The following is a 115,343-nucleotide window of genomic DNA, read 5'->3' as shown; positions in this document are numbered from 1 at the left end:
AAGGAGCACCACCTTTTAGCTTCAGCATAGCCTCTGCGAAGCAATCACTTGGTGCGGAGAGGTCGAACCTTCCGGTCCAGCAATTGATGGAGAGGAAAATGGACGGATAAGTACTCATTATAGCATCCAGATTACTAATTGTAAAGGGAGGATGCGCCCACCCAGTGGTTCCGCCATGATCCCTGTGCCCGACTATCAGTTGGCCTTCTGCTGTCTCTGAAATCAGCATGCCCGTCGCTGTGGTCTCATCCACTATCGCACTCTTCACTTCGGCCGGCACAGTGGTACCATCCTTGTATTTCTGAGGATTCGGATTGTTGGTCACATACACCCTCTGTACTTCCTTCCCTATTGAAACCAAATGGCTCCGTATACCTTCCATCGTCTTCATGTAGGCTCTGTCTGCCTTACCGTCCTGAGGCCAATCATCCTGAAAGTAGGCTGCAACTGTCATCCTCTCATAGTATGCTGGGTCACAAGGCGGGTTCTTCTCATAGCTGATAATCTGGTCCACCACATCCTGGGCTTCCTGCTTGGTCTGGACAGGAATCCTTCCTATCGCAATCCAAGGTGACACGCAGTCAGAACCACTTGAGGGGTCCCTTGGTGTGGAGTAGTAGTAGTCAGTAGCATTGCCCGACACGTTTTCTGTTACTATATGATTTGTGTCACCGAACAGCAAAACATATCGAAGTCTTGAGAACCAAGGCTTTCTCCTGGTCCGGATGAATTTCTTTATATCGGCTACCGTGTTGCCAACCCTCCCTATGTCCACGATCTGTGTGGATATCCCCTTCGTGTTCTTCCAATTAGCTAGCTTCTGAGCAGCGTTCGAGAAGGAAGGGTGATAGATGATGATGAACTCCGGCGAGAAGAGCGGAGGTGGAGGCAGAATCGGTCTTGACGGCCGCATAGTAACCGTCCTTCTTCTTGGGTTAAGGAAAAGGTTGCCGAACCCCTCCCTTTCAAGTTCCGGGTCTATGAAGGGAAATCTGTTCTCTTCATCCTCCTCATCTTTTGGTGAAAACTTGAGGGTAATAGTTATGTTGCCATACCCTCTTATCTTCCTCTTAACGGGGTTGAACTGGAGTGGGCATATTTCGACAAGAACAGCGTTATAACCATCAACATCCTGTGGATCGCTAACCTTCACGATATTCTTCGGATAGAACTCGTCCTTCTTATACGCTTCCTCATCAAACTCGAACTCGTGCTCCTCTTCCCCGTCCATGGCCTTTTCCTGGGCAGGGGTCACCAAGATATCATCAAAGGTTACTTCATTACCCTTCTTTACATTGACCTCGATATCGCAACCTTGGGGTACATTAACAAATCTCCTGAATACAGGCATAAGCGGTTTGCCACTTTCTGAGACAAATCCCACACCGCTGATACCAACCTCCTTGAAAGGCATCTTCTCACCCTTGACATCCTGCTCATTATCCGAGAGGTCAAATCCCGGCAAGATGCAGGATATGGTAATATGGTCTTCCTCTTCGCTCACATCAATGATGGGCTCTGAGCCGTCAACCTCGGCATCAAAATCCTCTGAAAGACCTGATGCTTTTAGCGATTTGAACTCTTTTGTCATAATACTTACCTCCTTTTAGTTTCTTAGATTTAGCTGGTATTTTTTCTTAAAGAGAGGTTTCCACCAGCTTTAAAAGACCCTACTTCTTCCTAAATCTTGTTTTATAAACATCACCTCCTTTCAATCCGCCAATCAACGGTTACCTAACGACAAGCTCAGCGGCGGCGTTTACGCCGTTCGCTGCAGACCTTATGCTAAAAAGCACTTTACGAGTTTAACCCTCCCAGGATATAAGGAGAGAATCAATAAACTTAAACCTTATACCCCAGGAGAGCATTTATGAAACAACAAAAAAATAATAAAAAAATTTCTTTTAAAGGTAAAGATTTTTTCATAGGAATTGATGTCCTTAAAAAAACTTGGTATATCTCTATTAGACATAACGGGCTGCTTATTAAATCTTTTGCCATAGACCCTATACCTGAAATTCTCGTTAATTTCCTTAATAAAAATTATCCTTGTGCTAATTTCTTTGTGGCATATGAAACTGGAAGATTTGGCTTCTGGATCTATAGAAAATTTAAAAAATTGGGCATTAATTGTATGGTCGTTAATCCTGCTGATATACCTTCTACTCATAAAGAAAAAGATAAAAAATCTGATAAAATCGATTCTATTAAATTAGCTAGAGAGTTGGAAAATAATAATCTTAAACCCATATACGTACCGCCTCCAGAGGCTCAGCATTTAAGATCCTTAGTAAGATTATATCTAAATTACACTAAAAACATCACTAGAACCAAAAATCAAATAAAAAGTTTTTTAGATTATAACGGTATAACATTACCAAAACATACATCTTATTGGTCTAATAACTTCATTAATCACCTCTATTCCATAACTATTGATAATGGATCAGGAGATAAAACTCTACACTCTCTTTTGAATATTCTCTGTTTCTTTAGAAAAGAACAAAATGATATCTTAAAACAAATAAGAAAATTCATAAATAACTCTTATTTTAAAGAAATCTTTTATCTTCTTAAAACAGTCCCAGGTATAGGTTCTAAAATAGCATTTATTATCCTATCAGAAATTATTGACATGAAAAGATTTAAAAATTTCGACCAATTAAAATCATATGTGGGTCTTACTCCTTCTGTATATTCCTCTGGAGATACTCATTATGAATATGGACTTACATATAGAAAAAATTCCAGATTAAAATATGCATTAATAGAAGCCTCATGGGTTGCAATTAGAAAAGACCCTGCATTATTAGAAAGTTATAACAAATTAATAACTAGAATGAAAAAACAACAAGCTATCATTAGAATAGCTAAAAAACTTCTATCTAGAATAAGGCATGTATGGTTAAATAAACAACCTTATGTAACAGGTATAGTAGAATAAATTAATGCATTTAAAATTTGGCAGACCGCAAACAAGTCGATGCGGAAGATTTAACATCTTTCGCTAAGCTACAGACTGCGGCTGCCATTAAAATGTGTTAATTCTAGGTCATGCAGCAGGGCCTAATCCCTGACTGTTAATAATAGCTTGCATTAATACTTATTCTACTACTACCTATGAATTAAAAAAGGAGTACTTCCGTGCCTTAACGAAAATTTTTTTAAAAAATTTATTTATGAGCTTGACTTTTTACATAATACCGACTTGTTAGCCTTTCTTTTCTCTACTTTCTCTTATAATATCAACAATTTCTGATGTAGATACACCTAGATTAATCCCAGGAACATCTAAAGGTGAGCGCTTTTCAATAAAAGGTTTGATGATAAATACTTGTCCATCTTTTCGTTTTACTAATACTTCTCCTTCACTTGCAGCCTGTTCCAAAATCTTTGCAAATTTTTGACGCGCTTCTGAATATGTATATAACGCTCCCATATTATTTTACCTCAATTACATCTATTGATAATATCTTTGCTACATTTAATAATTTCTTATCTAAAGTTATAAGTGGAGAATTATACTTCTGACAACATCTTAATAAATAAGCATCATAACAATACATATTTGTTTCTTTAGCTATTTTGAGAGATTTTTCTAATTCAACATCTACAAATCTTATTGGAATTTTTTTAAATATAGCAAGAGCTTTCTTCACTTCCTTAAAATCTGCTTTTCCTCTACGAAACATTGCGGAAAAAGCGTTGCCAATCTCCCAATATACAGAACTTGGAGCCAATAAATTTGTTCCTTCTGTAATTTTTATAATTTTCTTTTTTTCTGGTTCGTTAGCAATTACAGCTATAATAACTGATGTATCAACTACAATTTTCACTTTTACAACTTTATCTTTGGTTCAATTGTACAACAGTATTATAATAACAAAAAAAATTTTTTCAACTCTTTTTTCAACGGAGATATAAATTTTTATAAGGCTAACGTCTAGGGTCACTTGCCGACATGACGCAAGGCCGTAGTCCACAGCGGAATGGCGGTCAGGTGCACCCAAGTGTTGGGCGAAAATGTCAATCTCTCAATGTCAAGGACAGATTCCATTCCCTTTCTCTTTGTTTCCTATCTATCCCGGAAATTCCAGTCAATATAAAGCTTCACAGATTCAGGTTTAAATTTGTCTTTAACATTTGTTTAATGTAATGAATCTCTTCTTTGGCGTAGTTGTTTATTAAATTATTAAAGGCTCCATATTCTAAAGGATTTCCATCAGTAAGTTTATCTTGTTGGGTGCCATAAAAGATAGTTGGAGGCTCAGAGAACCTTCCAGTTATGGGAATTAGCAGTCTTAAAATATGTACTTTCTTAGGCTTAGTTCTAGTTTGCCAATAAAGAGGGTAAAATACTACCGGGGTAGTATAAATTATTTCTATCGAGACTTCTTTTTCCTTTAATTTCTTTATTAATCCTTTTCCTATTGATAACTTATAGGTTGAATCCGCACCTTCAAATATACTTTCACACTTCCTTTGAATTTTCTTAGCAAAGGGATATTGATTTAAGAAGATATTTTTCTTATGATCCCATAGAATAATTTTCGCTTCCTTTTTATTCATAATTTGTCCATTTTTAGAAGAATTATTCTTTCCCTGAGCACAATGAATATCTACTACTATATGAACTAAAACTACTATTAATAGAAAAAATATTCCAATAATAACTTTTGGCAACTTTGATTGCATATATTTTCCATTCTAAAATTATTGGTTAGAATCTAAGTCCATAATATCTGGTTTGAATCCCTATTTCCTGATGCTGATTGGTCGAAATCGGTGCCAAGACAGTACGTTTCTACTTTCCTTAACTTATATACCCCGACAGATTAACATATTGTTCATAACAAAAATTAAACCCTCTTTTGCTACTGAATTATTGGTCAGCCCTTCCTCTTCAAAGGAAGAGCTGACCAAACAAAGGATGATAGCTATCGCAATATTAATATTGGTTGGAAATTCATCAATACTGAATTCCCTTAGTTGCAAGGAATACTGATCTTGTCAAGGTAAACGGCTGTTTGATCCCCCCATCCATCCTGTCTACACTCAAATTGAATTCTGATGGTTTGTCCAGCAAAGGGACTCAAGTCGTATGTTACTTCTCGCCAGTCACTTTCCCAATACTCTCCGTAGTCAGTCCCAGGTTTTCCAGCTTTGCTCACTATTGTTGCAAGCCGAGCTCCAGTATCTGGATCGATGATAAAAGCGTCAAACCAATCCCATACAGCCGTATCATAAGTACGGATCTTATAATAAAACCTAAAATCTGCAATTACAGTTCAAGCGTAAGCAAGCGGTTGTTATGGAGAGAGATAACTAGATATTGAGCTGTTATGTTAAAAGATATGTCTCCCTCATTGTAACCTGGGAGGCATTTTCAGGTAGAAGCTGCGGTCAGTGGTACTCTTTAGGGGTGTGTAAAGGCACACCACTACACATGGACTTACGCAAAATCCTATTTTGGAGAATGCTCTCAAAAAAAGATTAAGCAAATTGTAAGGACCGGATGGAATCCTCTATCTTTATCCAACGTTCTTTGAAAAAATAATCCCTCGATAATCGAAGGAACCATTGTCGTCCTCCATGCATCAGGCGAGCTGGGACATGGATTAGAAACATGCGGATTGTATTGGGTTCTTCTCTGAAACCATCTTCATCGTTGAGCCACATCATCCATACCAGAAGATTGTAGGCCAGGATACAGGTCTGGAAGATAGCGGAATTGGCCCAAAAATCCTGTGTCAGAATGCTTCCAGAGGCCATCTGCCCCTTGCACCATTCAATCCAGTTTTCACTCGCACCCCGTTGGCAATAATACCTGTGGACGTCCCAGGGACTCAAGTTCATATTTGTTACGTAACAAAAATAATCATACTCGGTCCTTGTAATACTGAAAAAAAAAGCAATTAAATTTGCTCTCTATTACTTGACGTATAGCCACAAAGCGGCGGGGGTGTTTCCACCTCTCACATTTGTATGTGAATTCGGTCTTCTCATAGCCAGGTTTATTTCTAACCTTGTGCCATTTCTGAGATTCTAAAAGCTGAGTGAGTCCTCGCATCTTAACCTTGATTAAGTACAAAGCATGAGCCTCTTCTAAGTAGTCTAAGAGTTCTCCATTAAAAAAGGCGGAATCTGCACGTACAATAATTTTCCAGATTCTCCTTGGAAGCTTGGCAAAGCACTCTTGCATAAACTCTACACAACCATTGGCAGAATAAGCATCTCCGGCTCTAAACCAGTTGTGAAGACATTCCCGCGTCTCAGCAATAAAGCAAAGTAACGGATGATATCCTCTTTGTCCTGGCTTCTTGGGGTTGTAACCCTTCTCGGCACCTTCCTGTTTCCCATACACTCCACGCACAGTAGAGTCCAAATCTAAAGTGATGCGGCCAAACCATTTTTTTACCCCAAACCTTTTTGCGCACTTTTGTTTCTACATCGGAGAGTTCATTGCAATGTCGGAGATTAAACAACTTAAAAACCCGACTAATGGTAGTATCGTCAGGAAACCTTTCCCATTTAAAAAGCGACCTCAATGCTAAATCAGATCTAAGGATAAATACATGGCTCATATGCTTAGCCCCGGCTAACACTGCCATCATCAAAATCATGATAATGTCTGAAACCTTATACTGTGCGCTAGCTCCCCGCTTAATAGTAATGTGTTGCTCAAGCATCTTGGGAAGCTTCAGTTTGTCAGCAAACAGGCCCAGCAATACCAGTCCTGCGTTGCCTGTAAGATTTTTTTCAGTGAATTTAACATTAAATCTACGCATAGAATCAGTGCCTCCTAATACTTCGTATTAGAAACACTTTATACCATTAATTCACCATCTTATCAAGTAAAATATTGCTTTATGTTGCAAATTTTAGGTTTTATTTTGATGGAAATTTTTTGTGCAAATGGATTCCCGGTAAAAGATCCCTTAATATCTCATCTAGCAAGTTTTTTCTGGGCATATTTTAGCATTTTTTCAGCTTCAACAAAGTTAGGATTTATCTCAAGGGCCTTTTTGGCAACCTTTGCTGCTTGTTCCCATTTTTTTTCATCAATATAGACCCGTCCTAAATTAAAGAGAAGATATTCATCATCAGGAGATTTAGACACAGCCTCTAAAAACACCTTTGATGCAAGATCCAGATTTCCAGCTCTTCTTAATGTGATCCCCATTTTGTTTAAGAGATAAATTGCATCAGGGTCATTTTTATAGGCATCTTTTAGGTATTTGAGTGCCTGTTCAACTAACCCTTCATCCATGTATATGTCACTTATGGTGAGTTTTAAATCAGTATCTTCCTTAAAAGTTTTTATTAAACGATTAAAGACCTTTTCAGCTTCACTATATTCTTTGTCTTTAAGGTGTTTTCTTCCCTTTTCAAGTTCCCTTGACTTTAGTTTCTCCAGCTCTTCTAATTGTTTTTTTGCCTCTTCTATTGAGCTGGCTTGAAGTTCTTTGATTGCCTCTTTTAAATTTTCCCAGAGTTCTTTTTCTTTTCCCTCAATGTATTCAATTGGGATTGGGTATTGTTGAACAAATTCTTTATTAATCTTTAGTAAATAAACAGCATCTTGAAGCTTTTTTTTAAAATCCTGTTTTTCATGCTTTAAAAGGGGGGTCTTTAGATAAATAGTTAGAGCATCTTGAATACTCATAAGAGCGACCAAAAACTTCTTCTCTTTTAACAACGTAGAAACTGAGCTCAGCTTTGATCTTGCCTTAGAAATTTCCGACATAAATTCCCCCCTTAAAAATCTTAAAAAATCAACATACTCTTCTAACCATTTCAGCAAAATCTCTAAAAAAATAACGGGAATCATGCGGCCCTGGTGCAGCCTCTGGATGGTATTGAACTGCCATTATTGGCAATTTCCTGTGGACAAAACCCTCCAATGTTTTATCGTTTAAATTTATGTGGGTTTGTTTAAGATAATCAATACCAGATAGGTCCACACAAAACCCATGGTTTTGGGATGTGATTTCAACGTATTTTGCATCTAATCTCCTAACTGGATGATTTACCCCGTGGTGTCCAAATTTAAGTTTATAGGTCTTGCCACCTAAAACCAGTCCTAAAATTTGATGTCCAAGACAAATCCCACCAATTGGATAATCTGAAATTATTTTGGATATCTCTTCTATTGCATAACCAACTGCTGCTGGATCACCTGGGCCATTTGATAAAAAAACAACATCTGGGCCAAGATCCCTAATTTTTGATGCAGTATATGTTGATGGTACAACCAGGACCTCAAAACCCTGTTTTTCAAGTAACCTCAAGATATTGTATTTTACTCCAAAATCAAAAACAACCAACTTGAGCTTATCTGTTTCCCATTTATACTTTCCATTAATCAAATCAACTTTTTTAGGTCCCCCTTCCCACTTATACACCTCTTTTGTACTTACCCTATCAACCAGGTTTAGTCCTTCCATTGGCTCTATTTCTTGAGCCTTTTTGGTTAGTTTTTTGGGGTCTAAGATTTCAGTTGAAATATAGCCCCTCATTGCCCCGTGGAGCCTTATATGCCGTGTTAAGGCACGGGTATCTATTCCTTCAATGCCCATGACATTGTATTTTTTGAGATACTCAGGAAGGGACATCTTTGATCGCCAGTTTGACGGCTCTTTACAACACTCTTTTACTATAAAACCAGCTACCTGTACCCTGTCTGATTCAATGTCCTCAAAATTTATGCCATAATTTCCCATATGGGTGTAGGTCATGCATACCAGTTGATGTTTATAAGAAGGGTCAGTTAATATCTCTTGATAGCCAGTCATCCCAGTATTAAAGATTACTTCTCCGCCAGTTTCTCCTTCTCCTGTAAAGGAATATCCCTCAAAATAAACTCCGTCTTCTAATGCCAGCAATGCCCGCATTGACATATCTCCTTTTTCAAGATTTTTTCAACTTTAGCCAAATCTTCAGGGGTGTCAACCCCATAAGAAAAGTACTCCGTTACCCTCACATAAATGGGGATGCGGTTTTGAATCAATCTGAGTTGTTCCAGTCTCTCAGCTTTTTCTAAAAAAGTCTGATCCAGCTCTACAAATCTTTTAAGTGCATAAAATCTAAAACCATACATCCCAATATGACCTAAAAATTTATGATCATTTAGGGAAGAAAAATATGGTATCGGGGATCTGGAAAAATATATTGCAAAACTTTCTATATCTAATACTACCTTAACAACATTTGGATTTACTGCATCTTCAAAGGATATCTCCCTGGCCAGAGTTGCAACTTCAACTTTATGGTCATCAAAACATTCAATTAATTCATCTAACATCCTGGGATCTAAAAGGGGTTCATCTCCCTGAATATTGATAACAATATCATCCTCTTTTGCACCTAATATTTTTGCTGCCTCATATACCCTCTCTGTACCTGATTTATGGGAAGGATCAGTCATAATCACTGGAACGTTATAATTTTGAGCTACATTATAAATTTTTTCATGGTCAGTGGCCAATACTACTTTATAAATATTTTTGCATTGAGTTACCTTTTCATATACATGCAAAAACATGGGTTTGCCTAAAATAGGTGCTAGAGGCTTTCCAGGAAATCTTGTTGAACCATATCTGGCTGGTATTATTCCAAATATTTTTTTATTTTCCATAATTACTTATCCCTTACTAAAATATGATGGTGTCCAGCTCTTTTTTTAATACTACCACATAGATGCCTTTAAATATTTTTAAATCATTAAACTTTTTAAAAAATTGGTTCAATTTCATATTGAAGAAAAAAATAAAATTAGCTATTGTAAAATTTAATCTACAGGCCATAATTTTTTCCAATTTGTGCCATAGGTTATTAATTAATACAAGCGAAAAATTTAGAGGGTGAATGGGTAAATGGGTATATGAGTGGATGGGTTAATAGGTTGAGAGTTGAACTCAACAAACTCAATAAACCCAAGAAACCCCTAAACCCACAAGCCCAATAAGGGAGGTAAGATGCCTTTTTTTATTTACAAGGCAAAAAATAGGGCAGGAAGGAAGATAAAAGGAGAGATAGAGGCTCCTACAATTGAAATGGCACAAAATGCCCTGCAGAAAAAGGGGTATACTTATATAAAAATAAAACCCAAACCAAAGGACTTGCTTGAAGGTACATTTTTAGAAGGAAAGGTAAGTCCCAGAGACATGGTGGTATTCTCAAGGCAATTTTCCACCTTGATCAATTCAGGGGTGCCGATTTTACAATCACTAAATGTCATGGCACAGCAAACTGAGAACAAAAAATTAAAAAGAAAACTTTATGAAATAAGAAATGATGTGGAGGGCGGAAGCTCATTGTTTGAGGCAATGAGCAAACACAGAGATGTATTTGACGATCTATATATAAATATGGTGGATGCAGGAGAGGTGGGTGGTGTATTGGATGTGGTTTTGGACAGGCTTGCAGGATACATTGAAAAGGCAGCAAGTCTAAAGTCCAAGGTAAAAGGTGCAATGATCTATCCAGCTGTGGTAGTAACTGTTGCAGTAGGTGTAATCACCATTATTATGTTATTTGTTATACCCACCTTTGCCAAGATGTTTGCAGATTTTGGGAGTGCCCTTCCCCTCCCTACCCAGATAGTGATAAATATAAGTAACTGGTTTAAAGAAAACATTGGATATCTCATTTTGGGTGTAATTTTATTTATTGTTGTCTTTAGACTCTTGTATAAAAGGGTTGAACCATTTAAAATTTTTATTGATAGGACAATTTTATTTTTACCAGTTTTTGGTCCCCTTTTAAGAAAGGTAGCAGTGGCCAGATTCAGTAGAACCTTTAGCACAATGATATCCAGTGGTGTGCCTATACTTCAAGCTTTAGATATTGTTGCCAAGACATCGGGCAATAAGACGATTGAACTTGGAGTATTGGATGCAAAAAAGAGTATTGCAGAAGGACAGACAATATCAGAGCCTTTAGAAGACACCGGCGTGTTTCCACCAATGGTTATTCATATGATATCTATTGGAGAGACAACAGGTGCCCTGGACACAATGTTAGAAAAAATTGCAGATTTTTATGACGATGAGGTAGATAATGCAGTATCGGCCTTGACTTCTTTAATAGAACCTCTAATGATTGTATTTTTAGGAGTGGTAGTTGGTGGCTTAGTAATTTCGATGTATTTGCCAATCTTTAAAATCGCTGGAGTTGTTTCAGGTCAAGGATAACAATTTCAAAAAATTATAATTGGAGGGACTTAAATATGTCAAAAGAATTATCAGTTGGCGTAGTTGGCGCAACAGGCGCAGTAGGCAGAGAAATGCTAAAGGTTTTGGAACAAAGAAATTTCCCTTTAACAAAGATTAAGGCCCTTGCCTCTTCTAGATCAGCTGGTAAAAAGCTTGAATTTAAGGGTAAAGAAATCGTTGTTGAAGAGCTCACCCCAGATTCTTTTGATGATTTAGATCTTGCTCTGTTTTCAGCAGGTGGATCAGTATCCAAAGAATTTGCCCCTATTGCAGCTGAAAAAGGATGTGTTGTAGTTGATAATTCTTCTGCATGGAGGATGGATCCTGAGGTCCCTTTGGTGGTGCCAGAAGTAAATCCAGATGATTTAGAAAAACACAAAAATATCATTGCAAATCCAAATTGCTCTACTATCCAAATGGTAGTTCCCCTAAAACCCATCCACGATGTGGCAAAAATAAAAAGAATAGTGGTTTCAACATATCAGGCAGTCTCTGGTACTGGTCAAAAGGCAATTGATGAGATGGAAAAGCAAGTAAGGGCGCTTTTTAATATGCAGGAAGTAGAATGCAAAGTTTATCCCTACCAAATTGCCTTTAATTGTTTACCCCATATAGATGTATTTTTAGATAATGACTACACAAAAGAAGAAATGAAAATGGTAAATGAAACCAAGAAGATCATGGGGGACGATAGTATCAAAGTTACTGCAACGGCCATCAGAGTTCCCGTCTTCTATGGACACAGCGAATCTGTGAATATAGAGACAGTAAAGAAAATAACTGCAAAAGAGGTAAGGGCACTTTTGTCTCAGGCCCCTGGAGTTAAGGTGTTAGACAATCCAAAGGAGAAAATATACCCAATGCCAATATTTGCTGCTGGTGAAGATGACGTCTTTGTTGGAAGAATAAGGGATGACGACACTATAGAAAATGGAATTAATATATGGATAGTGGCAGACAACATAAGAAAAGGTGCAGCTTTAAATGCAGTGCAAATAGCTGAAGAACTACTAAAGAGGAATCTGCTGGCTAAATAAAAAAAGAGGCCCTGGGCCTCTTTTTTTATTGACATTTTTTTTTATTTTTGTTTACCCTCATAATTAATCTTGTAATAAGGAGAGGTGTAATGGAACATAAAAAAGAAGATATAAAGGTACTTCTAATTGACGATGAACAGACCCTTGTTGAATATCTGGCAAAGAGATTACTTAGAGAAGGATTCACAATAAAGGCTACATTTTCTGGAGAAGAGGCAGTCCAGGCTGCCTCTAATGAAAACTTTGATGTAGCTGTGGTGGATCTAAAGATGCCAGGTATAGATGGTGTAGAGACACAAAAGCGACTTAAAGAACTTCAGCCTTTTTTACAGTGCATAGTACTAACAGGTCACGGTTCAATAGAAAGCGCTTTAGAAAGCGGGAAACATGATGCCTATAAATACCTTTTAAAACCCATAGACTACGATGAATTGGTAAAGACTATTAAAGATGCATATCAACATAAAATGAAATTACAAACTGAGAAATTTAAGCAAGAAGTTGAGGATATATATAGATCTGGCTTGGGGGCCAGAGGTATAAAAAAGGCCCTAAAAAAATTAAAAAAGATCTATGGCATAGAAGAATAATAATTGTACATAAACCCTGATTTAAAATAAATGAAAATAATAAAAGAGAATATTTTAAAAGATATACTTCAATTTTGTAATGAATGCATATTCTTAACTGATACAAATTTAAACTTTATCCTTACAAACTTCAAATTAGAAGAGATACTTGAACTTCCATCAGAATATATAATAGGAAAAAACATTAAAGATTACATATTGCAAAAAAATTTATTGTTAAAAGAAAAGGAGGGAAAGAAAGAACTGATTTTTATCTCATCCACTGGTAAAAAATATGAATATTCCTTCTACTTTGTAATAAAGAGTTGTTATCTGGAAGATGAAAAAGATGCTATATTATGGATTGGAAGACCAAAAAATGATTTAAATATTAGTCTGTTTCAGGAAAGGCTATTAAGACTTGAGAGGATGGCAGAGATTGGGCAACTCGCTGCAGGAATAGTCCATGAAGTAAAAAATCTTTTAACCATAATAAACCAGGCCTCTGGTTGGGGGAAGGTTTTAGTTGGTGACAATCTGAAAAAACTGGGTTCAGATGGAGAGGAATTGGAAAAGGTTTTTGAAGAAATCGAGAACCAAACCCAAAGGAGCAGTGACATCACCAATGAAATCTTGACCTTTGTAAGAACTAAACAGGGTCAACACCAAAGGATAAATTTAATTGAACTAATAGAAGGTACTTTAAATTTAATAAGACCTGAATTAAAATCACCTCTAATAGAAATAGAAAAAAGGTATAGGCATAGAACCCACGAAATTAGTTCAGAAACCGGACTTTTGCAACAGGTCCTAATAAACCTTCTCACCAATGCAATCTACGCTATTAGAAAAAAAGAAAAACCAGGGGGAAGAATCACTATAATAACTAACGAAGATAAAAATTTTTTAAAGATTATAATTAAAGATAATGGTATTGGTATACCAGAAGATAAACAAAGCAAAATATTTGAATTTTTCTTTACTACAAAACCAGCAGGAGAAGGCACAGGTCTTGGGCTTGCTCTATGTAAAGAAATTATGACAAAGCTTGGAGGAGATATTGGTTTTCAGTCAAAATTTGGAGAAGGAACAGAATTTTTTATAACCCTTCCAAAAGGAAAATAGATCATGGCCAAAAAAAAAGCCATATCCTTTTGCCTGACCTTCTTTTTTATGACAATTTTATGGATAATCTTATCTGGAAAATTTGAGCCTCAGCTCCTCTTTCTTGGGTTTATCTCTGTTATAATAGTTAGCTTACTCTCATCCCACCTTTTATTTATCAACCCATCATCAGATTATGTTCCTACTTTTTTTAGATTTTTGAAATATCTCCCATGGATAATTATACAAATTATTAAAGCCAACATCCATCTATTAAAGATCGTATTTTCAAAAGATATAATGGATAAAATAGATCCCCATATTATTGTGTTTAATACAAGGTTAAAAAAAGATTTCTCAATAGTTACTATGGCGAATTCAATAACTTTGACCCCTGGCACAATAACCATTACTGCAAATCCTGATGGAAAATTCAGGGTCCATGCAATAGATAAAACATGTGCTGAAGATTTGCCAGGTGAGATGGAACAAAGGGTTGCAAAAATATTTGGAGAATAGTCTTATGGTTGATTTATTTTCATACATAGGTATTTATATCTCCATTCTAATGGTATTTTCCCTATACAGAGCTATTTCTGGTCCAACTGTACTTGATAGATTAGTGGGGGTAAATGCAATAGGTTCTAAAACTGTTGTATTTTTACTTTTAATTGGATTTATATACCAGAGAGTTGATATGTTTATTGATATTGCCCTTGCATATGCACTGTTAAATTTCATTGCAGTACTGGCAGCTGCCAGATATTTTCATAAAAGACGTGGACTATATGAAGAATCGGAATTTTAAAATTAAATTGGAGTTTTAATATGCATATCATCTTAAATGGAATAGTAATTTTATTTTTTGCCATAGGGCTTATATTTTTCACAGGTGGCACTGTTGGAATAATCAGGATGCCTGATTTTTATACCCGTCTCCACCCTGCGGGTAAATTAGATACCATGGGGATTATCTCTTTTATTATTGGTTTTTTTATCTACAACCTTGAACAATTTACCTGGGAAAATTTAATAGTGTCTATGAAGATGTTGTTAATTGTGTTTTTTGTTTCCCTCTCCAGTCCTACAGCCACTCATGCCATTGTTGATGCTGGAATTAGAGCAGGACTTAGACCATGGACCAAAAAAAATCTGGAGAAATAATGGTATGTGCATCTTAGACCTCATTATTCTGGCCTTAATTATTGTGTGTGCAGTTGGGGCAATTACAATTAAGGATTTGCTTGGCACAGCAATTCTACTTGGGGCATATAGTTTTATGATGTGTGTCTTATGGGCAATTATGGGGGCCGTTGATGTGGCATTTACAGAGGCATCTGTTGGGGCAGGGGTTTCCACTGTATTTTTCGTAGCTGCAATATTTAGGACCACAAGGAGGACAAGAAATTGAAAAAACTTGCATTGATAATAGTTATCCTTTGTGGCGCAATATTGATATTTGCAACATCTGAATTCCCAGAGTGGGGCGATCCTAAAGCACCAGCTAATTTACACGTATCTCCCCATTACATTAAATATTCAGTAAAAGAAACAAAAGTTCCAAATATTGTGACATCCGTGCTTGCTGACTACCGTGGTTTTGATACCATGTTTGAGACCACTGTTATATTTTGTGCAGGTCTTAGTTGTTTTTTACTCCTAAGAATATTTAATGAACAAACAAAAGAACAAGGGGTATATTATAGGCACATGCCTACTGGGATAGTAATACATTTTAAAAGAGATGATGTAGACATTAGAGATAGGGATTTTGAATTAATAGATAGCAAATTAGTGCCATATGATCTCATAATAAAGACAGTTGGGAGGATTATGATACCCTTTATCCAAATATTTGCACTATATGTTATTGCCCACGGCGATTTCAGTCCTGGTGGGGGGTTTCAGGGAGGTGTAATCTTGGGTGCATCAATAATCCTCCTTGCAATAACCTTTAATTTAAAGACAGCAATATCAAAGATAAATGAAAAAACTTTAGGGGTTTTAAGCGCCTTAGGCGTATTTATATATGCAGGAATTGGCTGTCTATGTCTTTTGCTCAAAGGACATTTTTTGGATTATGGGAAGCTTGCTAAAATACTCCCTGTTGAACCTATAGAAGCAAGGGCGCTTGGCATGCTTGGAGTGGAGATCGGTGTTGGTATTGCAGTTATGGCCGTTATGATAATCATTTACATCAACATAGCATCTGAAGGTAAGCACCACGAAGGACTTTAAATATGGAAGCATTATTAAAAGAAATTGTGGGTAAATATAATTACTGGCTTTATATAGTTCTTATGATGATTGGACTCTATGCCATGATAGCCAAAAATAACTTGATAAAGAAACTGGTTGGAATGAACATATTTCAGACAGCAATAATTTTATTTTATATTTCAATTGGATATAAAAAAGGAGGTACCTTACCTATAATTATCATGCCCCATCATCATCATGAAATACCACCAGAAGCAATTGATGTATCAAAATATATAAATCCCTTACCTCATGTCCTTATGCTCACTGCAATAGTTGTATCTGTTGCTACTTTTGGTGTTGCCCTGGCCATTGCCTTAAAGATATACCAGGAATACAACACGCTGGAAGAGGATGAAATCAGGATGAGGATAAGGGAGAGATGAACATAAATCAATTTGTTCCCATATTAATAGTCATAACTCCTTTAGTTTGTGCTTTTTTTGTAATGGCACTCCACTGGATAGACAGGCGTCTTTGTCTCCCCTTAACTGTAGTAGCACTGTTAATTTCTTTTGTATCTTCTATAATTACATTGTACAGTGTTATCTCACATGGAATAATACAATACAAACTAGGGGGATGGCCCCCACCAATTGGGATTGAATATAGAATAGATACATTAAATGGATCTATTTTGGTCCTTGTTACTTCTGTAGCACTGATAAATATCTTTGCCAGTTTTAATCAAGTAAGCGCCTCTCTACCTGAGAAAAAAGGCACCTTCTATAGCCTCTATCTTCTTTTTGTTACAGGTCTTGTGGGTGTGGTTATTACAGGAGATTTGTTTAACCTATATGTATTACTTGAAATTACATCTCTGTCTGCGTATGGACAAATAGCCCTTGGTGACAGAAGAAGGGCTCCAATTGCCAGCTTGAATTACATATTTATAGGTGTTATTGGTGCAAGCTTTTATCTTTTGGGTGTTGGTTATTTATATATAATGACTGGTTCCCTTAATATGGCAGATGTTGCCAATATTATACAAAAACTACATAATTCCCAGGCTATTTTTGTGGCATTTATATTTTGCATGGTTGGTGTGTGGATAAAGATGGCCCTATTTCCCCTGCACATATGGCTCCCAAATGCATATACCTATGCACCAACAACCAGCAGCAGGCTAATTGCACCTCTCATGACCAAGGTTATGGTATATGTAATGATCAGGCTTATGTTTACTGTGTTTGGTTATGATTATCTATTTAAGACCCTTCATCTATCCAATAAGGTTGTGTTTTTGGCATCTTTTGCAATTATCTTTGGGGCACTTATGGCACTTAGTCAAAAAAACTTAAAGAAAATGCTTACCTACACAATAATATCTGAAATTGGTTATATGGTAGGAGGGGCATGGATTGGAAACAGGGCAGGCATTACAGGGAGTATTTTACACATTATAAACGATGCATTCATGACCTTTGGCCTTTTTATTGCCGCTGGTAACTTTGCATGGAGGATCAAAGAGCTGGATATAGATGATCTAAAAGACATTTTTTCAACCATGCCATGGACAAGTGCAGGTTTTGTAATAGCTGGAATGTCCATTATTGGAATCCCGCCTACTTGTGGATTTTTCAGCAAGTGGTATCTCCTTATAGGAGCTATATCTGCAAAACAATATTTCTTTGCTATATCTCTTATTTTAAGTAGTTTATTTAGCGTAATCTTATTTTTTAGGGTATTTGAAAAGTCTCTTTTTAATTTAAATGGACTACATTCTACTGAAGGGTCTCACGCAGCCACAATACAAGAAGCTCCTTTAAATATGGTTATTGGTCTTTTATTTGTCTGCGTTATATTGATTGCTTTGGGATTATACTCTGGTGAAATTGTATCCAGGATAATTGATCCATTTGTTTTAAGAGGAATTTAGTGATGGAGCTTATACATTCTATAAGACCTCTTGCTGCAGTTTTAGTATCACTTTTTGTTATTCCTATACTTATATCTTGTGGAGAGAGACGACCCAATTTTAGGGAAGCATGGACTTTTGTGGCAGGTATTATAAAATTTTCAATCATTGTATCAATGGTTCCAGGGGTATTAAAGGGTGCTAAGTATTACTTTTGTCTGGTGAAGTTAGGACAAGGAGTGTCTATTAGTTTTAAAGTAGATGGTCTTGGTCTTACATTTGCTTTAGTTGCATCTTTTTTATGGATTGTCACATCATTATATTCAATAGGTTATATGAGAGGGCTTAAAGAACATAGTCAGACTAGATTTTTTTGTTTTTTTGCCCTTGCTCTGTCATCTACCATAGGTGTTGCCTTCTCTGCAAACCTTCTTACAATGTATATGTTTTATGAAATACTATCCCTATCCACCTACCCATTGGTTGTCCACCATCAAGATGAGGATGCAAAAATATCTGGAAGAAAATATTTAACATACATAATCACTACATCAGTTGGTCTGGTTCTTCCTGCAATGATAATATGCTATATACATGCGCATACCCTTACATTTCAGTCAAATGGAATACTCATGGGTAAGGGATCTGACTTACTTTTGACAATACTCTTTTTTATGTTTTTATTTGGCTTTGCAAAGGCAGCTATTATGCCCTTACATTCATGGCTGCCTGCTGCCATGGTGGCACCAACACCTGTTAGTGCGCTTTTACATGCAGTTGCTGTTGTAAAGGTTGGTGTATTTAGCATCATCAGGATATTTACTGGTATATATGGAATAGAATTAATCAAAAACCTACACTTGGGTGTGTATTCAGCATACATTGCTGTATTTACTATCCTGGTTGGATCGCTTATTGCCATGTCTCAAGATGAATTAAAAAGAAGGCTTGCATTTTCAACTATAAGTCAATTGTCATATATTATTTTGGGGATATCCCTTCTCACTCCACGAGGCATGTTAGGTGGTATAATCCACATTGTTATGCATGCATTTGGAAAGATTACACTATTTTTTGGTGCTGGAGCAATTTATGTTGCCACTGGGAAAAAATACATAAGTCAATTAAATGGGCTGGGTAAAAAGATGCCCATTACATTTTTGACATTCTTTATTGGAGCACTAAGTGTTATTGGCCTGCCTCCAACTGGTGGTTTTTACAGTAAATGGTATCTTGTCTTGGGATGTATTGATGCACACAATTTATTATTACTTTTAGTGCTATTAATATCGTCATTTTTAAATGCAGTTTATTTTCTTCCAATAGTATTTAAAGGATTTTTTTATAATGCAAATGACTCTGAAGAAATAAAAGAAGCGCCAATTTGTTGTATCATACCTATGATAATTACAGCATTGATTTCTATAATTCTATTTTTCTACCAGGATATTTTTTATAAACTACTTTCAATAGGACTAAAATAAAGGGTACAACATTATGAAAAAAGATTTTTTGGAACGGTCTGAAACAATAAAGCTACTTTGGAAACTTTTATATATATCCTGCGCTCTTACTTTGATACCTGAGTTGTTTATAAAAAGGGAAGGGCATTTTGGAATTGATGGATTGTTTGGATTTTATGCAGTTTTGGGATTTTTATCATGTGTAGTCTTGATTTTAATTGCAAAGTTGGGTGGAATATTTTTAAAAAAAGATCCCAATTATTATGATGATTATAACCAAGAAATAAAAAATCAGGAATAAGGAATATGATACACATACCACCTGCATTTATTCTATTTATTGGCGCAATACTCATTCCAATATTTTTACCAAATGTTAGGAAATGGATTGTAATACTTATTCCTGCACTAGCATTTTTCTATATTCTAAGTCTTGATCCTGGTTCATATTTAAATGTCTCATTTTTTGGTTTTGATTTAAGCCTATTAAAGGTAGATAAGCTTTCAAAGGTATTTGGTTATATTTTTACAATTTACGGGATTGCAACTGGGATTTACAGCTTTTATTTAAAAGATTTAAGGCAACAATTATCAGCCTTAATCTATATAGGCGGAGCACTTGGAGTTGTATTTGCGGGCGATATAATTACCCTATATTTTTACTGGGAGCTAATGGCTATTGCATCTGTTATTTTAATACTTGCCAGAGAAACAAACAAAGCTTTAGGCGCTGGATATAGATATGTGCTTGTCCATATTGTGGGAGGACTGTGTTTGCTGGCTGGGATTGTGATATATATAAATCAAGGTGGTTCAATAATATTTACTAAATTTACAGACCACAATCTTGCAACTTATTTAATTCTAATTGGGTTTTTATTAAATGCAGCAGCACCACCCCTAGGCGCTTGGCTCCCAGACGCATATCCAGAATCAACTCCAGCAGGAAGTGTTGTTTTAAGCGCATATACCACAAAAACTGCTGTTTATACATTACTTAGGGGTTTTCCTGGATGGGAGATCTTAATATTTGTGGGCTGTCTTATGACAATATATGGAATCTTTTATGCGTTACTTGAAAATGATATGAGGAGGATACTTGCCTATTCAATTATAAATCAGGTAGGGTTTATGATATGTGGTGCAGGAATAGGTACTGCAATGGCAATAAATGGTGCTGCAGCCCATGCATTTGCCCATATTGTTTATAAAGGACTCCTATTTATGTCTGCTGGTGCAGTTTTACATATGACTGGAAAATCAAAGTGTACTGAGCTTGGCGGACTCTATAAGACCATGCCATTTACCTTGTTATTTGGTTGTATTGGTGCCCTATCCATATCTGCCTTTCCTCTAACCAGTGGTTTCACAACCAAGTCTATGATCATAGAATCATCTGTCCATAACCATTTGATCTGGGCCTGGCTAACTTTAGAAGTAGCATCTGCTGGGGTGTTCTTGCATGCAGGGATAAAATTTCCATACTTTGTATTTTTTGCAAAGGATAGGGGGCTTAGGCCTGGTGAGACCAATAAATCTATGTTAATTGCCATGGCCTTTTTATCATTTATCTGTATATTCCTGGGCATCTACCCAAAACCATTATATAAGATCCTCCCTTATTCAGTTGGAGAGTACAATGCCTATACAGTGCCTCATGTGGTTACCCAGCTTCAGCTCCTTATGTTCTCTGCTCTAGTATTCTTCTTGTTTTTACCAATGTTAAAAAGGACAGACACAATTTCCTTAGATACAGATTGGTTCTATAGAAAAGGGGCAAAACTGTTGTATGTGTTTTTTGACAAAACTTTAAATACAATAAATTATGTATTAGATAAAATTGTAATTTCTTTAGTTAAGATAGTTGCAGGATTTTTTGCAGATTTTGTTGCCAATCTTGCTCTATTTATATTTGTAAATGTATGGCTTTTCAAGGGAATTTCTGGGAAAAGGCTGGAAATAAAAAAGGAAACCTTATATTATGATATTAAAGAAGATTTAATACCTGTTGGTATAGGTGCAGCAATTTCAGGTATATTCCTTGTTTTGATTTTCTTATTGGGAAAGAGTCTATGGTAAACATTGAGGAATTAAAAAGATTTGAAAGTTTAAACATCTTCAGTGAAAAGGAGCTAAGTCTATTGTCATCTATTGGCCAGATCCATATCTTTAGTGAAGACAAAAAGATATTTGAACAAGATACATATTTAAAGAACTTGTATTTAATGGTAAGTGGTGAAATATCTTTAACATACGAAGCAAATGAGAAAACTATATTGATTTTATCTAGTATAAAACCTGGTACTTTTTTTGGCATATCTTCCCTATGTGGTGTTAAAACATTTCATACTGCATATTGTTTTAAGCCATCAGAGGTAGTTGTTTTTCCAGTGGACAAACTAGAAGATATTTTTTTAAAGAATTTAGACTTTGGATTTAAATTTTACTCTGAAATGATAAAATTTTATCACAAAATAACCCAAAGCAGGACACAGGATGTTATAAAAAATCTAAGCAACTTAAAAGAAATTAAACATATAGATTTAATATCTTCAATAGTGGATTTTAGCGTATAAAAGGACACCTTTATGAAGGATATCTCTATTTTAAAAAAAATAAATTTACTTAAAGATATAAATGATAAAAATCTGGAGGAAATATACAATATATGTAGATTCAAAAAATATAACACTCCTACTATTCTCTTTGAATATGGATCAAATACAAATTTTATTTTTATGATAATAAAAGGCAAAGTAGAACATCTTTTGCCAATTCAGAATGGAAGACTTATTAAATTTTACGTAAGCGAAGCAGGTGAAACTATAGGGCTATCCAGTATCCTTCCTAAAGAGTATAGAACACTGTTTACTGCAAAAACATTTAAAGGTATTACAGAGATTGTTGAAATAGATAGAAATGAATTAAATGAATTATTTCAAAAAAAAAGGTCCTTAGGATATATCTTTATAAAACAAGTATTAAAGGTATATTACAGAAAAAAGACAACACAAAATAAGATACTAATCTCATCTCTTCTAAATCACCCAGAGATAAAAAAATATATAGACAGTTAGCTTTAAATGGGAATGGTGCTGTCTTAAAGCTCTAACTTTTTAAATTTCTTGAGGAAAAGAATCTATGCTCAAATTGGAGATACCAGGACGAGAACCCATTGAATTAGAACATGTTGTGCTGGATTATAATGGAACTATTGCCTTGGATGGGAAAATAGTGCCAGGAGTAATAGAGCGGCTTGTTAAGATTTCAAGAAATTTAAATATACACATTTTAACTGCAGATACCCATGGGAATGCAAAAAAACAATTGTCCAACACAGGATTTAATCTCCATATAATTGGGAAAAATAACCAGGACAGAGAAAAACTGGCTTTTATAGATAAACTTGGAAAAGAGAAGTGTGTGTGTTTTGGAAATGGTGCAAATGACTATCTTATGCTTAAAAACGCTGCCCTTGGCATAGCTGTAATCCAGAAAGAAGGCGCATATTCCAAGATAATATTTAACAGCAAAATAGTTGTAACAGACATAAGAGACGGTTTAGATCTTATTTTAAACCCGCTTAGACTTATGGCTACATTGAGGATTTAAAAAATTATCTCTAAATTTAGCCTTGTTTAAAAACCTTCCAAGGCTCAACAACCCCCTCAACAATTAGGAAATCTTTAGTCAATGTAATATAGTCGATGCTTAATATATAATTTACTGAAAATACTTTACAAAATGTTTGGAATAATGTAATATAAACGACAAGAAAATCTGTTAAAACAGGTAAAAATTGGTCGAAAAAATGGAAAGTAAATTATATGCAAACATCCATATATAAGCGTAGAATACCCCATTTGATATGTGGAGATTTATTAGATTTTATTAATCCTGATGATCCATTGATAATTTTATCTAAAAAAATTCCATGGAAAGAATTTGATAAATCATTTGCAAATAAATATAGTAATTATGGATGGCCATTTAAATTTACTAGATTGATGGTTGGACTTTTAATCTTAAAATAGATGTATAATTTGAGTGATGCTAAAGTAGTAGAAATGTGGACACAGAATTCTTACTTTCAAACTTTTTGTGGAGAGAGTAGATTTAGATGGTATCCTCCTTGTACTCCATCAGAACTTACAAATTTCTGAAAAGGCATAGGAAAAGATGGTGTAAAGAAAATATTTGAAATATCTATATTTAGGAAAAAGAGATAGTTGTAGATATTACACTTTAAAAAAATATTACATTTCCGCCAGATACAAAGTTAATGTGTAAAATTATTTCCAAATGTAGAAAAATAGCTAAAGAAGAAGGAATAGATTTAGATAGAAGTTTTAGAAGAGAGTTGCCTGAGTTGTTAAAAAATTAAAATATCATAATAGGTCTCTAGTGTTGCAAGCCACAAAGATTTCCCAAAGTGCCTTGGTTTAAGAAAAAAGAGGTAATCCCCTTCCTGCTCTATTAAAGGGATAAATCTTGTCTTATCCACTTAACAAACTAAAGTTCCGAAAACTGCATGTTGGTTTGTGTTATGAGTTTCTTAGTTATTGATAAGTCCAATAACTTTGCCTGAAAAAAAAATGAATGTTCCCAGGTAATTTCCTAAATAGGTGATTAGCACACACTCAATAAGGAGGGAAAATTACCTCTGAACAACAACTTCATTGCTCAATTTTCAAAAAATATCAAGTTTTCCTACACATCTTTTGATCGTGTTATCCTTCGCGGTTACATTTTAGACCTCTTCTATGAAGGAGGCGTTGCTTCTTTCATTAAATCTATGGGTTTTGTTAAACGCTCCAATGGCGTTATACCCATTTTCACTGACCCGCCTGCCAATCGCCGAGATACTCTTTCGTTAAAACTACAAACTTGCTATACCCTGCCTTCTCTAGTTAAATACCAGATATTGTCGAGGCATTGGGGGGCAGGAACCACCATTAACAACCCTAAATCGCTGGGGCCTAAAAAACCTGTTCTCTATCTACAGGCCTATTTATGGAAAGGTCTTGATGCCAATAACAAATTCCTCAATTGTTGTGCTCACGTTGATCTCTCCTCATTATGTGAGATTGAACCGAACATGTTTTCAAAACCTGTTCTTGACCACCTTAACCATAAGGTCCCTGCTCCTGACCTCAGAAAAGACAGACAACTTGCTCTTATCAAAGAATTGCTTAAAACCAAATACTCCTCTTTTGGATTTAAAACTTGTGAACTTAAGAATGCTCTATCCAACTACTTCCGAAATTCCTCTCAAATTCGCTAGGAATTGAAAAAATTAATCTCTAGAAAGATCGTCAAAAAGGCAAAAGGTAAATCATTTTATGCGGTTACTAAATTTGGCTGGAAGTGGCTTTGGGCTACAATTTGTGTTAACAACTTTTTTAAAAATCCCATAATTTCAAGGTGTTTTAAAAAGGACTTAGAACATAGTGTATCACAACCATCTAATATTGAAAAGTCCTATCTCCTCATCCATCAAGGCTTAACCATCATAACTCAAGAACTTGCAATGATTTAGGCTCCTCTAAAAAACGTAAATTTTTTTCACGTTTTTAAAGAGAAAAGCATAACTTGTAAACAGGTTGACTTAAAAATAAATTTAAAATAAATAGATTTCTATGGCAGAATTAACTTCAAAAGACTCATTTCAGGAAATTCCCGCAGAGGTGTGGGAGAATTATCTAAAAAGCTATGTGGCAAGGTTTATAAGAGATGAGTTAGAGCGTTTTGTATTATCCAACGAGCAAAGGGCAAAGGAACTCTCATTGCTTGAGCGGGTAATCAGAGTGGAGGAAGAGTTAAAGGCTTTGAGAGAAATAGAGGCGGCCCGGTTTGAAGCAATAGAGAAGCGCTTTGAAGCTCTACAAAAGGAAATGAATGCTCGCTTTGAAGCTATGGATAAAAGATTTGAAGCTCTACAAAAGGAAATGAATGCTCGCTTTGAAGCTATGGATAAAAGATTTGAAGCTCTACAAAAGGAAATGAATGCTCGCTTTGAAGCTGTGGATAAGAGATTTGAGGCTATGGATAAGAGATTTGAAGCTCTACAAAAGGAAATGAATGCTCGCTTTGAAGCTATGGATAAAAGATTTGAAGCTCTACAAAGGGAAATGAATGCTCGCTTTGAAGCTATGGATAAGAGATTTACCTTTTTACAATGGATTGTAGGTATAGGTTTTAGTGCTGTTTTAGGTCTCACTTCTCTAATGCCATTGTGGCTTAAATTCTTTCAATAGTGCCCTTTAGATTCTTAATAATTTTAATGGCCCATGCTTAAAAAACTTTTTATCAAATTTTACTTTAAGAATTTTACCAAACTAACTTAAAATAGAACTTAAAACGTTTCTGAACTTAATTTGGAAAATCTCCAGACAATTCAACAGCGAAGTTTTTAAGTGCTTTTTTGAGGCAACTCAACCTATTCCGAAGCATGAGATTGTTTTGCTTCAGCGTGAAATGGAATTTTCCCGGATAAAAATAAGCTAGTTTTAATTTATAAAAAGAATGTGCATTATTCGCATGTCCCCTATTTTACTAAGTTTTTAATTTCATTTACAATAAAATCAAGATATTTATTATCTTCTATATATGCATTGATTAATTCATTTTTCAAACCAGGCTCCATATTATTAATCAATGTCATTATGACTTTTTCAAAATCATTTAAATCGTATTTTGCAATTTCAAAAACTTTTTGTTCATCAATGCCAAAATAACTATGCGTAATTAAATTTCTAAAATCAACTATTTTTCTATAATTTTTATCAATTAAGTTATGTTTTAATAGATGTTTAGTTGCTTCACCAATTATTTCAAACTCTCTGATAACAGAATCCCAATCTTTATAACTGTAAAGTAATTCTTTTCCATCATTAAAACCTTTTATTGTTTCTTTTATTTTTTTAATGGCCACAAAAATATCAAAAATATACATTTCAACAATTCTATTAGACATAAATTAAATCCTTTTTGATTCTATTTTTTATAAAAGTCTTCATACTTTTATAAAAACCTATATCAATATTTCTATTTAATTCTTTTTCCAAAAAATATTTTGCCTCTAATAATTTAAAGTATCCCAAAGAATTATCAGCTTCTATGATAACAATGTCTATATCACTATTATTATCATAATCACCTCTTGCAATACTTCCAAAAATTGCAATTTTTTTTATGCCATATTTTTCTTTTAAAATATTTTTTAACTCTTTTAACTTTAGATAAATTTCATTTTTTCTTCCTTTTGTCATTTAGTTGCCTCTTCTGTGTAAAAATGAATTTAGCAAACTAAAGTTCCAAAAACTGCATGTTGGTTTGTATTAAGAGTTCTGAGTTATTGATAAGTCTCATAATTTTGTCTGAAAAAAATTGAATGTTCCCAGGTAATTTCCTAAAATAGGTAATTAGCAAAAAACTCATATAAGGAGGAAAATTACCTGTGCACAATAACTTTATCGCTCAATTTTCAAAAAATATCAAGTTTTCCTACACATCTTTTGATCGTGTTATCCTGTCCTGGTTCAGCGTGAAATGGAATTTTCCCGGATAAAAATAAGCTAGTTTTAATTTATAAAAAGAATGTGCATTATTCGCATGTCCCCTATTTATACTAAGGGCATATGCTTCAGAAGATGAAAAATTCGCCACTGTGCTGAGGAATTTTGGATTGTTGTAAAAGAGACATATCAGTACAATTTCTTTGCCGTATCCTCTATTTTAGTGGAAATTGTGATGAACATAAGAAAGAGAGAGGTGAAGGAAATAGAAATATATAACTTGTAAACAGGTTGACTTAAAAATAAATTTAAAATAAATAGATTTCTATGGCAGAATTAACTTCAAAAGACTCATTTCAGGAAATTCCCGCAGAGGTGTGGGAGAATTATCTAAAAAGCTATGTGGCAAGGTTTATAAGAGATGAGTTAGAGCGTTTTGTATTATCCAACGAGCAAAGGGCAAAGGAACTCTCATTGCTTGAGCGGGTAATCAGAGTGGAGGAAGAGTTAAAGGCTTTGAGAGAAATAGAGGCGGCCCGATTTGAAGCAATAGAGAAGCGCTTTGAAGCTCTACAAAAGGAAATGAATGCTCGCTTTGAAGCTATGGATAAAAGATTTGAAGCTCTACAAAAGGAAATGAATGCTCGCTTTGAAGCTATGGATAAAAGATTTGAAGCTCTACAAAGGGAAATGAATGCTCGCTTTGAAGCTGTGGATAAGAGATTTGAGGCTATGGATAAGAGATTTACCTTTTTACAATGGATTGTAGGTATAGGTTTTAGTGCTGTTTTAGGTCTCACTTCTCTAATGCCATTGTGGCTTAAATTCTTTCAATAGTGCCCTTTAGATTCTTAATAATTTTAATGGCCCATGCTTAAAAAACTTTTTATCAAATTTTACTTTAAGAATTTTACCAAACTAACTTAAAATAGAACTTAAAACGTTTCTGAACTTAATTTGGAAAATCTCCAGACAATTCAACAGCGAAGTTTTTAAGTGCTTTTTTGAGGCAACTCAACCCATTCCGAAGCATGAGATTGTCTTGCTTCAGCGTGAAATGGAATTTTCCCGGATAAAAATAAGCTAGTTTTAATTTATAAAAAGAATGTGCATTATTCGCATGTCCCGTATTTTTTGATGGTATAGTGAACAAAAAATGGTTTCCCAACCTTCCTTTTCCCCACTTCGCAAGTGCGAAAACCCGCATCACTCTTTTTTATTTTTTAAATTATTTACTAATAAGTCTTGAAAAAGGTGACCTTTTATGTTAATTTGTAGATACAAAACTTATAAAAGGAGACCATAATGCAAGTTTCAGTGAGGGAACTAAAAAATAATCTATCTCGGTACTTAAAAGAGGTTAGCCAAGGAAAAGTTATTAAAATTACACGACATCGTCATTTGATTGCTAAACTTTGTCCGATAGCAAAAAATAAAACAGGGCTTGAGGGGTTGATTGCTGAAGGTTTAATAATATGGGGAGGGGGAAAACCTAAAGGGGCACATATTAAACCAAAAATATCTGGCAAAAGTGTTGCTGATTATGTATTAGAGGATCGCCAGTGATTCTTTATTTAGATACTTCAGCTTTAGTAAAACTTTATGTAGAGGAAGAATACAGTTTTGTAGTTGAACAAGCAGTATCTGAGGCAGAAATTGTAGCTACGCATTTGATTGCTTATGTAGAAGCTCAAGCCACTTTTGCAAGGCTTGTCCGAGAAGGTATTATTTCTGAGGGAGAGTGGGAAAATATTCAAGAAGCATTTAAAAAAGATTGGTTCTATTATATGAAAATGGGTATTAATCAAAATCTTTTAGAGCGAGCAAGTGAATTTGCTAAGGCTTTTGCGTTGAAAGCTTATGATAGTGTTCATCTGGCAGCAGCCGATCTTTTGTTAAAGACCACAAGAGAAAGAATAGTTTTTGGATGTTTTGACAAAAAACTTAATCAAGCTGCAAAAATTATTGGTTTTGGTTTAATTGTAAGTGTTTAAAAAGCTCTCTTTCTTTCCCACTTCATAAGTAGAGAAAATGTTGACAGGCGAATAACGCAGTTTTGGTGTATTGGTATTTGGTGTAGTGGTGTAGCGGACAGATTTTAGGGAACATTTCATTTTTGTAACGTAGGGGCAATTCATGAATTGCCCCTACATGGGCGGATATGGTTGGATATGGATTCCGCCCCTACATTCCATTCCCAAATCCCTGTTCATGGTAAATGGTGTATTGGTACAGACAAATAATGCTCTTTTTTTTCTTAAAACATTGCAAAATATTTAAGCAAAGATTATTTTAAATATTATAGTTTTGAGTGAATTTTTGTTAAACCCAGGTAAAAATTTTTTATTGAACTAAAAGGAGTCCGTAAATTATTAGGGATGTGGCGAGGAAGGAAATTACACCATGAGGAGGTAAGGATGAGAAGAGCATTTATAAATTGTATTTTAATATTATTATTTCTGCTCCTAGAAATTCCCTGTTTTGGCGGTCAAACAGGTTTTACCCAGGAGGATAGAGAAAGACTTGTGAGATTAGAAGCCACACTCAAAGTATTTATGGAACAAGTAGATAAAAGATTTGAGCAAGTGGATAAAAGAATTAGTGAGCTACGGGAAGACGTGAACAAGAGGTTCGAGGAGATGATAAATTTTTTATGGATGTTAGTTGGGATATTTACCACATTAACAGCTGTGGTAATAGGCTTTGCCTATTGGGATAGAAGAACAATTATTCGCAAGGCTAGAGATGAAACAATTGAGACAATTGAAAGAGAAGGGAGATTAAAAGAGTTTATTAAGGCTCTAAGGGCTTATGCTTCAGAAGATGAAAAATTTGCCACTGTGCTCAGGAGTTTTGGATTGTTGTAATTTTTATTACAATTCTGGGTTTTATAGGAAAAGTGGGTTATTTATCTGCCACCGACAATATATACGAAAATGCAGCAGGGGCAGGAGCAATGGCAGGAGCTGCAATATAGTAGCGGACAGATTTGAGGGGACATTTCATTTTTGTAACGTAGGGGCAATTCATGAATTGCCCCTACCATCGGGCAAATATGGAATTTGCCCCTACATGGTCGGATATGGAATCCAATGTTGGTCAGTGAAGTGGCGAGGAAGGAAATTACATCATAAGGAGGTAAAGATGAGAAGAGTCATAAATTGTATTTTAGTATTATTATTTCTGCTCCCAGAAATTCCCTGTTTTGGCGGTCAGCCAGGTTTTACCCAGGAGGATAGGGAAAGACTTGTGAGGTTAGAAGCCACATTAAAGGTATTTATGGAGCAGGTGGATAAGAGATTTGAGCAAGTAGATAAAAGAATTAGTGAGCTACGGGAAGACATGAATAAGAGATTTGAGCAGGTGGATAAGAGATTTGAGCAAGTGGATAAGAGGTTTGAGGAGATGATGACCTTTTTATGGATGCTGGTTGGGATATTTACCTCATTAACAGCAGTGGTAATAGGTTTTGCCTATTGGGATAGAAGAACAATTATTCGCAAGGCAAGAGATGAAGCAATAGAGACAATTGAAAGAGAAGGGAGATTAAAAGAGTTTATTAAGGCACTAAGGGCTTATGCTTCAGAGGATCAAAAATTCGCCACTGTGCTCAGGAGTTTTGGATTGTTGTAATCTTTATTACAATTTTGGGTTTTATAGTAAATGTGAGTTATTGATTGTAGTCACCCCTAGCTCATTACTAACCCTTAAACCCAATAACCCATTTATAAAAAATGTGCATTATTCGCATGTCCCCTATTTTTTGTTTTGGTATATTGGTGTAGTGGTGTAGTGGACAGATTTTAGGGAATATTTCATTTTTGTAACGTAGGGGCAATTCATGAATTGCCCCTACATGGTCGGATATGGATTCCGCCCCTACATCCCATTCCCAAATCCCTGTTCACGGAAAGTGGTGTATTGGTACAGGCAAATAAGGCTCTTTTTTACTTAAAATGTTGCAAAATATTTAAGCAAAGATTATTTTAATTATAGTTTTGAGTAAATTATTGTTAAACCCAACTAAAAATTTTTAATTAAGGTAAAAGGAGTCCGTAAATTATTAGTGATGTGACGAGAAAGGAGATTACATCATTAGGAGGTAAGGATGAGAAGAGCATTTATAAATTGTATTTTAGTATTATTATTTCTGCTCCCAGAAATTCCCTGTTTTGGCGGTCAGCCAGGTTTTACCCAGGAGGATAGGGAAAGACTTGTGAGGTTAGAAGCTACATTAAAAGTATTTATGGAACAGGTGGATAAAAGATTTGAGCAAGTAGATAAAAGAATTAGTGAGCTAAGGGAAGACGTGAATAAGAGGTTTGAGGAGATGCGGGAAGATATGAATAAGAGATTTGAGCAAGTGGATAAAAGATTTGAGCAGGTAGATAAAAGATTTGAGCAGGTGGATAAGAGGTTTGAGGAAATGATGACCTTTTTATGGATGCTAGTTGGGATATTTACTACTTTAACAGCAGTGGTAATAGGTTTTGCCTATTGGGATAGAAGAACAATTATTCGCAAGGCTAGAGATGAAGCAATAGAAACAATTGAAAGAGAAGGGAGATTAAAAGAGTTTATTAAGGCTTTAAGGGCTTATGCTTCAGAAGATGAAAAATTCGCCACTGTGCTCAGGAGTTTTGGGTTATTGTAAAAGATGTAATATAATGGTGAATGTTAGTTTTTGGAAATAGATGTCTTGCAAAAATATTGAAAATTGAGTTATAAATGAGCCAGATGATGTGGTTATTAAAAGGAGGTAAAAAACAGTTAACAAAAAGTGTATATTAGCATACAATAATATTCATATAGAAACAGGTGTCTTTAAGTGCATAAAAGTTTTTATGATTTTACAGGAATACACTTTTAGAGGAGGAAAAAGAAAAATTGATTACAGTCCAATGTCTTTTAGAGTTTGAATCTTTTGAAGATAGGACCCGAGTTTTAAAACTTATGCGATCTTTTTCTTCCTGTATGAGATTTGCTTATCAAAGACTCTTAGAAGGATGCAAAAGAAAGGATCTAAAAAGATCTTTACAAAAGATATTTCCTTTAAATTCCAGATATTGTGATGATGCTATTTCAAAAGCCCAAAATATGCTTACCAGGTGTAAGAAAAGAGAGATAAATCCTGTTAAAATAATCTTTGGTGGAAAAAATCTGTTTGAAAAGTTAAAAAAGAACCATCTGCAGGGGGTAAAAGGAGAGAAAAGCTGAAAAGAAAATGGATAGAGAAAAGACAGGGAACTGTATGTTCAAAAGGAGATAGGTCCAAAATAGGAAGAAGAGGATTGGGATTTGCTGATGAAATACCTAAGAATTACAAAGATCTTCTTTCTAGAAAAGAGTTTTTAGAATACGCATTAGAGATTTTAGAATCAAAAAAGAAAGAGTTTAAAAATAAGCTTGGATCTGAAAAGAATAAGTGGAAAAAGGTACCTATCAGAAAAGAGCTGTTGAAGATACATAATCATCTTAAAGAAGTAAAAAATCAATTTATACATATAAGCTCTGAGGGTGCTTCAGTTGTCCGAGATCAGGCCTCTGTAGGGAACAAGTCTGTGAGGGTTTTTTAAAAAGCTGGAGAGTCCTCAGGGCAGCATTCACCTTCCCTCTCTTGGGAAGTCCTTTGTAAGGGACTTTTCTCCCTTGAGACGGGTAATAGTTTTAGGGGATTGGGAGGGGGTGGTGAGAAGGTTAGTTCCTGCACCTGGTGCAGGGGCTCAGGGATGGTCAAAAACCGCCAGGTGGGGCTGACCATCCTGAAAAGGCGGACTACAAATACCCCACCCAAAACTGCACTAATGTGCAGTTTTGTTAACCAGGCATTGGGTATGAACAAAGAAAGGGGCTCTGTAGTTATTATAATAAGTTTTTTTATTGTAGTCTTTATTACAATTTTAGGTTTTATAGTAAATGTGGGTTATTTATCTGCCACCAAGAATATATACGAAAATGCAGCAGAGGCAGCAGCAATGGCAGGAGCTGCAAGGCTATGTGATGGAGATGCTATAGATGTTGCAAAACAGATTGCACAAGAAAATGGTGTAGATCCAGACCATGTCACTGTGCACCTTGGGTTTTATGATGTAGAAAATGAACGATTTTATCCTAAAAGCTCAATACCTGAAGGTGAATACATAAATGCTGTGAAGGTGAGCATACAGAGCACTGAAAATACCATACTTGGCAGTTTTCTGGGTAAGGAGCAGACTCAGGTTGGAGCAGTGGCGGTGGCGTATCTGGTTAGGTATGGAATGCTTGCACTTGGTGAGGACAGCGAAGGGGGCATAACATTCTCTGGTTTTGAGGATGAAGGATTAAAGATAAAAGGAGGGGATATCTTATCTAATTCAGACATCACCTTTTCTTTTACTCCTGATATTGATGAAAATGTTAAAGTTATGGCTGTTGGTAATATTAATGGCTATGAAAATGGAATATCTCCAGTTGAACCTCTTAAAATAAAACCTGTAACATCTTTTATTAATGAAATATACAAAGAATATATTGGTACTGCTAAGATGAAGGTGATAACACAAGCTGACTTTCCAACACAAAATGGCGTAATTATAACAGATTATGATGGTAATGAATATTCTTATAAGACAGCACTAGGTGGACATCCGATATTTGCTCCTCATCTGGGAGATCATGGGGGAAAGATATATTATTTCAAAGATCTTACCAGCGATTTATATATCTATAATCCAAGTACCGCTCTATCTTCTTCTGACCCGAAAATTACAAATCTCACCTTGGTTATTGAAGGAAAAAGTATTTACTGGTGGGGATTTAACCAATTTAAAACGACAGACTGGGGAGGAAAGAACGATGAGCAGGTGAACATTATAACCTCTAAGTCAATATTATTTGGTGGCAGGCAAGGTTTTTTAAAATTTACAGACGGTTTTTTTGACCCAAAGGGTGTGGTGCTTTGGGCAGGACAGGATATAAGAGTTACCTCTTCTCTTGGAGGTCATAATTCCTATTCTCGCACATTAAGGATGATTGCCGAGGGGAAAATAAATATTGAAGGACCAGGGTCGTGGTTTCCTCAACCTACTACCTTTGATTTTAATTTTGGCCCGCCCTGTCCACCATGCATCATAAAATTAGCTCCATAATAAGGAGCTTTTCCGGTTTTATGTTCATTTAAAAAATACTCTCGAAAAAATAGGTCTTCCGCTTATAAAAAAAACCACATTAACTGAATTATTATACTCAAACGCATCTCTATATAATTCTGCAAGTCGTTCCATATCTTCTTCTAAAACGGACGGAGGAGCTGGTTTATGGCGAAAAAATATAACTCCTGGTTTATGTATTTTAACTTCTATTATGTCAGGAATTTCCTCTTTAACATGTTGAATAAACTCCTCTTCTCTATTTAAATTTGTCTTGTTCTTACTGGTTTGTTCTGTATATAATTTGCGCTGTACACTTTCCCTTTGAAGTTTATGGAATTTTTTCTCAACTTTTGGTAATTGTATTTTATCACTATTTTTTGTTATTTTATTTTTTTGCACATTTGCCTCAAAGTGTTTATTTTTATTAATTTTGTTAAAATAATAAATAAAAAGAAAAACTGCTAAAAGCAAGATTACCCCACTCAGTATGAGAAAGCTTTTCTTCTTTGCCATAAACCATATCCCTTTTCTGTGTAATTTTAAAAAAAAGAGGTATCCATTGGATTTCCAAGGGATACCTCTTTAATCAAAAATTCAATTTCTTATTTTTTTTTCGCATTCCTACCATTCCGATTAATCCACTCCCAAGGAGCCAGACAGCTCCAGGAATTGGAACAGGAGCAGTATCAACAACTGCATCTATTTCTGCAGACCATGAATCCCCTTCTGGTTGCCACAATTTCACATATTGGATCCACTCAAGCCCTGTTTCAGAAATATCCACACCAGTGCCTCCACCTGAGCCATCATAAAGTGTGAGAAGCTCTGAATAGCTCTTTCCGCTCCAATTAAAATTAGGATTAACGGGCTTTAAGAATTTAGAAGGATTTGTTCCATCTTTAAGATTTATAGAGAGCGCTGGCCAAAAAAAGGCCAGCACCCTAAAATTATGCTCTCTTACGCCTAATCCCAATCAATCCCAAAAGCCCAGAGCCAAGCAGCCATACGGCAGCGGGGATGGGGACTGGGGCCACATCTGCGCCGTCACTTTGGTGATGGTTGGCGGCAATCTCTACGAAATTTACAAAATCATCTAGAGTCTCGCCATCGATGAAAAAGCCATCATGTTCTGTTTCAACAATTGCCAAATCGGACTGATCATCATCAATGGGATTTATGACTGTAAACGCAAGATCCGCCATTAGAAAGGGCTCATATAATATGGTTCCGTGGCTAAAGGTCGTAGCACCAGCAGTAACAAAACCGGGAGGGTCTTCCTTTAATGGAGCCATCCACCACTGATAAGGTTCACCTATTCGATAGGTCGTTGAGTGGTCAAGATCAAATAGAAGCTCATCTTCATCATAATCAAACCTCCAAGTGTAGGCTACGGCGACAAGGGTGCCTTCTGGATCTGGATTAAACCACAGTTGATACATAACCTGATCACCAGGGCTTGCAACGATATCAGTAGAATCTTGCTCTCCAAATACAGGGGTTATATCTAATGACCAAGCAAAAACGTTGCCAGCAAAGAGCAATAGAAAGAGTATTGCAATTGGTATTACTTTTAAAGTTCTGTTCATAATCTTTACCTCCTTTTTTATGGAAAAATTGCTTATACCTATTTAAAACCATGGAGCATAAGAATTATATCTGCTCCTGAATGCACCAAAATCCGTTGAACTGATATAACCGTCCCCGTCCATGTCCACATTTGGATTCCCTGGTGGAACGGTTTGGTTAAAGTTGGCTTGAAATATTAAGAAATCTTCAGCCTTAACTTCCCCATCATTATTAAAATCCGCATCACAAGCATTGCCATACATATCCCCATCTGTATCCACTTGTTCTGGATTGTAGGTCTCTGGAGCATTGTCCACGGCATCAGGAACTCCATCTGAGTCATAATCCTGATCAGTGACAATCGCTACTACCTGATCCACATCATTGCATTGGGTCATATCCATATCCAGAAATAAGATATTTGCACTTGGCCCATTTTTAGTGGGATCAGTGTATGCTGCAGTGTCAATGTCTGAAGTGCCATCAAAGGCAAGTGTCCTTGCCCAGTCCCATTTATTGATTCGCTGCACTGTTTGCCCAAGCTCAGTTATGGTGTAATTACCTGATCCGTCCGGAGATATCTTGATTACACGGCCATATTCTGAGGATTCATTCCAGGAAGAGTAAGTGTTCATGGACACGTAAATATTCCCTTGTGAATCAGCCTCTATATCATTTGGTCCCCAATAAGTAGTCTGACCAGTACAATTTGTGCTTCCTAATTCTATAACAACATCTGCATCTTCCCAGGTAAGAGGAGTGCCTGTTGCTATGGCATTTTCAACCTTTTCATCTGACCACATACCAAGACGACATGGTTCAATATGCATGGGAGACCAGCCCAATACATACTCACCACTCCAGATGTTACCATAAGGATCAATCGCAAATCCTGAGGAATTTCCGCCAATAATTATTACTGGTATTACAGTATTGTTATTTTCAGTATCCACATAGGAGATTTTCTGTCCACCAGACATCCCCTCGGCACCGCAAATAAAAATCTTTCCATCAGGTGCTTGTTCCACTTCCCAGTTATAATCCACAATAACCTCTGGCCGCGCGCTGGAGGCTGGATATGATGAAAGTGTCTTGTCCCATGGGATTGAATAGAACCCTGCACCCTCAGCACCTGTGTAGCTGAACCATATCCTGTTCCCAATCTTTTTTACTGCTTGGGGCCATCCTGTTGCCGTAAATAACAATTTTGTACGTTTACCATTATAGTTAAAAAGAACAATTTCTGTTGTATAATAATCATCCTTCATATGCTCATGGACAAATGCACGGTTTGAATGATTCATTGTGGATATATCTGCATAAACCACATCCAATCCGCCGGAGTATCCAATGGTATAAGGAGCTGTCATGTTAATATCCTGAGCAGCATATCCAGCATTAGGGGAAATCCTTTGCGATTGGGCAAAGAGAGTAACATTAAAAAGCAGAACCAGAATCCATGAAACAACCAAAGATATACTTACTTGTTTCATTTTGCCCATTTTTAATCCCTCCTTTTAAAGTTATTTTTGCGTGTGAGGGTTATTAAACCAACTATAGAGCTTCCTAACAACCACACCGTTCCAGGTATAGGAACAGGGGCAACGTCAGAAAAGGCATCCACTTCACCACCTGAAAAACCTGGAAGACCTTCAACCTTAATATATTGGATCCAGTCAAAACCAGACTCTGCCAGGTCAAACCCGGTTCCTCCAGCAGAGCCATCATATAGGGCCATTGCATCGGCAGAGGTTCCTGCTGTAAGCTCTTCAAGTGTTAGTGCTGGATTAACTGGCTTTGCAAAATCATTTAGCTGGTCCGTCCATCCGTTTCCTGTCTCATTCCACTTCTCTTGACTCCACACCCAGGGGTTGGTGGGATAGAGGCTGTCTGCATAAGGACCGTCATCATAACGATACCAGTTTTCACCATCAGGGCTTACTGATATCTTGAGAGGTTCTGCAAAGATCCCACCTGTTAAGGTATAGGCCCCATGGTTAGTGGTATCTGTGACATAACCGCTTCCCACAAAAAAGGCATTTCCATAAACGATAAAGTCAATGCCATAAGGGTTTCGGGGGTCATCCATGACCTTGTGATCGAACTTTACAATGGCCCAATCACCTTCATTGAAGGTGGTAATAAAGCCTGACCCCCACGCAGGCTCAACTATGCTTATATGATCGGTCTCACCTGCTCCTGGCCCAAATCCAGCACAATAAAGAGCCGGCTGGCCAACAAGGTTGTTAGGGTCATTGTATGGTCCAGAACCGTCCAGGCTTGGAGAGTGGGCAACCACTTCTGTGGCAAAGATACTGTATGCCTGCACCCTCCCACAAAACGCCATCAAAGCAAAAACAACAAGAAAAACACTTAAGCGTTTCATACTCACCAACCTCCTTTAATTTTTTACCCATGTTGTTTTCTCCTGATACCCAATAAAGCCATCAAGCCACTTCCCAGCAACCACATAGCTCCAGGTAAAGGAACAACAGCGGCATCGTCGTAGTACGTTCTGAATTGCAGATCATAGCCGTTTTCGGTTGGAGTTCCTTGAAATATATACCTTCCGTCATTATAATTATACCGATATGTTGTTACTCCATTGGGAGATGATGAGATAAATTCCAGAACATAGCGGTCGCCAACCGTCAGCCAGGCATAAGAATCAAGTTCGATCATATTCCACCCCGTAGTAGCCGCATCGATGGAACCTGTACCCACTATGGTCCCATAGATGTTATCTTCACGGACATTAACAGTAACACCGGGGCCGGTACCACCTCCAAAAACACTGATATAGAGTTCAACGGCAGCCAGGTTCGAAACATCAGGTACGAACTCCTGTCCCAATGGTGCTGCATAACCCATATTCAGCCATCCGCCACCCAAGTCCTGATGCTGATCAACAATAAGAGCCGCAGCGGCCCCGCCTGCCATAACCAGAGAAAAAGATAGGACTAGTAACAAGATTACAATCTTTTTCATTTTCATATCCTCCATACTCTTTTTTTGAATTGGTTTCGATTAAAGAACCCACCCAATAATTCATAATTAGAAACTCAAAATTAAATCCTACTCCTGCGTCTGATGCCGATCAAACTTAAAACCCCACTTCCTAGCAACCAGACCGCACCGGGAATCGGGACGGTGGCAAAGGGGATATCCAGTTGGTCATCAGCATAATCAGGCAAAGAGCCAAACCACATGATGGCATTGATCCCTTCGTACTGCCCGTCGGCAAGAAGCTCCTCGGTAATGCCACCCGTGTTAAAATCCCACCCGGTATCGGGATCTCCCCAGCCTCCCCAATAGGCATAGGGATCGCTAGTACTGGCAAGGTTCCAGCTCCCCTCTTCAATATGCTGGTGATACTCACCGTCTTCAACGTCATTGTACTTGATATTCATAACAAAACCCCCACCGTACCCAGTAGTGACCTCCAGAATACCGGCCTCGTTAAATGCATTGAGCATGTCCGACTCATAAGCCGTGCCGTCCCAGCGATAACCGAATGCGTGGGACTCTGATACAGTGTCCGGACCATTGTCCAGACGGTTCCAGTCTACGACCAGGATTGTTTCATTTTCCCCTGTACCGACCCATGCTTCAACATCTATCCATGTGCCCTTGAAATTATAGGGTGAGGCATATGCTGCAGTACCGATCATTAACAGTAAAAAGAGGACACTACAGATTTTTACGCTCTTCATTTCACCCTGTCTCCTTTTTTTTTGTTAGTATTGACTGTATCTTTTTGCCCGTGAAAATGGATGAACCATGTTTTCTTTTACCTGGGCATAAGTTGTTTTTTTATGCCTATTAGACCTAATAACCCACTCCCCAGCAACCACACTGCTCCAGGTATAGGAACCGCCGCTGCTGCTGTATGAATCACACCTATTGCATCCAGGTCAAATCCTGCGCTCCATGATGTTGGATAGGGGTCATAAATAACATCTCCTGAGGTGTCATAATATGTTCCATTACCCACTATATCCAGTATCTTCACATATCCCACATTATTTATATCCAGCATAGGACTTACACCAGCAAGCTCAGCCAGATCAAAGGGGGTGCCATAACCCTGTCTGTATTTCCCAGCCAGCCCGTGAACATTTGTTGGATCAACTGAGCCATATCCTCCCACAGGAGAAGGAGTCAAAGAATCATTTGGAAACCTGAAAAAATGTTCTCCATCAGATGAGACCTCAACATAACCAAGCTCAAGAAAGGTATCATTAAATGCATTTTCAAATACAGCAAAATCCCATCCTTCTCCATCTGCAATTGGTACATCAAAGGTCATGGTGATCTCGCCGCCCCTGCCAAGGGAAACAACATCATAAGATGTACCTTGTGCTTTTCCCAATGCCTTTTCAGGAGTTTGCCACTGCTCATCCACCTCGGTCCCTGGATTGTAATTTACCCATCCTGTTGCCCATTCAACAAAGGATGGATCATCTTTATAAATTGCTGTTGATCCAGGCTCTCCTGCTGCAGGGGCATATGGGCCTGCTAAAGCGGCTTGTGCCCAAAAAAGGATCGCCATGACGACATTTAAATAAGTAAATTTAAGCTTCATAACACCTCCTTATTAAACATTTAAAGGTTTGCGCCTGATATAAACAAGCCCAATAATGCCTGAGCCTAAAAGCCACAGTGCCCCCGGGACTGGAACAGTCGTCAGATTATCCATTGCAAAATAGGCAGGAGTATTCATGCCATAAGGACCCACATCTGAAGATGATAGATCAAATTCAAGGCCATATACAGATCCGAGACTGCTCAGATCAACCCATGTCCAGTCATCTACAATGTAGTCTTCAGAAGGATCATCAAAACGGTAATCAGCAAGATAGAACTCCACGAAATTATCGCTCACGCGCTCATAGCTGGAATCAAGCCCATAGATAGTTAACTTAAACCAGTCTGGATCTGTTCCATCTTCACCACCGAATTTTTTGGCAAACTGATCTCCGTCTTTCATTGAAAGATAAGCATAAGTTGTGTTGGTAATATATGCACCAAGCACTGTCTGTTCATAATCTCCTGAATTTATTCCAAAATAGAGCTGTGCATGATCCCCTATCCATGAGGCTATAAAGGCCACCCCATAGTTACTGGAGCCACCAACACCTCCGCCTGTTATGGCGCTGTACTGGTTGGTAGGTCCAGGAGTTGTGGTATCCTTGGTATTGGAATATGCCCAACCGCTCCAGTAACTGGAAGTGTATTGGTTTGTGAACCACACATCACCGCTTGTAAAACCAGTTGACCCATCAGAACCATTCCAGTATGCCCCACCGCCAGGGCCATCGTAAGGTGTTGTTGGAGTTAGATCGTCAAAGGTACTAACAGAAGTGGCAGTTGTAACACCCAGGGCCATGGAAGCCCACAAAAAGGTTACCAAAAACCAGATGGTCAAAATCCCTATTCCCTTTGTTTTGTGTTTCATCTTTTTCCTCCTTAAAAATTTTTAAACCATCCATTAAACAAAAAAAGCCGGGCTACCAAAGACATCTTGTGCGTCTTCGGCAACCCGGCTATCCCGCATCCATTTTCTTCTGAGGTGCTATACTTCCATGCACCTAAAATGGATGCAGGATCCGTGGCTTTCCGCCCCTGCCTTGCGACAGGTTTGGCTTTGTCGGACACCTTTTATGCCTCGAGGGATTTTTAGAAGGAGTGGCAGTTTTAGATACTAGGAGGGGCTATTTAGGGTATCTAAACTGCCACCCCATCCCTCGCTGAGGCGCAGCTAAATTCCAAGCAGGCCAGGTCTCCTGACTCTCCCCACCCTCATCGCCTTCCCATCAGGCAGCCCGCATTTGAACCAACCTGACAGTGGCTCTTTGATGAGGGCCTCTGTTCGGGGATCACAGTTGCGGGGCAGTAGTGGATTTTCACCACTTTCCCTTAACCTGCTTTTTGTTAATCTATAACCAAATTTTTTTTCTTTGACTTGGACTTTTTTGCTTTTTTTTTGACTTTTTTTGCTTTTTTTTAATTTTTTTATTTTCCATTCTCGCTGCTTGTTTCTTTACCTAATGCAGGAAGATACCTATCATTGTATATCCTTATAGCAAGATATCCTGGCATTTTTTCCTGCTCATCCTTTTTTGGATCCACAATCTGTTTTTTAAATAAAGAGGAATATACCTTTCTGTCATAAGAATATCCCTTCATTGTGTAATCGAAACAGGCTGAACAACCTGATACAAAAAAAATTGCCAGCAAAACAATCAATTTTTTCATTTTTTATTCCTTTTTTAAAGTTTTTTTTATCTTTTCTTCTAACAATGCAAGATGTTTATCCTTTTTTAGACGAGGATCCATGTCAAAGGATTTTTTATACATCTTATAAGCCATCTCCCACCTGCCCATTACCTCATACAACACACCCAGGTTATAATAGACCACCGGGGTTGGATATAATTTCTTTAACAAGACAAATGCATTTTTCTCTTGTCCTGATAAAATATAGGAAAAGGCAAGATTATTTATTGCCTTTTTATTAGCAGGATCAATTGCAAGGGCCTTTAAAAAGCACTCTTTGGCCTTTTTAATTTTTTTTAAAATCAAGAGATTGTATCCCAGATTATTATAAAATTCTGGCCTGGCTGGATTTAAAGAAATTGCTTGCTCATACATCTTTGTAGCCTGGTTATGTCTTTTTTCCAGGTCATATAAAAGACCTAGCTGATTATAGGCCCTTGCACATTGTTTATTTAGAGATAAAACCTTTAAAAAAGACCTTTCTGCATCTTTATATTTATGTAATTTGCTTTCACAAAGTCCTATTAGATAAAAGACTTCAGGGTCTTTTTCATGAGAACTTGATAATTTTTTTAGATTATTAAGGGCTATTTCATAATATCCTTTTTGTATTAATTTTTTTGAAAGGTCCAGATAATTTGGTTTGAGTTGCTCCTTTTTCTGGATTATATTTAATTCTTCTGGCTCTTTTATCTCTAAACCAGGAGATTCTTTTTTTATGCCACATGAACTAATAAACACAATCCATATGAGCAACAAAAAAGAGCATAATAAATATCTGTTATTCAATTATTACCTCCCTGAAAAGAGGTTTGTTATTTTTATAATAGTAGGTCCCATTACAATCAACATATATGCAGGGAGGATTAGCAATATAGTAACAAATGTGATCTTTACAGAGAGTTTTGCACTCTTTTCCTTTGCCTTTTGAAGACGTTCTGTCCTCAATGATTCAGCGTATATCCTGAGAGAAGAAGCAACATCTGTTCCCAATTTAAAGGATTGGAGCAATACCTGGACCACACTATTTAGATTTTTTTCACCATTTCTCTCTGCTAAACTTTTGAGTACTTCCATCCTGGGGAGTCCACTTTGCACCTCAAGATAATACTGGGAGAATTCTTTTGACAGAACAGGTGCTATTTTTGCCAATTCACTGCTCACCCTTAAAAATGCCATATCAAAGCTTAAGCCCGCCTCCATGCATATAAGTAGCAGGTCAATTACATCTGGTAGTTCTTTGAAAATTTGATTGTGCCTTGATTTTATCCTGTATCTCAATACAAATTCTGGAATATAGTAGCCAGCTCCTATGAAAAAGAATATATAAATTATATTCATTCCTATATTGTCAGAAAAAATCATTAAAGAAATATAGATAAGTCCTAAAAAAATCCCAAATCCCAGCTTTATACCGAAAAAAATTGAGAGTGCATCTAACTCCCTAAAACCTGCGGCAGATAACATTTTTTCATATTTTTCTACCTCTTTTTTTTCTGTAGGACCTATTTTTTGACCAAATAATAGAAAAAATTTAAAAAAAGTTTCTTTTAATGGGTTGCTCTTTTTTTTAGAAAAATCAGGTAAAGACGGAGATATTTTTTTTATAAGTACGTGTTTTCCATACCATTGTTCAATTAAAAAATAGAGATAGAGCACAATAGAACTCACCACAAAAAATACAATAGATTCTATTAGATAAATATTTATCACATCTCTATCCTTGTTAATTTTCTCATTATATAAAGACCCAATCCATCTAAAATTATTGCACTTATAAGGAATTTTTTTCCAAGTGGAGTAGTCCACAAAAGGGTTATATAACCAGGGTTTACTATCCCTGTTATTAAGGCAAAAACCAGGGGAATAGATGCAATTACTATTGCAGATGTTTTACCTTCAGCAGTAAGCGCCTCAACCTGCATCTTTAATTCAACCCTTTGCCGTAAGGTATTTGATAAATTTTCCAGTATATCCGAAAGATTTCCTCCTGCTTCTCGTTGAATAATAAAGGCGGTGCAAAACATCTTTATATCTGCCAGCCTGATAAATCTCTGTTCAAGATTTCTCATTGCATTGTCAAAGGGTATGCCCATTGCGATTTCTTCATATACAAGCCTTATTTCCTGTCCAAGAGGAGGCGGAAAATTATTGCCCACATTTCTCAAGGCATTATCCACAGATTGCCCAGCCTTTAGGGCTCGCACTATCATGTCTATTGCCTCAGGCAGTTGATCTAATACCGCCTGTTCTCGACGATTCCTTAAAATTCTCAAATAAAAAACCGGGATAAAAGACCCAAATAATACAAGGAAAAAGGAAACAAAAATATTTATGCCTACTAACATACAGGGAATAAAAAACAAAGAACCACAACCAAGGCAAATGAGTAAAAAAGTTTCTGGCGAGATATCTAGTCCAGCAGATTTAATCAGGGATTCTAATTCATCTAATTTAAACCTTCCTTTTAAATTGAATTTTTTTTCTTTATCTGCAAATGGCCGATTGGCTGGCGGTATATTAATCCTCTTTAATAACTTCTTTTTTTTATATTCCTTCCATTCATTATAAATAATAAACAAAGACATAAAAAATGTAAAAAGCAAAAACATCACAATAATTTCATATAATAACATAACACTAATTTACCCTGTATTTAAAATTAAATATTTTTTCAGGCAACTCTATTCCCATACTCTTTATATGGTCAGCAAAAATGGGCTTTTTACCAGTTGATTTAAATTCTCCAAATATCTTGCCCTCATCATTCACTCCCAGTTGGTCAAAGACAAATACATCCTGGAGTTCTATTTGATTATGTTTAAAACCCAGTACTTCAGAGATAGATACAACTCTTCTGGTTCCATCAGGCAGCCTTGCAAGTTGGACTATGACATTAATAGCGCTACCAATTAATAGTTTCATTGCATTGTCAGAAAAGGAAGTGGTTGCCATGCTGAGCATCACCTCCATTCTGGATAGGGCATCTTTTGGTGAATTTGCATGGATAGTGGACATTGAGCCTGGATGTCCTGTATTCATTGCCTGTAGCATATCCATCACTTCTTCTCCCCTTACCTCGCCTACGATTATCCTATCAGGTCTCATTCTAAGGCTATTTCGCACAAGGTCCCTAAGTGTAATCTCCCCCTTACCCTCTATATTTGGTGGCCGTGATTCTAATCTAACCACATGGGGTTGTTGAAGATTTAGCTCTGCACTGTCCTCAATTGTAATAATTCTTTCATTTTCATTGATATATCTCGCCAAAATATTTAACAATGTGGTCTTTCCAGCTCCTGTTCCACCTGAAATCAAAATATTTAACTTTGATTTAACAGCAGCCTCTAAATAAGTACACATCTCCTGAGTCAAGCTATGGGTAGATAAAAGTTGTTCCATTGTAATAGATACCCTGCCGAATTTTCTAATAGACAATATTGGCCCGTCCAGAGACAGAGGGGGAATAACTACGTTCACCCTGGAACCATCGTCCAGTCTTGCATCCACCATGGGAGAAGATTCATCAACTCGCCTCCCTATCTTTGATACTATCTTGTCTATTATTTGCATTAAATGGTCATTGTCTCTAAAACGTATATTTGTTAAATAAAGCACCCCACCTCTTTCCACATAGACCTTTGAATAACCATTAACAAGAATATCCTGAACTGAATCATCCTGCATAAGGGGTTCAATAGGCCCAAGTCCCATAATCTCATTTAATAAATCAGAGATTAAAAGGGCTCTCTCCTTTTGATTTAATGGAAGCCTTTCCTGCAAAGATATCTCATAAAGGGTATCTCTTATAAGATTGGCAAGCTTATCTTTTGGCATCTGTGATATAGAAGAGAGACGTAGCTTTTTTACCAGATCAAAATGGACCTTTGTCTTTATGATATTGTACTTTTTTTCATCTAAAGTTGTATCTCTATTATCTGATACATATAAAGAAAAAATTTTGCCTTTATTTTTATTCTCAGCCAAAGCCATGATCACTTCCTCTTAACAAAGAATTTAGTTATTATATCTTTTATGTTTTTTTGTTTTTTAACAGGAAACATATTGGTTATATCAATGGCAATATTTTTTATGTCTTTATTAACTCTTTTATCAGGAAAAAGAGCATTTAATAGATTACCTGAATTTATAGCACTAATTATGGTTTTATAATCATTTCTTATTTTATAGATTATTTCCTGCCCCAGGACTCTGGATATATCTTTATGAGAAATTTCACCACTTTCTACATATCTATTTAATACTATGCGAACTTTATCTTTTATTCCCATTTCCTCAAATAAAAAAATGAGTTTTTCAACGCTTTTAATAATTGGAACAGATTGTTGAACCAGGACCAATAATATATCACTATTATCAATAACAGAAATTGTTCTTTCAGAAAAATCATGTGGTAGGTCAACAATTATATAATCCATATAATTTTTTAAAACCTTTAGCATATCATCAACATCTTCAGGACTTAAATCTTGCAAATCAACTTTTTCTTCAGGCACAGAGAGAAAATAAAAACCCCTTTTATGACGGGTTAAAGAAGAAAATAAGAGTTCTTCATCCATTCTAGGAAGGTCTTTTATAAGGTCAAAGGGGCTGTATTCACACATGGAGTTTAAAAATACAGACAGGTCGCTCATGTAAAAATTTAAGTCCAGTAAAACAACATTGTCTTCAGTAAGGGTATAGATATGGTCAGCAAGATTAGTGGCAATTGTTGTAACACCCTGACCGCCTTTTATACTAAAAACACTAATTATTTCTCCCTTTTCTTCTATATTTTTAAACCTTGCTATGGATTCTTTTAAAAGGGACAGGAGGTTCCCGTTAATAGATGAAAATTCAATAAAATCTGATATGCCAGAGCGAAGGCCCTTTAACAGGATATCTGGATCTTTGTTTTGCCCAATTAAAAAGATCATGATTGAACCATATCTTTTTTTTACATATCTGATAAAATCAAAACATGCGTCTTTATTATTGTTGTCCAGTTCTATAAAAACCATATCTGGTCTTTTTTGTTTTAACCCTTTATATGCCTCACTATAAGAATTATAATTTTCGCTTATATCAACCAGTGTAATTAAATTTTTCTTTAAATTATCTTTTAATTGCTCACTTCCAATAACTATGGCTCTATATTTAGCTCCCATGATGTTTAGTCCTTAAAATTTTTATTATCTTGAAAATCCTATTTGTCCTAAATATTTTGGAGGATTAAATTCAATTGCGTTTGCCAGAAAAAATGCAAGGTCGTTAATGTCCTGAGATATTAAGTCTCCTGGCAATCCAACTACTTCTCCTTTATTTAAAGGTCTCACAAGATGAGGAGTCACTACTACCACCAGTTCTGTTTCTTCCCTTGAAAACTGCTTTTGGGTAAACAGGGTTCCCAAAAAAGGAACATCACCTAATAAAGGGACCTTTCTTGTGGAAATATGGGATTTTTCTTTTAAAAGTCCTGCAATAACAAAGGTCTGACCATCCTTTAATTGAAGGGTAGTTTTTACCTTTCTGCTGGTGATTCCAGGCACAGCCACGCCTCCTGATGATGTTCCAAGTCCCCAATCAGGTCCACTTACCTCAGGTTCTACATCTAAGGTGATGGTATCTTTTCTAATTACATAGGGGGTAAATCTTAAGATTATGCCATATTCTTTATATTGTATAGTGGTAGAGCCATCTTTATCAGTAACTGGCACGGGGATTTCTCCGCCAACAGTAAAGGTTGCCTCCTGTCCACTCATGGTGATAAGGGTTGGAGATGCCAGCAATCTCGCCAGGCCCTGCCCCTTTAATAGACTTAAAATAGCAAGGCTATTTCCTTTGAGGGAATGGACTAATACATTTATTGCATCTCCAAAAGGGGAGGCTATACTGAATTTACCAGTTACAGAAGATCCCATGGAATAACTTGCAGAGCTGTCTGTACTTTGTGCAAAGGCTTTATCAGTGTCAAGGTCTGCTGATGCACCCCCTATATTGGATATGCCAATTGTCCACCATTTGGAATTATTTAAGAAATTAAGCCCCATTTCTTTTATGCCAGAGCGAGATACCTCTGCAATCTTTACATCCAGTTGCACCTGAAAATATCCTTTTAATATGATCAAATTATTTTTTATTGCAACGGTAAACTCTACATTTTCTCCTAGTTGACCTCCCTCACCTCCTGTTCCCACCGTGGATCCCTTACCTGTAGAAATATTTATGGTTGTAGAACTTTTACCGGTTTTTTCCTCTTCTGTCTCTTTTTTCTTTTCTTCTTTTTTAAAATAAGCTCCTACGATTTGAATAACCCTGTGCATATCTTCTACAGAAGTAACATATCCTTCTAAAAGCAATTCTGAGCCTGCAGGAATAAGCTGTACATGAGATTCTGGTACCAATTTTTTAATAAGGGATTCTACTTCCTGTAGCATTGCTGGATCTATTTCCACTTTAAGGTTATATAGAGAAGGAGATTTTTTGCCTTTATACCATATAATCAAGTCAGTAATCCCTGGAGTTCTACCTTTTATTAAGATCTCCTTTTCGGAAATGGCCCTTGCCAGGGCGATCTTCATATCCCCCACACACACCCTTGCAACAGGGGAATCTAAGGTTATTAAAAAGGTCTTTCCCAAATAAATCCTTATTTTTTCTGCGCTTCTAGTAAGTATTGATACAGAAGATGCATATGTTAGATTGGAGATAAACAAAGAGAGTATCAAGATAGATTTTATTCTATTTTTCACCATTTAAACTCCCATGATTTTTACTTGTAAATTACCACCCTTTTAATGAAAAATCAGGCACTGTGGTTATACCTATTATGACTTCTACATTAAATCCTTTATCCACCAGCACTTCATACTCTTCATATCCTCCTTCTCTATAACTAATAATTACATTGGTACCTCCTTCATTTTTTCCAACTAATCTTATGTGATGAGAGTCTAATACAACAAAATCCACTATTTTATTTTCTCCAACTGCCACAGAGGAAATTTCCTTTTTTGTAAATAGTTCAAAACTCCTGAATAGTTTAATTTTTATGGTTTTTCCATTAAAGGAATCATGGTCTATGGCCCAGAGGATATTTGGAGAAAACAAGGAGAGCACAAGGAATAAAATTAAAAATTTTATCTTCTTCATACCTATCCCCTTACTTAATTATTGGCTGGGAATAAACTTTTGTTCCCTTTATTACTGTTATCTGGCTGTAAATCCTTTTTTCTGAAAGCAGGTCAGACAAAAAACACCTTTTTGTGGCAACCATTGTTTTATCTTCTGGGTTTCTTAAAACCAGTCTAAGTAGTCCTTTATTACTTCCATCTGCTGCAACGCTCAAAACAGGCACATCTTTAGCTGGAATTAATAGCGTGACCATTGAAATCTTTGGCTGTCCAAACTTCTGAGAGGTTATAGGCGTATCAATGGCCAGGACAAGTAGGTTCTGCAAAAGAACCTTTGAGCTTATTCTATATTCAGTAACCATTCCTTTGGCGCCAGGGGTGATACCTCCAGATGAGGCGAATTTACTAAATGGGCAGGTAATAACTACATCCACATGATCTCCTGGCTTCAAAAATCCACACATCCCATCTTCTTGTTTAACTTTTATGGTTATTGCCCTCATGTTAGGAGGAATATTTTTAGCGAGGTCTTTTTTTATTATTAAAGGTGTCTTTAAGATTTCAGGACCAGTTATGGGAGTATAAGTAGAAGCAAGCTGGGTAACCTGATTATTTTTATCCTCTTTAGTGTCGTTTTTTTTATCTCTATTGCTCAAGATCAATGATATTTTTGCAGACTTCATTGTAGAGTATAATTTCAAGGCCTCTTCTGGTTTCATTATAAGGTAAACAGTCTCTTTATTTCGTCTTGAGTATTTCTCTTTTCCTCTGCCTTTAATTTCATATACAAGGATATTTTTTAATATAATTCTGGAGATACTTGCCATGTTTACATCAGGGAGATTGGAAGTAGCCAGAACATCCACTTTATCTCCTTTTTTTAATTTACTCAGTATCTGAACATCATCTAATGTCAATGCCACAAGTTTTTTACCAGCAGGGATCTTGATATGTTGAACAGGTTTAGCCTCAATTTTTACTGCTTTTTTTTGTTTTACTGGCTTTGTTTTATGGTGAAAAATCTTTTGACCCACTATTACTGCAGCTAAGACTCCTGAAAGTATTGCTATAATAACCGCCAAAAAAATCCTAATTTTTCGCATAATCTTAACATCCTCTAGGTATTTAAATTAACTCCTTCTTTAAATAACTATGGAAATACCATGGTTGCACTGGTTTTGATGGTCTGTGGAACAAGAGATTCAGTAAAAGGCCCCATGAGTGGTGTATATTTATAAGTTGCTGTGACTGTGATCCTGCGTGGAGATGGTGAGTCCTTTACTTCTGCCCTCAGCTCTTGCAATGAATCCCAGAAATTATTATTTACTACATCTTTAGCCAAATCTTTTGGATTTTCTCCTTCTTCTGCCTTTATTCCAGCCCTTGCACCTGCAGAGACTGCATTTGTAAGCTGAATCCAGTTAGTAAAATACCATCCATAATCTATAATAAGTCCCAAAATCAAAAGGAGCAGGGGCAGAAGAAGGGCAAATTCAATCACAACACTTCCCTTTTGTCTCTGTATCTTTGAAGCCACCTACACTACACCTCCTTTAAAAAGATATATTAAAAATCCAGCTCCAATGGCTACAGAAAAAGGGAAATAGACCCTATCTTGATTTACAGGTGGCCGAGTGCGGGTTAAAAATAGCGTTAAAATATCATACCATACATTTTTTAAATGAAGACCTGTTTTTTTAAAAATTATAAAAAACAAGGCAATCAATGCTCCACATATAAAGCTATAAATAGCTACATTGACCACCTCTGATGGGCCAAGCCATGCACCAATTGCCATCATAAGTTTAACATCCCCTCCACCTATTCCACCAAGTAAAAAAGGAATGATCATTGTGCAGCCGCCTATTATTGCCCCTGACAGAACAGGCTGAACACACAAAATCCCTTCTTGATAATACAATGCTAAGCCTCTATATCCTATTGCCAGCAATATGGAAGAAATGGTAAGCCAGTTAGGGATTATTCCTTTAATGCAGTCAAAGGTTATGGCAATAATTAAGATTAATTCAACAACTAAGGTCTTGGAGAGCAATATTACCTCCTTTTTTACCTCCTTTTTAATAAGGTAATCTTAGGGGAATAGGATGTCCTGTCTGGAGTTCACCTTGCGCCTCATCCATTTTACCAGTAATTGCGTCAAAAAGCTCTGTTAAGCTCTTTCTAAAAGTACCAATAACTGCTACCATAGCCGCAGCCGTTATCCCTGCTATTAAGCCATAGTCTACTGCTGTTGCTCTGCTCTCATCTCTCCATAATTCCTTTAAATTTTCCATGGTTTTCTCGTCATACTTTGTTTATTAACCTCCATTTATGTTGGGGGGATTCTGCACGTTATCCGAAGCATCCTGTATCTTCAGATTAATATTACCAAAAAGGCTTGTTAACTTATCTTTAAAAGCATAAAGAACTGTGACCAAGGCAGCAGCCATTATCCCTGCTATTAAACCATATTCTACTGCTGTTGCCCCGCTCTCATCCCTCCATAAATCCTTTAAAATTTCCATCATCATTGCTTACCTCCTTTAATTTTTATTTCCTAACTGGCTTACCATCATCCTTTATCCTTTGTCTAAATTCAGAAGGGCTAAGGCCCACTATTTTTTTGAATACCCTGCTAAAATAGGACAGATCATTAAATCCTGTTTCATAACATATTTGAGATATGGGGAGTTTTGAATGCATAAGAAGCTCCTTTGCCCTGTTTATCCTGAGCTCGATGAGATATATTTTAAAATTTTTTCCTGTATATTTTTTAAAAATCCTTGAAAAATAAAACTTACTAAAGCCACACTCCCTGGCCACTTTTTCCAGTGTCAATTCTTTATTAAAATCCTTATGGATCAAAGATATAGCACGTTGTATCAGCTCTTCTTCTTCATTAAATACATTGTCTGAATATTCTTCCAATATATAAACTCCCCACCATAAAAAAATCCCCGGCCCGATTATTCTCGGGCTGGGGATTCCCGTTTTATCCTCAGCCTTATAAAAACACACCCCTTTCCCATAAGGGTATGTTTCACCAGATTTAGGCAGGTCTTCTGACTCAAAGGATCATCCTACTCGCCCTGTTGAATAACCTTATCTTAAGGATATTCAACAGGACTCGCCCCGTTGAATAGAATTCCCTCCTCGGAAATTCAACAGGGCGAGCCACGCCTTCCCAGGAGCATCTTATCTCCCAGTGGCATTTATGTGGCTTTCGTCCCCTTTTCACAGCCGCGGGCCGGTGCTGGATTTTCACCAGCTTCCCTTTTAAGCCTTATAAAGGCACCTAAATCCTTTTTTGGATGTGAGTTTAAATCAAGAAATTGTGGTATTGTCAAGCAAAAAGATAGGAGAAAAACAAAAAATCTTTCTCTTGACTTAAAAATATCTTCTCAACCTGTTAAATTCCCCATAATCCGCATAGTTAAAATAACTATTTAATCTCTTAAGATAGTCTGACATAAATCTATTTTTGTTCAAAATAACCAGTATAACTGGCTTTATCTAAAATATGTGAAGATATTACATCTGTCAACTCTTCATAAGAGGGATTGTCACGAATATCTATTTTTTCACAGTCAAGGGCATATATGGTTGTTACATAAGGATGTTTGCCCGTGCCCCTGGGTGGTTGAGGTCCACCATATCCCTTAAATCCAAAAGAATTTATAAGTTCCCTGCAAGATGCACATTTGTTTGATAGAGAAAAACCTTCTTCTATTTTATTAAAATCTTTGGGAATATTGATAACTGCCCAATGAAGCCAGTTTCTGGCAATTGGATGAGGGTCAACCATAATTAATGCAAAGGATTTTGTGTTTTCTGGTGCATTTTCCCATCTAAATTCCGGGGATATGTTTTGGCCACCAATGGTCTTCATTACATATTTTTTGGGCATCATCCCTTCATCTGGATAGGAATTGCTTTTAATTATCATCTTTCCACCTCCTATTGCCTTATTTATTCCCAGAAGAACAAATAAAATTATGCATATGATTTTTTTCATAACCATATCCTTTTTTTATTTTTTTAAAATAGCTTCTATAAACTCTCTATGTCTTTTTTTATATGGTGGATGTTTGAAAAATGCAGAGCCAGATACAACCACATTTGCGCCTGCCTCAACAATGGACTTTACATTTTCTAGAGTAACTCCTCCATCAACCTGAATCAGGGTATCCAGCCCCGCCTGGTCAATCATTTTTTTCAGTTTTTTTATTTTCTGGATAGAATATGGGATAAATTTTTGTCCTCCAAATCCTGGATTTACACTCATTATAAGGACCATGTAAAGTTTTGGCAAGATATATTCAATTATTTTTAGCGGAGTATGTGGATTTAGGGCTACTGCTGGTTTTATCCCAAGCTCTGATATCTTTGTTACAACAGAATCTAAATGGATACACGCCTCAGCATGGACACAGAGGAGATCAGCACCAGCCTCTTTGAAATCTTTAAGGTATAATTCAGGATTTTCAATCATGAGATGTACATCAAAAAAAAGGGATGTTCTAGGCCTGCATTTTTTAATAATTGGTGGCCCTAGAGTGATATTGGGGACAAAGTGTCCATCCATAACATCCCAATGGACCCATTTTATATCTGCCTCCTCAAGGCCTTTTAATTCCTGCTCAAGATTGGCAAAATCACATGAGAGGAGTGAAGGTGATAAAATAAATTTTTGTTGCATAAAGACTCCATGAACTAGTTTAAGTAATCACTTTTCAAATGGGTGAAAAAGAGGTTGACTCTTAGGATTTCTCTTTATATGTCAAAGTCTGAAAGGTCAAGAAGTTTAAGGTTATTTTTTTTATTTAATAAGGGGTCTAGGCTTATTTCGAGGGGGGATAATGATTAGTAGAAGAGAGCTTGCAAATGCAATAAGGGCCTTATCCATGGATGCTATAGAGAATGCCAATTCAGGACATCCTGGAGCACCCATGGGAATGGCAGATATTGCAGAAGTATTGTGGAGGGATTTTGTCAGACATAATCCTCAAAATCCAAAATGGCCAAACAGGGATAGGGTCATTTTATCTAATGGTCACGCATCTATGCTTTTATATTCTGTTCTGCATTTAACAGGATATGATTTGACCATAGAGGATATAAAAAATTTTAGGCAACTTGGATCAAAGACACCAGGTCATCCTGAATATGGTGTTACCTCAGGGGTGGAGACAACTACCGGTCCCCTTGGACAGGGACTTGCCAATGCAGTTGGAATGGCATTGGCTGAAAAGATCTTTGCAGCTACTTTTAATAAACATGATGCTAAAATTATAGATCATTACACATATGTGCTCTTAGGTGATGGATGCCTTATGGAAGGTATATCCCATGAAACATGTTCCCTTGCTGGCACCTGGGGACTCGGGAAATTAATAGCCCTTTATGATGATAATGGAATTACTATTGATGGACCTACTGATAAATGGTTTACAGAAGATATAAAAAAGAGATTTGAATCTTATGGATGGCATGTAATATGTGATGTTGATGGACACAATCCAGATGAAATTTATAGGGCAATTGATTTGGCCAGAAAAGAGTTAGATAGACCATCTATAATTTGTTTTAAGACCCAGATTGGATTTGGTTCACCTAATCTTGCTGGAAGTGAAAAGACCCATGGAGCTCCCCTGGGGGAAGAAGAGGTTGAGGCTGCTAAAAAAAATCTGGGCTGGAAATATCCACCTTTTGAGATTCCAGAACATATATATAAGGCCTGGGATGCAAGGGAAAAAGGTAAAAAATTAGAAGATAACTGGAATAAAGAGTTTGAGAAGTATAAAAATCTATATCCTGAAGATGCAAAGGAATTTTTAAGGAGGATAAATAGAGAACTTCCACCAAATTTTACTGAGGTTTTTGAAAAATACATAGAAGAATTTTTAAAAGATAAAAAAGATATTGCCACAAGAAAGGCATCAGGGATTATCTTGGATAAACTGGCATCTAACCTTCCAGAACTAATTGGAGGATCAGCAGATTTAAGTGGTTCTAATAATACCAAACACTCTAGGTCTGTAGTTTACACCAAAGATTCGCCCAGAGCCAATTATCTCCATTTTGGGGTAAGGGAATTTGCAATGGCAGGAATTATGAATGGCCTGGCTCTTTATAGTGGATTTATACCTTATTGTGGAACCTTTTTGGTGTTTTCAGATTATATGAGAAGTGCAATAAGGCTGTCTTCATTGATGAAACTTAAGGTCATATATATATTCACTCACGATTCTATAGGTGTTGGTGAAGATGGACCAACACACCAGCCAATTGAGCAAACATCATCTCTTAGACTCATACCCAATTTAAAGGTATTTAGACCCTGCGACATTGTAGAATGTGCGGCTGCTTATTATCATGCACTTTGTGAACATACCGGTCCAATGGCACTCATCCTTTCCAGACAGGCACTAAAAAAACAATTAAATAAAAAAGAACAATATGAGGGTGCGAAAAAAGGTGGATATGTTCTTGTAAGAGAAAATGGAGATTATCCAGAGGTAATATTAATAGCCACTGGTTCAGAAGTTGGCATATGTGTTGAGGCTGCAGCTATTTTAAATAAACAAGGTGTTCCAACAAGGGTAGTTTCCATGGTCTGTACAGAACTCTTTGAAGAACAGGATAACTCATATAAAGATATGGTATTGGACAAAAGGGCTAAACTTGTAGTAGCTGTGGAAGCGGGTTCATCTGATTTATGGTATAAATATGTTGGAGACAGGGGATTTGTTATAGGTATAGATGAATTTGGGAAATCTGCACCTGGAAAGGTACTTTGCGAGCATTACGGTTTTGTGACAGAAAATATAGTAAATAAAGTAAAAGATAGGATTTAGGTGAAATGGGTTTTTTATCTGCATCTTTTGGTCTAACCAGATATAGGGTTTTAGGAGAAGCAGACTCTGAGCTCTGGGAGAAGATCCCAGGGCTCTTAAAGGAATTTTCCTTTAATGATATTGATGAGGTAACAGATGAAGTGAGTTTTGGGTGGGTATCCTTTGACAATATGTTAGATAATAAATTTGAGTTATCCTCTCCATTTAAAGGTGAATATGTCTGTTTTTCTTTGAGGATAGACAAGAGGAAAATACCACCTGCGGTATTTAAAAAATATTATCAAATGGCAATTCAAGAGGCCCTGGGCAATGAACAAAAAGATATAAAATATTTGTCAAAGGCAAAAAAGCAGGAAATAAAAGAAAATTTAAGGATAAAGCTTCTTTCAAAGACCCTTGCTGTGCCATCAGTAACAGATGTTGTATGGAATTTTTCTAAAGGGATTTTATTTCTATCCACTACAAATAAATCCACCAAGGAAATCTTTGTTGAGCATTTTCAAAAGACCTTTAATCTTCCACTTCAACCAATCACCCCTTATGAGTTGGGGAAAAAGCTTGAACAAAAATTGGGAATTGATTTAGATAAATATCAAACTGATATTTATGTCGGGTAAATATGTAAGAAAAAAGTTAATTAACAGGTACTATTAAATCCTTTCTATTTTTAAGTGCAGTTGTTGAACTTTTTTATCCAGGAGATGCTTATAGAAAATGGTTTAAAACAAGGAAAAAATTGGTAAAAAAAATAAAAGATAAATCATATGCAGGCACAGATGCCAAAAGGTAGAATACTCCATTTTATAATTAGAGATTTAAATAGAAATGCTTAAATATCCATAACAGATCTTAAATATTATTTTAAAAAGGTGATATTCTGATCAAAAATCTTTTGGAGGAAGAGATGATCAGGGTACAATTATCAGATAATCAGCGAAGGGAGCTTGAAAATTTTCGTCGTCAGGCATCATCAAAAGATTCAGAAAAAGCGCTTATGGTGCTTATGAATGCTGAGGGAAAATCTCCACCTGAAATAGCTAGACTGCTTAAGCGCCATCCTCACACTGTTAGAGATTGGATTAAACGCTACATAGCCTATGGCATCAAAGGATTTAATCGGAAATATTCACCAGGCAGACCAAAAGAAAAGAGAAAAAAATTAATGGAATATATAGAAACCATAATCTCAGATTCCCCTTTAATGCATGGCTTTGAGGAAGAGGCATGGACTGTTTTATTAATAACTCATGCTGCAAGAAGGGACTTAAATATAGAGGTCAGCAAAGATACAGTTTTACGAGCATTAAAAGACATGGGATATACCTACAAACGATCAGCTAAAAAATTCATAAAAAAGCGTCCAATAGAGAAGAAAAGTATGTAGCTATTTGTAAGCTAATGCTTAATTGCTTAAGTTAATAATTTTCAAAAGTATATTCTTTTAAGCGTAAGTGCATAAATTTTCATAATAAACTTTAATGAAAAAATTTTGGGTTTTTAATGAAAATTCTGTCCTAGCTGCAGGAAAATAAAAAAAAGGGTGTGAAACTTTAAAATAAGAACCGATTAATCCCTGAACAATATTCACCAAAAAATCAGCTAAGATTCCTTTTTCATTTTCTTTTAGTCTAGATAAGCTTTTGTCTTTAAAAACGTGAAAAAAATTTACGTTTTTTAGAGGAGCTTAAATCATTGCAAGTTCTTGAGTTATGATGGTTAAGCCTTGATGGATGAGGAGATAGGACTTTTCAATATTAGATGGTTGTGATGCACTATGTTCTAAGTCCTTTTTAAAACACCTTGAAATTATAGGGTTTTTAAAAAAGTCATTAGCACAAATTGTAGCCCAAAGCCACTTCCAGCCAAATTTAGTAACCGCATAAAATGATATACCTTTTGCCTTTTTGACAATCTTTCTAGAGATTAATTTTTTCAATTCCTAGCAAATTTGAGAGGAATTTCGGAAGTAGTTGGATAGAGCATTCTTAAGTTCAGAAGTTTTAATTCCAAAAGAGGAGTATTTGGTTTTAAGCAATTCTTTGATGAGAGCAAGTTGTCTGTCTTTTCTGAGGTCAGGAGCAGGGACCTTATGGTTAAGGTGGTCAAGAACAGGTTTTGAAAACATGTTCGGTTTAATCTCACATAATGAGGAGAAATCAACGTCAGCACAACAATTGAGGAATTTGTTATTGGCATCAAGACCTTTCCATAAATAGGCGTAGATAGAGAACAGGTTTTTTAAGCCCCAGCGATTGATTTAGGGTTGTTAATGGTGGTTCCTGCCCGCCAGTGCCTCGACAATATCTGGTATTTAACTAGAGAAGGCAGGGTATAGCAAGTTTGTAGTTTTAACGAAAGAGTATCTCGGCGATTGGCAGGCGGGTCAGTGAAAATGGGTATAACGCCATTGGAGCGTTTAACAAAACCCATAGATTTAAGGAAAGAAACAACGCCTCCTTCATAGAAGAGGTCTAAAATGTAACCGCGAAGGATAACACGATCAAAAGATGTGTAGGAAAACTTGATATTTTTTGAAAATTGAGCAATGAAGTTGTTGTTCACAGGTAATTTTCCTCCTTATAGAGTGTGTGCTAATCACCTATTTAGGAAATTACCTGTGAACATTCAATTTTTTTTCACACAAAGTTATGGGACTTATCAATAACTAAGAAACTCATAACACAAACCAACATCCAGTTTTTGGAACTTTAGTTTGCTAAATATTTATACAATTATGCTTAATTTCGCAAAAAAGAAGATGGCCCTTAAAGATGATATATTATAAGGGTATCAGTTTATAAAATTTTGGAAAGATAGCTATGCGAGTTAAGAAAAATTAATTTTTTACCAAGGTTACTCCATAAAAAAATTCCCTCAAATCTCTGGTAAAATCTATTTTTACCTCTTTTTCTATAAAGACTTTAACATCTCTATTTTGCCTTATAACTCTTTGCACCAGTTTCTCATTTTCATCCCTGTTCCACGTGCAGGTTATATAAACAATCCTCCCATGCTTAGGTACTGTTTTAATGGCCATGTTCAATAAGTTTTGCTGTAACTTTATTATGTTTTTTAGAAAAATATCATCAAGACGCAATTTTAGATCAGGTCTTCTGCATATAACTCCAAGTCCTGAACACAGAGTGTCTATTAATATAGTAGAAGGGTTCTTTTTTAAAGGATTTGCCTTTGTAGAATCTGTAACAAAAACAGGAATATCATTTAATTTTAGACGAAATAATTCTTTTTTTAAGCCCAAAAGCCTCTTTATATCAATATCACTTGCCCATACTGGAAACTTATCCTCTTCTAGTAAAAATGTTGTTTTTCCCCCAAAACCAGCACACATATCCCAGATTGGGGTGTTCCAGTCATAACAATCTAAATCTATTAATACCTTCTGAGACTCAAAGGACTTTCTACTAATAACTCCCTGTTTTTCAAAATATTCAATATCTATTTCATCACTATGTTCAAGAGCATACAATCTATTGTTTATTTTTTGTTTAACCTGATTATTTTTATCTAATAATTTTATTATTTCTTTGCTTGACTTGTTTTTTTTATTTATCCGTATCCCAATAAATGGCTTACACACGGACTTTTTCAAAAAGATTTCTGCATTTTTATCACCATATTGAGAAATCAAAATTTTTACTAAAAATAGAGGAAATGAATAATATATTGAATAAAATTCCTCTTTTGACACTGTATTTTCAATATAAAACTCATGAGATAAAAAATCTTCCTTTTTTCTACAAATAGTCCTGAGTACTCCATTTGCAAGAGATGTTAGTCCTCGACTTATCCTTTTTTTTATATATTCTACATAAAAATTGACACTTGCATAATCTGGAATTCTATCAAGATATAAAATTTCATAAACAGCAAGACTCATGGATATAAGAAATTTTTTGGGTAATTTTTTAAATTGACCTCTTATCCTGGACTTTAAAATAAAATAAAGTCGCTCCCTTAATCTGAAATATCCATAAACTAGTTCTGTTATAAGGGCTTTGTCCTGTTTTTTTTGAACATGTTCTAATGCATTATCAACTGCATGCTGAATATGCATGTGTTTTTTGATTTTAATAATTGCATTAATTGCAATTTCCCTTGAGGACAATTTTTTATTATTTTTCACCTTGCTCAGCTCTAAACCTTAGAGTATCTCTACATATGGAGGGCGGGATAATACATTAGAATTGTAGTCCAGTAAGATCATTTATTTGCTAAATAACCACATGCAAACTGTTCAGCAGAAAGAATCTTGGAAGATTCAGGCTTTAATTTTGGAATCAAATAGGATCTATCCATGCATCCAATCTCTAAAAAACCATCTCTAATACCTAAAATTTCTCCAGGACTAGTTCCTTGGGGCAACTTATTTCCAATCTTCCCTGGATAAATCTGGACCTTTACCCACCTTTTCTTCGCCTGAAAATTAAAATATGCCATGGGCCATGGATATAGCCCTCTTATTTTATTGTGGATATTCATAGCTGAATCTTTCCAATTAATAAAACCCATATCTTTGCTCAGTTTAGGAGCATAAGAGGCACAACTATCATCCTGTTTTATTGGAATGACTTTTTCCTGCTTTATTTTTTCCAGGGTTTTAATCAAGAGTTCTCCACCCAATTTTGCCAGCTCATCATGTAAATCTTTTGCAGTATCATTTATACCTATTGCAAGGGCCTTTTGAGACAAGATTGGACCTGTATCCAGACCCTCATCCATTAGCATTATAGTTATACCAGTTACCTTTTCCCCATTCAAAATTGCCCAATGTATTGGAGCTGCCCCTCTATATTTTGGTAGCAGAGAGGCATGCACATTTACACAACCAAAGGTCGGAATTGAAATAACATCACCAGGTATAATTAGCCCATAGGCTACAACAATAAATAAATCAGCCCTAACATCTCTTAATCTGGCCTTTATCTCGTCACTCTTTAAATTTTTTGGCTCAATGACTTCTATATTATGGTTAAGGGCCAATCTTTTCACTGGAGTAGATGTAATTTTTTGCCCCCTCCCAGCCTTTTTATCTGGTTGGGTTACTACTAATTGAACTTCTCCTCCATCCCATACCAGGAGTCTCTCTAAAATATTTTTGGCAAAATCAGGACTGCCAAAAAAAACTATTCTCATTTTTTTCTGGCCCTTTTTTGTATTTTTTTCAGTTTTTTCTCATACATAGATTTCTTTAATTTCCCAGCATAATCTATAATTAATCTACCACTTAAATGATCCACCTCATGTTGAATACAAACACACAGTAATTCATGAGCTGATATATCATGCTCTTTGCCATTTATATCTAAAAATCTCACTTTGATCTTTTGTGCTCGTTTAACATTGCATCTAAACCCAGGTAAACTGAGGCAACCTTCTTCTACCTCAGCCTCCCCTTGTTTTTCATAAATTTCAGGATTAATTAATACCATGGGATTTTCCCGCTTCTCAGGCCCAGATATATCAACTGTAATGATTTTTTTTAAAATACCGATTTGAGGTCCAGCAAGGCCAATCCCTTTATTTTCATACATGGTTTCCAGCATATCTTCTGCAAGCGTCTTTATTTCATCATCTATATCCTGTATTAGAGCTGTTTTTTTTCTGAGAATTGGATCAGGATAACATACAATTTTTCTAATAGCCATAAATTAACCCCTAAAAATATGCTCTCAGCATAGTCTATTATGATTTTACTCTAATTCTGTGTTTTTTTAATGTCTCTAATTCTTATACCAAGTTCACGAAGCTGGTTGTTATCCACATTTGAAGGGGCCTCAGTAAGTAAGCAAGCTCCTTTTTGGGTCTTTGGAAAAGGAATGACCTCTCTAATACTCTGTTTGTTTAGAAGTAACATAATAAGTCTATCAAACCCAAATGCAATACCACCATGGGGTGGTGCTCCATATTTTAATGCATTTAATAAAAATCCAAATTTTTCATTTGCTTCCTTCTCCTCTATACCAAGGGCCTTAAACATCTTCATCTGCAGATCATAGGAATGGATACGTATTGAACCACCACCTATTTCATTTCCATTAAATACAAGGTCATAGGCCCTGGCCTTTGCATTTTGAGGATCACTTAAGATCTTATCTCTGTCCTCCTCCTTTGGAGAGGTAAATGGATGGTGACATGCCTCCCATCTCTTTTCATCACTATTATACTCAAACAATGGGAAATCTACAATCCACACAAAATTCATTTTACTGGGGTCAATTAAATTAAATCTTTCTCCAAGCTTGACCCTTAAATTGCCTAAGGCATCATTTACCACATCCTCTGATGCAGCCTGGAAAAATATTATATCCCCTGGTTTTAGATCCAATTTTTGTGCAAGTTTTTGCTTCTCTTCTTCACTCATAAATTTAACAATAGGAGATTGCCATTCATTCTCTTTTATTTTTATCCATGCAAGCCCCTGGGCGCCAAAAGTCTTAACATATTCTGTATAATCATCTATCTCTTTTCTAGAAAGTATCCCTCCACCCCTCACCTTTAATGCCTTGATCAGAGGTGCCTTTGCAAATACCCTAAAATTAGACCCCTTAAATATATCTGTTATATCCTCTAAAAACAATTCAAATCTGGTATCTGGCCTGTCAACTCCGTATTTTTCCATTGCCATCTCATAAGTCATTTTAGGAAATGGAATAGAAACCTCTATACCCAGCGTATCTTTAATAAGCCTGTATATCATATTCTCAGCTACATCCATCACATCTTGTTCTTCAACAAAACTCATTTCCATGTCTATTTGGGTAAACTCTGGCTGTCTATCTGCCCTCAAATCTTCATCCCTAAAGCATTTCACAATTTGATAATATTTATCCAGCCCTCCAATCATAAGGAGTTGTTTAAAGAGTTGTGGACTCTGAGGCAGGGCAAAGAATCTTCCATTGTGCAATCTGCTTGGAACCAAAAAATCACGAGCACCTTCTGGTGTGGATTTTGTCAAAAAAGGGGTCTCAATCTCTAAAAAGCCTTTTGAATTAAGAAAATTTCTGATACTCTGGGCAGCTTTGTGTCTAAAGATTATATTTTCTTTTAATTTATTTCTCCTGAAATCTAAATATCTGTATTTTAACCTTAAATTCTCTGATACATCTATCCTGTCTTCAATTAAAAATGGAGGGGTCTTAGATATATTTAAGAGCTTCCAATCGGTTACCACTACTTCTATCTCACCAGTGGGGAGTTTTAAATTTTCCATACCCTCTGGTCTTCTCCTGACCTTCCCCTTGATTGCCAGCACGTATTCAGACCTCAACACATGGGCCTCTGAATGTGCCTTTTCATTCACCTCAGGAGAAAATACTACCTGGGTTAAGCCTTCCCTATCCCTTAAATCTATAAAGATTAGTCCTCCATGGTCTCTTCTATATTGAACCCAACCCATTAAACAGACTTCTTCATCCAGATTTTTTACAGTAAGTTCCCCACATGAATGGGTCCTTTTCCAGCCACCTAGAGAAGTGAGTAGCTCCCTTGCCCTTTTTTCAGCAAGGGCAATCTCTTCTTCAGTCTCAACTCTTTTTACATCCTGCTCCATAAAGAAACTCCTTGAAATTTACTTTAATGCTCAAAAGATATCTTTTCCAATGAATCCAATGAAAGCCCTTTTTGTTCTCCAGTTATTAGGTCTTTTAAAGTGACTTTTCTTTTCAAGAGTTCCTCCTCTCCTATAATAATACAATATCTTGCGCCCCCTTTATTGGCTGTCCTAAGGTGAGCCTTTACACTCTTTACCTCATAGGAGCAAACACATTCAATTTCTCTATTTCTTAACATTGAAGCCACTTCAAAACCAAGATCCAGACCCTTTTTATCTATTATTGCAATATAGAAGGCATTGCTTTTTTGTTCTTGTATCTCAATTAACTGGGCTATTCTCTCCATCCCACAGGCAAATCCAATGCCTGGAAGGTCAGGTCCACCTAGTTGTTTTATAAGACCATCATATCTTCCGCCACCTGCTATAGCTGACTGGGCCCCGATCCCTTCTGCCATTACCTCAAATGTGGTTCTTTGATAATAATCAAGACCTCTTACAAGATTTTTATTTATTTTAAACTGGATATTTTCAAATTTTAAAAGATTCAAAACCTGCTTAAAATGTATGTCACAATCACTGCACAAGTAATCTATAATCTTTGGAGCGTCTTTATATATTTTTTTGCAAGATTCTATTTTACAGTCCAACACCCTTAATGGGTTTTTCATTCTCCTTCTCTTGCAATCTTCACAAAGCACATCTTCATCTATTTTTTCCAAAAACTCCTTTAAATTAGCAAGATATGAAGCTCTACACCTTAAACACCCAAGAGAATTTATCTCAAGAGATATCCCTTTAATATCCAATTTCTTTAAAAAATCCATCAGCATCACAATAAGTTCCCCGTCTATATATGGAGAGCTGCTTCCAAAGACCTCTACATTTACCTGATGAAATTGCCTTTGCCTGCCCTTTTGAGGCCTTTCATAGCGAAACATTGGTCCAATTGTGAAGAATTTAGAGATATTTTCTTTTGCATATATTTTGTTTTCAATATAGGCGCGAGCTACTCCAGCAGTGGCCTCTGGCCGAAGAGACAAACTCCTTCCTTTTTTGTCTAAAAAGGAAAACATCTCCTTTTGCACTACATCTGTCTCATCTCCTATGGAGCGAGCAAACAACTCGGTTTTCTCTAAAATAGGAGTCCTCATCTCAACAAAGCCATATAAAGGGAATATTTCCCTGGCTACTTTTTCCATAAATGAATATTTTTCTATCTCTGGTGGATATAAATCAGTAAAACCTTTTATTTTTTTAATCATATTAACCCATTTAAATTTTAAAATTTAAAAGAACCATAACATGGCCAAAAAAATATAAAAAACCAAAAAATAAAAATTTTTGATACCAATTTTCCTAAAAACATCAGAGTAATAATCTATACCTTAAAGAATGTCAAAATTGGATTACAAAGTTTTGAAGAATTAGTGAGAAAAATATAGAAAATTTTAGATTTTTGCAAAATTTGCATTAACAAGACTTTAAAAATTTTAAAAGCTGTGGTAATAAAATTCAGGTAAGGAGAAAGTTTCTCAGATATTGGTCACAGTTATTAATTTAAGGAATGGAGCATGGACAATGTTGTGGCCTGCATTTGGTGGCGCAAATCAAATGCTTGCATCCATTGCTCTTATGACTGGAGCTGCATGGGTTATAAGGGTTCAAAAGTCAAAGAAAATGAATGTACTTATTCCTGCCTTATTACGCTGGGTTACAGTATAACTTGCCATAGTGTGTTATTTGTTTATAGCTGTGCCCACTTTTTATGCCAAGGAACCTGTTAAAGCCATTATTTTAGGAGCAATGGTGGTGATAATGTTGGAGCTAAATCTTCTATTGATATACGACTACTTTAAACCTGAAAACGATCTTGAAAGAAAGTTGGAACCAGATAAGGTCTTAAGATATATGTTAAAGAAAATAAAAGAGAATTTTCTATTTTTTTTTCAAAAGAATTTCGAGATATAAGTACCCGTGCAATTGAGGCTGAACTCAAGGAGTTAGAAAATGTCTTTGCCCTGATATTGATAGGGGCTCGTACAAGTATGCCTATGTGCATCTGTTTTTTTTTATGTTGCCCAGACAAAGTGTTCTTTATTATCCTTTTTCCTTGCTCACTACTGGGTACGATAGACTAGAGACACTTTTTTTCTAAAGGAAAAAATAGGAAATGAGGTGCATGTCATAAAAAAAGCAATAGTTCCTTACAGGATGCCAAAAATATCTAATGCACACCTTTTGAAAAAGAAAAAAATAAAGATAAATGAAAGGCCTTTTATTTTAATGTATAAAAACAATAGTAAAGATGTTGGAGCCATTTTGTCTCTTGCACGTTGTCTTGAGCCTCTGGGGATCGTGCATATTGGTCTTACTCCAAAAAATAGTGTTCTTTACGTAAAACTCAAAATAAGCCTTAAGTCAATTGACAAAATAGAAAAGGTTATGAGAGAATGCTTAAGTTTAGTGCACATTAAAATGGTTAAGGTCAAATAGAGCTCTTTAACCAAGCTTGACAAGGTTTACTTTAATTTATTAATAATCAGTAATAATTTAGTAAAAATAACTAATTACACAAGGAGCATTAGAATGTTAAAAGAAAAAGTAGAAAAGGTATTGGGAGAGATCAGGCCTCAACTCCAGGCAGATGGTGGTGATGTTGAATTAGTGGAAGTCACAGATGATAATGTTGTTAAAGTGAAATTACAGGGAGCCTGTGCTGGATGCCCAATGGCACAGATGACCTTAAAAAACGGAATTGAACGGATTCTAAAAATGAAAATTCCAGATGTAAAATATGTTGAATCTGTTTAATTTTATCATTTTGTTTTAATTTTTTTACCGGGGCTTTTAAGCCCTTATTTTTTTATTAAGGGGGATAATTTATGTCTAAGGTAGTGACCAGGTTCCCACCTAGCCCAACCGGGCACCTGCATATAGGTGGGGCAAGGACAGCCCTTTTTAACTGGTTGCTTGCGAGAAATAGCGGTGGAAAGTTTATTTTGAGGATAGAAGATACTGACCTTGAGCGTTCTTCTGAAGAAATGACCAGAGCAATTATTGAGGCAATGGAGTGGCTTGGCCTTACCTGGGATGAAGGGCCTTATTTTCAGACAAAAAGGTTTGAGATCTATCAACACCATATTGATATGCTTATAGATCAGGGAAAGGCATATTATTGTCAGTGTACCAAAGAAGAAGTAGAAGAGATGAGAAAAAGGGCAATGGAGCGTGGAGAAAAACCAAAATACAGTGGCAAGTGTAGGGAACTTAATCTTGGCCCTGGCCCTGGAAGAGTGGTGAGATTTAAGACTCCCCTTGAAGGAGAGACTGCTTTTAATGACCTCTTAAAAGGTCCTATTTCTGTTAATAATAAAGAGTTAGATGATTTTGTAATAAGAAGGGAAGATGGGTCTCCAACTTATAATCTGGCTGTTGTTGTGGATGATGCCACAATGGGAATAACCCATATCTTGAGAGGAGATGACCATATCAACAATACTCCCAAACAGGTATTATTATATGAGGCCCTGGGATATAACGTCCCCTATTTTATTCACGTTCCAATGATCCTTGGTCCTGATAAGAAAAAATTGAGTAAGAGGCATGGTGCAAAATCAGTTTTAGAATACAGGGAACTTGGCTATCTCCCAGAAGCTGTATTAAATTATCTTGTTAGGCTTGGATGGTCCTATAAGGATCAAGAAATATTTACTGTGGATGAGCTTATAAAGAAATTTTCCATTAAAAATTTGAGTAATTCTGCAAGTGTATTTGACCCTGAAAAATTAAAATGGGTAAATAGCCAGCATATCAAGAAAAAATCACCAAAGGACCTGGCTATTTTGTTGAGGAAGTATCTAGCAAAACAGTGTATAAATTGCGATGATCTAGATTATTTGGAAAAAATCGTTCCACTTCTGCAGCCAAGGTCAACCACAATGGTGGAGATGGCAAAAAAGGCCACCTTTTTTGTATTAAAAGACGAAGAAATTAATTATTCCAAAGAGTTGCTTAATAAATTTCTCACTCCAGAAGTTAGAACACACTTAGAGGAAATTTTAAAAAGGCTGAAAAAAATAGAAGTATTTAATCAAAAACAACTTGAAGATCTAATGAGAGATTATTTAAATGAGAAGAATATTAAGTTTAAATTGCTGGCCCAGCCAATAAGGGTGTGCATAACAGGACAAACTGCAAGTCCTGGACTTTTTGAGACAATGGAGGTGCTTGGAAAAGAACGCACAATAAATAGATTGAGTAGGGCACTTAAGATATGATCTTAACCTGATAAATTAATGGGCAGGACTTTTTCTAGCCCTGCCTTCTGATAAAATTATTCAATAAGTTAGGGACCCGTTAAATTTTCCCGAGCATTTGTCAAAATATGCTCAATGATTTAAGATCTATCTAACTGATTAATTGTTATTTTCTCACAGCAGCTAATTCCCCAAATATTTACCTCGTTGCAGGACTTTTGAAAAATTCTTAACAATATTTCTTCGAACTTATCAATTTATTTTTATATTTTTAAATGAACTACCATTTTTATATATACACACCCTTTATCTAAATCCTACCATCACAAACTTAGTTGGAATAGTTGCTCTTTAGTAGACTGCACTGCAATTTATTTCACATATGGATTTTATCTTATATGATATGTATGCATTATTTTTCACATATATTATTTTTAAGAAAAAAAATACAATAAATAGCATATATTAAACATGGGATAAATATGGTATACAACTTGCTTATCTCGTACTAAACTCAGAGATATATGGAGGGCGATATGAATTACAAACACAATTTAATTATTATCTTTACTTTTATATTGATGTCTATTTTGTGTGTGCAAAACTTTTCATTCGCGCTTGATTTTGGAAACAATATCACTATTTACGACAACACTTCTTCGTCAACTTTCGGCTGGTACGGACAACAAGAAGACAATGAAGTTGAACCTGGTTGTGTAAACACACAAATATGGGATTTAGAAGGATTTTTTTTAGACAATTATACTTTAACTATAATTGGAGGATTTGACTTTGCCAGTGGAGTAAAAATAAATAATCCTGACCATATAATAACTTCTGGAGATATTTTTATAGATATAGATGGTGATGTCACATATGGCGGCAATCAAGCAAATCCTACCCATAGGAGTAATGGCATTATTGAACTAAATAATACTTATGGATATGATTATGCTATTAGACTGAATTTTGATAATAACCAAACAGGGTATACTTATGAAGTTTACGAGATTAAAAATACTGTATATTCAGTATATTATGCCCATAATGATTGGTCTAATCCATGGAGATATAAAAAAGCATCTGGTGAGCAACCTATCTATACAGGTCTTATAACTTATTATGATTCCACCCAATTAGACTCAATGAATTTAGGCTTAGCAGGAGATAGCAATAATAATAACCACTACGCCTTTTCAGTTGACCTATCTTTTTTACCTCATGGCGCCCATTTTATCAGTCATTTTACCATAGAATGCGGAAATGACAATTTGATGGGCCAAGGTGCCCTCCATGCCCCAGAACCAGCTACAATATTCCTTTTTGGCTCAGGACTTATAGGTTTTGCTGTATTTGCTAAAAGAAAAATGAAGACAAGCAAGTCTACATAGAAAAATTGTATATTGTGGAGACAGGTGAATAATGCTTAACCTTCAAGAGATTGAATGGTTTTATTTTGCCTAGAACCTTTTCGCTATTTCAATTTAAAAGCTTATAAAGATGTATTGTAAATATTTTTGCAATTATACTTATCACATTGCCCTGGTATTATAACTTATTTTTGTTTATATTTGGCTAAGATTCTATATAAAGTAGCCCTTGATATACCCAGCATCTTTGCTGCCTTTACCTTATTTCCCCCTGCATCTTTTATTGCTTCTTCTACCTTTGCAAAATCCAAATTTTTCCTTGGCTTATGTTTTTTATTTATCACAATATTGTGATCCATTTGGCCTTCTAAAAGATACTTAGGCAGATGAATCGGTTCAATTACACCTAAACTGGATTCAAATGATTCCACCAAGGAATATTGAACCACATTTTGAAGTTCCCTAATATTTCCTGGCCAATTATGTCTCTTTAATATCTCTATAGCAGCGTGTGAGATTTCAGGAATATTCATGTTAAATTCTATTGCGAATTCTTTTAAAAAATGATCTACCAGTAAGGGAATATCCTCTTTTCTCTCTCTTAAAGGGGGTATTTTTAGAGGAATTACAGCTATACGATAATAAAGATCTTCTCTAAAATTGCCTTTCTCAATCTCTTCTCTAAGGTCCTTGTTAGTTGCTGTTATAATCCTGGTATCAATTCTTATTTTTTTGCTGTCACCAAGTCTTTCAATGGTCAATGTCTGAATTGCCCTAAGTAATTTAACCTGCATTGCAGGACTCACATCTCCAATTTCATCTAAAAACAACGTTCCCCTATGAGCAAGTTCAAAACGTCCTTTCTTTGACTTTGTAGCGCCAGTAAAAGCGCCTTTTACATATCCAAAAAGTTCGCTTTCAATTAAAGAATCTGGAATAGCCCCACAGTTAACAGCAACAAAAGGACCATCTTTCCTGGGACTTAATTTGTGTATTGTATTTGCCACTAATTCCTTTCCTGTGCCTGATTCTCCCAAAATTAAAACAGGAACTGAAATCTTGGAAACATTTTTTATTTGGGCATAAAGTCTTTGCATTTTATCAGTTCTACCAATTATTCCATAAAAATTGGTTATCTTCTCAACCTCTTTTTCAGTCATTACATCTGAGGTAATGTCTTCAAAAACAGCACATACCCCGTAGATATTTTTTCCATGGTAAATAGGCACTACCCTGGATTCTAAATATTTGGCCTTTCCCTTTTTATCTATAAATTTAATATTGTATTCAAGTTTAGAGAAGGTTGGGACCACTATTTTATTCTTAAAACTGCATTTACTGCCACAAAATCCACCCGGAAACACTGAATGACAGTCCCTTCCAATTACCTCTTCTTTTGAATATCCTGTTATTTTTTCTGCATATCTGCTAAAATAAAAAATCTTTCTGTTCATATCATGGGCAATTATAGCAATAGGGATACTGTCCAGTAGATTCTTTAGATGGTCCATAATTACCTCTATAATAAATCATTAAACACTCAGTTTTATATATTCAAAAGGGCCTGTCTGACTTGCATATATTTGAAAATAGATATAGAAATTTAATAAAAAAAACGTGAAAAAGCAACTTCTCAAAAATAGGAGCCATAGGCAATGTCCAATAAATCAAAATTCTGTAATTGGAACTACAATCTTATCACTCAAGGAGGAAATAAAATGGAGTATAAAATTGCGCTCATCCTCTGCACTTGTGGAACAACATTGGAAGAGAAAATAGATTTTGAATATTTAATTAATGGTGCAAAAAATCTTCCCCAGATAGTTGAAATAAAAAAAGAGGATTTTCTATGCGAAAATATTGATTCCTTATTAAAGGAGTTACATGGAAAAGTGGGTAGGGTATTATTTGCATGCTGTTCTGAAAGATCTTCTTTAAGATTTAATGAAGATATGATTGAAAAACACCTTATAAAAAATGGGTTTGATGTGGGAATGTATGAAGTTGCCAATATCAGGGAACAGTGCGCCTGGATTCATGAAAATAAGGACCTTGCCACAAAAAAGGCCATGGATCTGATCACCATGTCATATGAAAAATTAATGTTAAATGTGCCCTCTTATGAGGTCAAGGATTTAAGTCAGGAAGTCCTTATAATTGGGGGAGGAGTCGCAGGGATAAGTGCTGCCCAGGCCCTTTCTAAACTTGGAGTCCCTTCAACCATAGTTGAAGAAAAATCTTATATAGGCGGACATGCAGCTCAAGTATCTTTTCTCTGGCAGAGCGAAGGCTCTCCTTCCTTTTGCCATAGTGGATGTGTGATACCAGTAATTAGTAGAGATCTCTTATTAGAAGATAATGTCTCTATCTTAACTTCATCAAAAATATCATGGATTGAAAAGAAAAATGGAAATTTTTATACAGAAATAGTAAGTTATCCTCAGTATGTTGATCCTATAAAGTGCGTTTCCTGTGGAAAGTGTGCTCAAGTGTGCCCTGTAGAGACCAAAAATCCCTTTGATTTTGGTCAGACAAAAAAAAAGGCAATTGACAAGGAATATAATTTAGGTGTGCCAGACAAATATTTTTTAGATGATACCATTTGTACAAAATGTGGAGAATGTGTAAATGTGTGTCCTACAGGCGCAATTGATCTTAATGCAGAAACCAAGGTCATGAAAAAGGAATTTGGTGCTGTTATATTCGCAACTGGATATGAAACCAGAGATATGAAAGAATTTTCCCACCTATCTTACGATAAACCCAATGTTGTAACTCTTATGGAATTTGAAAGGATGATAGGAAATAGATTTTATGGTAAGCCCCCCATGAGTGTCACCTTTGTTATGTGTCAAAGGGATAAGGTTGGTTATTGTTCAAAACTCTGCTGCGATGTAGTGGCTAAACATGTATTTAGAATGTCAAAATTTTTTACAGGCACAGAAACCACAGTGCTATACACTGACCTTAGAACCTCAGGGAGGATGGGCGCTATTCTAAAAAATAGGTCTGAAGAAGCTGGAGTTGAATTTATTAAAGCAAAAGTAGAAAAAATTGAAGGCGATGATGATTGGTTGACCATCTACACAGACCAGGGAGAATTTGAGACACAATTGGTTGTCTTGGCAGAACCCTTAATTCCAGCACCCCTTCAAACCGCAAAAATGCTTGGATTACAACTTGACCAGTTTGGCTATCCAGTAGAATTTCAGCCTAAGGTGGTTAGACCTATAAATAGCTATGTAGAAAGGGTTTTTTTAGCAGGCGCAGCAAAAGGTTTTAAAGACGTCCAAGAAAGCATTGAATCTGCTCATCTGGCAGCAATAAGGGCCTATGAATCGTTAAAAGGAAAACATGCCAAATATGTATCTTATATAAATGTAGATAAATGTTCAAAGTGTGGATTGTGCATTCCAATATGTCCACATAGAGCAATCTCTGCAAGGGAAAAGTCTACACAAAAGAGTATATTACTAGACCCTTTAAATCCTTGTGAGCAGGATCTAGAAGATGTGGAGATCAAGATAGACTCTAATTTTTGTAAAGGATGCGGGCTCTGCTATTCCACATGTAGATCTAAAGCAGTTGTTCTTTTAAACCTTCAAGAAGCCCAAATATTAAATATGGCAAAAAGGGCATTTGAAAATCATCCCCAGGGTGAACCAAGATTGCTTGCATTTTTGTGTTATTGGTGTTCCTATGGCTCAGCAGATTTAATGGGCGTCAACAGATTAAAAGTCACTGAAAATTTCAGGACAATTAGAATTAGATGCTCAGGTTCAATAAGTCCAGAGGTTATTTGTGAAATATTATTTTCAGATATGGCAGATGGCATTTTAGTTGCGGGCTGTCCACCAGAGAATTGCCACCATCTCTGGGGAAATTATATTGCTGAAAAAAGGATAAAAATTCTCCATTCTCTGCTAGCTGACATTGGAATAGATAAAAGCAGGTTAAGAATGGAGTATATTGGTGTTCCCCAATTTGATTTAATGGCCAAAGTTTTAAATTTTATGAATGACTGCTTTAAGGAACAATAAAAAAACTTATTCTTTTGGCCCAGGGTTAGTGCCCTGGGCTCATCAAAAAACAATTAATCTAAAAACACACTCTAAAGTAAATATCCGCCTATACACAATTTGGGCAAAAAAATTTGACGATTTAGTGAAATTCATCAAAAAACACAACCTGAAATACATGCTCAGTCTCTTTTAGTATTTTTTCAATTTCTGAGCTCTGAGCTCCTTCAATAGGAGAGATAAAAGAGATATCAAGGCCCTCATGATTTTTGAGGGCCTTGTATTTTTCTAAAAAACCAATTACCACCGCAAATCCACAGCCAAAATAACCGCAACAAGAATTATCAGCAGCACCAAATCCTCTGTAATATAGAAGCTTTTTCCCATTTATCTCAGTGATTTTTTCTTCCACAAGCTCATAAAAGCCCGACATACTTTCTACTCTTAAGGGCAGGGTAAAGTGAACAAATTCCTTTTCCATTAGTTTTCGTATCTCCCAATAATTGAAATTGCACAGATATTCATAAATGGGAAGCCACCAAGATTGTGGGTTAATCCATATTTCACATTATTAAGTTGTCTCTCCCCTGCTCGACCCAGTAGTTGTAAGTAAACCTCATAAATCATTCTAAGACCAGAGGCACCAATTGGATGGCCAAAACATTTAAGTCCGCCATCTATCTGACATGGCATTTTCCCGTCTCTGTCAAAGAAACCATCCATTACATCGTAGATAGCCTTACCTCTCTCTGAAATATGAAGATCCTCGTAAGTAACCAGTTCAGTTATAGAAAAACAGTCGTGAAGTTCAAGCAGTGAGATCTCTTCTCTAGGATTTTCAATTCCAGCTTCTTTATATGCTTGGATAGAACACTTAGATGTGGTGAGAAAATGTGAACCATCCCATGTAGTATAGCTCATCTCCTCACCATTTGATACAGCAATCTGCAATGCTTTTACTGTAATAATATCCTTTTTACCCAATTTCTTGGCTATTTCTGGTGTTGTCACAATTGCAGCAGCTGCTCCATCTGAGACACCGCAACAGTCAAAAAGTCCCAGTGGGTAAGCAATTATAGGAGAGGCCATTATTTGCTCTTCTGTTACTGCTCTTCTTAAATGTGCTTTTTCATTATATGTTCCATTTAAATGGCTTTTTGCAGATATATGGGCCATTGCCTTCTTTAATTCTTTCATTGGGATTTTGTATTTTGCACTATAAGCAGATGCAAGTTGCGCAAAAGCACCTGGGGCTGTTAAATTGGGCCACCATTGAGCTCCAAGTACACTAGGAGTAAGTTGGGGTAATCCACCATATCCAGTATCTTTTAATTTCTCTACACCCAAAGCTAGACAAATGTCATAGGCACCAGAAGCAACAGCATAACATGCACCTCTAAAGGCCTCTGTACCAGTTGCACAATAGTTTTCTGTTCTTGTAACAGGCAATCTATCAAGTCTTAAAGTAGTAGCAAGTGGCATAGCAGTTTTTCCCACATTTACCTCATCAACACAGGTTCCAAGCCAAGCAGCCTGAATATCTTTTGGTTCTATTCCTGCATCTTCTATACACTCTAAAAAGGCCTCTACCATGAGTTCTTCAGCGCCTACATCCCATCTCTCTCCAAATCTTGTGCATCCCATTCCTATTATGGCCACTTTATCTCTTATACCATCTGCCATAATTTCCTCCTATTTTTAACTTAAGTTTTATTAAAATTGAAAACTTAAGTTAATTATATATTTGTTAATTAACCTAGATAATAACTTATAGACTACGTTAACATTTTCATAAATGCCTCATTGGCATTATAATATTCTGAAACTTCAGAAATATCATTTATTTCATCAAAATATTCTTCAATATCTTCTACTGTTGGAATTTCATCTGCTTTCTCTATTTTAACGCTTTTTCCAGTTAGAAAAGCTGCTCTATTATAATATCCTGCTACACAATTAAATATATATCCACTACATTCACAGGCATCACTACACAGATACAATACCATTGGAGCTACATATTCTGGTTTCATCTTTTCAAATAAATCTGGTGGTAAGATATCCTGAGTTAACCTTGATGCAGCAATAGGAGCTATAGTATTTACCTTAATATTGTATTTTTCTCCCTCTAATTTTAGAGTATGCATAAGTCCAACCAGACCCATCTTTGCAGCAGAATAATTTGTCTGTCCAAAATTTCCATAAAGACCAGCGCCTGAAGATGTAAATATTATCCTTCCATAACCCTGCTTTTTCATAACTTCAAAAGCAGGTTTTGTAACGTAATAAGCACCATTGAGATGAACGTCTATAACAGGATGCCACAAATTATCTTCCATCTTTACAAAACTTTTATCCCTAATTATCCCTGCGTTGTTAATTAAAATATCTATTCTTCCATATTGTTCTATTGCGCATTTTATTATATTTTCTCCACCTTCTTTTGTGGCAACATTGTCATAATTAGGATATGCCTCTCCACCAAGAGCCTTTATCTCATCCACTACCTTTTGGGCTGGAGTTGTTGATTTACCTGTTCCGTCTCTTTCTCCACCTATATCATTTACAATAACTTTGGCTCCTCTTTTTGCTAGCTCAATGGCATAGACTCTTCCAAGTCCCCCACCTGCACCTGTGACAACTGCCACCTTTCCATCATACCTTATCTTCTCCAATTCTTTTTTTGCTCCAGCAATAGGTCTTGCCTTCCAGAAATACTGCTTAAAACCTCTTCTTTCGTCAAAAAGTCTAATTCTAAACACCATCTCCATTTCAACACCCACATCGATTTCTTCCAGAACGCAATCGGTAAAATCTGCGAGCATCCTGCCGCCATCCTCAAATTGAATGAGCCCATATTTATGTGGAGGATCTAAAGACGCTGCCAACATATCACCAGTATAGCTCATTATTTTTGCTTTTTTATCTGAAAATTCATAATCTTCCTGAGAATGAGTAGCTTTACACTCAGGATTTACGCAGATGTCTTGTTTTGGAAATTGCACGGTACCACATTTTTTACACCTGCCTCCCACCAATCCGAGTAACATTTTATTATTTCTATATAGAACACTCAAAGAAGTCTTAACATCCTCTTCACCCCTTAAACCAAGATCTGGCCGCAGATTCTTACTGTACACAAGAAATTTAGCATAGTTGTCTATAGTTTTTTTATTTTCTAAGCACTGTTTAAAGCTATATTTGGGTGCATAATCAGTTATGTTTTCTGTTACTTTTACGCATACTGCATCCACACCATGACCAAAGCCGCACACGACTAAAATGTCACCTGGTTTTGCCTCTTCTAAAACCTTTGTGAGCATAATCAACGGATGAGCGCACCCACTCTCACCCATGACATTATGAAGATTATCCTGGATTTGCTCTTTTTGAGCACCAATTTTCTTCCCTATTTTCCCATGATCACGTTTAAATACACAAGGATATATAAATTTAGTTACATCCTTTGCAGAAAGGCTCGTTTTTTCTAAAAGCTTTAAAATCGCCTTTGGAATAAATTTCAAATACCCTTCATCTCTTGCCCATCTCTCTTCCCAGAAATAATCAAAATCCTTGCCAGTTCCACGTAAATGCTCGTTAAAATCAACAGACAAGGAATAAGAATCCACAAATTCTGCAATAATATCATCCCCCTGCCCAATTAATAAACTTGCAGCACCATCTCCAAAATACATCTCATAAACTGAGCCTGGTTTTGCTCGGCGACTATCAGAGGCTACCACGAGAACATCTTTATTTTTTGACTTCACAGTATTAATTGCTGAAATAATCGCACTCACTCCTGCCCTTTGAGAACCAGTTACATCCTGGGTCATGCATTCTTCTTTAAGATTTAAAGCTGCCCTTATAATTCCTGCATTTTGTCTATCTGCAAAGGGTAAAGTCGTTGATGCAAACAAGAGAGAATCTATCCCTTGCTTATCTTTTTTAAAAAGAGCATAAGATGCCGCTGACACAGCCATGGTAATTGAGTCTTCATCCCAATTACACATGGATCTTTCACCCGTCGCCGCCCCTATAAGTGCAGGAGCAAACCACCCCATGGCCTGATAGATTCCCTGACGGGACATCCTTAATTTTGGAATATATACCCCATAGGATTTAATCCCTATCATAGTTCCTCCTCTTAATCCTTTTTCAATTTAATTTAAACAACTTCTCAATTAATTGAGATTTCATCATATCTCCACCAATCTTTAATTTACCAGATGAAAATGCTTGCATTGCTGGTAATTTACCACTCATCATATCTAAAAAGTCTTTATCTTGTATCTCAAGTGTAGTTGTGGGGTTGTCAATAGAACCTTCTTTAATTTCTAAATTGCCATCTGATACTTTAACCACCCATTCTCCACCTGATGAACCTGATATTTTAAACAAGAAAGAGACATCTACACCCTTTGCAGCATCCTTTTTAAAAGCCTGGGGCAAAGCATCAAAGACTTCCTTTGGAGAATTAAAAGTTATACCTTTTGTATCTGCTTCTGGTTTTTTACTTAAAGAGGAAAGTAAATCAGTTAGCTGTGCAGAGAGATTTTTATAAACCTTAAAATCTTTCATATTGCATATGGAGTTAAAATTTTCTTTTATTTTTTCTGGAGTTGGTATTTCTCCTTTTTCAGACAACATAATTCCAGGACCTGTTCCCATTACCACACGATTATAATTCCCCAGCCCAGCATTGTATATTCTTCCTGTTACATCACATCTATCGCTAACCAAATATAAAACCAATGGAACTACGTATTCTGGTTTTGCCTTATCTAACATCTCTTTAGGAAAAATGTCCTCAGTGAGTCTAGATGCTGCTACAGGTGCAATAGCATTTACCTTTATATTATCTTTTAGTCCTTCATCTTTTAGGGTATTCATAAAACCAATAAGGGCCAACTTTGCAGCAGAATAATTTGCCTGACCAAAATTTCCGTAAAGACCAGCTGCGGATGTAGTAAATATGATCCTTCCATAACCCTGTTCTTTCATCTTTAAAAATGCTGCCCGAGTAACATAATATGCGCCATGCAAATGAACATCAATAACACCACGCCACATTTCTGGCTCCATTTTAGCAAAGGCTTTGTCCCTTAATATTCCAGCATTATTGATTAATATATCGATTCGTCCAAATTTTTCTATAGCAGTTTTAACAATATTTTCACCCCCTTCCTTGGTTGCTACATTGTCATAATTGGGATAGGCCTCTCCCCCAAGAGCTTTTATTTCATCTACAACCTTTTGTGCTGGAGTTTTGGATGCACCTGTGCCATCTTTTGCTCCACCTAAGTCATTTACAACAACCTTTGCGCCCCTTTTTGCGAGTTCAATAGCATATGCTCGTCCCAGTCCTCCTCCTGCTCCTGTTACTACTGCCACCTTACCTGAAAAATCTATCTTGTCTTGAGCTAGCTCGCCAAACTCAAATTCTCCCATATCTAACACAATTTCTTCAGTTTTTGCATTCACAACTCTATAGATGGCCTTATCGTCTGCAACCTTCCAAATCAAAGTTTTAATTGGTGTTCCTGGATAAAGTGGTCTGGAAAATCTACATGAAATTTTTCTGACTTTATTGGGTTCTCCAGGGATAAAAGATTTTATCAGAGCTCTACAGGCAAATCCTAAAGTACACATTCCATGCATAATTGGCTCTTTAAATCCAACCTGTTTGGCAAACTCAGGATCCACATGAAGGGCAAATAGATCCCCAGATAGTCTGTAAATTAATGGCTGATCATGAACGGGCTTATCTTCAACAACAAAGTCTGGCTCTCTGTCTGGAAATTGTATCTTTTTTTTGGGTGGTTTTTCTCCCCCGAAATTTCCATCTAATCTTCCAACCAGAGTTATTGTACTAGTAAATAACTTCTTGCCTTTGGCATCTTTTGTTACCGCCTCTCCAACGATTAACGCCCCTTTATCACCCATATCATAATAATTTTTGATCTTGCCGCTAGTTACAAACTTTCCTTCTGTTGGAATTGATCTGTGGTATATGATTTCTTGTTCTCCATGTAAAATCCCTGCTACATTCATGTTAGCTTTTTTTGCTAATTCCATAAGAAAGTCAACAATTGTTCCACTTACAAAAGTAGGCAGAACCTTCAAATCCTTTTCATATACATATTCAAGTTCATCAAACCCGGCTCCAACACCAAGCGCATATAACACAATATCTCGCCACGAATATGTCCTTTCTATAGGACCTATCTTTTCTCCAATTGCGTCGAGGTTTAACGCCATAATGACCCCCTTGGTTAGAAATTAAAAAAGTTAAAGGCCCATAAATTTTCCTATAATTTTTTTCATTATTTCATTTGTCCCCGCAAATATTGAAAAGACCCTTGCATCCCTAAAAGACCTATCAATTGGACAAGATTCCAGAGCACCAGCCTCTCCATAAATATCCAGACACCTATCTGCAACGTTTTTAAATAGATCAGTAATCCAGTATTTTGCCATAGAGATATCACTTATTACTTGTTTTTTCTCCATATGATCCACAATTAGGCTTTCCAAAAATGTTCTTGCCATCTTTATTTGGGTTACTAACTCCACTAAGGTAAATTGAACGCTTTGATACCTTGAATATGGTTTTCCATTAAACATCTTATTTTTCGCAAATTCAATTGTAGTATTTAAAACATTTTCTGCAGCCGCCAGGGCTCCAATTGAACATATAAGTCTTTCCTGTTGCAATTTTTCAACTAACATCAAAAATCCATGGTGCTTTTTACCCAGTAGATTACTTTTAGGAATCTTACAATTAACAAAAAATAATTCAGCTGTATCTTGACTGTACAATCCCATTTTATCTAATTTATTACCTTTTTTAAATCCCTCTGTTCCATCTTCTACTAAATACAAAGAAAGGGCCTTATATGGATCTTCAACTTCTGGATCCCTTGCAGCTACAATAACTAGATCACAGTTTATGCCATTAGAGATAAATGTTTTAGTTCCATTCAAAATAACATAATCACCTTCTTCTGTGGCAGTAGTTGTAATAGAAGTTAAATCACTACCAGCATCTGGTTCAGTCATTGCAACTGCTGTAATTATATCGCCAGTTACACAACCTGGTAGGTATTTTTGTTTTTGTTCTTCAGTTCCAAAACTCACAATATATGGAACAATAATATCACTGTGCAAACCTGCAAAAAGTCCAGAGTGGTTAGTATAGGCAAACTCTTCTGACAAAATAACCGAATAGAGAAAATCACCGCCTAATCCCCCATATTTTTTATCTACCATGGGACACAAAAAGCCTGCACGTCCTAATTTTTTCCATGCCTCCTTTGGAACCTGTTTGTTCTTTTCCCATTCATCTATATGGGGAATCACTTCCTTCTTTAAATATTCTCTAAGTTTTTTTCTAAACTCATGATGTTCTTCTTTATATGGTAGTATCTGCATACAACACTCCTTTAGTAAACAAATATTAGCTTCCTCTGATAATTCTTCTTTTTATCCTGCTAAAAAGTGACATTTTTTAAAAATCATTTTTTCCATTATAAATAAAGTCCAATCCGTTAAACAAGAAAAAAAATTTATTTATACACTATGTTGAAAAATTAATTCTGTCAGTTGAAATTTATTCCCTCCATAAAGTTCAAGACATTTCGCGTCTCTATAGTATCGTTCTACATGGTACTCTCTCATGTATCCATATCCACCTAAAAGTTGAATTGCGTGATCAGCAATCTCTTTAGCTAATTGTGCACTCATATATTTTGTAGATAAAGACATTTTTACTAGTTGTTTTAATGTTTTTGCTTTTAACTTCTTTTTCTGATTGGAAAGGATTTTTGAGGTTTCATAGGTCAGATACCTAACACTATTTAATTTCATTATCATATCACTTACTTTTCTTCTTATTTCTGGAAATTCCATTAATTTTTTTCTAAACTGTTCCCTTAATTTTATGTGTTCAATACCTCTCTTTATACTTGCCTCACCAATACCAAGGCCAACTGAAGCTAACAAAATTGACTCACTTATTATATATCTTTTAAGATCATCCATAGAAAATAAACCTTTACCTACAAATTTATCTTCATTAATTAATACTTTGTTTAATTTTACTTTAAATCTAGGAATCATATTCCATCCAAGACCTTTAGCCTCAGCAGTTATTTCCATGTTCTCCTCTATTGGAAGGAGAAATATTCCAACTCCTGATTTTTCGTCCAATACTTGTCTATCTAGCATCAATAATAGATAATTGGCATCAGCTGCAAAAGGTACGCTTTTAAGCTCACCCTTTATTTCAAAACCATTATCTTTTTTAGACACACTCACCTGCTCTTTTACTGCTTCATCTCCCATTAAGATATACAAACCTGCATCCACGGCAGGAGATACAAATTTTTCTCCTGTTAATAAATCAGGAAGTAAGTGCTCCTTTTGTTCTTTAGTGCCAAATAGAAAAATAGCTTCAGCCCCAAGCTGCGGATATATTATTGAAAGCGCATAAGTAGAATCAATTGAAGCCAGCATCTCACCTACAAGTACAGACTCAAAATAGCTCATATTTCCACCGCCAAAGGATTCATCAATATGTATCCCCAAAAATCCTAAATCCCCTGCTTTCTGAATAATATCTTTTGGAAATGTTGGCTCCTTATCATAGTTTAGAGCTGTCTCTAAATCAAATTCGCCTTTTGCAAATTCTTCTACAGCCTTAATGATTTGTTTTTGATACTTTTCAAGTAGTTCCATATTACTCCTCCACTCTTCTTTGTTCACACAATTTCATCAAATTCTTCCTTTGAATAACCTAATTTTGTCAATATCTCTTCTGTATCTTTACCAAAAGATGTTGGGGGCGATTTGACTTTTGTTGGATTTTTTGAAAGTTTTAGAGGTGATCCAATTAATTTGTTATCCTTTCCTTTATCGTCCTTAACAGAAATTATCATCTCTCTCTCTTTAAACAAAGGAAGTTCTAATGCCTCTTCAAAATGAAGCACCTCAGACCAACAACAGTCAACATCCTGAAGCTCCTTTTTCCATTCCTCTAAGGTCTTTTGTTTAAATTTTTCCCTGAAAAATTTAATTATTTCCTCTCGCTTTTTTTCATCGTATTGCAGAGGAATATAATCTTCGCGATTAAAAAATTTACATATCTTTTCCCAAAACCTATTTTCTACAGCACCCAGTCCAATTGCTCGTCCATCTTTAGTTTCATAAGTATTATAACAGGCATATCTATGGGATAAAAGGGTATTTGAGCGGCGAGGTGCACTTTTTTGAAGTTTCATGAAAAAGAATATCAAAGTGCTAAAAGAAAAAGCACTGTCCGCCAAGGAAATATCTATATATTGCCCTTCTCCACTCTTTTCTCTTGCATAAAGAGCCATCACAATTCCAATTACCCCATATAGGGCCCCCGCAACATCAGCTATCTGGATACCAGGAATTGTCGGTGGTCCATCTGCAGGTCCAATAAGATCTAACACACCTGCATAACTGAGATAATTAACGTCATGGCCTGCCCGCATGTTAAATGGTCCATTTTGTCCATACCCACTTAAAGAACAATATATAATACGAGGGTTTATTTTTGATATATCTTTATAGCCAATTCCCAATTTATCTGTAACACCTGGTCTAAACCCTTCTACTATGACATCCGCATCTTTCACTAACTTCAAAAATGCTTCTTTTCCTTTAGGTTTTTTCAAATCAATATTCACATGTTTTTTGTTTCTATACAAATCCTGAATAAACAATTCATTTTTATATCTTTTATCCTCAACACAAATCACCTCTGCCCCATTATCTGACAAGACCATGGTACAAAATGGCCCTGGATACAATCTGGACAAGTCAATAACTTTTATACCTTCCAGACAACCTGGCAAATTTGATAATCCTTGCGAAATCATCTATATCCTCCTTACTTTTCCCCTTTAGTGGTAACTGAGCATACGTTTAGCTGCGATTATTTTTTTATCTTTAAAATCTTTTCATGTCAAGAACTTGAAAAAATATTCATCTCAACAACTTGGAAAAAAATATAATATATTTCCCATTATTTATTTCCCTTATTATTAGGATATTATTGTATTTCTAAAGTAGAGGAGGCTTATTTCAATAACCTCCAGGTTAATTCAATTATTCTTACTTACTTATTGTTTCATATAAAAATCCTTGTACATCTTCCTGATATCCTTTTTAGAAAACTTTCCAACACTGGTCTTGGGGATTGAATCAACAAATAGGATTTTATCTGGAAGTTGCCACTTTGCAAATTTAGGAGAAATAAAATCAAGGATATCCTGTTCTGATATTTTTTTGGAAGGGTCTTTTAATACAACAAGGGCAAGAGGTCTTTCTTCCCATTTTGGATGTGGAATTCCAACAACTGATGCCTCAATTACTTCTGGATGTGCCATTATTGCATTTTCAAGGTCAATAGAGGATATCCATTCACCCCCACTTTTTATGAGGTCTTTAAATCTATCAGTTATTTTTAAGTATCCCTTTTCATCCACTGTTGCAGCATCTCCACTTTTCCAGTATCCGTCTTGTGATATAGCATCCCTGGTCCTTTCATCATTGTAGTATTTACAGGTAATCCAGGGACCTTTCAAATGGAGCTCTCCAACTGATTTGCCATCCATAGGAAGGTCTCTTCCCATGGAATCTCTCAGCCTCCAGTTGACAAATGGAACAAAATAACCCTGCTTTTTCTTAAGCTCCCACATCTCTTCTTCATCTAGGTCTAAATATGGTTTTGGTTTATTAATTGATACAATAGGTGTAGTCTCACTTGCTCCATAAGCATGTATTACATTTGCGCCCAATTCAGCATACTTTTTCATAAGGGATAGCGGCGGTTCTGTGGCTCCTGAAAGCATACGCAAATTTTTGAACCTGGGTTTTGGATCCAATTTTTCTATATAATGTAAAAGTGGGAGAAAAATTGCAGGTGCACCATTTGTTACTGTAATTTTTTCATTTATCAAGAGATCAAGCAGGGGACCAGGCTCTTCAGCAGTATATCGTCCAGAAAATACCAGCTTTGCACCCACCATGGGCGGGCCAAAAAAGGCTCCCCATCCCTGTGCATGAAACATGGGGACAATTTGAAGCATTGCGTCAGTTGGTTTTAGCTCTGATAAAATGGTAAGCATCATTGAGTGAAGGCAGATAGCCCTGTGGGAATAATAGATTCCTTTGGGTTTGCCAGTAGTACCTGAAGTATATGCCCCACTATAAGCAGAAGTTTCATCTATCATAGGCCATTCAAATTCTTCCTCTCTCCCTTCCAACAATTTTTCATAATTGAATAAAGGAGACAAAGAAGTTTCTTTATTTTTGTCGCTTTCTGAAATTACAATAAATTTTTCCACATGGGGGATAGAGTCTGATATCTCTTCTATTAAAGGGACAAGGAGTTCACTAACAAAAATAAACTTGGTTCCAGAATGATTTACAACATAAATCCTATCATCCTTTGATATCCTTGGATTTAACTGCAAAAGTACCGCACCAAGTCCAGAAATTGCAAAATAGAGTTCAAAAAATCTATGGGAATTAAACTCCATAACACCAACACGGTCGCCAGGTTTTACACCTAAATCCTTGAGTGCATGGGCCATCTTACATATCCTCTTGTAGGCCTCAAGATAATTGTATCTAAACATGGTCCCATCTAAACACCTGTAGGCTACTTCACTTTTAGGAAACATTGTTGCTGCATATTTAATAATTTCTATTAAGTTTAATTGGTAATTATCTCCCATTGTTGAGGGAAAACCCTTAATTAACTCAACCATAATTTTATCCCTTTTTTGGTTTATTTAATTAAAACTGGACATAAGATAGAAATTTATAATATGATGCATCTCATCTTTTATTGAAACAAGTAATTATTGTCAACATTAATTTTTAAAAATTAACCTTGTTTTTTAAAGGTTGCTTATGGAACTATAAGTGTTTAAAATCACAACCTAACAAAGGAGGGATATTATGCGTATAGTTAAATTATTTATCATTGCCTATTTTTTTCTTTTTTATGGAGGGTTATGTTTTGCCTTTAATGACAGTGGCGGCAAAATAACTAAAATTGTGTTGTATCCAGAAATGGCACTTGTAAAAAAAGAAATTATTGTTGATTTACACAAAGGCGAAAACCATTTAAAATTTACAAAATATCCAGAATGTATGGTTGACAGGTCTGTTCAAATAGAAGTAATTCAAAAGGAATTTGTGAAGATTTTAGATATAAAAGTGAAAAGAAATTATGTAAAAAATTTACAACCTAATAAAATTAAAGAATTAAAACATGAAATTCGCCTTCTTGATAGAAAAATTTTGACTATTTCAAATAAAATTAATTCTATAAAAACAGCAATTAAATTTATAAAATCAACCAATCCATTTCCAGATAACACTAAAACATCTATAAAAGAAGTTGATAGATATTCAAAATATATTATAAAATCTCTGGAAGATAAATACAATTTAATAGCACAATTAAAGGAAGAACAAAAAAAATTAATTAAGAGAAAAAATGCACTGGAAAATGAATTAAATGAGATAGATTCTAATTTTAATCCATCAAAAGATATATATTTAGATCTATATTCAGATAAAAAAGTTAACTCAAAAATAAAAATTACTTATCTTGTAAAATCTGCAAAATGGAAATATTCATATGATGTAAGGGTAGATTCTCATGAAAAATCAATTACATTGTACTCTTTTGCCATTGTTCAACAGTCAACTGGCGAAGATTGGAATACAGTTAATATGGAGATATCAACATCAAAACCAGAGAAAGGAGAGATTCCACCCCTCAAACCCTGGTATTTAGATATCTATTCTCCTCCCAGGGTCACAAAATCAGTGGATTTTGATAAAATAGTAATGTCCGCGGGTCCAGCTAATTTTAAAAGGTGGTCAGATAAAAAAGAAATTTTAAGAAATACATTTAAAGAGAGTTATGTTAGGGAAAATTGGACATCCTTTACCTTTATGTTACCACAAAAGGTATCTATTCCTTCAGATAAAAAAGAACATAAAATTTATTTATTTTCAAAAACAACAAAAGGTGATTTTATTTACTTTGCTGTTCCAAAATTAAATAATTGTGCACAACTAAACATAGAAATAAAAAATCCTTTTAAATATCCAATAATGCCAGGTAAGGTTAATGTGTTTTTAGATGGAATGTTTATAAATAGATTTTTCTTAGAAAAAGAAAAATTGTCAGGAGAAAAATTGAACTTGTCTTTAGGTTTAGATGAATCTATAAGAACAACAAAGAAGCTTATAAAAAAATACACTCAATATAAAGGGGTGGTTTCAAAAAAAGTAAAGATCACTTATGAATATGAGATAAATATTTATAATGGGAAAAAAAGAAAAGTAAATATACTTGTAAAGGACAATATACCTGTATCCAGAAACGAAAAAATAAAGGTTAAATTGTTATATCCCAAAAAGGATGAAGTTTCTATTTCAAAAGAAGGAATTATAACGTGGAAGATTGAAGTAAATCCCTATGAGACTAAAAGACTTCCTGTTGGATTTGTAATTGAACATCCTGAAGATATTGAAATTATAGGTTTATAGGGGTGTTTTAAATGCCTGGATACAAAGTTCATTTAGCAGGAGGAATGGCTTTAACTGGACTTTGTGTGGCACTATCCGTGTATGAGGGGTGGTATAATTTTAATGTATTGGAGATCACCTCACTTTTGTTTATAGGCTCACTTGGTGCGCTATTTCCAGATGTGGATACTGATTCAAAGGGACAAAATATCTTTTATTTTTTGTTAGTTTCTTTAGATCTTGCTTTAATGATAAAGAAATATTATAAATGGGCGGCAATATTGGGATTTATGGCAATGTTACCTGCCCTGGGAAAACATCGGGGATGGACACATACCCTTTGGGCGATGGTACTTATTCCATCCCCGATTATTATTTTACCTGTAATTTTTTATAAAATACCTTTACAAAAACTTCTTCCCTTTTATTTAGCAGCAACTGTTGGGTATTTTTCCCATCTTCTCTTAGATAGGAAATTTTTGTGATTATTTATCAATTTCTATTTTTACTCTAACTGGTGGCTCTAATTTAGATACCTTTTCCCAATCACCTGTAACAGATCCTATTTTTATCACAGGAAGTGCTGCGCGTATTTCTTCTCCCTTGCTTGATGGGGTCTTTCCCCAAAATATGCAAAACCATCCAGTCTCAGGGTGATATGCTACATCACCTTTATCCATTACCTCTTGAAAATCTCCCTCAATATTTCCTATTTTAATGGGAAACACACCATAAAGTTCCTCGCCCCATCTATCCATTTGAAATTCTAATGGAAAATTTCTTTCAATTTTTTGAAAAAATTCATCATCAAATAGTTCACCCTCTAAAATCATCTGTGAATTTAACTCAATCTTGATCTTTGGCATAACATACCCCTGAAAGATTATTTTTCTTTCCACTGTGGTGTCCTCTTTTCTAAAAATGCCCTAACCCCTTCTTTTGCATCCTGAGTAGAACACAATCTTGCAAATACCTCATTCATATACCTAAATGCCTTCACATAATCCATATCTTCAGCAGTGTAAAATGCCTTTTTGGCGAGTTGTAGGGCAATAGGGCTTTTGTTTGCAAGCTCTTTGGCTATTTTAAGGGTCTTTTGTTCTACTTCTTCTTCATCGACTACCATGTTAATCAGGCCTATTTTTTGGGCTTCTTCAGCATCTATGGTTTTTCCCAAAAGTAAAAGTTCTAATGCCCTTTTTCTGCCTATAGACTTAAGTACTGGAATTACAGGTCCAACACAATTTAAACCTACATTTATTGCTGTTAGCCCAAATTTGGAATTTCTCGCAGCAATGGCAAGATCACAGGCTGCTACAAGTCCCAGACCATTTGCTACTGCTGGACCATGGACTTGCGCTATTACAGGCTTATTCATCTGTGATATAAATAAAAGAGGGGATTCCATGGTTTCTATCCATTCCCTGTATTCCATTGTAGATTTATCGAAAAAATCACTAACATCAATACCTGCACAAAATGCCCGGCCAGCACCTTTTAAAATTATCACTCTGACTAATGGATCTTTGTCCATACTTTTAAGTGCTTCTTTTAACTCTGTTGCAAGTTCTAGAGAAAAGGTATTCAAATTTTTGGGTCTGTTTAGGGTTATAACTCCGACAAACTCCTCTGTTTTTTTGACAATTAAGGTCTTATATTCCATAATAATACCCCTTTTAACGTTAAAAAAACTGTGAATTTAACAATTTGATAATATTTTAAACCTTATTGTAGGTTTTGACAATAAAAAACCTTTTTAAGCAGCAATTCTCGCTGAGCTTATGAAGGTAGGATTTATTGGGTAATACATGAAAAAGGATATTTATTTTTTGCAAAGTATAGGGAACCAAGACAATATTGTAAAGTTCAGGGAAAAATTATCTAAATATGTATGGCATTAATAGGAATAATTGTCTTCCAAAAAACTCAATTTCAATTTAAAAGCTTATACAGATATTATGCTTAATATATCACATCCTCAAGGCACAAACCATGAGCTGGGGCTGTCATCGGAAGGAGGGTCCTGTCCTTTTGATTTATGAGGGTTAAAAATTCATCTAAGGACATCTTTTTTTTACCTATCCTCACCAGAGAACCCATTATATTTCTGACCATTTGTTTTAAAAATCCATTTCCAATAAAATAAAATACCCTCTCATACTGGGATAATCCTGGTGCGCAAAATATCTTATATATTTTTCTTGTTGTGTTTTTAACATTTGATCCCTTATTTTGGAAACAGCTAAAATCCCTTTCACCCTCAAGATATTTGGCAGCTCTTAACATAAGCTTTATATCAACTTTACCTATTTTCCAACAAAAGGGTGACCTCATTGGGTAAATAAAATCAGAATTTGTCCACAGGGTATATGAATATATCTTTGCCTTTGCACTATACCTTGCATGGAATTTCTCATCCACATATCTTGCTTCTATAATTGAAATATCTGTTGGTAGGAGACTATTTAATGCCTTTTGCCAGGGGATGTTTTTTTTATTTTCTGGTATGTCAACATGTGCCACCTGGCCAAGGGCATGGACACCTGCATCTGTTCTCCCTGCCCCATAAACTATGAGCCTCTTTCCCGCTATTTTAAAAAAAACATCCTCCAAACAACCTTGAACTGTTCTCTGGTCTGGTTGTATTTGCCATCCAGCAAAGTTGGTCCCTATGTAAGAAATCTTTAATTTTAACCTTAACATAGGAAAAACTACTTACCAAAAGGAGTCTGGAATTCCGTTAATGCTTCAGATAGTTCAGCCGCTTTTTTGGGGTCCATATTGGTTAAGATTTCACCAGCTATTCTACCTTTCATGCCTGCCATTATTTTGACTGCAAGTTGTTTGTCAAGAGTCTCTAAAACCTTTGCCGCCCTTGCAGGCTCCATATTTGAGTAAAGCTGAACTAAGTGTTTGATTTTCTTATTTTTTAAAACTTCTGCTCTATTTATTAATTGTTCTAATTTTTGTGCAAGCTCCTTTTGTTCTCGCAATTTTTCCTCTATTTTTTTCTCCAGCCTTTTTAATTCCTCCTCCTTTCTTTTTAATTCCTCTTCTTTTGCCCTTAATTTTTCCCACTGTTTTGCCAAAAGTTTGTCTGAAGGTTTTGGAATATCAAAATCTTTTGGTTCAGCGGCCTGGGCAAATTCCACACTAAAAACTCTAGTTGGAGCTTGCTTTTTTTGTGAAACAGGATGTTGTATGGTTTTGTTTTTTTGTAATTTTGGAATAATTTCTATGGAAAGATTATATATTAAATAGGATGTCTTCATTAAAGAGATTATAATAATTAATGTAACAGTACTAATTAAGAAATTTTTCATATCTAAGCGTGGAAATTTCATCGATTTCCTTTTGTTCTTTTTTTTGTTCTTCATAAATAAACCTTTTATGGTCCTTTTGCTTTAATTTTTCCAATTTTTTTCTTTCAATGGTTTTTAAGACAAGATCTTGCCTTAAAACTTCTGCTTTTTGGGAGAGATCTTTTAACTCTTTTTTTAATTGGTCAATATAGAGTGAAATATTTTTTTCAGATTCTTTGTATAACCAGAGAGTATGTTCAGACAAATTCCCCATTGAAATCACTTTTGAAATTTGATCAAGTTCTTGCTCGCATTTCTTTATTTGCTCTTTTTTTTGGGATATTAAAGAAAGTATTTTTGCCAGTCCCATCTTTGCCTGTTCTTCAATTTGTTCTCTGTAATCAAGGATGCGCTGAAGTTTAAATTGAAATTTAGCCATTTTATATCCAAGATAATTTCTTGCCAATAGTCTCAACAATGATTACCTTAATTTTTTAACACATAGTTAAGGAAGGGTCCTATGAGAGATAAACGCTCTATATATTTAAATACAATTTCCATACCAGAGGCAATTTTTAATATCAAGAAAGTTTTAGATATTCAATTAAAAGAAGAGGTTGTCCCAACTCATATGGCCCTTGGTAGAGTCACATCACGGCCTGTATATGCAAAATACTCCTCTCCCACATTTCACAGTGCAGCTATGGATGGGATTTGTGTTAGGGCCAAAGATACCTTTGGAGCAAGAGAAGGAAATCCCATAAAACTTAAAAAAGGCAGGGATTTTTTATATATAAATACAGGAGATCCCCTTCCCAAAGGCTTTGACGCAGTCATAATGATAGAATATGTCCAAAAAATTGACGATGAATACGTATCCATTGAAAAAGCTGCTTATCCATATGAACATGTGAGGAAAATTGGTGAAGATATTGTTGCAACTGAAATGATAATCCCACAAAACCATCAGATTACCCCATATGATATTGGGGCACTTTTATCTGGTGGAATTTATGAGCTCTTTGTAAAGGAAAAAGTGAAGATATCTATTATACCAACTGGAGATGAGGTATTGGACTTTGAGCTTAGGCCTAAGCCAGCTTTAGGACAGGTTATTGAGAGCAACTCCATGATGCTTAAGGCAATGGCAGAAAAGTGGGGATGTATTGTGAAGAGAATCCCGCCAGTTGAGGACGATTTAGATAAAATATGTGAGGCCCTATGCAGGGAACTGGAATCAGATGCACATATTGTAGTTATAGGGGCAGGATCTTCTGCAGGAGATAAGGATTATTCCAGGCGTGCCATGGAGAGGTTTGGAGAAGTAATTGTACATGGTATATCTGCAATGCCAGGAAAGCCCAGTATCCTTGGCTTTAGCCATAATAAAAAATTAATGGTAGGTGCCCCTGGATATCCTGTAAGTTCTGTTATTTGCTTTGAAAAACTACTAAAGCCATTGATATATCATATGGTATCCAGACCCATGGAGACCAAACCCAAAATACAGGTTATGTTAAACAGGAGAGTTCCATCAAAATTAGGGCAAAGAGAATTTATCAGGGTCGCCATTGCTCGGGTGGGAAAAAGATATGTTGCAAATCCCCTGAAAAGGGGAGCAAGTCAGATCACAACCCTAGTTAATGGTCAGGGTATTATTGAAATACCAGAAAATGTAGAAGGGATAAAAGAAGGGTCAATTGTAGATGCAGAACTTTTGGTTGATTTAAATTTAATAGAAAATACCCTTATGTGTGTTGGAAGTCATGACAATATCTTAGATCTCATTAAAAATGAACTAATGAAACTGGACAATCCAATAAGACTATCTTCGTCCCATGTTGGCAGTGTGGGTGGACTGGTGGCCGTAAATAGAGGGTCATCTCACTTTGCAGGCTCCCATTTATATGACCCAGATTCTGGAGACTATAATTTCCCTTTTATAAAAAAATACATACCTGACAAAGAAGTGGTAGTTGTTAATCTGGCAATTAGACATCAAGGATTTATGGTCAAAAAGGGAAACCCTAAGGGGATTTATAATTTAAAAGATTTAATCAGAAAAGATGTTGTTTTTGTAAATAGACAAAAGGGCTCTGGAACCAGGATATTGGTTGATGATTTACTGAAAAAAAATAATATATCGCCTGAACATATAAATGGTTATGATAGGGAAGAGTTTACCCATATGGAGATTGGTGTGAATGTATTATCGGGCACAGCTGATGTTGGAATGGGAATTTATGCTGCTGCCAAAGCACTGGGGCTTGACTTTATAGAAGTTGCTAGGGAAAGATATGACCTGGTTATTTTAAAAGAGTTTTTAGAAGATCCAAAAATAAAAACACTTTTAGAAATAATTTCCAGTGATTCTTTTAAGGCAAAAATTGAGGCCCTTGGAGGTTATGAGACTACTTTAACAGGTCATTTTATGAAACCAGGCATGGGGCTTTAAAAATATTAATTACCTTTAAAAGGGGGGTATTAAAATGAAATTTTTTATTGATACGGCTAATATTAAAGAAATTGAAGAAGCAAAAAAAATGGGGCTCATTGACGGAGTCACAACAAATCCATCACTTATGGCAAAAGAAGGTGGAGATGTTAATGAAATTGCAAAAAAGATTTGCGAGCTGGTAGATGGACCTGTTAGTTTAGAAGTGCTTTCAACTGATTTTGAGGGCATGGTGAAGGAGGCAAGGGAACTAGTAAAGTTTGGGCCAAATGTGGTTATTAAAATACCCATGACAGAAGAAGGGATTAAGGCTTCATATTTTCTGGAAAAAGAAGGTATTCCTACAAATGTAACCTTGGTCTTTTCTTTAAACCAAGCCCTGTTAGTTGGAAAGATTGGAGCATCTTATGTGAGTCCTTTTGTGGGAAGATTAGATGATATTGGCGAACAGGGGATGGAGTTGGTTCGAGAAATAGTGCAAGTATATAAAAATTACGACTTTAAAACCGAAATTATTGTGGCAAGCGTAAGACATCCAGAACATGTAAGACGGGCAGCACTTTATGGAGCACATATAGCAACAATTCCATTTAAGGTAATTAAAAAGCTTGCAGCCCACCCACTTACGGATATTGGTCTTGAGAAATTCTTAAATGATTTCAGAAAGGTACAAAAGGGATAAAAAACAGAAAACCAAGGAGTCATCTCTCATGGCATTTGTGAATGAAAATTTTCTAAAACTTCAAAAATCTTATTTGTTTGTTGAAATTGCAAAGAGGGTAGAGAAATTTCAAAAGGAAAATCCAGACATAGAGATCATAAAAATGGGCATTGGTGATGTTACTTTGCCTCTTCCTCAGGTTTGCATAGATGCTATGAAAAAGGCTGTTGAAGAGCTGGGTGATCCCGCTACTTTTAGAGGATATGGCCCTGAACAGGGATATGAATTTTTGCGTGAGAAAATAGCCAGATATGATTTTAATAACAGAGGGATTGATATTTCTAAGGATGAGATATTTGTAAGTGATGGTGCAAAATGCGATACTGGAAATTTTCAAGAACTCTTTTCAAATGATGCTAAGGTGGCTATTCCTGACCCTGTGTATCCAGTGTATTTAGATACAAATGTTATGGCTGGAAGGTCTGGTGATTTAATAGATGGTCGTTATAGTAATATAAAATATTTAGATTGCACTTATGAGAACAATTTTATTCCTGATCTTCCAGATGAAAAGGTGGATCTTATATATTTATGCTTTCCAAATAACCCCACTGGAGCTACCATTACAAAGGAACATTTAAAAAAATGGATTGACTATGCAAGGGAAAATAAAGCCATTATTTTGTATGATGCAGCCTATGAAGCCTTTATAACTGATCCCAATATCCCTCATTCTATTTATGAAGTTGAAGGAGCAAAGGAAGTTGCAGTGGAATTCAGGAGCTTTTCAAAGACAGCTGGTTTTACTGGTGTTAGATGTGCATATACTGTTGTCCCAAAAGAGTGTTTTGGTTACACAAAGGATGGAGAAAAAATAAGTGTCCACGACCTCTGGCTAAGACGTCAATCAACTAAGTTTAATGGCGTGTCCTATATAGTTCAAAGGGGAGCAGAGGCTATTTATTCAGAAGAAGGTAAAAACCAGGTAAAAGAACTTGTAGATTACTACCTAGAAAATGCAAAGATCATAAAATCAGCTATGAAAGAGGCTGATTTTATTTGTGTTGGAGGGGATAATTCTCCTTATGTATGGGTTAAAGCAGACATGAGTTCGTGGGATCTTTTTGATTTAATTTTGAAAAAATGTGGAGTTGTATGCACCCCAGGTTCAGGCTTTGGAAGATGTGGTGAAGGATATATTAGGCTTAGTGCTTTTAATTTTAAGGAAAATGTAGAAAAGGCCATGGAGAGAATTAAAAATGCAAAATTAAAATAATAGGACGATTCTACCAAACAGAGCTTGAGGTATAGAATATGAATGAGATTGGAAAATTGCTTATCCAGATTGGTATATTTCTCATAATAATTGGCATAATAGTAATGATTTTTCCAAAGATTCCTACCTCAAAATTTCCTTTGGGAAGACTTCCAGGTGACATTTATATAGATAAGCCAGGATTTAAATTCTATTTTCCCTGGGTAAGTTGCCTTCTTGCTAGCATAATCTTAAGTTTTATATTTTATCTATTCAGGAAATAGACAAAAATTTTAGATATATTTTAAGGGCACCTCGCTACTAGGAGGTGTCTTACTACTATGCTTTTCTCTTTAAAAACGTGAAAAAAATTTACGTTTTTTAGAGGAGCTTAAATCATTGCAAGTTCTTGAGTTATGATGGTTAAGCCTTGATGGATGAGGAGATAGGACTTTTCAATATTAATTAAATGGTTGTGATGCACTATGTTCTAAGTCCTTTTTAAAACACCTTGAAATTATAGGGTTTTTAAAAAAGTCGTTAGCACAAATTGGAGCCCAAAGCCACTTCCAGCCAAATTTAGTAACCGCATAAAATGATTTACCTTTTGCCTTTTTGACAATCTTTCTAGAGATTAATTTTTTCAATTCATAGCGAATTTGAGAGGAATTTCGGAAGTAGTTGGATAGAGCATTCTTAAGTTCAGAAGTTTTAAATCCAAAAGAGGAGTATTTGGTTTTAAGCAATTCTTTGATGAGAGCAAGTTGTCTATCTTTTCTGAGGTCAGGAGCAAGGACCTTATGGTTAAGGTGGTCAAGAACAGGTTTTGAAAACATGTTCGGTTCAATCTCACATAATGAGGAGAGATCAACGTCAGCACAACAATTGAGGAATTTGTTATTGGCATCAAGATCTTTCCATAAATAGGCGAAGATAGAGAACAGGTTTTTTAAGCCCCAGCGATTTAGGGTTGTTAATGGTGGTTCCTGCCCGCCAGTGCCTCGACAATATGTGGTATTTAACTAGAGAAGGCAGGGTATAGCAAGTTTGTAGTTTTAATGAAAGGGTATCAAGGCGATTGGCAGGCGGGTCGGTCCTAATGAGATAGCCAGTTTTGTTGTATTGTTTGACAGAATTACCTCTAAACCAGTGTTTAATGCAGCGAGTAGTTATTGTCACTTTTAATCCTCGAACACAGGGAAAGAAGCTTCACACATTTAGGATCAAGCTGGAAAAAGTGCGCCAGGCGCTTCTAAAATTTCGATACATAGCTATCCCCTTCATTTTTATTTCAGTTAATTGGTATAATTTTAAACATTATCACAGCAAAATTAAGTTTGTTACGCCTGAACAGAGACACTTAAGGCTTGGATATTGAGATTTTAGCCAAGCGTAAAAATGTATACAAAAACGCCCCTTCTAAACATCCAGAACAGTGGTCTGGAAACATTCGGAATTGGGATTCTATTTAAAGTGTTAATCTCATTCCAGGAACTAAACAACATCTTATTAAAAAGGTTGCTTGATGGAAAAAAATAAAATAACTTTTGGTGACATCTTTACTGACATTCAGGGATCCTATGTCTGTATATTTTTGTAAGAGATAGCTTACAATCACTGCATTTTTATAATAAAGACATGCCAGTCCAATGGAAAGAACTGTTCTATATCCACATCGGTCTATAAAACAATCAGGGATAGTGTGTTTAACCTTACATGATTGGATTTAGATTATACTTGCAATTTAATCAAAAGAGAATTCTGTATGTAAATAAAATTTTAGTTAATTGAGTTTTGGATTGCTAAAAGATTTTTATTTAGTTATATTTTAGTTGATTTGCTTTGTTGACCTTTTAAAAACTTTTCTTAGGAGGTTTGTATGGGCGTAAAAAAGATTCCTAGGACGCCATCAGCTTATTCTTTCCCTCTTTTAATAAAAAATCTTCTAAAATTTCCCCTGACATATAACCCAGATCAGGAGATAGTGTACAGGGACAAGTTTAGATATACCTATAGAGATTTTGTAAAAAGGGTCCATAAACTCGCCAATATGTTAAAATCTCTGGGCGTTAAAGAGGGGGATGTAGTTGGTGTAATGGATTGGGATAGCCACAGATTTTTAGAATGTTTTTTTGCTGTACCAATGATGGGTGCTGTGCTCCATACCATAAACATAAGACTTTCACCTGAGCAGCTCCTCTATACAATAAATCATGCAGAGGATGACGTAATTTTGGTAAATTCAGATTTTATTCCTTTGCTTGAAAAAGTTAAGGACCAAATAAAAACAGTGAAAAAATTTATTCTCTTAACTGATGAGAAAGAAATTCCCTCTACGTCTCTAGATCTTGAGGGGGAGTATGAAGATCTTATTAAAAATCAGAGTGAAGAATATGATTTTCCTGAATTTGACGAAGATACCATGGCAACCACTTTTTACACAACTGGAACCACTGGATTGCCAAAAGGGGTTTATTATAGTCACAGACAAATAGTATTACACACTTACGGACTCATATCTATATTATGTACTACAGGATATGGTTTTAAAATTGATAATAGTGACGTGTATATGCCTCTTACTCCTATGTTTCACGTCCATGCCTGGGGCATGCCATATATGTTTACCTGGATTTGTGCAAAGCAGGTCTATCCAGGTCGATATGAGCCTGAAATGATTTTAAAATTAGTCCTTCAAGAAAAGGTTACCTTTTCTCACTGTGTACCAACTATACTCCACATGTTGGTTACATCTCCAGTTATCAAGCAGATAAATCTTTCCAACTGGAAAGTAGTTATTGGTGGTTCTGCTCTACCCCAGGGACTTTGTAAAGAGGCCTTAAAGTATAATATCAACACAGTCACCGCCTATGGAATGTCTGAAACTTGTCCCGTGCTCACAGCAGCTCTCTTAAAGCCACACATGGTTGATTGGGACATAGAAAAACAAGTTCCAATTAGGTGCAAAACTGGGATTCCTATCCCCAATGTATTGTTAGAAGTAGTCGATCCGATGGGAAATCCCCTACCCCATGACGGGAAATCCACAGGAGAGGTGGTAGTAAGGGCGCCCTGGTTAACTCAAGGCTATTTAAAAAATCCTGAAAAGAGCGAACAGTTGTGGCAAGGTGGCTGGCTACATACTGGAGATATTGGATATATTGATGAACAAGGATATTTAAAAATTACAGATAGATTAAAGGATGTAATTAAAACAGGTGGCGAGTGGATATCTTCACTGGAATTAGAGGATATTTTAAGTCAACACGAGGCAGTTAGTGAAGCTGCTGTGATTGGTGTTCCAGATGAAAAGTGGGGAGAGAGACCTCTGGCACTAGTTGTATTACATGAAGAATTTAAGGGAAAGGTTAGTGAAGATGAACTAAAAGAACATTTTAAAAAATATGTAGCTGACGGCACTATTCCAAAATATGGAATCCCCGATAAGATAGAAATTGTAAATCAAATTCCAAAGACAAGTGTTGGAAAGATAAATAAAAAAGAAATAAGAAAGATGTATCAATAAAACTGAGGGGGCTAACTATGCCCCCATTATTCACCTAATTCTTTTGATCTTTTGCATGCCTGATGAAGTGCATCTATTATTGCGCCCCTAACTGCCATTCTGTCAAAGTGGTTCAGGGCAGCTATAGTAGTGCCTGCTGGAGATGTGACCATCTCTCTCAACCCTGCCAGACTCTTGTCTAACTCTTCTATCATTTTTGTGGTGCCGCTAAGCAGTCCTTTGACCATCTCAATTGATATCTGTCTTTGAAAACCCAATGATACCCCTGCCTCTACAAGTGCTTCTAAAAAATAAATAATATACGCAGGCCCTGAACCTATGAGGGCAGTGTATGCATCTATGTAATCTTCCTCGATTTCAAAACACTTACCCAATACATTGAAAAGCTCAATTACTTTTGCATGAATGAACTCATCTATCTCTTCTTGAAAACATATTGCAAACATTCCTTTGCCCACCAAGGCTGGAGTATTTGGCATAATACGGACGACCTTGGCCCTGCCACCACACCATTTTTTTATTTTTTTTATCTTAATCCCAGCACAGATAGACATTAGGATATGAGAATCTAAAAACAGATCTTCATATTTTTTTAGAAGAGCTTTTACTTGAGTGGGCTTAACAGCTAAAAGGATGTAGCTGGATTTTTGAATCAACTCTGGAATATCCTTGGCCTTTTCTACCTTTAGCTCCCTACAAATTTTGTTTAACTTTTGTTCATCTACATCATAGCCAATAAGTGAGATGTCTTTTAAAGTACTCCACCCTTTTAAAATTGCCCCTCCCATATTGCCTGTGCCAATAACTCCGATTGTGTCCATTAATTATAATACCTCCAGTTTATTGAAAAAATAGGCTATTTCTTTTACAGCATTTTCTTGACTATCAGATCCATGAACTGAATTTTTTTCAACATCCAAACCAAATTGTTTTCTGATTGTGCCTTCTTTTGCTTCTTTTGGATTTGTTGCCCCCATAAGTTCTCTATATCTTTTTATAGCGTCTTCTCCTTCTAAAACAGCTACAACTATTGGACCTGAACTCATATAATTTGTGAGACTGTCAAAAAAAGGCTTTTCTTTGTGAACTTCATAAAAACCTTCAGCCTGTTTTTTGTTTAGGTGGAGCATTTTCAAGGCCTTGATTTTTAAACCTGCTCCCTCAATCATCTGTAAAATCTTTCCTATCAGATTTCTCTCAACAGCATCAGGTTTAATAATACACAGGGTCTGTTCAACCATATCTTCCTCCTATTGTTATAGATTATCTGTATATAAATCAGAAAAATTTTTATAACTTATCCATTTCAATGTCAAATTCTTAATTCTAAACATGGTAATTTGGAAACTAACATATTTTTATTTTATTTGATAATAGATTATTGCTTTTTTTATTTGAAAAAATAATTTTAACACCTTCATTTCTTATTCTATAACAGGTTTTGGTCCTTACGAAATATCACAAAAACTTAATAGAAGGGAGGAGGTAATGAGAAAATTAAATTGTTTTGGACTCGCATGTCCAGGACCTGTTTTAAAATGTAAAGAAGTCATTGAATCTGAGAACCCTGAACGTTTAGAAGTCCTGGTTGATAATATAGCAGCAAAGGAAAATGTATCTCGTTTTTTAAAGTCAAGATCATATTCCGTTGAAATTAAAGAAGGAAAAGAAGGATTTAGACTTGTTGCAAAATTATCCCATGGAGTTATAGGGGATGGTGTAATAAAAGAGAAGGACCTCTCTCACTATTCTTGTGAAATTACACCCCCTAATGAAATACAAGATAAACAGCTGGTATTTATTACTTCAGATGTAATAGGTCATGGAAATGATATATTGGGTAAAAAACTTATGTTGAATTTTATAAAGACCTTACCTGAAATGGGTAAATCTTTATGGAGGATTATTCTACTTAACGGCGGGGTAAAACTTGCAACAGAGGATGGAGAAATATTAGAGGCCCTAACGGCACTGGAAAAATCTGGTGTGTCTATTTTAGTTTGCGGCACTTGTCTTGATTTTTTTAAACTTTTGGACAAAAAAAAGATTGGAGAGACAACTAATATGTTAGACGTGATAACAAGCCTACAGATGGCATCAAAGGTGATTAAGATTTAAATGGCAGAAAAAATTAGATTAAATCGCTTTCTAGCCCGTGCTGGTGTGTGTTCCAGGAGACAGGCAGATGAATTAATCAAAAAGGGATGTGTTAAGGTAAATGGGATTATTGTAACAAGGTTGGGCACAAAGGTTGATATTAATGATGAAGTTGTTGTAAATGGAAAAAAGATATCAATAAAGGCCTTTAAAAATAAAAAATTTACATACATAGCCTTATATAAACCAATTAAAGTTGTAACCACCCTGTCTGATCCCCAAAAAAGGAGGACAGTTTTAGATATATTGCCTGAAAACTTGCGTAAGCTGGGACTGGTGCCTATTGGAAGGCTGGACTATTTTTCAGAAGGGCTTTTAATTTTAAGCAATGATGGGGATTTTGTTTATAAGATGACCCACCCAAAATTTCACCTAAAAAAGGTGTATGTAGTTAAAATTAAGGGGGTTGTTCAAAAGACACATCTAAAAATTATGAAGAATGGGATGGAGCTAAAGGATCTTAAATATAAACTAGCGCCAGTAAATGTCCAAATTTTAAAAAAAATAGATCCCACTCATTTTATTCTAAAATTTGAGCTAATGCAGGGGATAAATCGTCAGATAAGAAGGATGTGTCATGCCCTTGGATGGAAAGTTTTGAAATTAAAAAGGATCATGCATGGCCCTGTGAAATTAGGAGGATTAAGACCTGGGGAATTTAGGTATTTAAGTGAAAAAGAAATTAAAAAGTGTATAGAACTTTTTAAAAAATAAACAGAAAAAAATTCTATAAGTACCTCTTATAAAAAATTCTTATAAAAAATAAAGCTTTAAAATCAAATTATTTCTCACCGAGAATTGCTAAACTTTGATCAAATAACTTGACAAAAATATTATTTGTTTGGCAAAAAAATTAACATCTTTAAAATAACTTATTCTAAGGAGGATTTATGATGAGTATGTCAAAATTTAGAAAATTTGGTATTTTTTTGGGTATCTTCTTTTTTATGTTATTCTTATATGGATGTAGCGGAGGGGGTGGAAGTGATGAAACATCTCCAACACCCACTAAAAATTATGGGAGTTCATCGTTGAGTGGGGTAATAACAGATTCATCAACAAGAAGTGTTAGGGGAAACGGTAATGGGGTTCAAGGTACAGTTAGTTTAATTGTGGATTTGGACGGAGATGGGACATATAACTCTACTGAGGACAAGACCTATAATGGAGTCATTCAAAATAATGCTTTTTCCTTTACAAATGTTATTGTAAAGGAAAAGGGCATTACAAATGCCAAACTTACTATAAAAAAAGATGGTTGTGCTCCTTATGAAAAAATTGTTGAACTAGAAGCGGGAGGATCTCTTCAAGTGAAGGCACAGGTTAATCCTGTAGAAAAGGTTACAGTAAATATACCTAGAAAAAGAGACGGTGGTTATATAATCTTTGGTATAAAAAAAGAAGCTGATGGGAGCCAAAAGGCTTTTGCAAAAAGAGCTACGAGAGCTGTATCTATAAATGGAACTGAGGCACAAGTAGCAGTTCCAATAAACAATATACCCGAAGAAGTAGAAAAAATAACTGCTTCTTTAAAACTTTTTAATAGTGGAAACAAAAATGATCTCAAACAATTTCCTGGAGAATTCAAAGGAACAGGATATCCTTTAACTAAGGCGGATACAGATGTAGTTCAACTTAAGTCTATTGCTTTTCTTTACGCAGAATTTTCAGATCAAAATGGAAGTAAAGTAAATTTTGTAAAACAAGAGGAAAAAAGAGATGGCACTTGCTCTAACCTGGAAGTAACTTTGAATGTACCAAATAGTCAAATTGATGATCTCATAGATGATGTACCTAATAATGGACAATATGACGTTCCCATATGGAGATACAACCCAAATACTGGCATATGGGAATACATAACAGAGGGTCAGTTATTTTATCAAAATGGAACCTCAGTTAAAAATAATGCTACTCTTAGTACAAAAGAAAGCTATTATGTAATAGGGTGCCTTCCTCCAGGATGGACTTATTGTAACCTTGACTATGGAGTATGGTTAGGGGAACAGCCAAAACAGGTTACTGTTTGTATTAAGGCCGTTGACCAAAACAATGATCCCGTACCAGGTGTATGGATAGAAGCTAGGGGACAGAGTGACGCAGGCAATACATTTGTAGATAGTTCTACAGACAATAATGGAAATGCAAAATTAAAAATCTCTATACCAGGAAATGTTAATGAAATTAATGCTATTGAAGACAACTATAACTTTTACTGGTACTATTCTGCATATGGGTGGACAGAAAATAAAATAGATCTATCTAATCTCCAAGGAGACGAAACTTCTGGATGTGATTATTATCTAAATATACAGATTAATAATCCCTTTAATGCAAAATTAAAAGTCTCAATTAAAGATTCCTCAAACAATCCATTGGCAAATAAATGGATAACAGTCTATGATGAGAATTATTATTATAAGTCAAAACAAACTGGCTCCAATGGAGAAGCAATCTTTAATGTAAAATCATATACTCAATATTATATATCAACTATAGGACAAAACAAACGGGCCATGGTAAATAATAACAGAGATTATGATGAAGTGGAAGATAACGGAAATTTAGCATCTGTAGAATTTCAGAAATTATCCAATGTAGCACCTAAAGTTTCTATATATTTATCTCCATCATGGCCAGTAAAAGCTGGTACATCTGTTACAGCCTACATATATAGCTGGGATTCAGACCAGGATAATTTAACTCTTCAATCTGCAAAACTAGTCGATATGGATTTAAAGGATAAATGTACACCAGTATATTCATATGAGGGTTATGCTCAGTGGAAATGTATCATCGATACCACAGATTTAGATGCTGGAGATTGGACTTTTACAACTAAAATTTCTGATGGAAAAGCAACCTCAACTAAGTCAGCTTCACTGACAATTTCAGAGAACAGACCTCCTCAAATTTATGGAATAAACATTCAAGATAAAAATCAAAATTATATTTATGATTGGACAAATCTAAAAACTAACACAGAATATACTTTTATAGCATATGCATGGGATCCAGACGGAGATTCCTTAAATTATAGTTGGAAATATGAGAGTGCTACAAAAGTAGCCGGCAATTCTTCGGAGAAAAATACCCATGCCTTTACTAGTGAGGGGAATTATACAGTCACTGTTACTGTATGTGACTATAATGAAAACCCAAAATGTAGCACTTATAGCATCAATGTACATGTTGGAAATACTCCACCCAAAATTTACGCAGCAGGAACAACCACTGTAAATCCTGAATTAGGTGGAGAAATAAATGTTTTTGCTATAGCAGAAGATCCTGATGGAACATTAAATACCAACAGCTTTACTTGGGAAATTGATGGACAACCTGTTGATCCCCAAAATCCATCTTACTCAGACAAATCTTACAGTGCTACATTAACTCTTCCTTTCTCCCAACCAAATACTGGATATTTTCTTGTTAGCCTGACAGTAACTGATGCTGATGGGAAAACTACTACTGAGGACTTCAAAGTTTTGGTAGGTAGCCCTTCAAATGTAACAGATGCTATGGCTCTGTTTATTCGAAAACCAACTGAGCAAAATTATGATAACCTTTTAGATTTGATAAACAACCTGCCAGAATCAAAAGAAAATCATCTCTGGAAAGCTACTGCCACTTTAATGATGTTATATAGAGATAATCAAACCTTTTTTAACAATATAGGCATTAATCTTAATTCAGATATTAATGACATAAAAATAGAAGATGTAATCTATAAATTTCTTAAGTTGGCGTCTTATGACCAGAATTTAAAAACTGTTTTAGATGACATAATAAATAAATTAGACTCTGTTATTTCAGATTTAACTCAGGCAGAAGGAATAAATACAAGTATTACTCTTAACACATTTGATACAATCTATTTTGATAATCTGGATGTAAAAATTATGGAATTTCTTGTCAAAATGACTAAAGCTGTTTGTTTATATCTTCAGACAGTTGATTTTAATAATATAACAGATTGGACAATAGATGGAACAGATATTAGGGAGATGATTAAAAATGGAAGTGAAATTACTACTGAACAGTTTATGGAAATTCTAAATAAAAATACAAAGCTGCTAACTTATGTAAATAAATCAAAGTTAACGGAATTTAAAGAAGCTATATCAAATGCCGTTGATAGTTATAAAGATGTTATTGAAATCTTGAAGGGATTGACACAACAGGAGCTAAAAGAAAGGTACCAAAATGCATTTAACCTTGATACTGATGAACAAGAAAAGTTAGCTGAAGCACTGAATAAATCTTTTGATTCTTTCATATCTGCTATGGAAAACTCTAATGAAGACTTAGTGATTTTTGACGAAAAAGATGTCAAAACACAGGTTATTGATGGAGGAGACGGTTATTACTATCCACAAAATGTTTATGACATTTATTTGTATTATTACAAACCTCTTGATAATGATATCACAGTGTATAATCTAATAAATGGAAATATATCTCCAAGAGATATTCTGGTTAAAGCACAGCAGGCAGGAGAAGAATATTCACCTTATATCTTGGACACTAATCAAGGAACAAATGGATCTGAACTATTTGCTAAAAATGTAGTTGAGACAGACTGGTCTCATCCTATAAAGACATATTCAGTATCAATAGCATCGATTTCAGTAGAAGATAATTCGTTCAGCGACTGGGATAGTGTAGATAGTTTTTATACAAATGGTAACTTAGATATTAAGATAGCAAGAAGCAATGACAATCAATACTTTTATGTTTACGTATCCGGTCCTGATGGATTTGGTGAACGGTTTTCTACCTATTTTTTCAAGGCTTTTCCATACGAGTTTTCCAAATATTTTGGACTAAGTATTAATTACTATAATGGAAGTATCGATGCTCATTACTACAATGAATCAACATTTGAAGATATAAATCCATCTGATATTCATTTTGATAATAATAAGGTAGAAGTGAAATTTCCAAAATTAAATGAACTACTTGAAAAAGGAGGTATAAATGGCTTTTATATAGACCAGCCTTCAGGTTTTCATCAGGAATCAATAAAACTACTTCCTGAAATAGAAATCACAAATCCATAACAATTTGATTAAGGAGGGCTCTCTGAGCCCTCCTTAATTAACTAATTTTTATGAAAACATATTGGATTCATAAAATCTTTTTACTTATAATAATCATAATAGTATTAATTTCATACGTACTGTATAAAAATTCTAAAAAACAAAAATCCTCTACTATTCATATACCCCGAATAACACAAATAGGGCCTTATGGGAAAGATATTGAAATTACAGAAAAAATAGATGACCTAATAGTAAAGTTTAAGGCTAAACGCCTATTTTTTAAAAAATCAAGTATCTTTATATTTAAAAGTACACTTTACAAAAAACTCGTTGCCCAGGATATTAAACTCATTGTACAAAAAAATGGCAAAAAATTATTAGTTTTGAAAAAAAAACAACAGGTTTTAAATCCTGATTTAAATCGTATATGTATTAATTACCCTCAAATTATATATCCTTCAAACATTGCTCCTCCGGAAAAGGTGATTATTGACAAAAATAGATCAAAAATTCTTTTTAATTATAAGACAAAAACTGTAAATTTTTATAACTTATTTAAGTAAGTCATAAAAATAGGGACGGGCGAATAATGCTTCATTAAACTTACTAAATTCTATGCCAATTAAATAGTCGATGCTTAAAAAATATATAATTTACTGAAAATACTTTACAAAATGTTTGTTATAATGTAATATAAACGACCAGAAAATGTTTAAAACAGGTAAAAAGGTGGTAGAAAAGAATAAAAAAATGGAAGGGAAATTATATGCAGACATGTATGCCAAAGCGTAGAATACCACATTTGATATGTGGAGATTTATTAGATTTTATTAATCCTGATGATCCTTTGATAATTTTATCTAAAAAAATTCCATGGAAAGAATTTGATAAAGCATTTGCGAGTAAATATAGTAAGCGGGGTCGTCCTGCCAAATCTACTAGATTGATGGTTGGACTTTTAATGTTAAAACACTTGTATAATTTAAGTGATGCAAAAGTAGTGCAGATGTGGACACAGAATCCATATTTTCAAGCTTTTTGTGGAGAAAGTAGATTTAGATGGTCTCCTCCATGTGCTCCATCAGAGCTTACACATTTCCGAAAACGCATAGGAGAAGATGGTGTAAAGAAAATATTTGAAATATCTGCTCAATTACATAAAGACAAAATTCAAGAAAAAGAGATAGTTGTAGATACTACAGTTCAAGAGAAAAATATTACATTTCCAACAGATACAAAGTTAATGTGTAAAATTATTTCCAAATGTAGAAAAATAGCTAAAGAAGAAGGAATAGTTTTACGTAGAAGTTTTAGAAGAGAGTTACCTGAGTTGTTAAAAAAAATAAGATTTAACAAGAGGTCAAAGGATAAGAAAAAAGTTAAAAAAGCCAGAAAAAGGATTAAGACTATAGCTGGGATATTGATTAGAGAAATAAAACGTAAATTGCCAGAAGATGTTTATCCCAAGTATGTAAAACAAATAGAACTATTTGAAAAAGTGCATTCTCAAAAGAAAAAAGATAAAAATAAAATTTATAGTCTTCATGAACCAGGAGTCTATTGCATAAGCAAAGGTAAAGAACATAAGAAATATGAATTCGGTTCAAAGGCAGCTATAGCAATGACAAAAAATAGTGGAGTAATAGTTGCTGCAGTAAATTTTGAAAGAAATCAATATGATGGTCATACATTGCCAAAAGTATTGTGTCAAACAGAGGAGATAGTAGGAAAAAGACCAGAGGTGGCCATTTGTGATAGGGGATTTAAAGGTAAAAGCAAAATAGGCTCAACAAAAATTATTATCCCAAAGAGTCCTAAAAAGAAAGCAACACCCTATCAAAAATCCAAGATGCGTAAGAGATTTAGACGAAGGGCGGCGATAGAACCAGTAATAGGCCATCTAAAATCAGATTTTCGTTTAGCCAGAAACTTTCTAAAAGGGACAATAGGAGATACAATCAATTTACTGTTGGCAGCAGCAGCTTATAACTTCAAAAAGCTGATGGATCAGCTTGCCTTTTTTTTGTTTCTTTTTATTTTTCGTCCTTTTTTTACAAAAAAATATCAAAATTAAGAGCCGATGAATGAATCTTGAGCTTAATCTAAAGTGAGTATGGAAAAAATTTTAGAATAAAATTTAATAAAAGGCTTTTTTTAAGCATCGACTAAATAGATTTCCTTAAATTTTCCTATAAATTGTTCATAATATTTTTTTCTTTTATCTGCTCCAAGGCCTTGCCTTCTGAGTCTTTATCTACTACTTTAAATTCTATAAGATAAACTCTGTCTTTATATTTTACAGTTAAATCCACCCTGCCTTTATTAGAAGTGACCTGGGAAGATACATCAAGCCCAGCGCCGTTAAACAAAGCATACACTATTGATGCATAATACCCTTCATATTTATCAAGCTCATTTTTTCGATAAAATTCATAGGATATACCAGCAAAAAAGCTGTGTAAAATATCTTTTAAATCTTCTATTCTATTTTGTTGGAAAATTTTGATTAAACCTACTTCAGTCTGGTCCTTTAAAGGCGGGCTTGGGGTAAGATAGGATAAAAAGGCATCATTAAAACTCATCCTGACTTCTAAATTGGGATAAGTTAGAGTATAGACATTTTTATTGCCCATGCGAGTAAAGTCTTTAATTGTAAGATACCCTGTCTGGAATAGTAGATTTTCTGGATAGATATTATCAATATCAAGATTGGATAAAAGCTCTTCTCCTACTTCAAGGTTTTCTACATCAAGCAAATAATAGTTATTCTGTTTAAACAGCTTTATCAAAAATGTAGGAGTGCCAGTCTCAAACCAGTAGGATTTAAAAAACTTTTTATCAAAGAGCAGTAGAATATCAAAGGGATTGTAGACACTTTCTCCAAGCCATCTGTAGCCATTATACCACCTTTTTACCTCATCAATGTCAAAATCCTTTAATCTGTCTGCAAATACTTTTTCTAAGTCAGATTGGGTATATCCACAAATAGTTGCAAATGATGGATCTAAAGTAATATCGTTTAATTGGTTTAATCCACTAAAAATAGACACCTTTGAAAACCTGGATACCCCTGTTAAAAATACAAGCTTTAAATATGGATCAGCATCTTTTAGCACTGAATAAAAATCTTTTAATATCTCTCTGTTTTCTTTTGCATTTTCTATATTTTCTATTGCATCAAGGATGGGTTTGTCGTATTCATCCACGAGCACCACAACTGGCTCTTTGTATTTCTCATATAAAAGGATTATTGTTTGTTCAAATTTTCCCTTTAAGGTTGGATAGGACAATTTTATGTTGTGCTCTCTCTGTATCCCTAAAAAAATTTCTTCAATGCTAATTTTTAAATCATCTGGTGTGCGGTGACCACCCCTTCCAAAGCTTATTTTAACAACTGGATATCTTTTATCCCAATTCCATTTATCGTAGATATAGAGTCCTTTAAAAAGCTCTTTATTGCCAGAAAAGGCCTCTTTTAGAGTATCTAGAAACAAGGATTTTCCAAACCTCCGGGGCGACTTAAAAAATAATACCCCCCTCTCTCAAGTTTTTTAACAAAAGGTGTCTTATCCACATAATAGTAATCATCTCTAATCATCTTTTTAAAACTCTGAATACCAATTGGCAAATATTTCATAATTGCTCCTTGAGGCCAAAATTTCTATATTCATGACTGTATAAATAAATTTTAAAATTTGCAAGAGGTTAAAAATCACAGTTAATCTCTAAAAAAGGCCAGTTTAATTTTTTATAGAATTATTGTCCTCAACACATCTATCTTGTATTTTTTGACTTTTGCTGTTAAAATTCTATTTTATGAAAGGTAAACATAGGCTTGTAATAATTGGTTTAGATGGGATGTCTGTGTCCCAGCTAAGGTTTGTATGCAAAAAATTTTCACTAAAAAATCTGTCAGAATTCATTAAAAAGGACAGTTTAATTTCCATTTCATCTGAACTTCCAGAACTATCACCTGTTAATTGGACATCTTTTTATACAGGCAAAGGGCCAGAAGAACATGGGATATTTGGTTTTGTTGATTTAGATCCCAGGTCATACAAAATTTCAATCTCTGATTTTACAAAAGTAAAATGCACCACTATTTTTGATAAACTGGGACAAAAAAATATTATTTCAAAGGTGATCAACCTGCCAAACACATATCCTGCACCTCCAATCAGGGGAGTTTTGATTTCAGGTTTTGTGGCAATGGACCTTGCAAATTCAGTTTATCCAAAGGTCTATTTGCCCATATTAGAAGAGATAGATTATAAACTTGAACCTGATACAATAAAAGGAATAAGGGATCCTGATCATTTATTAAAAGAGGTTCTTCTCTGTCTTGAGTCTAAAAAAAAGGTTATAGATCTCCTATGGCCAGACCTTATATGGGATATTTTTGTCTTGATTTTTACTGAGACTGACAGGATAAATCACTTTTTATATCCAGCTATTTTTGATGAAAAAAATCCTCTTCACTCAATTTGTAAAGAATTTTTTAAAAAATTGGACCAAATTATTGGAGATATACTGGATAGATTTTCGTCTCTTCCATCACCTAAAAGACTTATGGTGGTCTCTGACCACGGATTTACTGAACTGATCACTGAGATTGATATAAATGTGATACTTAAATCCGCTGGGATGTTTTTTTTAGAACACAAACCCAAATCAGAGTTAGACGCTTCATTTATATCTGAGAAAACAGTGGCATTTGCACTTGATCCTGGCAGGATATATGTACATAAAAAGGGAATTTATTCGCGGGGTAGGGTGAGCAAAGAAGATTACAAAAAAGTAATCAATGATTTAATTTCTTTACTTAAAGAAGTTGAATTTAAAGGACAGAAGGTATTTGAAAAAATATATCTTTGTGATGAACTCTATCCAGGTTCAAAATTTATAAATACTCCAGATATAGTGGCAATTTCTAAAAGAGGTTTTGATTTAAAGGCAAAGTTTGATAGGGACTCTGTTTTTGGACATTATGGTCGCTTTGGTACACATTATAGAGATGATGTCCTTTATTATGATTCAAAATTATCTGGTAATATTAAAAGAGTCAGAGACATAGGAATTGAAATACTAAGACATTTTCAAAATTTTATATACACCTAAGGGTGTTGATAAATAGTTGTTAGAAATTAAGAAAAAGGAGAAGCCATGATGGAAGATATTGCATATATTCCAATTTCTCAAGAATTAATAATGACCATTGAAAAGTTAAAAGAAAAACAAGAAACTGTTCAGGATTTTATAAAAAGACTAATAGAAGAGTTTGCTTTTCAACAAGATATAGAATTAGCACAATTAGAAAAAATGAGAGAATTGTGGAATAATGAGGAAGATAATATATGGGACAGTATGATTTAGCTTTTGGAGATATTATTTTAGTAGAAGTTCCATTTACAGATAAATTGGAAGTAAAATTAAGACCAGCATTAGTGTTATTTGAAGAAAAAAAGAATGTAATAATAGCAGGCATTACAAGTAACTTAAAGATGGGAGGGATATTACTACCTAAAAGTGAAGGATTGATAGTAGATAGTGTTTTAAAGTTAAACTATATTTTTACAGTTTCAGAAAGTAGAATAAAGAAAAAACAAAGCGGTCAGAGGGCCACTGAGCTTAGCATTGTAGAAAATTACATTACTGTTTTTATGGAGAAAGTGTTATGATAGATTTAGAAAAGGAATTAAATGAGGCTCAATTTGAGGCAGTAACCACAATACATGGTCCTGTATTGGTGATTGCTGGAGCTGGAAGTGGTAAGACCAGGACTATTGTTTATAGACTGGCCCATCTTGTGGATTTGGGTATAAACCCTTCCTCTATTTTATTACTTACCTTTACCAAAAAAGCTGCACAGGAGATGTTGCTCAGGGCAGGGAAATTACTTGGGGCAAAGATGGAAGGAGTGGTAGGGGGAACATTTCACTCCTTTGCTAACTTTATACTCAGGCGATTTGCAAAGGAAATTGGATATTCCTCTGATTTTACTATCATCGATCAATCAGATTCACAGGATATCATCAAACAACTAAAGGAGAGCAATAAAATTGCTACAAAAGACAAAAGCTTTCCTAAAAAAAGCACTATTTTTTCTCTTATATCAAAAATGCGAAACAAAGAGATTCCTCTGGATGAGACAATTGCATCTGCATCTTCCCATCTTTTGATCTATTTAGAAGATATAGAAAAATTATATAAGTTGTATACTGATTTTAAGAAAGAACATAATTTAATGGATTATGATGATCTGTTATTTAATTTAGAAGAGTTATTCTTATCAAGAAAAGATATTTTAGATTTTTTGAAAAAAAGATATCAGTTTGTTATGGTTGATGAATATCAGGATACCAATTTAGTGCAGGGCAGAATTATATCTTATCTGGCAGGTAAAGATGGAAATATTATGGCAGTTGGAGATGATGCTCAATCTATATATTCCTTTAGAGGGGCTACAGTTAGAAATATATTAGATTTTACCAATATATTTAAAAATTCTAAAGTCATTTTACTGGAAAAAAATTATAGGTCTGTTCAGTCTGTTTTAGATTTTAGTAATGCTATTTTAAAAAATGCAACAGAAAAATATGAAAAAAGACTTGTTGCTGTAAGAGAAAAAGGTATTCGTCCTCAGATTATTAGAACCATTAGTGACCAGACTCAAGCTGTTTTGGTTGTAAATAAGATTATCGAACTATCACGTAAATATCCTTTAAATGAAATAGCTGTTCTATTTAGAGCTGGATATCAATCATATCCTGTTGAGGTTCAATTAAATAGAGCTGGAATTAAATACAAGAAATTTGGTGGTCTGAAATTTTCAGAAGCAGCTCATATAAAGGATGTAATTGCATATCTTAGACTTATACTCAATCCAGCAGATTTTTTGTCCTGGCAGAGGGTATTTTGTCTGATCCCTAAAATCGGGCCAAAGACTGTGAAAAAGCTATTTGATAGTTATTATTCCGACAAAAATTATTTACTCAAAGTGTGCAAATCTAATGAAAAGGTAGCAAAGATATTTTCTCTAATGAATGATTCTAGTGTTAAAACTTTAAAGCCAAGAGAGATATTAGAAAAGGTGTTTGAAATTTATGAGCCATACTTTAAGGCTGAATATCATGATGATTATCCAAGAAGACAGGCGGGGTTAGATGAACTTATGCAATTATCATCTACCTATACAGATTTAGAGGCCTTTTTGTCTGATATAACTTTAGAGCCAGTAGAGCCATATACTTTAGAAGACCCTCTGGAACAATATGTTACCCTCTCTACAATCCATTCTGCCAAAGGACTAGAATGGGATGTGGTTATTTTGATTGATATGGTTGAAGACAGATTCCCTTCAAAATTATCTCAATTAGAACCAGAGGGCATGGAAGAAGAGCGCAGACTATTTTATGTTGCTACCACCAGGGCAAGGGATAGACTTTATATCTATAGCCCTAAAACCCTTGTATCAAAAACAGGAGAACCCTATCTTACTAGCGTAAGTCCATTTATTGAAGAATTAGATAAGAGGGTATTTGATGAGTTTAAGGAAACTTACAGTGGAAATATTAGAAAGGTATCTCATAAAAAAAAAGGTCTTCTATCAGAAAAAAATACAAATAATTCAAATAACAAAGGCATGTGGTGCAATCACAAAGTCTTTGGCCGGGGAAAAATAATTGGCATTATCAATCCAAACAAATATAAGGTCTATTTTCCAGGTTTTGGAACTAAAGTGCTCATAAAGGACTATGTGGAAATTGAATGAGTGAACTACTTTAAAAAAGCATTTATTTTTGATACCTTTAAATCATACTTCTGAAAAGTTAATTTTAAAATCCTGCAAAATAAAAACAAAAAATCAAATTTAATCAGTTGAAGTTATATGTTAAAAATGTTATGCAAAAGAGAAAAGTAAAAAAATTAAAAATTAACAAAGAATAGAAATTTAGAGCAAGTAAAAAAGATTCTGGAGCAAATTCTAGTCTCCATGATAAAAAGGAGGAAATTTTTATGTATGCTTTAAAATATGACCCTGATATTTGTTATTCCTGTGAAAGTGTAGATTGTTTGACAAAATGTTGGTATCAGGATTTAAAGGATATACAAAAGGCAAGAGAAGAAAAAAATAAAATATTACAAGGAGAATATTCAGATGTCCTGGAAAATTGTAGGACCTGTTATGGATGTGAAGAACACTGTCCAAATAATAATCATCCTTTTTATCAAATTGTAGAATTACAGGAGAAACTGGGTATTAAAAATGTTCCTGATCCAATATTTAAACAGCAACTAAGGATGATGGGTCCTAGAAACAGAATAAAAAAAGAGTCTCTATCCCCACCCATTATTGATATGTGTCTTTTCCCCCAACTTCTTGATAATATTAAGGGAAAATTGTATGAGGGTGCATCAATTATTTGGGGTGGTGATATATTTTGTAATATTATGTGGCTTCATTTTGCAAATATGTCGGTTATATTAGAGAGACTTCCCAAAATGATTCAAAATATCTATGAATATTATATCAAAGAAAGTAATACAGAAGAGATAATCTGTTTTCACGATGAATGTTACGGTGCTTTTACGCACCTTGCCCCTGCCTATGGAATTGAAGTGCCCTTTAAACCAGTTCATCTATTTGAGTATATCTTAAATAAATTAGAGCAATTAAAGTCAGATATAAAACCTTTAAACGTAAAGATCGCTTATCAAAGGCCATGTTCCAATAGATTGTGTCCTGAAATGGATGAAGTTTTAGACAAGATTTTTCACAAAATTGGAGTAACTAGGGTGAAGAGAAAATACGATAGAGACACCCCCCTTTGTTGTGGTAGTGTTATTAGGATTCAACAAAAGGACAAAGAGGCAGACGAACTTCAAAAAGAAAATATAAAGGATATGAAAGATGCAGAGGCTAAGTTTGCTATTTTTAATTGTCCAATGTGTATGATGACACTTGAAGAAGAAGTAAGATCTGAAGGATTGATTCCATTACATGTATCAGATTTAGTAAAACATGCTTTAGGAGAGATATAAAATTCTCAGGAGATAGGTTATGAAGGAAAAAGTAATACAAAAAGTAATAGAAAAATTAATAGATATTGTTGGAAGGGAATTTGTTTCTACCCATAAAGAGGAGAGCTTTTTTTATTCAAGGGATGGTGGCACAATGGAGCCATATTCACCTGATGTGGTGGTTTTGCCTAAAAATAGCGAGCAGATCAGTAAAATTTTATCTCTGGCAAATGAAAACAAGATACCAGTATATTGTATGGGTGCTGGTCTAACCCTTTCAGGACTCCATAGGGCAATAAAAGGTGGAATTTTGATAGATATTAAAAGAATGGATAAGATCTTAGAAGTAAATGAAAAGAGTCGCTATGTAGTAGTGGAATCAGGTGTATCCCAGGGAAAATTACAGGCATATCTTAAAAAGAATTATCCCCACTTAAAACACTCCATGCCTGATGCTCCACCAGCTGCCACCATTGGAGGTAATATTGCTATCCATGGCTCTGGACACCTTTCTTTTTTGGGAGGCTTTCACTCTGACATGGTAACAGGCCTTGAGGTGGTCCTTGCAAATGGCGAAATTGTGAGAACAGGTAGTTGCTCTGTATCAAATAATTGGTTTGCCAGGGCTCCACTTCCTGATCTCAGTGGACTATTTCTGGGATGGTTTGCAACTACTGGAATTATTACAAAAGTTGGCCTTAAATTATATCCAGCCTATCCTTTATCTGATGTAAGAGTGCTGACATGTGAAGATCCAGACCTTATGTCAGAATTAATATACAGAGTTACAGATATCCATATTGCCGAAGACGTAATGACGTGGATGACTCCAAGACCTGCATGGGCAAAGGACTTTTTAAATTGCAACGTAATATATGGTGCAAGAACAAAGGAAGAATTAATCTTTAAAAGAGACCTTTTGTTTGAACAGGTAAGAGAGTTTATAGATAAAAAAGTAGCTGGTTTTTTGCCTCTGCTTCCTTTTATGAGAAAGAGATTTTTGGATATACCTGGAAAAGATCTGGTCAGATTTGCAGATGCAAATAAAGGGGGTGGATTTGAATATGTAGGGGCAATGATTCCTTCAAATTTATTTGCCGATGCATACAGAATTGGTCTTGAAATAGTTAA

At 35.3% G+C, this 115,343-nt stretch carries 116 protein-coding genes, 2 pseudogenes and 3 riboswitches (2 of these 121 running past the window's edge); of the genes and pseudogenes, 57 read left to right on the top strand and 61 right to left on the bottom strand.

Translation table 11 applies throughout. The features are described from left to right. On the bottom strand, positions 1 to 1,591 hold the 5' portion of the coding sequence (locus ACYQ1E_RS13230) for a C25 family cysteine peptidase (protein ID WP_459880307.1). The gene continues 527 nt to the left of window position 1, outside the view; 1,591 of the gene's 2,118 nt are visible here — the first part of the coding sequence; the start codon lies at positions 1,589 to 1,591; the stop codon falls past the left edge of the window. Positions 1,592 to 1,870: 279 nt separating this feature from the next. Here ACYQ1E_RS13230 and ACYQ1E_RS13225 point away from each other — a divergent pair, with 279 nt between their 5' ends. Next, on the top strand, positions 1,871 to 2,944 hold the full coding sequence (locus tag ACYQ1E_RS13225; protein ID WP_459880306.1) for an IS110 family RNA-guided transposase: 1,074 nt from the start codon (positions 1,871 to 1,873) through the stop codon (positions 2,942 to 2,944). Positions 2,945 to 3,211: 267 nt separating this feature from the next. Here ACYQ1E_RS13225 and ACYQ1E_RS13220 read toward each other — a convergent pair whose 3' ends face one another. The 7 genes and pseudogenes from ACYQ1E_RS13220 to kdsB all read right to left on the bottom strand — a co-directional run bounded on the left by ACYQ1E_RS13220 (position 3,212) and on the right by kdsB (position 9,640). Further along, positions 3,212 to 3,439, bottom strand: a complete 228-nt coding sequence (locus ACYQ1E_RS13220) for a hypothetical protein (RefSeq protein WP_459880305.1) — start codon at positions 3,437 to 3,439, stop codon at positions 3,212 to 3,214. 1 nt (position 3,440) lies between these two features. Further along, the gene (locus ACYQ1E_RS13215; protein ID WP_459880302.1) at positions 3,441 to 3,836 is read right to left on the bottom strand and encodes a type II toxin-antitoxin system VapC family toxin; all 396 of its coding nucleotides are present in this window, start codon (positions 3,834 to 3,836) and stop codon (positions 3,441 to 3,443) included. Positions 3,837 to 4,110: 274 nt separating this feature from the next. Then, positions 4,111 to 4,695 carry a hypothetical protein gene (locus ACYQ1E_RS13210; protein ID WP_459880299.1) on the bottom strand — a complete coding sequence of 195 codons (585 nt, stop codon included), beginning with the start codon at positions 4,693 to 4,695 and terminating at the stop codon, positions 4,111 to 4,113. 798 nt (positions 4,696 to 5,493) lie between these two features. Then, a pseudogene (locus ACYQ1E_RS13205) lies at positions 5,494 to 6,788 on the bottom strand (IS1380 family transposase). 158 nt (positions 6,789 to 6,946) lie between these two features. Next, complete coding sequence (locus tag ACYQ1E_RS13200) at positions 6,947 to 7,747, bottom strand: tetratricopeptide repeat protein (protein WP_459880296.1); 801 nt, start codon at positions 7,745 to 7,747, stop codon at positions 6,947 to 6,949. Between the two features lie 28 nt (positions 7,748 to 7,775). Next, complete coding sequence (carA, locus tag ACYQ1E_RS13195) at positions 7,776 to 8,894, bottom strand: glutamine-hydrolyzing carbamoyl-phosphate synthase small subunit (RefSeq protein WP_459881788.1); 1,119 nt, start codon at positions 8,892 to 8,894, stop codon at positions 7,776 to 7,778. After that, positions 8,873 to 9,640 carry a 3-deoxy-manno-octulosonate cytidylyltransferase gene (gene kdsB, locus ACYQ1E_RS13190; protein ID WP_459881785.1) on the bottom strand — a complete coding sequence of 256 codons (768 nt, stop codon included), beginning with the start codon at positions 9,638 to 9,640 and terminating at the stop codon, positions 8,873 to 8,875. The genes carA and kdsB overlap by 22 nt, the downstream gene beginning before the upstream one ends. A gap of 337 nt (positions 9,641 to 9,977) precedes the next feature. On the opposite strand from kdsB, the gene ACYQ1E_RS13185 reads away from it, so the two are divergent. From ACYQ1E_RS13185 to ACYQ1E_RS13100, 18 genes are all read left to right on the top strand, one after another. Continuing rightward, positions 9,978 to 11,195 (top strand): type II secretion system F family protein, encoded by a 1,218-nt coding sequence (locus ACYQ1E_RS13185; RefSeq protein ID WP_459880293.1) that lies wholly within the window; start codon positions 9,978 to 9,980, stop codon positions 11,193 to 11,195. Positions 11,196 to 11,230: 35 nt separating this feature from the next. After that, a complete protein-coding gene (locus ACYQ1E_RS13180; protein ID WP_459880290.1) occupies positions 11,231 to 12,253 on the top strand; it encodes an aspartate-semialdehyde dehydrogenase in 1,023 nt (340 codons plus the stop codon). Between the two features lie 89 nt (positions 12,254 to 12,342). After that, positions 12,343 to 12,843: a response regulator gene (locus ACYQ1E_RS13175; RefSeq protein ID WP_459880287.1), complete on the top strand. Its 501-nt coding sequence runs from the start codon at positions 12,343 to 12,345 to the stop codon at positions 12,841 to 12,843. A 30-nt stretch (positions 12,844 to 12,873) separates the two neighbouring features. Next, positions 12,874 to 13,947, top strand: a complete 1,074-nt coding sequence (locus ACYQ1E_RS13170; protein WP_459880284.1) for a sensor histidine kinase — start codon at positions 12,874 to 12,876, stop codon at positions 13,945 to 13,947. A gap of 3 nt (positions 13,948 to 13,950) precedes the next feature. Continuing rightward, on the top strand, positions 13,951 to 14,445 hold the full coding sequence (locus ACYQ1E_RS13165; RefSeq protein WP_459880281.1) for a Na+/H+ antiporter subunit E: 495 nt from the start codon (positions 13,951 to 13,953) through the stop codon (positions 14,443 to 14,445). Next, complete coding sequence (locus ACYQ1E_RS13160) at positions 14,423 to 14,734, top strand: MrpF/PhaF family protein (protein WP_459880278.1); 312 nt, start codon at positions 14,423 to 14,425, stop codon at positions 14,732 to 14,734. Before ACYQ1E_RS13165 ends, ACYQ1E_RS13160 begins: the two co-directional genes overlap by 23 nt. Before the next feature lie 20 nt (positions 14,735 to 14,754). Further along, on the top strand, positions 14,755 to 15,090 hold the full coding sequence (gene mnhG / locus ACYQ1E_RS13155; protein ID WP_459880275.1) for a monovalent cation/H(+) antiporter subunit G: 336 nt from the start codon (positions 14,755 to 14,757) through the stop codon (positions 15,088 to 15,090). A gap of 4 nt (positions 15,091 to 15,094) precedes the next feature. After that, positions 15,095 to 15,337: a Na(+)/H(+) antiporter subunit B gene (locus ACYQ1E_RS13150; protein ID WP_459880272.1), complete on the top strand. Its 243-nt coding sequence runs from the start codon at positions 15,095 to 15,097 to the stop codon at positions 15,335 to 15,337. Then, positions 15,334 to 16,164, top strand: coding sequence for a Na(+)/H(+) antiporter subunit B (locus tag ACYQ1E_RS13145; RefSeq protein WP_459880269.1), 831 nt, complete (start codon positions 15,334 to 15,336; stop codon positions 16,162 to 16,164). Before ACYQ1E_RS13150 ends, ACYQ1E_RS13145 begins: the two co-directional genes overlap by 4 nt. A 2-nt stretch (positions 16,165 to 16,166) precedes the next feature. Then, positions 16,167 to 16,571: a cation:proton antiporter subunit C gene (locus ACYQ1E_RS13140; protein ID WP_459880266.1), complete on the top strand. Its 405-nt coding sequence runs from the start codon at positions 16,167 to 16,169 to the stop codon at positions 16,569 to 16,571. Beyond that, the gene (locus ACYQ1E_RS13135; protein ID WP_459880263.1) at positions 16,568 to 18,064 is read left to right on the top strand and encodes a monovalent cation/H+ antiporter subunit D family protein; all 1,497 of its coding nucleotides are present in this window, start codon (positions 16,568 to 16,570) and stop codon (positions 18,062 to 18,064) included. Before ACYQ1E_RS13140 ends, ACYQ1E_RS13135 begins: the two co-directional genes overlap by 4 nt. A 2-nt stretch (positions 18,065 to 18,066) precedes the next feature. Next, the gene (locus ACYQ1E_RS13130) at positions 18,067 to 19,527 is read left to right on the top strand and encodes a monovalent cation/H+ antiporter subunit D family protein (protein ID WP_459880261.1); all 1,461 of its coding nucleotides are present in this window, start codon (positions 18,067 to 18,069) and stop codon (positions 19,525 to 19,527) included. A gap of 13 nt (positions 19,528 to 19,540) precedes the next feature. Further along, on the top strand, positions 19,541 to 19,807 hold the full coding sequence (locus ACYQ1E_RS13125; protein WP_459880259.1) for a hypothetical protein: 267 nt from the start codon (positions 19,541 to 19,543) through the stop codon (positions 19,805 to 19,807). A 5-nt stretch (positions 19,808 to 19,812) separates the two neighbouring features. Next, entirely contained in the window at positions 19,813 to 21,585 is a 1,773-nt protein-coding gene (locus ACYQ1E_RS13120; protein WP_459880256.1) for a Na(+)/H(+) antiporter subunit D, read from the top strand. After that, the gene (locus ACYQ1E_RS13115; protein ID WP_459880254.1) at positions 21,579 to 22,082 is read left to right on the top strand and encodes a Crp/Fnr family transcriptional regulator; all 504 of its coding nucleotides are present in this window, start codon (positions 21,579 to 21,581) and stop codon (positions 22,080 to 22,082) included. Before ACYQ1E_RS13120 ends, ACYQ1E_RS13115 begins: the two co-directional genes overlap by 7 nt. A gap of 12 nt (positions 22,083 to 22,094) precedes the next feature. After that, on the top strand, positions 22,095 to 22,583 hold the full coding sequence (locus tag ACYQ1E_RS13110; RefSeq protein WP_459880251.1) for a cyclic nucleotide-binding domain-containing protein: 489 nt from the start codon (positions 22,095 to 22,097) through the stop codon (positions 22,581 to 22,583). A 64-nt stretch (positions 22,584 to 22,647) separates the two neighbouring features. Beyond that, the gene (locus ACYQ1E_RS13105; RefSeq protein WP_459880248.1) at positions 22,648 to 23,118 is read left to right on the top strand and encodes an HAD family hydrolase; all 471 of its coding nucleotides are present in this window, start codon (positions 22,648 to 22,650) and stop codon (positions 23,116 to 23,118) included. A gap of 215 nt (positions 23,119 to 23,333) precedes the next feature. Then, positions 23,334 to 23,540 (top strand): transposase, encoded by a 207-nt coding sequence (locus tag ACYQ1E_RS13100; RefSeq protein WP_459880245.1) that lies wholly within the window; start codon positions 23,334 to 23,336, stop codon positions 23,538 to 23,540. Between the two features lie 338 nt (positions 23,541 to 23,878). Here the strand turns inward: ACYQ1E_RS13100 and ACYQ1E_RS13090 are convergent, their stop codons facing one another. Further along, positions 23,879 to 24,010: an AAA family ATPase gene (locus ACYQ1E_RS13090; RefSeq protein WP_459880239.1), complete on the bottom strand. Its 132-nt coding sequence runs from the start codon at positions 24,008 to 24,010 to the stop codon at positions 23,879 to 23,881. 1,135 nt (positions 24,011 to 25,145) lie between these two features. Between ACYQ1E_RS13090 and ACYQ1E_RS13085 the strand changes: the two genes are divergently transcribed. Further along, positions 25,146 to 25,763, top strand: coding sequence for a hypothetical protein (locus ACYQ1E_RS13085; RefSeq protein WP_459880236.1), 618 nt, complete (start codon positions 25,146 to 25,148; stop codon positions 25,761 to 25,763). 290 nt (positions 25,764 to 26,053) lie between these two features. Here ACYQ1E_RS13085 and ACYQ1E_RS13080 read toward each other — a convergent pair whose 3' ends face one another. Continuing rightward, the gene (locus ACYQ1E_RS13080) at positions 26,054 to 26,482 is read right to left on the bottom strand and encodes a HepT-like ribonuclease domain-containing protein (RefSeq protein WP_459880233.1); all 429 of its coding nucleotides are present in this window, start codon (positions 26,480 to 26,482) and stop codon (positions 26,054 to 26,056) included. Continuing rightward, positions 26,475 to 26,777: a nucleotidyltransferase family protein gene (locus tag ACYQ1E_RS13075; RefSeq protein WP_459880230.1), complete on the bottom strand. Its 303-nt coding sequence runs from the start codon at positions 26,775 to 26,777 to the stop codon at positions 26,475 to 26,477. The genes ACYQ1E_RS13080 and ACYQ1E_RS13075 overlap by 8 nt, the downstream gene beginning before the upstream one ends. 573 nt (positions 26,778 to 27,350) lie before the next feature. Between ACYQ1E_RS13075 and ACYQ1E_RS13070 the strand changes: the two genes are divergently transcribed. The 9 genes from ACYQ1E_RS13070 to ACYQ1E_RS13030 all read left to right on the top strand — a co-directional run bounded on the left by ACYQ1E_RS13070 (position 27,351) and on the right by ACYQ1E_RS13030 (position 34,150). After that, entirely contained in the window at positions 27,351 to 27,860 is a 510-nt protein-coding gene (locus ACYQ1E_RS13070; protein WP_459880227.1) for a coiled-coil domain-containing protein, read from the top strand. A 468-nt stretch (positions 27,861 to 28,328) separates the two neighbouring features. Further along, complete coding sequence (locus ACYQ1E_RS13065; RefSeq protein WP_459880224.1) at positions 28,329 to 28,589, top strand: type II toxin-antitoxin system Phd/YefM family antitoxin; 261 nt, start codon at positions 28,329 to 28,331, stop codon at positions 28,587 to 28,589. Continuing rightward, entirely contained in the window at positions 28,586 to 29,017 is a 432-nt protein-coding gene (locus tag ACYQ1E_RS13060) for a type II toxin-antitoxin system VapC family toxin (RefSeq protein WP_459880221.1), read from the top strand. The genes ACYQ1E_RS13065 and ACYQ1E_RS13060 overlap by 4 nt, the downstream gene beginning before the upstream one ends. 423 nt (positions 29,018 to 29,440) lie before the next feature. Further along, positions 29,441 to 29,890, top strand: coding sequence for a hypothetical protein (locus ACYQ1E_RS13055; protein ID WP_459880219.1), 450 nt, complete (start codon positions 29,441 to 29,443; stop codon positions 29,888 to 29,890). A 277-nt stretch (positions 29,891 to 30,167) separates the two neighbouring features. Further along, entirely contained in the window at positions 30,168 to 30,656 is a 489-nt protein-coding gene (locus ACYQ1E_RS13050) for a coiled-coil domain-containing protein (RefSeq protein ID WP_459880216.1), read from the top strand. Positions 30,657 to 31,131: 475 nt separating this feature from the next. Continuing rightward, positions 31,132 to 31,677: a hypothetical protein gene (locus ACYQ1E_RS13045; RefSeq protein ID WP_459880213.1), complete on the top strand. Its 546-nt coding sequence runs from the start codon at positions 31,132 to 31,134 to the stop codon at positions 31,675 to 31,677. Between the two features lie 233 nt (positions 31,678 to 31,910). Next, entirely contained in the window at positions 31,911 to 32,240 is a 330-nt protein-coding gene (locus ACYQ1E_RS13040; RefSeq protein WP_459880210.1) for a hypothetical protein, read from the top strand. A gap of 74 nt (positions 32,241 to 32,314) precedes the next feature. Then, on the top strand, positions 32,315 to 32,599 hold the full coding sequence (locus ACYQ1E_RS13035; RefSeq protein WP_459880207.1) for a hypothetical protein: 285 nt from the start codon (positions 32,315 to 32,317) through the stop codon (positions 32,597 to 32,599). 258 nt (positions 32,600 to 32,857) lie between these two features. Beyond that, a complete protein-coding gene (locus ACYQ1E_RS13030; protein WP_459880204.1) occupies positions 32,858 to 34,150 on the top strand; it encodes a TadG family pilus assembly protein in 1,293 nt (430 codons plus the stop codon). 24 nt (positions 34,151 to 34,174) lie between these two features. Here the strand turns inward: ACYQ1E_RS13030 and ACYQ1E_RS13025 are convergent, their stop codons facing one another. The 25 genes from ACYQ1E_RS13025 to rpe form a co-directional block, all read right to left on the bottom strand. Further along, entirely contained in the window at positions 34,175 to 34,666 is a 492-nt protein-coding gene (locus tag ACYQ1E_RS13025) for a hypothetical protein (RefSeq protein WP_459880201.1), read from the bottom strand. 73 nt (positions 34,667 to 34,739) lie between these two features. After that, on the bottom strand, positions 34,740 to 34,937 hold the full coding sequence (locus ACYQ1E_RS13020; RefSeq protein ID WP_459880199.1) for a VPLPA-CTERM sorting domain-containing protein: 198 nt from the start codon (positions 34,935 to 34,937) through the stop codon (positions 34,740 to 34,742). Between the two features lie 163 nt (positions 34,938 to 35,100). Then, complete coding sequence (locus ACYQ1E_RS13015) at positions 35,101 to 35,739, bottom strand: VPLPA-CTERM sorting domain-containing protein (protein ID WP_459880196.1); 639 nt, start codon at positions 35,737 to 35,739, stop codon at positions 35,101 to 35,103. Between the two features lie 42 nt (positions 35,740 to 35,781). After that, complete coding sequence (locus tag ACYQ1E_RS13010; RefSeq protein ID WP_459880193.1) at positions 35,782 to 37,221, bottom strand: dockerin type I domain-containing protein; 1,440 nt, start codon at positions 37,219 to 37,221, stop codon at positions 35,782 to 35,784. 2 nt (positions 37,222 to 37,223) lie between these two features. Next, on the bottom strand, positions 37,224 to 38,105 hold the full coding sequence (locus tag ACYQ1E_RS13005; protein WP_459880190.1) for a hypothetical protein: 882 nt from the start codon (positions 38,103 to 38,105) through the stop codon (positions 37,224 to 37,226). 23 nt (positions 38,106 to 38,128) lie between these two features. Next, complete coding sequence (locus tag ACYQ1E_RS13000) at positions 38,129 to 38,707, bottom strand: VPLPA-CTERM sorting domain-containing protein (protein ID WP_459880187.1); 579 nt, start codon at positions 38,705 to 38,707, stop codon at positions 38,129 to 38,131. 80 nt (positions 38,708 to 38,787) lie between these two features. Further along, positions 38,788 to 39,432: a VPLPA-CTERM sorting domain-containing protein gene (locus tag ACYQ1E_RS12995; protein WP_459880184.1), complete on the bottom strand. Its 645-nt coding sequence runs from the start codon at positions 39,430 to 39,432 to the stop codon at positions 38,788 to 38,790. Positions 39,433 to 39,509: 77 nt separating this feature from the next. Further along, positions 39,510 to 40,304 (bottom strand): hypothetical protein, encoded by a 795-nt coding sequence (locus ACYQ1E_RS12990; protein ID WP_459880181.1) that lies wholly within the window; start codon positions 40,302 to 40,304, stop codon positions 39,510 to 39,512. Positions 40,305 to 40,316: 12 nt separating this feature from the next. After that, positions 40,317 to 41,177: a DUF4465 domain-containing protein gene (locus ACYQ1E_RS12985; RefSeq protein ID WP_459880178.1), complete on the bottom strand. Its 861-nt coding sequence runs from the start codon at positions 41,175 to 41,177 to the stop codon at positions 40,317 to 40,319. Between the two features lie 75 nt (positions 41,178 to 41,252). After that, positions 41,253 to 41,375: riboswitch (cyclic di-GMP riboswitch) on the bottom strand. Between the two features lie 102 nt (positions 41,376 to 41,477). After that, positions 41,478 to 41,662, bottom strand: a riboswitch (cobalamin riboswitch). A gap of 72 nt (positions 41,663 to 41,734) precedes the next feature. Then, the gene (locus ACYQ1E_RS12980) at positions 41,735 to 41,977 is read right to left on the bottom strand and encodes a hypothetical protein (RefSeq protein WP_459880175.1); all 243 of its coding nucleotides are present in this window, start codon (positions 41,975 to 41,977) and stop codon (positions 41,735 to 41,737) included. A gap of 3 nt (positions 41,978 to 41,980) precedes the next feature. Further along, positions 41,981 to 42,787: a tetratricopeptide repeat protein gene (locus tag ACYQ1E_RS12975; protein WP_459880173.1), complete on the bottom strand. Its 807-nt coding sequence runs from the start codon at positions 42,785 to 42,787 to the stop codon at positions 41,981 to 41,983. A gap of 3 nt (positions 42,788 to 42,790) precedes the next feature. Further along, positions 42,791 to 43,711, bottom strand: coding sequence for a type II secretion system F family protein (locus ACYQ1E_RS12970; protein ID WP_459880170.1), 921 nt, complete (start codon positions 43,709 to 43,711; stop codon positions 42,791 to 42,793). After that, complete coding sequence (locus tag ACYQ1E_RS12965) at positions 43,708 to 44,634, bottom strand: type II secretion system F family protein (protein ID WP_459880167.1); 927 nt, start codon at positions 44,632 to 44,634, stop codon at positions 43,708 to 43,710. Before ACYQ1E_RS12965 ends, ACYQ1E_RS12970 begins: the two co-directional genes overlap by 4 nt. Before the next feature lie 4 nt (positions 44,635 to 44,638). Further along, the gene (locus ACYQ1E_RS12960) at positions 44,639 to 45,991 is read right to left on the bottom strand and encodes a TadA family conjugal transfer-associated ATPase (protein ID WP_459880165.1); all 1,353 of its coding nucleotides are present in this window, start codon (positions 45,989 to 45,991) and stop codon (positions 44,639 to 44,641) included. Between the two features lie 2 nt (positions 45,992 to 45,993). Beyond that, positions 45,994 to 47,166 carry a nucleotide-binding protein gene (locus ACYQ1E_RS12955; RefSeq protein ID WP_459880162.1) on the bottom strand — a complete coding sequence of 391 codons (1,173 nt, stop codon included), beginning with the start codon at positions 47,164 to 47,166 and terminating at the stop codon, positions 45,994 to 45,996. A gap of 24 nt (positions 47,167 to 47,190) precedes the next feature. Further along, on the bottom strand, positions 47,191 to 48,753 hold the full coding sequence (locus ACYQ1E_RS12950; RefSeq protein WP_459880159.1) for a type II and III secretion system protein family protein: 1,563 nt from the start codon (positions 48,751 to 48,753) through the stop codon (positions 47,191 to 47,193). 28 nt (positions 48,754 to 48,781) lie between these two features. Continuing rightward, complete coding sequence (locus tag ACYQ1E_RS12945) at positions 48,782 to 49,150, bottom strand: pilus assembly protein N-terminal domain-containing protein (RefSeq protein ID WP_459880156.1); 369 nt, start codon at positions 49,148 to 49,150, stop codon at positions 48,782 to 48,784. Positions 49,151 to 49,160: 10 nt separating this feature from the next. After that, positions 49,161 to 50,234: a Flp pilus assembly protein CpaB gene (gene cpaB / locus ACYQ1E_RS12940; protein WP_459880153.1), complete on the bottom strand. Its 1,074-nt coding sequence runs from the start codon at positions 50,232 to 50,234 to the stop codon at positions 49,161 to 49,163. A 47-nt stretch (positions 50,235 to 50,281) separates the two neighbouring features. Further along, the gene (locus ACYQ1E_RS12935; RefSeq protein ID WP_459880150.1) at positions 50,282 to 50,668 is read right to left on the bottom strand and encodes a TadE/TadG family type IV pilus assembly protein; all 387 of its coding nucleotides are present in this window, start codon (positions 50,666 to 50,668) and stop codon (positions 50,282 to 50,284) included. After that, on the bottom strand, positions 50,669 to 51,184 hold the full coding sequence (locus tag ACYQ1E_RS12930) for an A24 family peptidase (RefSeq protein WP_459880147.1): 516 nt from the start codon (positions 51,182 to 51,184) through the stop codon (positions 50,669 to 50,671). Between the two features lie 25 nt (positions 51,185 to 51,209). Then, on the bottom strand, positions 51,210 to 51,425 hold the full coding sequence (locus ACYQ1E_RS12925) for a Flp family type IVb pilin (RefSeq protein WP_459880145.1): 216 nt from the start codon (positions 51,423 to 51,425) through the stop codon (positions 51,210 to 51,212). Positions 51,426 to 51,449: 24 nt separating this feature from the next. Beyond that, positions 51,450 to 51,662: a Flp family type IVb pilin gene (locus ACYQ1E_RS12920; RefSeq protein ID WP_459880142.1), complete on the bottom strand. Its 213-nt coding sequence runs from the start codon at positions 51,660 to 51,662 to the stop codon at positions 51,450 to 51,452. A 19-nt stretch (positions 51,663 to 51,681) separates the two neighbouring features. Next, entirely contained in the window at positions 51,682 to 52,059 is a 378-nt protein-coding gene (locus ACYQ1E_RS12915; RefSeq protein ID WP_459880139.1) for a helix-turn-helix domain-containing protein, read from the bottom strand. A 107-nt stretch (positions 52,060 to 52,166) separates the two neighbouring features. After that, positions 52,167 to 52,445: riboswitch (cobalamin riboswitch) on the bottom strand. Positions 52,446 to 52,606: 161 nt separating this feature from the next. After that, entirely contained in the window at positions 52,607 to 53,146 is a 540-nt protein-coding gene (locus tag ACYQ1E_RS12910; protein WP_459880136.1) for a YbhB/YbcL family Raf kinase inhibitor-like protein, read from the bottom strand. Positions 53,147 to 53,161: 15 nt separating this feature from the next. After that, positions 53,162 to 53,830: a ribulose-phosphate 3-epimerase gene (rpe, locus tag ACYQ1E_RS12905; protein ID WP_459880133.1), complete on the bottom strand. Its 669-nt coding sequence runs from the start codon at positions 53,828 to 53,830 to the stop codon at positions 53,162 to 53,164. A 160-nt stretch (positions 53,831 to 53,990) separates the two neighbouring features. Between rpe and tkt the strand changes: the two genes are divergently transcribed. The 3 genes from tkt (at position 53,991) to ACYQ1E_RS12890 (ending at position 57,372) form a co-directional block, all read left to right on the top strand. Next, positions 53,991 to 55,988, top strand: a complete 1,998-nt coding sequence (gene tkt / locus ACYQ1E_RS12900) for a transketolase (protein ID WP_459880130.1) — start codon at positions 53,991 to 53,993, stop codon at positions 55,986 to 55,988. 5 nt (positions 55,989 to 55,993) lie between these two features. After that, positions 55,994 to 56,605: a recombination-associated protein RdgC gene (gene rdgC / locus ACYQ1E_RS12895; RefSeq protein ID WP_459880128.1), complete on the top strand. Its 612-nt coding sequence runs from the start codon at positions 55,994 to 55,996 to the stop codon at positions 56,603 to 56,605. A 287-nt stretch (positions 56,606 to 56,892) separates the two neighbouring features. Further along, on the top strand, positions 56,893 to 57,372 hold the full coding sequence (locus ACYQ1E_RS12890) for a helix-turn-helix domain-containing protein (protein WP_459880125.1): 480 nt from the start codon (positions 56,893 to 56,895) through the stop codon (positions 57,370 to 57,372). An 854-nt stretch (positions 57,373 to 58,226) separates the two neighbouring features. On the opposite strand, the gene ACYQ1E_RS12885 is transcribed toward ACYQ1E_RS12890, so the two are convergent. From ACYQ1E_RS12885 to hisS, 6 genes are all read right to left on the bottom strand, one after another. After that, entirely contained in the window at positions 58,227 to 58,550 is a 324-nt protein-coding gene (locus ACYQ1E_RS12885) for a hypothetical protein (RefSeq protein ID WP_459880122.1), read from the bottom strand. A gap of 274 nt (positions 58,551 to 58,824) precedes the next feature. After that, positions 58,825 to 60,132: a transcription antitermination factor NusB gene (locus tag ACYQ1E_RS12880; protein WP_459880119.1), complete on the bottom strand. Its 1,308-nt coding sequence runs from the start codon at positions 60,130 to 60,132 to the stop codon at positions 58,825 to 58,827. Between the two features lie 77 nt (positions 60,133 to 60,209). After that, entirely contained in the window at positions 60,210 to 61,142 is a 933-nt protein-coding gene (fmt, locus tag ACYQ1E_RS12875; RefSeq protein WP_459880116.1) for a methionyl-tRNA formyltransferase, read from the bottom strand. Next, positions 61,139 to 61,654, bottom strand: a complete 516-nt coding sequence (gene def, locus ACYQ1E_RS12870; protein WP_459880114.1) for a peptide deformylase — start codon at positions 61,652 to 61,654, stop codon at positions 61,139 to 61,141. The genes fmt and def overlap by 4 nt, the downstream gene beginning before the upstream one ends. A 50-nt stretch (positions 61,655 to 61,704) precedes the next feature. Further along, a complete protein-coding gene (gene aspS / locus ACYQ1E_RS12865) occupies positions 61,705 to 63,558 on the bottom strand; it encodes an aspartate--tRNA ligase (RefSeq protein WP_459880111.1) in 1,854 nt (617 codons plus the stop codon). Between the two features lie 23 nt (positions 63,559 to 63,581). After that, positions 63,582 to 64,823 carry a histidine--tRNA ligase gene (gene hisS / locus ACYQ1E_RS12860; protein WP_459880108.1) on the bottom strand — a complete coding sequence of 414 codons (1,242 nt, stop codon included), beginning with the start codon at positions 64,821 to 64,823 and terminating at the stop codon, positions 63,582 to 63,584. A gap of 277 nt (positions 64,824 to 65,100) precedes the next feature. Between hisS and ACYQ1E_RS12855 the strand changes: the two genes are divergently transcribed. The 6 genes from ACYQ1E_RS12855 to ACYQ1E_RS12830 all read left to right on the top strand — a co-directional run bounded on the left by ACYQ1E_RS12855 (position 65,101) and on the right by ACYQ1E_RS12830 (position 69,208). Continuing rightward, a complete protein-coding gene (locus ACYQ1E_RS12855) occupies positions 65,101 to 65,283 on the top strand; it encodes a carbon starvation CstA family protein (protein ID WP_459880105.1) in 183 nt (60 codons plus the stop codon). A gap of 18 nt (positions 65,284 to 65,301) precedes the next feature. Next, positions 65,302 to 65,529, top strand: a complete 228-nt coding sequence (locus ACYQ1E_RS12850; RefSeq protein ID WP_459880102.1) for a hypothetical protein — start codon at positions 65,302 to 65,304, stop codon at positions 65,527 to 65,529. Positions 65,530 to 65,736: 207 nt separating this feature from the next. Beyond that, positions 65,737 to 66,054 carry a hypothetical protein gene (locus ACYQ1E_RS12845; protein WP_459880099.1) on the top strand — a complete coding sequence of 106 codons (318 nt, stop codon included), beginning with the start codon at positions 65,737 to 65,739 and terminating at the stop codon, positions 66,052 to 66,054. A 93-nt stretch (positions 66,055 to 66,147) separates the two neighbouring features. Then, on the top strand, positions 66,148 to 66,372 hold the full coding sequence (locus ACYQ1E_RS12840; RefSeq protein ID WP_459880096.1) for a NifU family protein: 225 nt from the start codon (positions 66,148 to 66,150) through the stop codon (positions 66,370 to 66,372). Between the two features lie 71 nt (positions 66,373 to 66,443). After that, positions 66,444 to 67,838, top strand: a complete 1,395-nt coding sequence (gene gltX / locus ACYQ1E_RS12835) for a glutamate--tRNA ligase (RefSeq protein WP_459880093.1) — start codon at positions 66,444 to 66,446, stop codon at positions 67,836 to 67,838. Positions 67,839 to 68,353: 515 nt separating this feature from the next. Next, positions 68,354 to 69,208 carry a PEP-CTERM sorting domain-containing protein gene (locus ACYQ1E_RS12830; protein ID WP_459880090.1) on the top strand — a complete coding sequence of 285 codons (855 nt, stop codon included), beginning with the start codon at positions 68,354 to 68,356 and terminating at the stop codon, positions 69,206 to 69,208. Between the two features lie 164 nt (positions 69,209 to 69,372). On the opposite strand, the gene ACYQ1E_RS12825 is transcribed toward ACYQ1E_RS12830, so the two are convergent. After that, the gene (locus ACYQ1E_RS12825; protein ID WP_459880087.1) at positions 69,373 to 70,698 is read right to left on the bottom strand and encodes a sigma-54 interaction domain-containing protein; all 1,326 of its coding nucleotides are present in this window, start codon (positions 70,696 to 70,698) and stop codon (positions 69,373 to 69,375) included. Between the two features lie 207 nt (positions 70,699 to 70,905). On the opposite strand from ACYQ1E_RS12825, the gene ACYQ1E_RS12820 reads away from it, so the two are divergent. Continuing rightward, the gene (locus ACYQ1E_RS12820) at positions 70,906 to 73,227 is read left to right on the top strand and encodes a hydrogenase iron-sulfur subunit (RefSeq protein ID WP_459880084.1); all 2,322 of its coding nucleotides are present in this window, start codon (positions 70,906 to 70,908) and stop codon (positions 73,225 to 73,227) included. A 121-nt stretch (positions 73,228 to 73,348) separates the two neighbouring features. Here ACYQ1E_RS12820 and ACYQ1E_RS12815 read toward each other — a convergent pair whose 3' ends face one another. The 8 genes from ACYQ1E_RS12815 to ACYQ1E_RS12780 form a co-directional block, all read right to left on the bottom strand. Continuing rightward, a complete protein-coding gene (locus ACYQ1E_RS12815) occupies positions 73,349 to 73,687 on the bottom strand; it encodes a hypothetical protein (RefSeq protein ID WP_459880081.1) in 339 nt (112 codons plus the stop codon). Beyond that, the gene (locus ACYQ1E_RS12810; protein ID WP_459880078.1) at positions 73,687 to 74,889 is read right to left on the bottom strand and encodes an acetyl-CoA acetyltransferase; all 1,203 of its coding nucleotides are present in this window, start codon (positions 74,887 to 74,889) and stop codon (positions 73,687 to 73,689) included. The genes ACYQ1E_RS12815 and ACYQ1E_RS12810 overlap by 1 nt, the downstream gene beginning before the upstream one ends. Before the next feature lie 92 nt (positions 74,890 to 74,981). Then, a complete protein-coding gene (locus ACYQ1E_RS12805; RefSeq protein ID WP_459880075.1) occupies positions 74,982 to 77,342 on the bottom strand; it encodes an SDR family NAD(P)-dependent oxidoreductase in 2,361 nt (786 codons plus the stop codon). Between the two features lie 22 nt (positions 77,343 to 77,364). Continuing rightward, entirely contained in the window at positions 77,365 to 79,467 is a 2,103-nt protein-coding gene (locus ACYQ1E_RS12800; protein WP_459880072.1) for an SDR family oxidoreductase, read from the bottom strand. Positions 79,468 to 79,497: 30 nt separating this feature from the next. Next, positions 79,498 to 80,640 (bottom strand): acyl-CoA dehydrogenase family protein, encoded by a 1,143-nt coding sequence (locus ACYQ1E_RS12795; RefSeq protein WP_459880069.1) that lies wholly within the window; start codon positions 80,638 to 80,640, stop codon positions 79,498 to 79,500. A 138-nt stretch (positions 80,641 to 80,778) separates the two neighbouring features. Beyond that, entirely contained in the window at positions 80,779 to 81,945 is a 1,167-nt protein-coding gene (locus ACYQ1E_RS12790) for an acyl-CoA dehydrogenase family protein (RefSeq protein ID WP_459880066.1), read from the bottom strand. Positions 81,946 to 81,968: 23 nt separating this feature from the next. Beyond that, on the bottom strand, positions 81,969 to 83,114 hold the full coding sequence (locus ACYQ1E_RS12785) for a CaiB/BaiF CoA transferase family protein (RefSeq protein WP_459880063.1): 1,146 nt from the start codon (positions 83,112 to 83,114) through the stop codon (positions 81,969 to 81,971). Between the two features lie 243 nt (positions 83,115 to 83,357). Continuing rightward, the gene (locus tag ACYQ1E_RS12780) at positions 83,358 to 85,010 is read right to left on the bottom strand and encodes a long-chain-fatty-acid--CoA ligase (protein WP_459880061.1); all 1,653 of its coding nucleotides are present in this window, start codon (positions 85,008 to 85,010) and stop codon (positions 83,358 to 83,360) included. A gap of 193 nt (positions 85,011 to 85,203) precedes the next feature. Here ACYQ1E_RS12780 and ACYQ1E_RS12775 point away from each other — a divergent pair, with 193 nt between their 5' ends. Then, on the top strand, positions 85,204 to 86,811 hold the full coding sequence (locus ACYQ1E_RS12775) for a mucoidy inhibitor MuiA family protein (protein ID WP_459880058.1): 1,608 nt from the start codon (positions 85,204 to 85,206) through the stop codon (positions 86,809 to 86,811). 11 nt (positions 86,812 to 86,822) lie between these two features. Continuing rightward, on the top strand, positions 86,823 to 87,275 hold the full coding sequence (locus tag ACYQ1E_RS12770; RefSeq protein ID WP_459880055.1) for a metal-dependent hydrolase: 453 nt from the start codon (positions 86,823 to 86,825) through the stop codon (positions 87,273 to 87,275). On the opposite strand, the gene ACYQ1E_RS12765 is transcribed toward ACYQ1E_RS12770, so the two are convergent. From ACYQ1E_RS12765 to fliJ, 5 genes are all read right to left on the bottom strand, one after another. After that, positions 87,276 to 87,656 carry a cyclophilin-like fold protein gene (locus ACYQ1E_RS12765; RefSeq protein ID WP_459880052.1) on the bottom strand — a complete coding sequence of 127 codons (381 nt, stop codon included), beginning with the start codon at positions 87,654 to 87,656 and terminating at the stop codon, positions 87,276 to 87,278. A gap of 17 nt (positions 87,657 to 87,673) precedes the next feature. After that, a complete protein-coding gene (locus tag ACYQ1E_RS12760) occupies positions 87,674 to 88,453 on the bottom strand; it encodes an enoyl-CoA hydratase/isomerase family protein (RefSeq protein ID WP_459880049.1) in 780 nt (259 codons plus the stop codon). Between the two features lie 299 nt (positions 88,454 to 88,752). Beyond that, the gene (gene truA / locus ACYQ1E_RS12755) at positions 88,753 to 89,493 is read right to left on the bottom strand and encodes a tRNA pseudouridine(38-40) synthase TruA (RefSeq protein WP_459880046.1); all 741 of its coding nucleotides are present in this window, start codon (positions 89,491 to 89,493) and stop codon (positions 88,753 to 88,755) included. A gap of 8 nt (positions 89,494 to 89,501) precedes the next feature. Then, positions 89,502 to 90,134: a MotE family protein gene (locus ACYQ1E_RS12750; RefSeq protein ID WP_459880044.1), complete on the bottom strand. Its 633-nt coding sequence runs from the start codon at positions 90,132 to 90,134 to the stop codon at positions 89,502 to 89,504. Then, positions 90,094 to 90,531 carry a flagellar export protein FliJ gene (gene fliJ / locus ACYQ1E_RS12745; RefSeq protein ID WP_459880042.1) on the bottom strand — a complete coding sequence of 146 codons (438 nt, stop codon included), beginning with the start codon at positions 90,529 to 90,531 and terminating at the stop codon, positions 90,094 to 90,096. The genes ACYQ1E_RS12750 and fliJ overlap by 41 nt, the downstream gene beginning before the upstream one ends. Positions 90,532 to 90,612: 81 nt before the next feature. Here fliJ and ACYQ1E_RS12740 point away from each other — a divergent pair, with 81 nt between their 5' ends. The 4 genes from ACYQ1E_RS12740 to ACYQ1E_RS12725 are packed head-to-tail and all read left to right on the top strand — an operon-like array spanning position 90,613 to position 94,747. Beyond that, entirely contained in the window at positions 90,613 to 92,547 is a 1,935-nt protein-coding gene (locus ACYQ1E_RS12740; protein WP_459880039.1) for a molybdopterin biosynthesis protein, read from the top strand. 34 nt (positions 92,548 to 92,581) lie between these two features. After that, positions 92,582 to 93,229, top strand: coding sequence for a fructose-6-phosphate aldolase (gene fsa / locus ACYQ1E_RS12735; RefSeq protein WP_459880036.1), 648 nt, complete (start codon positions 92,582 to 92,584; stop codon positions 93,227 to 93,229). Between the two features lie 28 nt (positions 93,230 to 93,257). Next, positions 93,258 to 94,484: an LL-diaminopimelate aminotransferase gene (locus tag ACYQ1E_RS12730; RefSeq protein ID WP_459880033.1), complete on the top strand. Its 1,227-nt coding sequence runs from the start codon at positions 93,258 to 93,260 to the stop codon at positions 94,482 to 94,484. A 38-nt stretch (positions 94,485 to 94,522) separates the two neighbouring features. Beyond that, positions 94,523 to 94,747: a DUF2905 domain-containing protein gene (locus ACYQ1E_RS12725; protein ID WP_459880031.1), complete on the top strand. Its 225-nt coding sequence runs from the start codon at positions 94,523 to 94,525 to the stop codon at positions 94,745 to 94,747. A gap of 177 nt (positions 94,748 to 94,924) precedes the next feature. On the opposite strand, the gene ACYQ1E_RS12720 is transcribed toward ACYQ1E_RS12725, so the two are convergent. Next, complete coding sequence (locus ACYQ1E_RS12720) at positions 94,925 to 95,299, bottom strand: hypothetical protein (RefSeq protein ID WP_459880028.1); 375 nt, start codon at positions 95,297 to 95,299, stop codon at positions 94,925 to 94,927. A 1,043-nt stretch (positions 95,300 to 96,342) separates the two neighbouring features. Between ACYQ1E_RS12720 and ACYQ1E_RS12715 the strand changes: the two genes are divergently transcribed. Further along, entirely contained in the window at positions 96,343 to 97,989 is a 1,647-nt protein-coding gene (locus ACYQ1E_RS12715) for a fatty acid--CoA ligase (RefSeq protein ID WP_459880025.1), read from the top strand. 26 nt (positions 97,990 to 98,015) lie between these two features. On the opposite strand, the gene proC is transcribed toward ACYQ1E_RS12715, so the two are convergent. Next, on the bottom strand, positions 98,016 to 98,810 hold the full coding sequence (gene proC / locus ACYQ1E_RS12710) for a pyrroline-5-carboxylate reductase (protein WP_459880022.1): 795 nt from the start codon (positions 98,808 to 98,810) through the stop codon (positions 98,016 to 98,018). 3 nt (positions 98,811 to 98,813) lie between these two features. Next, positions 98,814 to 99,230, bottom strand: a complete 417-nt coding sequence (gene ndk, locus ACYQ1E_RS12705; protein ID WP_459880019.1) for a nucleoside-diphosphate kinase — start codon at positions 99,228 to 99,230, stop codon at positions 98,814 to 98,816. A 247-nt stretch (positions 99,231 to 99,477) separates the two neighbouring features. Between ndk and yedF the strand changes: the two genes are divergently transcribed. From yedF to ACYQ1E_RS12680, 5 genes are all read left to right on the top strand, one after another. After that, a complete protein-coding gene (yedF, locus tag ACYQ1E_RS12700) occupies positions 99,478 to 100,107 on the top strand; it encodes a sulfurtransferase-like selenium metabolism protein YedF (protein ID WP_459880016.1) in 630 nt (209 codons plus the stop codon). Then, entirely contained in the window at positions 100,108 to 100,860 is a 753-nt protein-coding gene (locus ACYQ1E_RS12695; RefSeq protein ID WP_459880013.1) for a pseudouridine synthase, read from the top strand. A gap of 185 nt (positions 100,861 to 101,045) precedes the next feature. Next, positions 101,046 to 105,209, top strand: a complete 4,164-nt coding sequence (locus tag ACYQ1E_RS12690; protein ID WP_459880011.1) for a PKD domain-containing protein — start codon at positions 101,046 to 101,048, stop codon at positions 105,207 to 105,209. A 50-nt stretch (positions 105,210 to 105,259) separates the two neighbouring features. Beyond that, the gene (locus tag ACYQ1E_RS12685; protein WP_459880008.1) at positions 105,260 to 105,754 is read left to right on the top strand and encodes a hypothetical protein; all 495 of its coding nucleotides are present in this window, start codon (positions 105,260 to 105,262) and stop codon (positions 105,752 to 105,754) included. 215 nt (positions 105,755 to 105,969) lie between these two features. Beyond that, complete coding sequence (locus tag ACYQ1E_RS12680) at positions 105,970 to 107,265, top strand: IS5 family transposase (protein WP_459876375.1); 1,296 nt, start codon at positions 105,970 to 105,972, stop codon at positions 107,263 to 107,265. A gap of 115 nt (positions 107,266 to 107,380) precedes the next feature. Here ACYQ1E_RS12680 and ACYQ1E_RS12675 read toward each other — a convergent pair whose 3' ends face one another. Together ACYQ1E_RS12675 and ACYQ1E_RS12670 are read right to left on the bottom strand one after the other, a co-directional pair. Further along, positions 107,381 to 107,773, bottom strand: a complete 393-nt coding sequence (locus ACYQ1E_RS12675; protein WP_459881782.1) for a PD-(D/E)XK nuclease domain-containing protein — start codon at positions 107,771 to 107,773, stop codon at positions 107,381 to 107,383. 516 nt (positions 107,774 to 108,289) lie between these two features. Next, a pseudogene (locus tag ACYQ1E_RS12670) lies at positions 108,290 to 108,789 on the bottom strand (AAA family ATPase); the annotation flags it as partial. 218 nt (positions 108,790 to 109,007) lie between these two features. On the opposite strand from ACYQ1E_RS12670, the gene ACYQ1E_RS12665 reads away from it, so the two are divergent. The 6 genes from ACYQ1E_RS12665 to ACYQ1E_RS12640 all read left to right on the top strand — a co-directional run. Next, a complete protein-coding gene (locus ACYQ1E_RS12665) occupies positions 109,008 to 110,309 on the top strand; it encodes an alkaline phosphatase family protein (protein ID WP_459880005.1) in 1,302 nt (433 codons plus the stop codon). Between the two features lie 45 nt (positions 110,310 to 110,354). Next, the gene (locus ACYQ1E_RS12660) at positions 110,355 to 110,564 is read left to right on the top strand and encodes a hypothetical protein (RefSeq protein ID WP_459880003.1); all 210 of its coding nucleotides are present in this window, start codon (positions 110,355 to 110,357) and stop codon (positions 110,562 to 110,564) included. Beyond that, positions 110,546 to 110,869, top strand: coding sequence for a type II toxin-antitoxin system PemK/MazF family toxin (locus ACYQ1E_RS12655; RefSeq protein ID WP_459880001.1), 324 nt, complete (start codon positions 110,546 to 110,548; stop codon positions 110,867 to 110,869). Before ACYQ1E_RS12660 ends, ACYQ1E_RS12655 begins: the two co-directional genes overlap by 19 nt. Continuing rightward, positions 110,866 to 112,962 carry an ATP-dependent helicase gene (locus tag ACYQ1E_RS12650; RefSeq protein WP_459879999.1) on the top strand — a complete coding sequence of 699 codons (2,097 nt, stop codon included), beginning with the start codon at positions 110,866 to 110,868 and terminating at the stop codon, positions 112,960 to 112,962. Before ACYQ1E_RS12655 ends, ACYQ1E_RS12650 begins: the two co-directional genes overlap by 4 nt. A gap of 245 nt (positions 112,963 to 113,207) precedes the next feature. Next, the gene (locus tag ACYQ1E_RS12645) at positions 113,208 to 114,233 is read left to right on the top strand and encodes a heterodisulfide reductase-related iron-sulfur binding cluster (protein ID WP_459879996.1); all 1,026 of its coding nucleotides are present in this window, start codon (positions 113,208 to 113,210) and stop codon (positions 114,231 to 114,233) included. 19 nt (positions 114,234 to 114,252) lie between these two features. After that, a protein-coding gene (locus ACYQ1E_RS12640) for an FAD-binding oxidoreductase (RefSeq protein WP_459879994.1) crosses the window boundary here: on the top strand, positions 114,253 to 115,343 show its 5' portion. 301 nt of this gene lie beyond the right edge of the window; only the first 1,091 of its 1,392 coding nucleotides appear in the window; it begins with the start codon at positions 114,253 to 114,255; its stop codon lies off the right edge, out of view.

The organism is Desulfothermus naphthae (assembly GCF_054657475.1).
The sequence above is the reverse complement of the archived record's forward strand: the minus strand, read 5'-3'. Positions and strand labels throughout refer to the sequence as shown.

Excerpts from the sequence above, each read along its gene's own strand:
- ACYQ1E_RS12955 (WP_459880162.1), bottom strand. The coding sequence starts at position 47,166 with ATGGGAGCTAAATATAGAGCCATAGTTATTGGAAGTGAGCAATTAAAA.
- hisS (WP_459880108.1), bottom strand. The coding sequence starts at position 64,823 with ATGATTAAAAAAATAAAAGGTTTTACTGATTTATATCCACCAGAGATA.
- ACYQ1E_RS12950 (WP_459880159.1), bottom strand. The coding sequence starts at position 48,753 with ATGGTGAAAAATAGAATAAAATCTATCTTGATACTCTCTTTGTTTATC.
- ACYQ1E_RS13140 (WP_459880266.1), top strand. The coding sequence starts at position 16,167 with ATGGAAGCATTATTAAAAGAAATTGTGGGTAAATATAATTACTGGCTT.
- rpe (WP_459880133.1), bottom strand. The coding sequence starts at position 53,830 with ATGCAACAAAAATTTATTTTATCACCTTCACTCCTCTCATGTGATTTT.
- ACYQ1E_RS13165 (WP_459880281.1), top strand. The coding sequence starts at position 13,951 with ATGGCCAAAAAAAAAGCCATATCCTTTTGCCTGACCTTCTTTTTTATG.
- ACYQ1E_RS12770 (WP_459880055.1), top strand. The coding sequence starts at position 86,823 with ATGCCTGGATACAAAGTTCATTTAGCAGGAGGAATGGCTTTAACTGGA.
- ACYQ1E_RS13110 (WP_459880251.1), top strand. The coding sequence starts at position 22,095 with ATGAAGGATATCTCTATTTTAAAAAAAATAAATTTACTTAAAGATATA.
- ACYQ1E_RS13105 (WP_459880248.1), top strand. The coding sequence starts at position 22,648 with ATGCTCAAATTGGAGATACCAGGACGAGAACCCATTGAATTAGAACAT.
- ACYQ1E_RS13120 (WP_459880256.1), top strand. The coding sequence starts at position 19,813 with ATGATACACATACCACCTGCATTTATTCTATTTATTGGCGCAATACTC.
- ACYQ1E_RS13045 (WP_459880213.1), top strand. The coding sequence starts at position 31,132 with ATGAGAAGAGCATTTATAAATTGTATTTTAGTATTATTATTTCTGCTC.
- ACYQ1E_RS12660 (WP_459880003.1), top strand. The coding sequence starts at position 110,355 with ATGATGGAAGATATTGCATATATTCCAATTTCTCAAGAATTAATAATG.
- ACYQ1E_RS12715 (WP_459880025.1), top strand. The coding sequence starts at position 96,343 with ATGGGCGTAAAAAAGATTCCTAGGACGCCATCAGCTTATTCTTTCCCT.
- ACYQ1E_RS12815 (WP_459880081.1), bottom strand. The coding sequence starts at position 73,687 with ATGGAAAAGGAATTTGTTCACTTTACCCTGCCCTTAAGAGTAGAAAGT.
- ACYQ1E_RS13170 (WP_459880284.1), top strand. The coding sequence starts at position 12,874 with ATGAAAATAATAAAAGAGAATATTTTAAAAGATATACTTCAATTTTGT.
- ACYQ1E_RS12750 (WP_459880044.1), bottom strand. The coding sequence starts at position 90,134 with ATGAAATTTCCACGCTTAGATATGAAAAATTTCTTAATTAGTACTGTT.
- fliJ (WP_459880042.1), bottom strand. The coding sequence starts at position 90,531 with ATGGCTAAATTTCAATTTAAACTTCAGCGCATCCTTGATTACAGAGAA.
- ACYQ1E_RS12740 (WP_459880039.1), top strand. The coding sequence starts at position 90,613 with ATGAGAGATAAACGCTCTATATATTTAAATACAATTTCCATACCAGAG.
- ACYQ1E_RS13225 (WP_459880306.1), top strand. The coding sequence starts at position 1,871 with ATGAAACAACAAAAAAATAATAAAAAAATTTCTTTTAAAGGTAAAGAT.
- ACYQ1E_RS13000 (WP_459880187.1), bottom strand. The coding sequence starts at position 38,707 with ATGAAAAAGATTGTAATCTTGTTACTAGTCCTATCTTTTTCTCTGGTT.
- ACYQ1E_RS13010 (WP_459880193.1), bottom strand. The coding sequence starts at position 37,221 with ATGGGCAAAATGAAACAAGTAAGTATATCTTTGGTTGTTTCATGGATT.
- mnhG (WP_459880275.1), top strand. The coding sequence starts at position 14,755 with ATGCATATCATCTTAAATGGAATAGTAATTTTATTTTTTGCCATAGGG.
- ACYQ1E_RS12825 (WP_459880087.1), bottom strand. The coding sequence starts at position 70,698 with ATGGACCATCTAAAGAATCTACTGGACAGTATCCCTATTGCTATAATT.
- ACYQ1E_RS12995 (WP_459880184.1), bottom strand. The coding sequence starts at position 39,432 with ATGAAGAGCGTAAAAATCTGTAGTGTCCTCTTTTTACTGTTAATGATC.
- ACYQ1E_RS12790 (WP_459880066.1), bottom strand. The coding sequence starts at position 81,945 with ATGGAACTACTTGAAAAGTATCAAAAACAAATCATTAAGGCTGTAGAA.
- ACYQ1E_RS13085 (WP_459880236.1), top strand. The coding sequence starts at position 25,146 with ATGGCAGAATTAACTTCAAAAGACTCATTTCAGGAAATTCCCGCAGAG.
- ACYQ1E_RS13005 (WP_459880190.1), bottom strand. The coding sequence starts at position 38,105 with ATGAAACGCTTAAGTGTTTTTCTTGTTGTTTTTGCTTTGATGGCGTTT.
- ACYQ1E_RS13050 (WP_459880216.1), top strand. The coding sequence starts at position 30,168 with ATGAGAAGAGTCATAAATTGTATTTTAGTATTATTATTTCTGCTCCCA.
- ACYQ1E_RS13150 (WP_459880272.1), top strand. The coding sequence starts at position 15,095 with ATGTGCATCTTAGACCTCATTATTCTGGCCTTAATTATTGTGTGTGCA.
- ACYQ1E_RS12650 (WP_459879999.1), top strand. The coding sequence starts at position 110,866 with ATGATAGATTTAGAAAAGGAATTAAATGAGGCTCAATTTGAGGCAGTA.
- ACYQ1E_RS13125 (WP_459880259.1), top strand. The coding sequence starts at position 19,541 with ATGAAAAAAGATTTTTTGGAACGGTCTGAAACAATAAAGCTACTTTGG.
- ACYQ1E_RS13075 (WP_459880230.1), bottom strand. The coding sequence starts at position 26,777 with ATGACAAAAGGAAGAAAAAATGAAATTTATCTAAAGTTAAAAGAGTTA.
- ACYQ1E_RS12820 (WP_459880084.1), top strand. The coding sequence starts at position 70,906 with ATGGAGTATAAAATTGCGCTCATCCTCTGCACTTGTGGAACAACATTG.
- ACYQ1E_RS12980 (WP_459880175.1), bottom strand. The coding sequence starts at position 41,977 with ATGAAAAAATTGATTGTTTTGCTGGCAATTTTTTTTGTATCAGGTTGT.
- aspS (WP_459880111.1), bottom strand. The coding sequence starts at position 63,558 with ATGGAGCAGGATGTAAAAAGAGTTGAGACTGAAGAAGAGATTGCCCTT.
- proC (WP_459880022.1), bottom strand. The coding sequence starts at position 98,810 with ATGGACACAATCGGAGTTATTGGCACAGGCAATATGGGAGGGGCAATT.
- ACYQ1E_RS13210 (WP_459880299.1), bottom strand. The coding sequence starts at position 4,695 with ATGCAATCAAAGTTGCCAAAAGTTATTATTGGAATATTTTTTCTATTA.
- ACYQ1E_RS12665 (WP_459880005.1), top strand. The coding sequence starts at position 109,008 with ATGAAAGGTAAACATAGGCTTGTAATAATTGGTTTAGATGGGATGTCT.
- ACYQ1E_RS13100 (WP_459880245.1), top strand. The coding sequence starts at position 23,334 with ATGCAAACATCCATATATAAGCGTAGAATACCCCATTTGATATGTGGA.
- fmt (WP_459880116.1), bottom strand. The coding sequence starts at position 61,142 with ATGAGAATAGTTTTTTTTGGCAGTCCTGATTTTGCCAAAAATATTTTA.
- ACYQ1E_RS12985 (WP_459880178.1), bottom strand. The coding sequence starts at position 41,177 with ATGAAACACAAAACAAAGGGAATAGGGATTTTGACCATCTGGTTTTTG.
- ACYQ1E_RS12945 (WP_459880156.1), bottom strand. The coding sequence starts at position 49,150 with ATGAAGAAGATAAAATTTTTAATTTTATTCCTTGTGCTCTCCTTGTTT.
- ACYQ1E_RS13130 (WP_459880261.1), top strand. The coding sequence starts at position 18,067 with ATGGAGCTTATACATTCTATAAGACCTCTTGCTGCAGTTTTAGTATCA.
- yedF (WP_459880016.1), top strand. The coding sequence starts at position 99,478 with ATGAGAAAATTAAATTGTTTTGGACTCGCATGTCCAGGACCTGTTTTA.
- ACYQ1E_RS12805 (WP_459880075.1), bottom strand. The coding sequence starts at position 77,342 with ATGATAGGGATTAAATCCTATGGGGTATATATTCCAAAATTAAGGATG.
- fsa (WP_459880036.1), top strand. The coding sequence starts at position 92,582 with ATGAAATTTTTTATTGATACGGCTAATATTAAAGAAATTGAAGAAGCA.
- ACYQ1E_RS12695 (WP_459880013.1), top strand. The coding sequence starts at position 100,108 with ATGGCAGAAAAAATTAGATTAAATCGCTTTCTAGCCCGTGCTGGTGTG.
- ACYQ1E_RS12840 (WP_459880096.1), top strand. The coding sequence starts at position 66,148 with ATGTTAAAAGAAAAAGTAGAAAAGGTATTGGGAGAGATCAGGCCTCAA.
- ACYQ1E_RS12890 (WP_459880125.1), top strand. The coding sequence starts at position 56,893 with ATGATCAGGGTACAATTATCAGATAATCAGCGAAGGGAGCTTGAAAAT.
- ACYQ1E_RS12775 (WP_459880058.1), top strand. The coding sequence starts at position 85,204 with ATGCGTATAGTTAAATTATTTATCATTGCCTATTTTTTTCTTTTTTAT.
- ACYQ1E_RS12910 (WP_459880136.1), bottom strand. The coding sequence starts at position 53,146 with ATGAAAAAAATCATATGCATAATTTTATTTGTTCTTCTGGGAATAAAT.
- ACYQ1E_RS13175 (WP_459880287.1), top strand. The coding sequence starts at position 12,343 with ATGGAACATAAAAAAGAAGATATAAAGGTACTTCTAATTGACGATGAA.
- ACYQ1E_RS12785 (WP_459880063.1), bottom strand. The coding sequence starts at position 83,114 with ATGATTTCGCAAGGATTATCAAATTTGCCAGGTTGTCTGGAAGGTATA.
- ACYQ1E_RS12760 (WP_459880049.1), bottom strand. The coding sequence starts at position 88,453 with ATGGAATATAAGACCTTAATTGTCAAAAAAACAGAGGAGTTTGTCGGA.
- ACYQ1E_RS13185 (WP_459880293.1), top strand. The coding sequence starts at position 9,978 with ATGCCTTTTTTTATTTACAAGGCAAAAAATAGGGCAGGAAGGAAGATA.
- ACYQ1E_RS13025 (WP_459880201.1), bottom strand. The coding sequence starts at position 34,666 with ATGGCAAAGAAGAAAAGCTTTCTCATACTGAGTGGGGTAATCTTGCTT.
- ACYQ1E_RS12680 (WP_459876375.1), top strand. The coding sequence starts at position 105,970 with ATGCCAAAGCGTAGAATACCACATTTGATATGTGGAGATTTATTAGAT.
- cpaB (WP_459880153.1), bottom strand. The coding sequence starts at position 50,234 with ATGCGAAAAATTAGGATTTTTTTGGCGGTTATTATAGCAATACTTTCA.
- ACYQ1E_RS12925 (WP_459880145.1), bottom strand. The coding sequence starts at position 51,425 with ATGGAAAATTTAAAGGAATTATGGAGAGATGAGAGCAGAGCAACAGCA.
- ACYQ1E_RS12645 (WP_459879996.1), top strand. The coding sequence starts at position 113,208 with ATGTATGCTTTAAAATATGACCCTGATATTTGTTATTCCTGTGAAAGT.
- ndk (WP_459880019.1), bottom strand. The coding sequence starts at position 99,230 with ATGGTTGAACAGACCCTGTGTATTATTAAACCTGATGCTGTTGAGAGA.
- ACYQ1E_RS13030 (WP_459880204.1), top strand. The coding sequence starts at position 32,858 with ATGAACAAAGAAAGGGGCTCTGTAGTTATTATAATAAGTTTTTTTATT.
- ACYQ1E_RS12685 (WP_459880008.1), top strand. The coding sequence starts at position 105,260 with ATGAAAACATATTGGATTCATAAAATCTTTTTACTTATAATAATCATA.
- ACYQ1E_RS12780 (WP_459880061.1), bottom strand. The coding sequence starts at position 85,010 with ATGGTTGAGTTAATTAAGGGTTTTCCCTCAACAATGGGAGATAATTAC.
- rdgC (WP_459880128.1), top strand. The coding sequence starts at position 55,994 with ATGGGTTTTTTATCTGCATCTTTTGGTCTAACCAGATATAGGGTTTTA.
- ACYQ1E_RS13115 (WP_459880254.1), top strand. The coding sequence starts at position 21,579 with ATGGTAAACATTGAGGAATTAAAAAGATTTGAAAGTTTAAACATCTTC.
- ACYQ1E_RS13070 (WP_459880227.1), top strand. The coding sequence starts at position 27,351 with ATGGCAGAATTAACTTCAAAAGACTCATTTCAGGAAATTCCCGCAGAG.
- ACYQ1E_RS12675 (WP_459881782.1), bottom strand. The coding sequence starts at position 107,773 with ATGAGTTTTAATGATGCCTTTTTATCCTATCTTACCCCAAGCCCGCCT.
- ACYQ1E_RS13135 (WP_459880263.1), top strand. The coding sequence starts at position 16,568 with ATGAACATAAATCAATTTGTTCCCATATTAATAGTCATAACTCCTTTA.
- ACYQ1E_RS12720 (WP_459880028.1), bottom strand. The coding sequence starts at position 95,299 with ATGTTTTCAAAACCTGTTCTTGACCACCTTAACCATAAGGTCCTTGCT.
- ACYQ1E_RS12965 (WP_459880167.1), bottom strand. The coding sequence starts at position 44,634 with ATGTTATTATATGAAATTATTGTGATGTTTTTGCTTTTTACATTTTTT.
- tkt (WP_459880130.1), top strand. The coding sequence starts at position 53,991 with ATGATTAGTAGAAGAGAGCTTGCAAATGCAATAAGGGCCTTATCCATG.
- def (WP_459880114.1), bottom strand. The coding sequence starts at position 61,654 with ATGGCTATTAGAAAAATTGTATGTTATCCTGATCCAATTCTCAGAAAA.
- ACYQ1E_RS13080 (WP_459880233.1), bottom strand. The coding sequence starts at position 26,482 with ATGTCTAATAGAATTGTTGAAATGTATATTTTTGATATTTTTGTGGCC.
- ACYQ1E_RS12920 (WP_459880142.1), bottom strand. The coding sequence starts at position 51,662 with ATGATGATGGAAATTTTAAAGGATTTATGGAGGGATGAGAGCGGGGCA.
- ACYQ1E_RS12960 (WP_459880165.1), bottom strand. The coding sequence starts at position 45,991 with ATGGCTTTGGCTGAGAATAAAAATAAAGGCAAAATTTTTTCTTTATAT.
- ACYQ1E_RS12990 (WP_459880181.1), bottom strand. The coding sequence starts at position 40,304 with ATGAAGCTTAAATTTACTTATTTAAATGTCGTCATGGCGATCCTTTTT.
- ACYQ1E_RS13220 (WP_459880305.1), bottom strand. The coding sequence starts at position 3,439 with ATGGGAGCGTTATATACATATTCAGAAGCGCGTCAAAAATTTGCAAAG.
- ACYQ1E_RS12765 (WP_459880052.1), bottom strand. The coding sequence starts at position 87,656 with ATGCCAAAGATCAAGATTGAGTTAAATTCACAGATGATTTTAGAGGGT.
- ACYQ1E_RS13055 (WP_459880219.1), top strand. The coding sequence starts at position 29,441 with ATGAGAAGAGCATTTATAAATTGTATTTTAATATTATTATTTCTGCTC.
- ACYQ1E_RS13065 (WP_459880224.1), top strand. The coding sequence starts at position 28,329 with ATGCAAGTTTCAGTGAGGGAACTAAAAAATAATCTATCTCGGTACTTA.
- carA (WP_459881788.1), bottom strand. The coding sequence starts at position 8,894 with ATGCGGGCATTGCTGGCATTAGAAGACGGAGTTTATTTTGAGGGATAT.
- truA (WP_459880046.1), bottom strand. The coding sequence starts at position 89,493 with ATGTTAAGGTTAAAATTAAAGATTTCTTACATAGGGACCAACTTTGCT.
- ACYQ1E_RS13015 (WP_459880196.1), bottom strand. The coding sequence starts at position 35,739 with ATGAACAGAACTTTAAAAGTAATACCAATTGCAATACTCTTTCTATTG.
- ACYQ1E_RS12830 (WP_459880090.1), top strand. The coding sequence starts at position 68,354 with ATGAATTACAAACACAATTTAATTATTATCTTTACTTTTATATTGATG.
- ACYQ1E_RS12795 (WP_459880069.1), bottom strand. The coding sequence starts at position 80,640 with ATGCAGATACTACCATATAAAGAAGAACATCATGAGTTTAGAAAAAAA.
- ACYQ1E_RS12655 (WP_459880001.1), top strand. The coding sequence starts at position 110,546 with ATGGGACAGTATGATTTAGCTTTTGGAGATATTATTTTAGTAGAAGTT.
- ACYQ1E_RS12725 (WP_459880031.1), top strand. The coding sequence starts at position 94,523 with ATGAATGAGATTGGAAAATTGCTTATCCAGATTGGTATATTTCTCATA.
- ACYQ1E_RS12690 (WP_459880011.1), top strand. The coding sequence starts at position 101,046 with ATGTCAAAATTTAGAAAATTTGGTATTTTTTTGGGTATCTTCTTTTTT.
- ACYQ1E_RS12800 (WP_459880072.1), bottom strand. The coding sequence starts at position 79,467 with ATGGCGTTAAACCTCGACGCAATTGGAGAAAAGATAGGTCCTATAGAA.
- gltX (WP_459880093.1), top strand. The coding sequence starts at position 66,444 with ATGTCTAAGGTAGTGACCAGGTTCCCACCTAGCCCAACCGGGCACCTG.
- ACYQ1E_RS12730 (WP_459880033.1), top strand. The coding sequence starts at position 93,258 with ATGGCATTTGTGAATGAAAATTTTCTAAAACTTCAAAAATCTTATTTG.
- ACYQ1E_RS13200 (WP_459880296.1), bottom strand. The coding sequence starts at position 7,747 with ATGTCGGAAATTTCTAAGGCAAGATCAAAGCTGAGCTCAGTTTCTACG.
- ACYQ1E_RS12810 (WP_459880078.1), bottom strand. The coding sequence starts at position 74,889 with ATGGCAGATGGTATAAGAGATAAAGTGGCCATAATAGGAATGGGATGC.
- ACYQ1E_RS13180 (WP_459880290.1), top strand. The coding sequence starts at position 11,231 with ATGTCAAAAGAATTATCAGTTGGCGTAGTTGGCGCAACAGGCGCAGTA.